The sequence below is a fragment of the Enterobacter cloacae complex sp. 6730903 genome (assembly GCF_048283985.1).
GTDB classification, from domain to species: domain Bacteria; phylum Pseudomonadota; class Gammaproteobacteria; order Enterobacterales; family Enterobacteriaceae; genus Enterobacter; species Enterobacter hormaechei_C.
Window position 1 is genome coordinate 1 of record NZ_JBLVXX010000010.1, and the last position, 95,787, is coordinate 95,787.

Below are 95,787 nucleotides of genomic sequence, written 5' to 3' on the forward strand. Positions count from 1 at the left end.
GCTCGGAGATGTGTATAAGAGACAGACAAGTCCGTAATAACGTAGGCCGGGTAAGGCGAAGCCGCCACCCGGCACAATAAACGTCAACCGTGGCTGGTCTGTTCTTCCATCGCGACCGGCCATTTCCGGAAGATAAGCACCGACCAGATCAGCGCGATCAGCGCCGGAATCGCCCCGAGATAGCCAATGGCCGACATCGATACATGCAGGCTGATCTGATTTCCCACCAGCGCACCGGCGCCAATCCCCAGATTAAAAATCCCGGAGAAGAGCGACATCGCGACGTCCGTGGCGTCCGGGGCCAGCGCCAGCACTTTGACCTGCATTCCCAGACCAATAATCATGATTGCCACGCCCCAGAACAGACTGAGGATCGCCAGATGACTCTCGCTGCCTGCCGCAGGCATCAGTAACAGCAGGCATGCCAGCAGCAGACCAATCGCACTGCTTACCAGCGCAGACGCGTGCTGATTGCCCAGCTTCCCGAACAGGATGCTGCCGATAATCCCCGCGCCGCCCAGGATCAGCAGCAGAACGGTGGCGAAGTTAGCGCTAAAGCCCGCCACAACCTGAACAAACGGCTCAATATAGCTGTAGGCCGTGTAATGGGCGGTCACCACAATCACGGTCAGCAGATAGATGCTCATCAGCGCCGGTCGACGCATCAGCAGCGGCAGGCTTTTCAGCGAGCCGGAGTGTTCGCTGGGCAGTTTTGGCAGCAGTTTGATCAGACATACCAGGGTGATCAGCGCCCCCATGCCGATGGCAAAGAAGGTGGTGCGCCAGCCGAAGTATTGTCCCACAATGCGTCCGATCGGCAGGCCTAACACCATCGCCAGCGCCGTTCCGGTGGCAATCAGGCTCAGCGCCTGGGCGCGTTTTCCCGCCGGAGCCAGACGAATGGCGAGCGACGCGGTGATCGACCAGAAAACGGCATGGGCAAACGCGATGCCGACGCGGCTGATGACCAGCACGGTAAAGTTCCATGCCATAAATGACAGCACATGGCTGGCAATGAACACCACAAACAGCCCAATTAGCAGCTTACGACGTTCCATCTGGCTAGTCAGCAGCATAAACGGCAGTGACATCAGCGCTACCACCCATGCATAGATGGTCAACATAATGCCAACCTGTGCCGTTTCCATATGGAAGCTGGCGGCGATATCGGACAGCAGCCCAACCGGAACAAATTCCGTGGTGTTGAAAATAAACGCTGCGATGGCGAGCGTGACCACGCGTAGCCACGCGACCCTGCGGGAAACCGTGTGTGTTGTCATAGGGATATCTGGGATTCGTTGCCTGAAAGATGAGGAGACGATCTTAAAGCCTTAAACGGCGAAAATTCAACCGTTATGTGATGTGAATCACAAAATTTACCTTCATGCAGCGGTAGCGAACGGGGTTGTTTTCATTGAAGATAAAGAACAACACAACAAAAACAGGCGGTAACACGATGCAGGAGATTGATTTTTATCTGGTCGATGCGTTCAGCGCGTCCTCCTTTGGCGGCAACCCGGCGGCGGTGTGCCCGCTCGACGCGTGGCTACCGGATGAGACGTTACTGCGGATGGCACAACAGCATAACCAGTCGGAAACCGCGTTTTTTGTGTGTACCAAAGGGGGGATCGAGTTGCGCTGGTTCACCACGCTCACCGAGGTGAATTTATGTGGTCACGCGACGCTTGCCGCGGCGTATGTTCTGTTTAACGAACTGGATTATCCGGACTCACGCCTTCATTTTGACACCGCCTCTGGTCGCCTGACCGTCAGCCGCGAAGGTGACTGGATGACGCTGGACTTCCCGGCCTGCCCGACGCAGGCACAGACGCCGCCACCGGAGATGCTCACCGCACTCGGTATCAGCCACTACGTCGAGGCGCGAAAAGGCCGCGCCTGGGTGCTGGTACTGGAGAGCCGCGAGCAGGTAGAAGCCCTTAATCCGGATTTCTCCGCCATGACGCCGGGCGAGCATAAAGTGGCCGTCACTGCCCGGGACGAGGGGGAATACGACTTTGTCAGCCGTTTCTTCTCGCCAGGCGTGGCCGTGCCGGAAGATCCTGTCACCGGCTCCGCGCACACCATGCTGATCCCGTACTGGAGTGAACGGCTTGGCAAAACACAGATGTTTGCCCGCCAGGTTTCTGCCCGTGGAGGAGACGTACGCTGCGAACTCAAGGGCGACCGCGTGCGGATGGGCGGGCAGGCGGCGCTGTATCTGAAGGGCACAGTATTTCTGCGCTGAATAAATCTAAGAGGAACCAACGATGCAGGAAATTGATTTTTATCTGGTAGATGCCTTCAGCGACAGGGCGTTCGGCGGCAATGCGGCGGCGGTGTGTCCGCTGGAAGCGTGGCTGCCGGATGAGACGCTGCTGAAGATGGCGAAGCAGCACAATCAGTCAGAGACGGCGTTCTTTGTCCGAACGGATTACGGGTTTGAACTGCGCTGGTTTACCACGCAGGATGAAATTAACCTCTGCGGCCACGCAACCCTCGCGGCTTCTCACGTTATTTTCGAATACCTGGATTATCCGCATACGGAAATCACCTTCACCACGCGCTTTGTCGGCGATCTGACGGTACAACGCAGCGGCGACTGGCTGACGCTTAATTTCCCGGCGTGGTCAACCGAGGTTGTCGATACTCCACCCGCGGTGCTGTTCAGCGCGCTGGGCATTAACGCGGCAAACGAGGTGCGTGTGGGGCGTGACTACATGGTGGTGCTCGACAGCCAGCGGCAGGTGGAGGCGCTGACGCCGGATATCGCGGCCATGCTCCCGCTGGGGAAAATGGTCTGCGTTACGGCGCCGGGGGATGAGTATGATTTCGTCAGCCGCTTCTTCTGCCCGGGGGAAGGGGTGCCGGAAGATCCGGTGACGGGATCAGCTCACAGCATGTTGATCCCGTACTGGAGCGAAAAGCTCGGTAAAACGCAGATGTCGGCCCGCCAGATCTCCTTGCGCGGCGGGGATCTGCGCTGCGAGCTGAAAGGCGACCGCGTGCTGATTGGCGGACAGGCCACGCTGTATATGAAGGGGAAAATTTTCCTTCGACTCCAGGACTACGTTCAACATTAACAACTGGGCGCTGGTGGCTGACGCTCGTTCAGCAGCGCGATAAACGCCTCAAGCTGGCGAGTCATCGCCCCGCGTCGCCACACCAGCCAGGTGGTGAGCCAGCGCCAGTTTTCCGCCAGCGGCCACGCCGCCACCTGATGATGCCCCGGCATGCTCTCCAGCATGGAGCGGGGCATCAGCGCAATGCCTGCCCCGGCAATCACGCAGGCGAGCATCCCGTGATAGGACTCCATCTCGTGGATCCGTCCCGGCGTGACGCGGTCGGCATGGAACCAGCTCTCCAGATGACGCCGGTAAGAACAGTTGGCGCGAAAGGCATACACGTCGCTGCCGCTCACCTGTGTAGCTTTTGACACTTCCGCGTGACCCGCAGGGGTGACCAGCATCATCTCTTCCTGGTAAACCGGCATCCCTTCCAGTTCCGGGTGCGAGAGCGGCCCGTCGACAAAGGCGGCGCTGAGCGTCCCCTCAAGCACGCCGTCAATCATCGTACCGGAAGGCCCGGTGGACAACGCAAACTGAATGCGCGGATAGCGCTGGTTAAACCGCGCCAGACTTTCCGGAATGCGCACGGCGGCGGTACTTTCCAGCGCGCCGAGCGAGAATAATCCCTGCGGTTCATCCCCGGCGACGACCATTCGCGCTTCGTCGACCAGCGCCAGGATCTGCTTGCTGTAGCGCAAAAAATTGTGCCCGGCGGGGGAAAGCCGCAGGCGCTGATTCTCGCGAATAAACAGTTCCACGCCGAGGTCCGCTTCTAGCTGTCGGATGCGTGTGGTGAGGTTTGACGGCACCCGGTGTACCTTCTGCGCCGCCTGGGTAATGCTGCCGGTCAGTGCGACGGCGTTAAACATCTCAAGCTGTGTTAAGTCCATTCCGTTCTCGATTCGTGAATAAGGTGGTGAGTATTATTCATTTTTAAGAAATAGCAGAGTAGGCCACAATCAATCAACTGTTATTACGTGGAGAACATCATGACCTATTCATCTGCTACCCATGCCCACTCTGTCAACCCGGCTACCGGCGAAACGCTGGCTGCTTACCCGTGGGCAACGTCCGGTGACGTTGAGCGTGCCATTGCGCAGGCGGATACCGGTTTTCGTCAGTGGCGACGCGAAAGCGTGGCGCACCGGGCGCAAAAACTTCGCGATCTGGGTGCGGCGCTGCGTAGTCGTGCGGAAGAGATGGCGCAGACTATCTCCCGGGAGATGGGCAAGCCCATTATGCAGGCGCGTGCGGAGGTGGCTAAATCCGCCAGCCTTTGCGACTGGTACGCTGAACACGGCCCGGCGATGCTGCACCCGGAATCTACCCAGGTCGATAATGCGGTGATTGAGTACCGCCCGCTGGGGCCCGTTCTGGCGGTGATGCCATGGAACTTTCCGCTCTGGCAGGTGCTGCGCGGTGCGGTGCCGATCCTGCTGGCAGGGAACAGCTATCTGCTTAAACATGCGCCAAATGTGCTCGGCTCGGCGGAGCTGATCGGGAAGGTGTTCGCGGATGCCGGTTTCCCGGAGGGGGTCTTTGGCTGGGTGAATGCGACGAATGACGGCGTCAGTCAGGCGATTAACGATCGTCGTATCGCGGCGGTGACCGTAACCGGCAGCGTTCGGGCTGGTGCGGCAATTGGCGCGCAGGCGGGCGCGGCGCTGAAGAAATGTGTGCTGGAGCTGGGCGGCTCCGATCCGTTTATCGTTCTGAACGATGCCGATCTGGATCTGGCCGTCAACGCGGCGGTGGCCGGACGTTATCAGAATACCGGGCAGGTTTGTGCGGCGGCGAAACGCTTTATTGTGGAAGCGGGCGTGGCGGACGCCTTTACCCAACGCTTTGTTGACGCGGTCAAGGCGCTGAAGATGGGCGCACCGGATGAGGAAGATAACTATATTGGCCCGATGGCGCGATTTGATCTTCGCGATGAATTGCATCAGCAGGTGCAGGCTACGCTGGCGGAAGGGGCGACCCTGCTGCTCGGCGGAGAGAAGCTTGCCGGGAGCGGAAATTATTATGCACCAACCGTACTCGGCGGTGTCACCCCACAGATGACGGCCTTCCGACAGGAGCTGTTTGGCCCGGTGGCCGCAATTACCGTCGCGAAGGATGCGACGCATGCGTTGCAGCTGGCTAACGACAGCGATTTTGGCTTATCGGCGACGGTCTTTACCGCGAACGATGCGCTGGCTGAAACCTTCTCTCGCGAGCTGGAGTGCGGCGGGGTGTTTATCAACGGCTACAGCGCCAGCGATGCGCGCGTCGCGTTTGGCGGGGTGAAGAAGAGCGGCTTCGGGCGAGAGCTTTCTCATTTCGGTCTGCATGAGTTCTGTAATGTGCAGACGGTGTGGAAGGATCGCGTCTAGTCTTGTTGCCGGGTAAGGCCAGGCCGCTACCCGGCAATTCACGTTTCCTGTCATTTTTGCGTAATGGTTCTGTCATTTTCGTTTCGTAGACTCGCTCGCGCCTAACGTATTGTTACAGAAGAAAATTATGAACCTAACGCAAATTTTTCGCCGTCTTGCGCCGCGCTTTATCCCTCGTCAGTTTGGCCTGCTGACCGGCATCTTTTGTATTATTGGCCTTTTCTCCGCCCTGCAACTCTCTTCCTCCTTCCTGCTCACCGCCTCCCTGAATCAAGCCCAGCGTAACGAACAGCGCAATCAGCTGGCCTGGCAGCAGCAGAGCAGGCTGGATCAGGCCCGTATTTCCCTGCTGGCGGCCAGCGATCTGCTCAACCGCGCCGGCGTGTACTTTATGCAGGATAAAGAGACCGGCTCGGAAGGGAGCTGGCATAGCCTGATGGACGAGGCGCAAAAATCCCTGGCGGCGTCACAGCAGGCATGGCAGGCCTGGCTTGCGCTTAACCCGCCGAAAGACGACGGGCTGGTTAACAGCTATCAGCTGTTTTTCGACGCCATCCGGGAGCAGGCGGAGGGGCTGGTGAAAACCAACAGCATTGACCTCTTTTTCGCCGTACCCGCCCAGGCGTTTCAGACCGATTTTAATGACAACTTCGCACGCTATCAGCAACGGAGTGAGAAGCAGGCGATACAGGGGCGTCAGTGGCTCATGGAACAACTCTCAGGCCTGCAACGGCTGTTCCTGTTTGCGCCGCTGGTCCTGCTGACCATTGCCATAGCCGTCTGGTTCGGAATGGCGAAGTGGGTGATATCCCCGCTACGCCGTCTGATTATCCATATTAACCAACTTGCGGCAGGGGATTTGTCAGGCACGCCGCCTGACGTTGTGCGCTTTAACCGTGAAATCAGCCAGCTCAGCGGCAGTATTACCGCCATGCAGCGCGGGCTACAGCAGTTGGTGACCCAGGTCAGCGAGGCCACTACCTCCATGGTTGAAAATATTGGATCGCTTGCGCAGGGGAATCAGAAGCTTTATCAGCAGTCTACGCGACAGGCCAAAGAGCTGGAGGAGGTGACCGCGCACATCGCCGATCTCGAAACCCACGTTGAGGGGAACACGGGGTATGCAAAACTCGCCCGCTCGCGCGCGGATGAAGCCCGACAGGCTGCCGCTGGCGGGGAGAAGATGATGTCAGCGGTGAATGGCTCGATGCAGATGATCGTCGACCGATCCTCAGAGATGCGCGGGATCGTCGCGATGATCGACAGCGTGGCGTTTCAGACCAACATTCTGGCCCTCAATGCTGCCATTGAAGCCGCCCATGCGGGAGAGCAGGGGCGCGGGTTTGCGGTGGTCGCCCGGGAAGTGGGGCTGCTGGCCAGAAAAAGCAGTCACTCTACGCAAACCATCCAGGCGCTGATTAACCACTCGCTACAGGGCATTGAAGAAGGTTCTCAGGTGGTAAACCGTCTGGAAGAGAATTTGCAACAGGTCACCGGGCTGGTGGCGAATCTGAGCAGCCTGCTGAATGATATTTCGCTGGCCACCCTGAATCAGGGGGACAGCATTCATCAGATGACCCGTCAGCTTCAGGCGCTTAACCAGGTATCACGTCAGACAGATGTGCTGGTTAGCGAAGCGTCAAATGCCTCTGAGCGCCTGCATCAGCAGTCAGATCTTTTGTTGCAGGCCGTCTCGCGTTTTCGTCTCCCTGCCTGACGTGACGTATAAGCCTCTGTTATACTCGCAGCCCGTTTTAGCCTGAGGGCAAGGAGCAAAGTGTGGCTGCGGTCATCCATAATGAGATGCTGGACGAGATTCTGGCGCAGGTTCGTCCGTTACTGGGGCAGGGTAAGGTTGCCGATTACATTCCCGCGCTGGCCTCGATCAGCGGTAATAAGCTCGGCATCGCCATTTGTACTATTGACGGGCAGCGTTTTCAGGCGGGAGACGCGCTGGAGCGCTTTTCGATTCAGTCGATTTCAAAAGTGCTTAGCCTCGTTGCCGCCATGCGCCAGTATGACGAGCAGGAGATCTGGCAGCGGGTGGGCAAAGATCCGTCCGGTCAGCCGTTCAACTCCCTTCTCCAGCTGGAAATCGAACAGGGTAAGCCGCGTAACCCGTTTATTAACGCCGGGGCGCTGGTGGTGTGCGATATGCTGCAAAGCAGACTGAGCGCGCCGCGTCAGCGGATGCTCCAGATTGTGCGGCAGCTTTCCGGCGTGCAGGACATCGCCTACGATCCGGTGGTAGCGCGCTCTGAGTTTGAACACTCGGCACGTAACGCCGCTATCGCCTGGCTGATGAAGTCCTTCGGCAACTTTCATAATGACGTTGCCACGGTGCTGCAAAACTATTTTCATTACTGCGCGCTGAAGATGAACTGCGTCGAACTGGCGCAGACTTTTCTGTTTCTGGCGCATCAGGGCCATGCCCCGCATCTGGGCGAGGACGTTGTCTCCCCGATGCAGGCCCGCCAGATCAACGCCTTAATGGCAACCAGCGGCATGTATCAGAATGCCGGGGAGTTTGCCTGGCGCGTGGGGTTGCCGGCTAAATCCGGCGTTGGCGGTGGGGTCGTGGCGATTGTCCCTCACGAGATGGCGATTGCCGTCTGGAGCCCGGAACTGGACGAGACCGGAAATTCACTGGCGGGCGTGGCGGCGCTGGAACAGCTGACCAAACGCCTTGGACGGTCCGTATACTGATGTCCACGTTAGATCCTCTTTTCGCGCGCCTGGCTCGCTCCACGTTTCGTTCGCGTTTTCATTTAGGGACGAAAGAGCGGCAATACTGCTGGGATAAGGGCGCGGAGACTATCGATCAGCATGCCGCTGATTTTATCGCCGCGCGGCTGGCGCCTGCACACCCGGTGAATGACGGTAAGCAGACGCCGATGCGCGGCCATCCGGTTTTTATCGCCCAGCATGCCACGGCTACCTGCTGTCGGGGCTGTCTGGCTAAGTGGCATGCTATCCCGCAGGGCGTGCCGCTGAGTGCGCAGCAACAACAGTATATCGTCAACGTAATTCATCATTGGCTGGTCATAGAGGTAAATCGTGCCTCCTGAACTGACAATGTCTCTGTTTAAGCTACGCTTTTACTAATGCTCAGCGTCAGGAGACGTTATGAAAGCACCTCAAATTCCCGTTAATGAAGCGGAGCGCATGAATGCGCTGCGCGAGTCCGGTCTGCTTGAGATCGACAATTACCCCGCGTTTGATCGTCTTACGCGGCTGGCAACACGCTTTTTCAGGGTGCCGCTGGCGATGATTACGCTGGTGGATGACCACGCCGCGATCGTGAAGTCTGCCGACGGCCGGGCACTCGCCAGCCAGCCTCGCGATCTCTCGTTTTGTGGTCATACGATCCTGGGTGACGCGCCGCTGGTGGTGAGTGACACGCTGCTGGACGAACGCTTTGCGGATAATCCGCAGGTGGCGGGAGATCCGGGCGTGCGCTTTTATGCCGGTTTCCCGCTGCGTTTACGTGACGGGGCGTGCGTGGGATCGTTGTGTCTCATTGATTACGCGCCGCGTGAGTTTACGGCGGCGGATGTCGCCGTACTGGCCGATCTCAGCGCGCTGGCAGAGGATGAATTTGCGGCCGTTAGCGCGGCCACAACCGATGAACTCACGGGGCTGTTTAACCGTCGCGGGTTTAACCAGTTTGCGCAGTTTGCACTGTCGGTTTCGCAGCGTCGGGCAGAACCGTTAACCCTTGGCTGGCTGGATCTGGACCATTTCAAAACCATTAACGATCGCTTCGGACATCAGGAGGGGGATAAGGCTCTGAAAGCGATGGCCGCCCTGATGCGTTCCTCGTTCCGCGAGGCCGATCTGCTGGTACGTTTCGGGGGCGATGAGTTCGCGGTGCTGTTTGCGGATACCGATGAGCCTGGCGCCTGGATCGCCATGCAGTATCTCGTCGAACAAACGGAAAAGTATAACGCGCGTCAGTTGCATCCCTGGTCGTTACAGTTCTCCTGGGGGCTGAGCGAGTTCGATCATCACCGCAATGATATGCAGGCATGGCTAAAACACGCGGATGCGCAAATGTACGCCATGAAGCGGCAACACTACGGTGAAAAATGACATAACGAAATCCTATGCCATCGCTTATTGCGTTACAAAAATGTTAATAGCAAAGTGGAGAGATTCAACCTAAGGACGCGAAATGAACTCTCCCATGCTGATTAAACCTCTCTCCCGGCAGGACATCCTCACCCACATTGATGCTCTGAACGATATCCTGGTCAACTGTGTCAACGGCGGCGCCTCCGTCAGCTTTATGCTGCCTTTTTCTGCCGGGAAAGCCCATACCTTCTGGCTCGGCGTCGCAGAGAGCGTCGGGCGCGACGAGCGTACCGTCCTGGGCTGTTTTGATGCGGACCAGGGGCTGGTTGGCACGGTCCAGCTAATCACCGATCAGCCTGAAAACCAGCCGCACCGGGCAGATGTCGCGAAACTGCTGGTTCATGAGAAGGCGCGCCGTAAAGGGGCGGCAATGGCGCTGATGCAAGCCCTGGAGGCGGTTGCGCGTGAAAAAGCGCTTACGGTGCTGGTGCTTGATACCTCGACCGGCAGCGGCGCGGAGACGTTTTACCAACGTGCGGGCTGGCAAAAGGCGGGGGAGATCCCACGCTACGCCCTGATGCCGAACGGGGACATGACGGCGACCTCGGTGTTCTATAAATTTCTGTGATTATTTTTCACCATCGCGTCCTGAGTTGATCCAGACAGGGGTTATGGTCCTGAAGTTTTGATAAGTTATCACACCAATCTTATCAGGCTGTATGACTAATCATAAAGGACCTCCATTGTGAACACACTCAACCGTCGTGATTTCCCCGGTGCGCGCTATCCTGAACGTATCATCCAGTTTGGCGAAGGTAACTTCCTGCGCGCGTTCGTTGACTGGCAAATCGACCTCTTAAACGAGCATACCGATCTCAATTCAGGTGTGGTGATTGTGCGGCCGATCCAGAGCGATTTTCCCCCGTCGCTGAGCACCCAGGAGGGTCTGTATACCACGATTATTCGTGGTCTGAATGAGCAGGGGGAAGCGGTAAGCGATGCGCGTCTTATTCGTTCCGTGAACCGTGAAATCAGCGTCTACAGCCAGTACGATGAATTTCTGAAGCTCGCCCATAATCCGGACATGCGGTTTGTCTTCTCCAATACCACGGAGGCGGGGATCAGCTATCACGCGGGGGATAAGTTTGACGATGCACCAGCGGTCAGCTATCCGGCCAAACTGACGCGTCTGCTGTTCGAGCGCTTTACCCACTTTAACGGGGCAGCGGATAAAGGCTGGATTATCATTCCTTGCGAACTCATCGACTACAACGGCGATGCCCTGCGTGAACTGGTGCTGCGCTATGCACAGGAGTGGGCGCTGCCGGCGGCATTCATTACGTGGCTGAATGATGCTAACACCTTCTGCTCGACGCTGGTTGACCGCATTGTTACCGGCTATCCGCGTGATGAGGTGGCAGAGCTGGAAGCCGGTCTGGGCTATCACGACAGCTTCCTCGACACGGCGGAACATTTCTATCTGTTTGTTATTCAGGGGCCGAAATCACTTGCAGCTGAACTGCGCCTGGATAAATACCCGCTCAACGTCCTGATTGTTGACGATATTAAACCGTATAAAGAGCGTAAGGTGGCGATCCTCAACGGCGCGCACACGGCGCTGGTTCCGGTCGCTTTTCAGGCCGGCCTGGATACGGTAGGGGAAGCCATGAACGACGCGGAAATTTGCGCGTTCGTAGAGAAGGCTATTTATGAGGAGATTATTCCGGTCCTGGATCTGCCGCGCGACGAGCTGCACTCCTTCGCCAGTGCCGTAACGGGGCGTTTCCGTAATCCGTACATTAAGCATCAGTTGCTGTCGATTGCACTGAACGGGATGACCAAGTACCGCACCCGTATTCTGCCGCAACTGCTGGCAGGGCAGAAGGCGACCGGCAAATTGCCAGCACGTCTGACCTTTGCTCTGGCTGCGCTGATTGCATTTTACCGTGCCGAGCGCAACGGTGAGCGCTATCCGGTGCAGGACGATGCGCACTGGCTTGAACGTTACCAGCAGCTGTGGACGCAACATCACGACAAACAGGTCACTACCCGTGAACTGGTATCGTCGGTGTTAAGCGTGAGCGAGCACTGGGAACAGGATCTCACTCTGGTGAACGGACTGGTAGACCAGGTTGCGCAGGATCTGGATGCGATTTTAAGCAAAGGCATGCGCGATGCGGTGAAACCACTCTGCTAATCATTATGCCCGGCGTTGGCCGGGTTTTTCACAGACCCTATTTAGTTACAACATACTATACGTTCTTTTTTTAAAAAGTACTTGCAGCACCGTGCGGTTAAGGCTCAACAGGTCAGAAAATGCAATGAACTATTAACATGCTTGCAACCGTGAGGGGGATCACGTTTAATAGCCGCGCTCTTTACTTTTCTGAAGCTGATTATGATTGTTCGTCCTCAACAGCACTGGCTGCAACTGATTTTTGTCTGGCATGGTTCGGTACTTCCCAAAATTTATACCCGACTGCTGCTTAACTTCCTGCTTTCCATCGCCGTGATTGTCATGCTGCCGTGGTACACCTCGCTGGGTATCCGGTTTACCGTCGCGCCGTTCAGCATTCTGGGCGTGGCTATCGCCATCTTCCTGGGATTTCGCAATAACGCCTGTTATTCGCGCTACGTTGAGGCGCGTCTGCTTTGGGGGCAGTTGATGATAGCGGCGCGCTCGCTGTTTCGCGAGGTAAAAAACACCTTGCCGGATGATAAACATCTTGGAGAGTTTGTCCGCCTGCAAATCGCGTTTGCTAACTGTCTGCGTATGACCCTGCGCAGAGAAACCAATGCCGATCAGCTGTCCCGCTATCTGGCTCCTGACGATTTACGCAAAGTGATGGACGCCAACTCGCCGGCGAACCGTATCCTGCTGATTATGGGGGAGTGGCTGGCCGTACGGCGGCGTAGCGGGCACCTTTCAGACATCCTGTTTCACAGCCTCAACAACCGCCTGAACGATATGTCCATCGTGCTGGCTGGCTGTGAGCGTATCGCCAATACGCCAGTCCCGTTTGCCTATACGCTGATCCTGCACCGGACGGTGTATCTGTTCTGCATCATGCTGCCGTTTGCGCTGGTAGTTGATCTGCATTACATGACGCCCTTTGTCTCTGCGCTGATTTCCTACACCTTTATCTCGCTGGATACGCTGGCCGAAGAGCTGGAAGATCCGTTTGGGACGGAAGATAACGATCTGCCGCTGGACGCCATCTGCAACATGATGGAGCGCGATCTGTTGCAGATGAACGATGAAGAGAATATCCCTGAAAGACTGATGCCGGATAAGCATTATCAGCTGACCTGACGGGCATTCCACTCATCGCGGGTGATTTCCCACAGCTCCGAATCCAGCAGGCCGCTGACATAGGCTTTCTTCTCCGTCCTGATGAGCCGCATGCCGCTGCTGTCTGAAATACGTCGGGAGCGGCTGTTGGCCGCCGCTTTCGGCGCGCGTAACACCGGTTTATTGAGCGTATTGAACCAGTAATCCGTGGCCGCAATACTCGCCTCGCGCATATATCCCTGGCCCTGAAATTCCGGCGCGAGCCAGAAGCCCCGGTTGTTGTCCTCCACGTCATACAGGCAAATCAACCCCATCAGTTCGTCAGGCGCTTCGCGACGGCGAATCGTCCAGAACCACGCAATCCCTTTGGCCATATCGGGCAGTGCAACGTTGTTGACATAATTTTCTGCACCGTTTTCCGGGTAGGGCCAGGGGACTGAAGCCACCATATAGCGGATAATCTCCCAGCGCGGATAGCGTTGCTGGATCTGGACGGCATCTTCTGCAATCAGGGGGCGTAATATCAGGCGCTCGGTGGTAAGTGTGGGTATGGTCATCCGCTGATCTCCATAATTAAGCGTTATGCTTTTGTTTAGGTTCTGGTATTTTCATCTTAATAACATTCTGTTGCGATGTACTGTACTAAAACGATGTTGAGTTAACGTCATCAACCTGCTTGAAAAGGAGAAGGGTATGGTTTTACCTGGGATAAACCTTGATAAAAACTTACCGGGCTACGATTTTGCGAAAATGTCGGGAGTTGGGGCTGCGGATTTCGATTTTAAAGCGCTTGGTGCCGCCATGGACTGTCATCGTGAATTTGCTCACGCGGGTATCATTTACTCTGACGGCCCCCAACGCTTCCTGGTGCGACCCGGCAAAAGACATCCTCAAGGGCAAAGTGGAATAGTAACGCATGTTATCGTGACCAAAGCCTCCTCGTTTCCGTCTGCTTCCACAGCAGGAAAAGCATTGAGTGATGCAGTTTCTTCTACTTCCATGGGAACTGAAATTGCCTCAACCGTTCTGTCATGTGGCGCGATGATCATAACTGGCGGAGTGATGCTCGCTGGAACAGCAGCAACTCCCCTTACCGCAGGCGGGGGAAGCGTACTGGTCGCTATTGGCTACGCCGGAACGGCTGCCACCGGTCTGCAATGTGTGAATGGCCTTTATCGAATTTATGATTTGGTTGAAAATGACGGTGCCAATGTCGCCTGGCTGGATACCCAGGACTGGTATGTCGCCACATCCACTTCCTTAGATGTCATTTCTCTGGCAAGCGCAGGCGGTGCACTCAAAGAGGCTGTTACTACCTGGCGTGCGATGAAATCCGTTTCGTCCTTGAAAGCAACCGAGTGGCTAAAAAATTATCCTCGTCAGGACCGTGCTCGACTGACTGAATTAATTATTCGCGCTCAAAACCCTGGTATAAGCAATAAAGAAGTCAAAGCGCTTATTCGAGCTGGCTTTTATCCAAAACGATTCCCATCTGGTCCTGTTCAGGTTGAGCTCACCCGGCAATTAGGTCAAGTTGTAACAAGTGCCGCGGCGCTTGCAGGAAGCGCTGTAAGCGGAGTTATTGCCGCTCCGGGGAACATACCTCGTACCAGTAAATACATTATTGGTACTATCCAGTCACTGGCGGTTTTTTAATGAAAATTCTGCGCTTGTTAACCGGACACGTTTCTTACGAGCTCCTGCAACACGGAAAACGGATTGAGGACGCTATTGCCCGTCATGACAATGACTTATTAAACCATTCCACCCCCGAACTGGAGCGGTATTTTTCACGCCCGCTTAGTGAGCTGCCACGGCAAAATGCTTATCCGGTAGCGATATTATTACCGCTATTTCTGGTGATTTTTGCGTTTAATTTGCTGCCATTTCTCCAGACAATATCCAGTATGTCGCCATCGCTACATGCACTCAGTTTTTTTGTCCCATCGCTAGCGATACTTATCTTCCTGATGCTCGCGAGTGCCTTCCTTGCCCGGGGATACACTTCAGGACTAACAGGATTTTTAGCGCTTTTCATCATCCTGCTCACATTAACGGTACTGCAATGGCTTCACTATCTGACGATGTCTGACGGCAGTAGCTGGCAGCTGATCATTGCAACGATCGCTTTGGTAATTAGCCGTATGGTGTTAAACAGTCGAGGCTTTGTGCTGTTCACGCTATATTGTCGTTCGAAGCGTCTTGCCACGCTGGCTCGCATCATGCGCCTGAAGAGCAGTAAGGATAATGTGAGGAACACATGACACTCGTCGTACGCCCGTTACAGGCAGAAGATTACCCACAATGGCGACCACTGTGGGATGGCTATACCCATTTTTATGAGTGCTACCTTGACGAGTCCGTTACCGCGGCCACCTGGGACAGGGCGCTCGCAGATTCATCACCCCTGTTTTGCCGGGTCGTGGAGAAAGACGGCAACGTCATCGGCTTCGCCATGTGTGTCCTGCATGAAGGGACCTGGTCAACCGCGCCGGTTTGCTATCTGGAAGATCTGTTTGTCGACGCAGCCGAACGTGGCGCAGGGGCGGGTAAAGCGCTTATCGACGCTCTGATCGATGAGGGCAAGCGGGAAGGGTGGTCAAAACTCTACTGGGTAACCCGTATGAACAATCCGGCGCGTAAGCTGTATGACCACTATGGTGAAGCCGACGATTACGTCCGGTACCGAATCTCGCTTTAGTCGTTTCATACCTGGGTTTGTATCACACTGTATCTGCGTCTGTGATACATACACAGGTATGCAATAAAACCGCATCCGCACACATCTCCTATACAAACGCATGGTGTTATATCTCCGTCAACTGAACTTACCCGGAGATAACATCATGTTTAATAAACTCGCATACTCAGCCGTCGCCCTGACCGTTTCACTTGGCATCGTGATGTCCTGTCAGGCAGAAGCGACGGGTAAGGATTACGCGTCGGCCTTTAACCAGGTTAAACAGATTAACGCTGGCGATTTGAACGTCGGTTACGTCGATATCGGGCCAAAAGAGGGGCAACCGGTGATCCTGCTGCATGGCTGGCCGTACGACATTCACAGTTATGCAGACGTGGCCCCCGCGCTGGCTGCGAAGGGGTATCGTGTCATTGTGCCGTCCCTGCGCGGGTACGGCACCACGCGCTTTATTTCTGATAAAACGCCGCGAAACGGCCAGCCTTCGGCAATGGCAAAAGACATCGTCAACCTGATGGACGCCCTGAATATCAAACAGGCGGTGTTTGCCGGTTATGACTGGGGGGCGCGTACGGCGGATATCGTTGCGGCGCTCTGGCCGGAACGGGTGAAATCGCTGGTCTCGGTAAGTGGCTACCTGATCAGCAGCCAGGCGATTGGCAAACAGCCTTTACCGCCGAAGGCAGAGGTTCAGTGGTGGTATCAGTTCTATTTCGCCACCCCGCGCGGTGCGGAAGGCTATGCTAAAAATACGCACGATTTTGCCCGGTTGATCTGGTCCCAGGCTTCGCCTGACTGGAAATTCAGCGATGCCACCTTCAATGCCAGCGCCAAATCCCTCGATAATCCGGACCACGTTGCCGTCACGCTCAGTAATTACCGCTGGCGTCTGGGGCTGGAGAAGGGGGAGCAGAAATATGACGCCTACGAACAAAAGCTGGCTACGCTGCCGAACATTACGGTGCCGACCATCACCATCGAGGGCGGTAACAACGGAGCACCACATCCTGCACCCGCCGCCTATGCGGGGAAATTCACCGGAAAATATGAGCACCGTACTTTCGGCGCAACGGTTGGTCACAACCCGCCGCAGGAAGATCCGCAGGACTTTGTTAACGCCGTTGTCGACGCGGATAAGCTCTGATATGTGCTATTTTCAATCCGTTACCTCTTAATCAGGAGCCTGCGGTGGAGCATATTGATCACATCCTTGTCGTCGATGACGACAGGGATATTCGTGAACTGATTGTCGATTACCTCGTGAAATCCGGCTACCACGCCTCTGGCGCGGCGAACGGGAAAGAGATGCGCGTAGTGCTCGACAAACAGCATATCGACCTGGTGGTGCTGGACGTGATGATGCCCGGCGATGATGGCCTGACGCTGTGTCGGCAGCTGCGCAGCAGCAGGCATAAGGATCTGCCGATCCTGATGCTCACCGCGCGCAACGAGGACACGGACCGGATCCTGGGGCTGGAGATGGGCGCCGACGATTACGTGGTGAAACCGTTTGTGGCCCGCGAACTGCTGGCGCGTATCAAAGCTATCCTGCGTCGTTTTCGTACTATGCCGCCTAATCTTCAGGTGACCGAGGCAGGGCGCCTGGTGGTGTTCGGGGAATGGCAGCTGGATACCGTGGCGCGTCATTTGATTGATAACGAGGGGATGGTTGTGGCGCTCAGCGGGGCGGAATATCGCCTTTTGCGCGTATTCCTCGATCATCCTCAACGGGTGCTGACCCGCGACCAGCTGCTGAACCTGACGCAGGGACGTGATGCCGAGCTGTTTGAACGTTCGATTGATCTCCTGGTGAGCCGCGTGCGACAGCGTCTGAATGAAGATGCCCGCACGCCCGCCTACATTAAAACCGTTCGCAGCGAGGGCTACGTTTTTACCATGCCGGTGACCATCGTCGAGGCCAATGAATGACGCTGTGGCCCCGCACCTTACTGGCCCGGCTGCTGATCATTGTGCTGCTTGGACTCTTGCTGGCTAACGCGCTCAGCCTGACGCTGGTCATGGTTGAGCGAATGCGCAGCGCGCGTACGGTTATGCTGGGCAATCTTGAGAACGACGTGGCGACCAGCGTGGCCATTCTCGACCGGCTTCCGGCCAAAGAGCGGCCAGAGTGGCTGGAACGGCTCAGTCGCGGTAATTATCGTTATATCCTTGGCCCCGGCGAGGCAGGCGCCGCGCCAACAGACAAGCGCTCGCGGGATGCGATTCGCACCCTGAAAGAGACGCTTTCAGCCCAATATCCGCTTCAGTTTACGGCGGTGCCAGGGCCGATTTCCCATATTCAGGCCCATCTGACGCTCCGCGACGGCGCACCGCTCACCATCGATCTGATTCCGCGCATGCCGCCTGTCGCCAGCTGGTTGCCCGTGGTGCTGGTTCTTCAGCTGTTACTTGTCGCGCTCTGCTCCTGGGTTGCCGTGCGCCAGGTTGTCCGGCCCTTCCTGCAATTCACGCGCGCGGTTGATTCCCTCGATCCTGCGGCCCATTCTCCGATGACTGAACAAGGTCCGGTTGAGGTGCGTCAGGCAGCGCACGCTTTTAATGAGATGCAGTCGCGGATACAGACGTATCTGCGTGAACGCGCGCAGATTCTGGCGTCCATTTCTCACGATCTTCAGACGCCCATCACGCGCATGAAGCTGCGGATCGAAATGGCGGATCAGCCCGAACTCCGCGATAAGCTGCTGAGCGACCTGGATAATATGTCACGCCTGGTACGGGAGGGGATTGCCTATGCCCGGTCATCAGAATCCCTGGAAGAGACCACGCTGAAGCTGGAGCTGAACGCGTGGGTTAACAGCATCGCCAGTGATTATCAGGACATTGGTAAAAACGTGCAGTTTCATGCACGCAATGCGCGTCTGCCGATCGTCACTCGTCCCGAGGCATTGCGCCGGGTAATGACCAACCTGCTGGATAATGCGCTGAAGTTTGGCGATAGCGCGGTAATAGAGATTGATGAAGATGAAAGGCAGGTCGCGATCCGCATTATGGATAACGGCCCTGGCATCCCGGAGGCAGAACTGGAGGCGGTGTTACAACCGTTCTACCGGGTTGAAACATCGCGCAACCGGGAAACGGGCGGCACCGGGTTAGGCCTCGCCATTGCCGCGCAGCTCACCGCCCAGCTTGACGGGAAATTGCAGCTTGCAAACCGGGCAGAGGGCGGGCTGGCCGTAAGCGTAACCCTTCCGCGCGGTTAATTGTACGCCTGTGTATCTGCACGCCGCGCCGATACGCAGGCAGACAAAATTCAGCTTTTCGCACACGGCCTGAACACATTCGTACGGTGAAATGACCTCACTGCACCTTCGCAGCAACCGTATCGTGAGGTCGTTATGTTTCTGATAATCGCTTTTTTAGGCGGCATGATTAGCCTGCTCAGTCCGTGCACGCTTCCCGTCATTCCTCTGCTGTTCGCTGGCTTTCAGGGGCAGCGCAAACACATTCTGGCGCTTCTGTCGGGAATGATTGTGATGTTCACGTTGGTGGCGATGATAGTAACGGTTGCCAGCGAGTGGATCGCTGACGCCACCGTTATCGGTCGCTGGATTGCGTTGTTGGTACTGAGCATTGCCGCCCTGGCCCTGATCTTCCCGCAGTTCGCTCAGCGCATTGCCCGCCCGGCGGTCAGCGCGGGAAACGTTCTCAACACCCACAGCATGCAGCGACGCGGCCTGGTTTCGGCTTTTCTGGCAGGGCTGGCCGTTGGGCTGCTGTGGTCCCCCTGTGCCGGACCGATTCTCGGGGCGATCTTCAGCATTAATATTGCGGGCCACTCGGCTATCGCAACCGGAGCGCTGTTAGCCGCTTACGGCAGTGGGTGCGCGTTGATGCTGGGGCTGCTTGTCGCGGGGGGCCGTAAGTTGATAACCCCTCTGAGAGCCAAATCCGCATTGATGGCGCGTTTGCGTCAGGGAGCGGGAGTGATGATGTTAGCCGCCGTTGCGTTCAACGCCAGCGGGATGACCTCAGCTCTGAAAGGCGCCAACGGTGTTGCCGACCAGCTGGAAAACGCTCTGTTGAGCCTTGCGCAACCATCCTCCACGCAGGTGAAACTGCAACCGGTCGCTGACGCGACGCCGAGCAGCCAGCTACCGTCATTAAGCGGCGGTACGGGTTGGGTAAACGGTGACCCTGTCACGTCTGAGTCCTTGAGGGGGAAAGTTGTGCTTATCGATTTCTGGACCTGGGACTGTATTAACTGCCAGCACACGCTTCCGCACGTGCGTAACTGGGCGAAGAAATATCAGTCTGAAGGTCTGGTAGTGATTGGCGTCCACACCCCGGAATACCCCTGGGAAAAGCCGTTATCATCGGTGAAAAACGCGGTCAACAAATGGCAGCTGCCGTACCGCGTAGTGACGGATAATAACTACAAAATCTGGAGCGCGTTCGGAAATCAGTACTGGCCAGCACATTACTATTTCGATGCGAAAGGGCAACTGCGTTACACCGCGTTTGGCGAGGGGAACTACGACAAGCAGGAGGCCGTGATTCAGCAGTTGCTCAAGGAAGCGCGTTCCTGATCCGGCTTACGGAACCCGCTGAGCGACCATAAACAGGCGCGGAAAAGCCAGCAGTATCTGCCCGTTCTCCTGAAGCGGATACTGCTCTTTCAGCAGCTCAAGATAGCGTTTCAGATAGTTTTTCTGCTCGCTTTCGTTGAGTTCCTGTAACCACGGCCGTAACCCCGTCGAGCTGACCCAGTCAATAATCGCCTGATGAGAGCTCATCTGATGGAAGTAGGTGGTGCGCCAGATATCCACGTCGCATCCCGCTTCCGTCAGAATATCGTAGTAGGCATGGATTCCCGGCAATGGCTCGCGGCCACGATCGGGGTAGCCCTGTTCCCAGGCAACTTCACGCATCAGGGCGTGCGTCGGCTCAAGCCAGTTGTCAGGCATTTGCACCGCCAGCACGCCGTTTAACTGGAGCAGTGAAACCAGGTGTGGCAGAAGGTGGTAATGGTCCGGGATCCATTGCAGTGAGGCGTTAGCATAGATCAGGCTGAGAGGCTGGTCAGGTTTGTAGTGCCGGATATCCGCCTCAACAAAGTGGCAGTCTGGCAAGGCCTGTCGGGCTTCCTCCAGCATGGCCGGGGAGTTATCCACGCCGGCGATCTGCGCTGAAGGCCAGCGCTGTTTCAGCAGCGCGGTGCTGTTGCCTGGCCCGCAGCCCAAATCCACGGCAGAGGTTATGTCAGCAAGCGGCACCCGGGCGAGTAGCTCTGCGGCGGGACGTGTGCGTTCTGCGCTGTACTGTAGATAAAGAGAGGGATCCCAGTCGGCCATTTTCGCATCTCCATGTTGAGGTGTTCAGCAAGAATAGCACAGGCAAATACCTGCGCCGGGGCAGGTATCTGGCTAATGGTGAGATTATAAAATGCCTTTGAGGGCCAGGTGATAGAGCAGCATGATGGTTTTTCCGTCGACAATCTGCCCATTTTCAATGCCCCGAAGCGCGTCGTCCAGCGTCATTTCCAGTACGTCGATATCTTCTCCCTCTGCTTTAACGCCGCCGCCCGCGCTGGTCCGATCCTGCGGGTGATATTCCGCCAGATAGAAGTAGAGTTTCTCGGTAACCGAGCCCGGGCTCATATAGGCCTCAAAAATTTTCTCTATGCGCGTCACCTTATACCCGGTTTCTTCTTCCGCTTCGGCCTTAATCCGGCTTTCCGGGTCAAGGTTATCGAGCAACCCGGCGGCCGCCTCAATGAGATCCTCTTCGTGACCATTTATAAACACCGGGAAACGGAACTGACGCGTCAGAATGACGGTTTTGCTGTCGCGATTATAGAGCAGTATCGTCGCGCCATTCCCCCGGTCATACACTTCACGCTCTTGTCGCTGCCAGTCGCCATCGCTGCGCTGGAGGTCAAAAGTGTATTTTTTCAGGTTATACCAGTTGTCGGACAACGTTTCGCTGTTGATGATGCGTATATCTGCACGTTTTGATTGCACGTTTGGCTCTCCTCTCGTAGAGTAAGCATCATAAACAGCACTATCGTGCAAATACAAGGCATATCGTGCAACAACAGGAATAATTCATGCTCACAAGCCAGCGTAAACAGTTGATTCTGGAAAAACTGGAGGCGGAAGGTCAGGTCCAGTCTACTGCGCTCAGCCTCTTTTTCTCGGTGTCTGAGGACACTATCCGCCGGGATTTACGTGAACTGGCGGCAGAAGGGCGTTTGCAGCGTGTTCACGGCGGCGCACTGCCAGCATCGTCAGCGATTGCGCCTTTTGCCGAGCGTCAGTCCGTCAAAATGGATGCAAAAAAACGCGTGGCACGGCGAGGCGCGCAGCTCATTTCACCGGGGCAGGTGGTGATCATCGATGGCGGGACGACCACCTCCGAACTTATTACGTTCTTACCACCCGATTTACGGATCACCGTGGTGACGCACAGCCCGGGTATCGCTTTGGGGCTGGTCGACCATCCATGCATAGAGGTGATCCTGATTGGTGGTCGTTTGTATAAACACTCCATCGTCACGGTCGGCGCGGCCGCTATTGAAGGCATCAATAATATTCATGCGGATCTGTTCTTCATGGGGGTCACCGGCGTTCATCCTGAGGCCGGGCTGACCACCGGAGATTACGAAGAAGCGTGCATCAAACGTGCATTTTCCGGCAGAGCGGCGGAAACGGTGGTATTGGCCTCACCGGAAAAGATCAACACGGCCTCGGCGTTTGTGATTGGCGACCTGTCGCTGGTGAATACGCTGGTTGTTGAAAACACAACGGATGAACGCTGGGTGAGCGCTATGAAAGAAAAGGGCGTTGCGGTGATCGCAAGCCAGTAAATATCTGCTTTTTTGCCAGCCTGACCGCGTGGCTGTCAAACAGACAAAGGTTATCCTTCACGCGGATTTCTAGACTAAGGCTTTCATCTGTTTAAGGACAAGCCATGAAAGCGGTCTCCATTCTGACGTGCGGCGCGGACCCAACCGCGCAACGCCTGTCAACGTCTGCCATTCAGCAGGCCATAAATAGCGCTCAACAGAACGATGTCATTGTTATTCCGCAAGGCCGTTTTCTGACCGGCGCACTGTTCCTGAAAAGCGGTGTTTCGCTTCGCCTGGACGCTGGCGCGCAGCTCGTTGGAAGCCAGGATCTGGCTGATTATCTCCTGATAAACACCCGGGTGGCCGGCATTGATATGCGCTGGCCGGCAGGCATTATTAATATCATCGATTGTGAAAACGTCAGCATTACCGGTACAGGCACGATAGACGGGCAGGGTGTCATCTGGTGGCAACGCTTCTGGGGCGATGACGAGCGCAGCGGCATGGTCGGCGATTACAGCGCCAGAGGATTGCGCTGGGTGGTTGATTACGACTGTCAGCGCCCGCGCAATATCCTGGTCTTTGAAAGCCAGAGCATTCTGCTGCGTGATTTTACCAGTCGGGAGTCTGGATTCTGGAACATGCACCTCTGTTATTCGCGCCGTATCACGGTTGAGGGCGTGCAAATCAGCAATTCTGCGGGGCCGAGCACCGACGGGATTGATATCGATTCCTGTGAACAGGTGCGGGTTGAACGCTGCATTGTTTCCTGTAATGACGACAATATCTGCATCAAATCAGGACGAGGACGCGAAGCGGCGCAAAAAGCACGTACCGCACGGGATATCGTGATTCGCGGTTGTACGCTGAATAAGGGGTCCGGGATCACGCTGGGGAGCGAAACCTCAGGCGGCATTGAACGCGTCCTGATAGCAGATAACGCGTTTAACGGTACGGGCGTCGGGTTTCGCATTAAGTCGGCCCGCAACCGGGGCGGGTTTATCCGTGATATCACCGTCCAAAATTTACGGCTTATGGACGTGCGTTTTCCGGTGCTGATCCAGCTGAACTGGTTTCCGCAGTACAGCTATGGCGACCAGAGCAATTTATCTGATAAACCTGAACACTGGCGCAAGCTGGCTGATGGCGTCGAGGGAGACGCCGGTCTTACTGCGGTCAGCGGACTGATGATTAAAAATATGACGGCGCATCGCTCAGACAACAAATATTTCTCGCGGGCATTTTTCATTGAGGGGTATCCGGAGCGTCCTGTGGCTGGGTTAACGCTGGAGGGTATTTTGATTGACGCGACAGAGTTCGGGAAAATTTCCGGTGTGGATGGGTTGCGCTTTCAGAATGTGCAGGTGACTGCCGTAGAGAACACGCAAGACTGTAACGACAGTTATGAACGTTGATGGCATAGAATCGATGGGCATAATGCGCTGAATGAGCAAAACAAGGATGGGTCCGAAACGGCTGGATTTGTTCTTAATTAATCTTAGTACGCATAATGTATATTATGTTAAATGAGATATTATGAAGCCTATCCCTCATCAGATAAGCCCATCGCATCCCCCCCTCCCTTTGCCTCTACTGAGGAAGCCGGAGAAACAGTGTCCGTTCCTGAGTCTGCGATGCTTTGAAACCATGGTGGATATAAAACGCTTTGGCTTCCTCAGTGAGTGCATGAACCATAATCGCCCGCACCCCGATATTCTCAGCTACCCGATAACAGCGTAAAACCGCATCGTGGAGTAAATCGGCTCCCAACCCGTTTCCGCGTAACGAGACATCGACAGCCAGACGGGCAAGAATAATCACGGGAATGGGATCCGGCATGTTACGCCGCAGATTCCCTGTCGCTTGCGTATGGTTAACGCTGCCGGTAGCCAGAGAGTAAAATCCCGCGACCTGCTTCGTGCCCGTTTTACAAACGACAAACGTTCGGGCTGCGCCGAGCGCCTGGTTTTTCAGACCTCTTTGTTTTAGCCATTCGTCAAGCACGGCCTCTCCACTGACGAACTCTGCCAGTTGATGGGCGCTGGATAACGGCTCTGGTGCTGTTACACGTCCCACTGCGGTTTCCTTGCCAGCAGTTTTTCTATGGCAGGATCGTCCGCTACCGGGGCATCGAGCATGTCAATGAACTCGGCATACTGTTCATCGTTAAAATTGAATACACGCCGATCGAGGATCACATTCTCGGCTGCCTGACAGGCCATTTCCAGAATGAAGTCTGTACGTGATTTATGGAGGATCTCTGCGGCGGCATCGATAAGCGCCCGCTGGGATTCTTTGGCTCTGAGATTGAGTTGAACATCTGATTTCATGGGTATACCTCTTGTATAGCAATTGCTTTACAAGCATAGCATAAGTGGTGTGTATAGCAATCGCTATACAGAACCCTTAATCATGTCTGACCTCGCCACACCGCATATCGCAAGAATTTGCTCTCTCAGCCAGCGGTGACCAGGGTCGCGTTCCATTCTTGGGTGCCACATCTGCGATACCGTAATACGACGGCTTCTGAACGGCAGCTCGAAAACGTGTATCTGGTCCGTTACCTGCTGATTGAGTAAATAGAGCGCGGGTATCATGGCGATAAGATCTGATTCCAGCGCCACGGACAGTGCCGTCGGAAACCCCGGTACGACGCTGGCGATTTTACGTTTTGTCCCCAGTTCGGCCAGCGCATCGTCAACGGAACCGTGCAACGCGCCCTCGGGTGACGCTACCACATGGCCCCAGGCGACATAATCCTTCACGCTTATTTTTGCCTGCTTAGCCAGCGGGTGTCCCTTACGCACGACGCCCACAAACCGATCCTCAAACAGTCGTTGCAGCCGTATTTCAGGCCCCATATTGCTCTGGACGCCAATCTCCAGATCAACCAGCCCTTCCCGAAGATAGCGCGACGTTTTTTCCGGCTTAGGCGCAAAGCGTATACAAACGTCCGGCGCGGCGTCGGCCACAGCCGCTATAAGCGCAGGCCCAAACGCCACCACAAAACCATCGTTTGCCCTGATGGTAAAAAGACGCGCCAGACTTCGCGCGCTGAACGTTTCAGTTGAGGGCTGCAATACCGCCCTGGCCTCGTGCACTGCACGCCTGGCGCGATCCCGGGTCGCTTCGGCCCACGGGGTCAGTACCATGTTACGTCCGGCGCGCACCAGGATCGGGTCGCCTGTAACGTCGCGTAATCTGCTTAATGTCCGGCTCATGGCCGAGGTGCTGAGATTCAGCCGACGTGCCGCACCTGCGACACTCGCTTCGCTCAGTAATATGTCGAGTGCAATCAGTAAATTAAAATCAGGATCGGTCATAGCGCTCATTCCTGTACATTCAGATAAGGCGTTTCGTGCAACGATAAAGTGCAAATGGTGCGCCTTCCGCCCTGTAAAAGCCATCTTTATAGTTTTGTCATCCATACACGCTTCTCAGAGAACAACCTGATGACGCTCTTTTCCAGTCAACCCGGCGACGAAGGACTGCCCGGCCCGGCGCGCGCACGGGTGATGGCCGCAATAATGACCACCACCTTAATGGGCGTGTTTGATGGCACCATGATCAACATTGCCCTGCCCTCCATGGCTCAGGAGATGCAGGTACCTGCCAGTATTGCCGTCTGGTTCGCCAACGGGTATCTGCTGGCGGCTGCGATGACGCTGGCGATATTCGCGGCGCTTGCGGCCCGCCTGGGTTATCGCCCCGTATTTCTGGCAGGTCTGACGACCTTTACTCTGACATCGCTGGGTTGCGCGCTGGCGAATACATCCGAAGTGCTTATCGGTATGCGCGTGCTTCAGGGGATCGGCGGCGCGGCGACGCTGAGTATTGCCCCCGCAATCCTGCGGTCCATATTTCCCGGGCGATTGCTTGGCCGCATTCTGGGGTTGCACGCCCTGCTCATCGCCTCAAGCTCCGCTATTGGCCCGGTATTGGGCGGAACGATCCTTCACACCCTGAGCTGGCAATGGCTGTTTGCAATAAACGTTGTTCCCGGCACCCTCGCCTTAGTGCTGGCGTTTAAAGCGCTGCCGCGGGAGGCTGTTCGAAAGCAAGCGCCCTTCGACACTCCGGGCGCCGTATTGTCGGCGCTGCTGCTGGGTTCGACGATCATGGCGGCGAACAGCCTCCAGGAGGCTACTTATCACCTCGGTAGCCTTTGCTGGACAATGCTCGCTGCGCTGAGCGGCATGGCGTTTATCTGGCAGATCCGCCGCGCGGATAACCCCTTACTGCCGCCGATGATGTTTAAAAATGAACGTTTTACCCTCGCGGCCTTCACGTCGATGATTGCTTTTGTCAGCCAGGGGATCACCTTTGTTGCGCTGCCCTTCCTGTTTCAGAGCGAATACGGCTACAGTCCGGTGGTGTCTGCCCTGCTGTTTACGCCGTGGCCGTTAGGGATCGTACTGATTGCGCCGCATGCAGGCCGGTGGGCGGACACGATTTCAGCCCCGGCGATATCCACCCTGGGGCTGGTGATTTTTGTCGTGGGTTTGATCCTGCTGGCGACATTACCCGACCGCCCTTCAGTGTGGGATATCTGCCTGCGGAGCCTGGTGTGCGGAATGGGGTTTGGCTGCTTCCAGAGTCCCAATAACCGTGAAATGCTCTCCAACGTTATTCGTGAGCATGCGAGCTATGCATCCGGTGTTTTATCTATTATGCGCACGTTCGGGCAGTGCCTAGGAGCCGCCGCCGTGACCGTTCTGCTGGCCGCAGATGAAAGGTCAATTCATGTTGCGCTGTGGGTCGCCGCCGCGGCTTCTGCGGTAGCGGTCGTCGTCAGCGCAAGCCGGTTGCGTAAAATCACTCATCCTGCGGAAACAGGATGAGCGCGAAAATATAACTAAGCGCTACTCCAGTGCCAGCAGCGCAAAACTCGCCAGCCAGTGGCCGCCGCTGTAGTGGCTGCCGACAACATGTTCCACGCTTGCCGAGAGATGACGCGCAACGGCATCCTGTAGCGCCTGCTGCGCCGGGTGGTTTTCCGGCAAGGCGCGGGCAATGTGCTTCATACACCACGCGCGGCTGAGGTTAAGCCCGTCCAGGTGTGCGATTTTCGGGTCGGTGCGGTCGCTTACCTCAGCCGGGTTCATCAGCGCTGAAACGGCACCCACTTCAGGCAGAAACGCATCGAACCAGGCCGGGAAATTCTCTACCACCTTACTCATCAGTAACGCCTCGGTCAGCGCCCCGGAGATATACTCGTCGCCGCCCGGCTCGTAATGCGCCGGATATTGCGTGTCCGTATGATAAAAGCGTGTCGCCGCGTCCAGGATCGCCTGTTCAAGCCCGTCATCCGTCACCGCCCGGGCATAATCCAGCCCAAGCGCGAGCGCAAACGCCGTGTTGTAATGCGTTCCGACGCGGATGGGATAGGTGAGCTTGCTGAGATAATCCACCAGCCGCTGGCGAATATCCCGCGTTAACGGTTGCAGCGTCTGGTACCAGCGCTCCGCCTGCGGCAGTGACGACTGTTTCAGCTCCTGCGCCAGCGCCAGCAGCCAGCCGTAGCCATAAGGCCGCTCAAACGACGCGCGGAACGGCGCGGTAAAATAGGCCAGCTCCTTCGCCACCTTCTCGTCGGTCAGGTGTTCTTCGAACAGAGTGATGATCTCTTCCCGGCACGGCAGTTCGGGCCAGAGACGCAGACAGCGCAGCAGCAGCCAGTAGCCGTGCACCGCAGAGTGCCAGTCAAAACAGCCGTAAAAGATCGGGTGAAGCTCGCGAGGCGGCAGAACGTCGCCGTCATCGTTGAGCAGATGCATAATGTGGTTCGGGTATTCCTGACGTAAATAGGTCAACGGCATTCTGGCGAAGGCGTCAGCCTGATGTTGGGTTAATTCCATTGCAGCTCCTTAGCGAAACACGAGGAAATACATTAAGAACACGTTCACCACCAGCAGGGTTAACGCGGTCGGGATCTGGATCTTGATAACCTGATATTTGTCTTTTAGCTCCAGCAGCGCGGCGGGCACAATGTTGAAGTTGGCAGCCATCGGCGTCATCAGCGTGCCGCAATAGCCAGCGTACATACCGATAGCCAGCAGCGGCGCCGGGTTACCGTGATGGACGTTAATCAGGAATGGCAGAGCGATACCGGCGCTTAACACCGGGAAGGCTGCGAAGGCGTTACCCATGATCATGGTAAACAGCGCCATCCCCACGCAGTAAATGACCACCAGCATGAAACGGCTGTCCGGGTTCACAAACAGGCTGACCACCTTTTGTACCGATTCGCCGGTATTCGCCACCACAAACACGCCGCCGAGCATGGCGAGCATCTGCGGCAGGATCACCGCCCAGCCAATGGTATCGACCAGACGACGCGACTGACGCACCGCATGCAGCGGCGTACCTTTTGTTAGCCACCAGCCGGTAAGGATAGCCGCCACGCAGGCCACGCACAGCGCCGCCAGCGTAAGCTGTTTCTGGTCGAGCAGATAAACGCCGCCAATCGACACGCCTTTCAGAAACAGCGTCCCGATAACCGTTACCACGGGGATCATCAGTGCCGGTAAAAACAGCCAGTTTTTCAGCCGGTTCGACGAGGCAACACGCTCCTCCTCGGTGGACATTTTATAGTGCCCCTTCCCGACCAGCCCGAAACCGGCCAGCAGCGCAATCACGATAACGGCGCCGCCAATAATGCGATACGCCAGCGACTTACCCAGCTCCTGCACCATCAGATCGCCAAACAGGAAGATCCCGCCGAACAGAAACCAGAACAGCGCGGTGGTATAGCGTTTCGGGTTAGCGCGATCGCGAAGGGTCATCACAACCAGCAGCATCACGACGAAGCCGATCAGGTAGTACACGCGGTTAATGGTGATGAGGGTCATCATGGCGCGATCTCCTGCGTACCCTGCTCTGCTTTCCAGGCCATCACGTCGCGACGAATGCTGGCATCGAGGCGCAGCAGACGCGTCATATGGATAATCAGTGCCGCAATAGCGGTCGGAATGGCCCACAGGCCGATATGCAGCGGTTCGATCCCCTCGATCCCGTTCTCTTTCAGGAACGCATCAATCAGCAGTACCGCACCAAAGGCGATAAAGATATCTTCCCCAAAGAAAACCGCGATATTGTCGCACGCGGCGGCATGGGCTTTGATTTTGTCGCGGATAGTCTGCGGCAGTTCGCCGTATTCATTCAGGGCCGCCCCTTCCGCCATCGGCGCCAGCAGCGGACGCACTGTTTGCGCGTGGCCGCCAAGGGACATCAGGCCCAGCGCAGCCGTCCCTTCGCGGGCAACAAAGTAGAGCATCAGGATACGCGCCGAGGTGGCGCTGGCGATCTTCGCGACCCAGGCCTGGGCGCGCTCTTTCAGCCCGTAATACTCCAGCAGGCCAATCACCGGCAGGATCAGAATGAAGGTGGCAAGCGATCGGCTATTCACGAACTTTTCGCCAAAGGTTTCCAGCAGCATACCGAAATCCATGCCAACCAGCAGGCCCGTCGCCAGCCCCGCCACCACGACAACCAGCAGCGGGTTGAAACGCAGTGCAAAACCAATAACCACCACCGGAATCCCGATAAGTGGCAACAGTGTAGAACTGTCCATAAACGTTACCCTATCCAAAGTGAGCGTTGCGCGCCGACGGCTATTTTTTATACTTCGCAGCAGAGCGAAGCCGGTGCATTACGGCGCGCGATGTTGTGTTTTGCGTCAGGCTCCACAGAACCTGCACTAAAAAGCTATATCTGAACGTCAAAAACATGTAAACAATTTATCAATAAAATGTTCTTATTTTATCGACGGGTTTACATTTCGGGGGAAGGATCGTTATGACAGTAAACAAAAAGACGACGGCGTTAAACCACGACGATATTGCGGACGGGCGAATCGTCTCCTCCCGTCATCTCGTCTCAGAGCGGTGTGCTGAATTATCAGAGCTGGAATATGCGCTGATCATGACCAGCAATGCGTTTAACAAATGGATGGTGCGCTGCATGACCGCAGCGGGTGAACCGGATATGGGGGCCTTTGACGTTTCGCTTCTGCACCACGTAAATCACCGCAACCGTAAGAAAAAGCTGGCCGACATCTGCTTTGTGCTGAACGTGGAAGATACCCACGTGGTGACGTATGCGCTGAAAAAGCTGGTCAAGGCGGGATATGTCACCAGCGAGAAAGCCGGAAAAGAGCTTTTTTTCTCCACTACGGAGGAGGGAAAAGCGCTGTGCATGAAGTACCGGGAGGTGCGGGAGGCCTGCCTGATCAACATTCATGCGGAAAGCGGCATTCCGGGCGCGTCGATTGGCGAGACCGCGCAGTTACTCCGCGCGATCTCCTCCCTGTATGATACCGCCGCACGCGCGGCGGCCTCGCTTTAAGGACGGCGGAAAAGCGACATGCTCCGCCCGGCCAGTTCATAATCGACGGATTCCGTGATGATTTCCCCTGTGGGGGCATCATCCGCCGTCGAAAGCTCCAGCACCCAACCCCCTTCGCCAAACTGCGGGATCTGGAATGGCACCGTGCCTTCAAACGGGTTAAACAGCATCAGCACGTCGTGCCAGACGCCCTCTTCCTGCTCAAGATCGGGACGGCTGATGGCAAGACCAAGGGTGGAACCCTCGTCCCATTGTTCCGACTGCTGCGGTCCGCCACCGGCGTTAAACCAGCGGATCTCCAGCCCGTCGCGCCAGTTCTCACGTCGCAGCAGCGGCTGCGTCGCGCGCAGGGCAATCAACCGACGGGTAAAGTCGCGCAGCTTCTCGTCGTTTTCAGTGAGTCCTTCCCAGTTTACCCAGGAGATCTCGCTGTCCTGACAATAGCCGTTATTATTGCCCTTTTGCGTCCGGCCAAACTCATCGCCTGCCAGCAGCATCGGCGTACCGTGCGAGAAGAAGAGCGTGGTGAGGAAGTTGCGCTTTTGCCGCTCGCGGGTGGCGATGATATCCGGGTTCTCCGTCGGCCCCTCTTCGCCGTAGTTATACGACCGGTTATCGTTATGTCCGTCGTTATTATCTTCCCCGTTATCGGCGTTATGTTTCTCGTTGTACGACACCAGGTCGTTCAGCGTGAAGCCGTCATGCGCGGTAATAAAATTGACGCTGGCCCACGGACGACGCCCGCGCAGATCGTACAAATCACCGGACCCTAACAGACGGGCGGCAAAATCGTTAGAGACGTTATCCCCCTTCCAGTATTCACGTACCGTATCGCGGTATTTGTCGTTCCACTCACCCCAGCCTGGCGGGAAGCCCCCCACCTGATACCCGCCGGGGCCGATATCCCATGGCTCACCGATGAGCTTCAGCTTCGACAGCACCGGATCCTGAGTCACGGCATCGAAGAAGCCGCCGCGCGGATCGAACCCCTCCGGCTCACGTCCGAGAATGGTCCCGAGGTCAAAGCGGAAACCGTCAATCTGCATCGATTCCGCCCAGTAACGCAGGGAGTCCATGACCATCTGCAATACGCGCGGGTGTGAAGTATTAACGGTGTTCCCGGTGCCGGTGTCGTTGATGTAATACCGGTGCTGATCCGGCATGGTGCGGTAATAGCAGAAGTTATCAATTCCCTTAAACGACAGGGTTGGCCCCAGTTCGTTGCCCTCTGCCGTGTGGTTATAGACCACGTCGAGGATCACCTCGATGCCCGCGTCATGATAGGCACGCACCATGTCGCGGAAACCCTGGATCCCCGCCGGGCCGTAATAGCGGGACGCTGGCGCAAAGAAACCGAGCGAGTTATAGCCCCAGAAGTTTTTCAGACCGCGATCGAGCAGGTGCTGATCGTCAGGGAACCAGTGAACCGGCAGCAGCTCGACCGAGGTAATCCCGAGGCTTTTGATGTACTCCACCGACGCTTTATGCCCCATCCCCTCAAACGTACCGCGCAGTTCAGGCGGAATAGCCGGGTTAAGCTGGGTAAAACCTTTGACGTGGCTCTCATAGACCACGGTATGCGGCCACGGGATATCGGGTCGGCGGGAGTCTTGCCAGTCAACGGCATTGGGGTCGATGACCTTACATTTGGGCGTAAACGGCGCGCTGTCTCGCGTATCAAAGCTGAGATCCAGCTCATCGTGTCCCAGCTCATAGCCGAAGTGGGCATCGTTCCACTCAATGTCACCCACCAGTTCACGGGCATAGGGGTCAATAAGCAGCTTATTGGGATTGAACCGGTGTCCGTTCTCCGGATCGTAAGGGCCATACACACGGTAACCATACAGCGCACCCGGTTTTAGATCCGGCACATAGCCGTGCCAGACCTCATGGGTATATTCCGGCAGTTCCAGGCGGGCTATTTCTGTTTTTCCCGAAGGATCAAACAGACACAGCTCCACCCGCTCCGCGTGGGCGGAAAACAGGGCGAAGTTCACCCCTTTCCCGTCATAATTTGCGCCCAACTGCTGGCCATGACCGGCCCGAATTTCAAACGTTGTATCCTTTGGCATTTTTGTTCTCCTCGATTAGTCGCAGGTAAGCAGAACCAACAAACATCCCTTTTCAGACGTTAAATCCAGCGTCTCTGACAGAAGGCGACGCTCACCGGTAAACAGATCCCGGTAGTGCTTCCCGGCCAGCTCCTGGGGTATGGCCACGGTAGTATTGGCCCACAGCATCGCATTGTCGGTGACGTCAAACACCAGACGCGGCACGGCGACGATCAGCGCCTCGTCATCTTTTATGCGGGCATAAACAATCAGATTCTCCTCCCGCTCACCGGTCACCTTCAGCGGCAGCCAGTCGCCGTAGCGGAAAAGCGCGGGGTAATGTGGCCGCAGCCGTAACAGCGTGGCGGTGACGTACTGCTTCACGCTGCCGTATCGCCAGCATTGCGCATCGTTAAAGAGTGCTGCATCCGCCGTGCTGAGGTTTTTCGCCAGCGCGGTGAAATCCGGTTCGCGGCGGTTATCCGGGTCGACCAGGCTGAAGTTAAGCCCTTCGCTGCCCTGGTAGATGTCCGGTACGCCTGGCGCAGTCAGCTTGATCACCGTCTGGCTCAGGCTGTTCATTAATCCCGCCCGAATAAACGGCTGGAGTGCGGCACTGAAATCACGCAGGAACAGGGTGTTATCCGGGGAGAGCAGATGGCGCACGTAGTCCAGCACCACGCTCTCGTACCCTTCGTTGCTGTCGATCCAGTCGGTACGCTGCTTGGCCTCGCGCAGGGCTTTCTCAATAAAGCCGAGGAAACGCTCTTCCAGTGACTTAAGGCCATCACGATCGTCAGGCGACAGCGTGGCTGGCCAGACGCCCGCCAGCGCCTGGAAGATCATCCAGGTGTCGGCGGCGTTCGGCGCGGTACCGTCGTTGAGGAATCGGACCTGCGTCTGGTTCATCTGCCGCCAGCGCGCCAGGTTTTCCCCCCACAGATCTGGCGCTTCCGTCAGCGTATACAGACGCGCTCGCGCATCCTCGCCGCGTTTGGTGTCGTGGGTGGAGGTTCCCAGCAGCGCATCGGGCTGGCGGGCAAGACGAATACGCATCTCCTGATGAAAACGGGAAAGTGAAAACGCGCGCGGTGTCGGGTCGGCGCCGACTTCGTTCAGGGCCAGCTCCAGGTTATGGCGGAAGAACAGCGTATCCTCTACCGATTTCGCCATCAGCGGCCCGGTCAGTTGCTGAAAACGGGTGCGGAAAAGCGAGGCCAGCGCGTGGTCATCCTCCGGCAGATCGCCGGTAAGAATGCGCACGATCAGGCTGAGCGCGGGTTCAGAGGTGTCGACGCTAGCGACCACGCGACTGAGCAGCGCCACATCCGGTGGCGTCAGCCCCTCTCCGGTGCCGTAGGTGCGATACACCGGAAACGCGATAAGCAACTCGCGCAGGGCATGGCGGATATCCTCATGCTCTACTTCGACGCCGTTATGCCCGGCCAGCTCGCTGGCTATTTTGAGCAGCGTGGTAAATTCACCTTCAAAATTACGATCGGTCATCAGCCCTTTGGCTTTGCGAAGTTCCGCCTGCCTGTCCACGGCCGTACCCAGCGTCTCGTCGTAGAGCGTTTCCAGCCGCGAGAGGTTGGTATCATCCACCAGCACTTCCGCCAGCGAGGCGATGAACTCATAGCCCGTGGTCCCCGAGACCGGCCACTCCGGAGGAAGCTGTTCCCCTTTGGCGAGGATCTTCTCTACCGTGATGTAGCAATCCGGCCCGGTCGCCGCCCGCAGGCGCTGCAAATAGCCCAGCGGATCGGCAAGCCCGTCCACATGGTCAATGCGCAGGCCGTCGACTACCCCGGCGTGGACAAGCTCAAGGATCAGGCGGTGCGTGTCTGCAAAGACCGCCTCATCCTCTACCCGCACGCCGACCAGCCCGGTGATTTCAAAGAAGCGCCGCCATGAAAGCTGTTTTGGCGCTTCCCGCCAGGACATCAGCCGCCAGCTTTGCGCCTCGTGGATCTCAGCGATGCTCTTGCCTTCGTCATACGTGCCGGGATTAAGCGGATAGGCGGTATCATAGTAAACCAGCGCTGCGCTGTTGGTGACACTGTCACGTTTTAAGGTGATAGCCCCCCGCTCCAGCTCGGCTTCAAAGGTGTCGCCAAGAAACGGCAACGTCAGCGGTCGGGACCAGTCGATATCAAAATACGCCGCATAGCGGCTCTGCCTGCCATGTTCGATAACATCGCGCCACCAGCGGTTTTCCAGCGAGGTCGACATATGGTTAGGAACGATATCCAGAATCAGCCCCATCCCCGCCTGTTTAAGCGCTGCTGCCATGCGGTCAAACCCTTCCCGCCCGCCAATCGCCGGGTCGATTTCGTTGGGGTCGGTCACGTCATAGCCGTGGGTGGAATCCGTGGTTGCGGTGAAAACAGGCGACGCGTAAAGATGGCTGATTCCAAGGTCTTTCATATACGGAATCAGGTCCACCACGCGATCGAAGGTCATGCCGTTGCGAAACTGAATTCGGTAAGTAGAGGAAGGGATCATAGCGCTGCTTCTCCATCAGCAAAGCGAACAACAATGCTGTTCGGCGGCAGGTTATCGACTGCCTCCGGCCAGCTAAAGATCGTTTTTCCGGGCAGGTCCGGTAAGGCGAGCGGCTTTTTGCCGATATTCAGCGCCAGCGACAGCGTGCCGGACGGAAAACGCCAGTTCACGGCAACCATGCCGAGCGCCGTTTGCAGGACGTTACCCTCCATGGCGCCCCGCTGTTTCAGTAACGGGACGATAAAGCGCTGACGCAGCGCAATCAGTTCGCGCGTCACGTGCAGCCACGCCCTGCCTTCCTCCGTGTCTGCCTTGTTCCAGTCAAGCTTCGACTGCATAAAGGTATTGACGTCATTGGGGTCCGGTACGGTTTCATCGTGCCCGGCATGGCCGGTAAACTCTTTCGCGCGCCCTTCCCGCACGGCTTTCGCCAGGTCGCCGTGGAAGTCGGTGAAAAAGAGGAACGGATGCGTTTCGCCATACTCCTCGCCCATAAACAGCAGCGGAATATGGGGCGACAGGAGCAGCGCAGCGAACAGCACGCGCGTTTTATCCGCGCCTGCCAAAGAGATAAGCCTCTCCCCCTGGGCACGGTTGCCGACCTGGTCGTGGTTCTGGATAAAATCGACAAAAAACTGAGGAGGTTGCTCACGACACTCTACCCCGCGCGATTTCCCGGTCTGAAGCGAGATTTCCCCCTGGTAGACAAAGCCCTCTGCCAGCGACCGCGCCAGTTTTTTCTCCGGCTCAAAGGCAAAATCCTGATAGTAGGCGTGTGATTCCCCCGTCGCGAAGACATGCGCGGCGTTGTGAAAATCATCATTCCATTCGGCGGTGAAAAGCGGCGTCTGACCATGTTCATCGCGCGGATGCAGAAAAATCACGTTGCGACTGTCTTCGGTGGTCAGATGGATATGCCGATCCGGAAATGCGTCGCGGATCCGTTGCGCTATCTCGGGAAGAATATGGGTCTCAGCGTCGTCATGGATCTGGTCGATGGCGTCGAAGCGCAGACCGTCAAGATGATACTCCGAGAGCCAGAATAACGGCGCCTCAGCGATGTATTGCCGGACGGCCTCAACCTCATAGGCAATACCGTTGCCCCACGGGGTCATACGATCCTGATGGAAAAACGCCGGTGAGAGCAACGGCAGGTAGTTCCCTTCCGGGCCAAAGTGGTTGAGTACGATATCCAGCACCACGGAAAGCCCGAGCGCGTGGGCGGCATCGATGAAGGCATGAAAATCATCCGGTGTGCCATAAGCCGAGTGCGGGGCATACAGCAGCACGCCGTCATACCCCCATCCGCGCGCGCCCCCGAACTGGGACACGGGCATCACTTCCAGTTGCGTAATACCCAGTTCGGCCAGATAAGGCAGTTTGTCGATGGCCGCCCTGAAGGTTCCTTCCCCGGTGAAGGTGCCGATATGCAGCTCGTAGATCACCGTCTCTTCCCACGGTCGTCCTTGCCATTCCCGCTGAGTGGGCAGGCTGCGACGCGGGTCAATCACCACCGACGGGCCGTTGACGTCAGACTGCTGCGCGCGCGAGGCCGGGTCCGGCACCGCCATTCCATCCTGTAAAACAAACTGATACGTCGTACCGTGCCTGACGCCGGGCACGTCAATCTGAAACCAGCCGTCGCCCACCGCCGCCATGGGAATGTCGGTATCGGTTAAACGCAACGTGAGATCTTTTTGCCCTTCTGCCCAGACGCGAAAACGTACAACGTCATCGGAAATAAACTCAGCACCCCAGTGCCTGCGACATGTTCTGAATTCCATTCATTGTCCTCGAATGACCACATTCTACGCGGAACGAAATACAAGCTTAGACCAGGATCTACAGAGTGTTATGCCAGCAGGGTATGCCGCTTCGTCTATTATCTATTTATAACTCTCATTTAAGGAATACTATGCATATTCGAAAAGGATTAAGTACCGACCTCGCCCGTCTTGAATGTTGTGATTTTTCTTTCACGGTTGATGAGATTGCCAGAGAGCCATTTCTTAATGGTGATTTGCATATCGAGGCGCTGACCGAACCTTATCTAAAAACCTATGAACTTGATCTCCAGACGCTGGAAAATCATTGCGTTAATCCGGATTCCATATTTCTTATCGCCGAAACGGATGAGGGTGAAATCGCCGGTTTTATTACCGCGTCCTGCAACTGGAATAAATTTATTTCGGTGGATTACATTGCCGTGGAGCGTACAAAACGCCGTACGGGCGCTGCGCACAAGCTGATGTCCGCCACCCACGTCTGGGCGCGAAGCCTCAATGCGCCCGGGTTACGGCTGGAGACGCAAAACGTTAATGTTTCTGCCTGTCTGTTCTATCGTCACTATGGGTTTATTCTGGGCGGTTACGATCGCTATCTTTACAACGCCCTGCCGGAAAAAGATGAGGTCGCCCTTTTCTGGTATTACATGCTGGCTTGAGAAAATATTTTATATCCGCTACCGGAAGATAGATTTGTCTGAATTTGTCAATTTTGCCCGCTTACGTTTAATTAACGACTAATCTTGGAATTCACTATTAAGGAGGCCGGTATGTCTACAGGAAATAATCACACGCTGCATTACCCTCGTCCACCGTTTGCTGAACAACCGCAAAGGGCTCCCGGGCTGGCATCGGAAATGAAGCCAATACCGGATCATGGTGAAACAAGTTATATCGGGTCTGGAAAACTGGCAGGAAAAAAAGCGCTGATTACCGGCGGTGATTCCGGAATTGGTCGCGCGGTAGCGATCGCCTATGCCCGTGAAGGTGCAGATGTCGCTATTGGCTATCTGCCGGAAGAGGAGTCCGATGCGGCATCGGTCATAGCGCTGATTCAGGCTGAAGGCCGTAAGGCGGTCGCCATTCCGGGCGACATTCGCGTTGAGTCGTTCTGCGATACGCTGGTGGAAAAAGCCGTCGCGGAACTGGGTGGCCTGGATATCCTGGTGAACAATGCCGGACGCCAGCAGTACTGCGAATCGATCGACGATCTCACCACGGCAGATTTTGACGCGACGTTTAAAACCAACGTCTATGCCCCCTTCTGGATCACCAAAGCTGCGCTGCGCCATTTGCAGGAAGGCGCCGTGATCATCAACACCACTTCCGTTCAGGCGTTTAAACCGAGCGCGATCCTGGTGGACTATGCGCAGACCAAAGCCTGTAACGTGGCCTTTACCAAGTCTCTGGCCCAGCAGCTGGGACCGCGTGGCATTCGGGTGAATGCCGTCGCGCCAGGTCCATACTGGACGCCTCTTCAGTCCAGCGGCGGTCAGCCGCAGTCCAAAGTTCAGAAGTTCGGGGAAGATACGCCCCTGGGCAGACCGGGCCAGCCGGTTGAAATCGCACCGCTGTATGTGCTGTTTGCCTCCGATACCTGCTCATACGCCTCCGGGCAAGTGTGGTGCTCTGACGGCGGCACCGGCGTGCTGTAAAGCATCCTCTCAGACCTATCCATTTCATGGATAGGTCACATTCACTCCTCTGCTGTTCTCAAAAATCTCAGTTGAACTATGATGAACTTACTATTGAGGAGCCCATCATGTTTACTGTGAAAAAACTTGCGATATCAACCCTGTTTACCGGTTCGGTTTTGTTCTTTCCCGCGATCCACGCGGTGGCCAGCGTTCCACAGCATGTGGTGAAACAGCAGGCTGGCGGCTACAGCGTTCAGGTTGGCGATACGATTGTCACCGCCTTTACGGACGGCAGCGTACCGCAGGATCTGCACGCCTTACTGCGCCGGACGACGGCGGAAAATACCGATGCGTTACTGGCTAAAAACTTCCAGGCCAATCCGGTGGAAGCGTCGATTAACGCATTCTATATCGCCATCCCCGGCCACAAAATTCTGGTGGATACCGGTTCCGGTCAGCTCTTTGGCCCCGGCAAAGGCGGGCGGCTGATTGAGAGCCTGGCGACGCAGGGCATTAAACCGCAGGATATTACCGATATCCTGATCACCCATGCGCACTCCGATCACGCTGGCGGCCTGGTTAAAGACGGTCAGCGCGTGTTTACCCGCGCGCAGGTGTATGTCGGCAAACCGGATATCGATTTCTTCTTTAACGACGAGAACCAGAAAAAGTCTGGCTATGACCAGAACTACTTCGACGTCGCGCACAAGACCTTAAAGCCCTATCTTGACGCCGGAAAAGTGAAGACTTTCTCCGGGACGGAACAGCTTCTGCCGGGCATCAGCGGTACGGTTCACCCGGGCCACACCCCAGGGTCCGCGTTCTACACGCTTGAGAGCAAAGGTGAAAAAATTACCTTTGTCGGCGACATCATTCACGTTGCCGCGGTTCAGTTCCCGCAGCCCAACGTGACGATTGCTTACGATGAGGATCAGGACGGCGCCGCCCGGGTACGCAACGCAGCTTTCGCTGAGTTTGTGAAAAACAAGGATCTGATTGCGGCGCCACATCTGCCTTTCCCCGGGATCGGCTATGTGACGAAAGGTGAGCGGGAAGGCTACGCGTGGGTTCCGGTGACCTATACCAACCGTGAAGCAAAATAAGATGTCCCCCTCCGATATGGATATGGACCTGATCCTGACGCTGGATGCGTTACTCAGGGACCAGAATATCACCCATGCGGCCGCGCGGCTGGGCATCAGCCAGCCGGCGATGTCTGCCCGCCTTGCGCGCCTGCGCGTCCTGTTCGGTGAGCCGCTGTTTGTCCCTTCCCCACACGGACGTGGGGTGTTACCGACGCCGCGCGCCGAGGCGTTAAGGCCGCAGGTCGCGACGGTTTTGCAGGGGATATCGGCGATGCTTGAACCCACCACGTTCAACGCGCAGAACAGCAACCGCACCTTGGTGATTGCCCTGCACGAAAACCCGGCGCTGATGCTGGGGGCAGAGTTGCAAAATCAGATTAGCGCTGCGGCACCAGGCATCCGTCTGCGTTTTGCGCTTCCCGAAACCCCGCTGCTGCCAGCGCAGATGGAAAATGGCGATGTGGATATTTATGTCGGCATTAACGCGGTAGCGCACGATGCATGGGTCAGACGTAAGCTGTTTGACGATGAATATGCCACCGCCCAGCGTAAAGGCCATCCACGCGGTACGGGGCCGATGGATCTGGAAAGCTATTGTAGCCTTTCCCATCTGGTGGTTTCATCCGAGGGCGACCCGTTCGCAGGCTTTGTCGATCAGCATCTGGCGGGGCTTGGCCACCAGCGTAACGTGGTGATGTCGACGCAAAGCTATGCGATGGCGCCTGCGATTGTTGCCGGTACCGATTTGCTCTGCACCCTACCCAGACGCATGTTGCTACGTTTCACGCAAACGCTTGATATTTTTCCGCCGCCGCTGGATCTGCCGCCGATCGTCATCGGTATGTACTGGCACCCGAAAAACAGCCAGGATCCGGCTAACCGCTGGCTGCGAGAACAACTTCTTCAGGCCGCCGGACGTCAGGTATGATCGAGGATGCTCATCAATTTTTTCAGCACCTCAGAGCGAATAATCCGGTGGCAAACCAGCGTCAGCTCACTCTCCCGGAGTCGGTCAAGAATATCCACAAAGACGACGTTTTGTACGCATATCGCCTTCGCTGAGGCGGGCAGCATGGCGATGCCAAACCCTGCCGAGACGAGGCTTATCACCGTGGGGACATCGGTGGCATTTTGCACAACGTCAGGCTGTATGCCCGCGCTGTGGCAGGCATCATAGAAATATTGTTCCAGTCCCATCCCCTCCGGGTCGCGCAGGGCGATCCACTTCTCCTCTTTCACCGACGCAAGCGTCAGCGCGGCGGAGCCCGCCAGGCTGTGTTGACGAGGTAAGGCCAGCACGGCTTTTTCCGTTGTGAAAGGACGGCTTTGCAGATCGTCAGGCAATAGCGGTAACGGGGCACGAATAATGGCCACATCCAGCTGGTTGCTTTGCACGCCGGTATAAAGGGTTTGCACGTTTCCCGTCATCATGGAAAGGCTGATGGCTGGCCATTTCTCATGTAAAAGCCGCAGCGCGGCGGGCAGCTTACTGTCGAATATCGCACTTGAAACACATCCGAGATTCAGCACGCCCTGTTCCCCTCTGGCCGTCTGTCTGGCATCCAGAATCGCCTGATCGGTCATTAAAATCGCGACTCTGGCTTTACTGAGAAATGCCTCACCGGCTGGCGTCAGCGTCAGGCGACGATTCGCCCGGCTAAAGAGCATTACCCCCAGACGATCTTCCAGCGTTTTTATCTGCTGGCTCAGCGCGGGCTGCGCCATGTTAAGGCGCTCCGCCGCACGATGCATGTGAAGCTCTTCCGCCACCACGATAAAATTGCGCATCAGTCGAAACTGCATACTGTGCCTTCACTATTGATAATAAAATTCATATTAAAATAGCATAAATGATGCAATTGATAGCCCTCTTCGTCCGGTTAAGAATGGAAGCATTCATCCGAGGGGAAAAATATGGAAAACCACATCAACGATCTCAGAAGTGCTATCGAACTGCTCAAACGCCATGAAGGTCAATACCTTGAAACCACCCATCCGGTCGATCCTGACGCGGAGCTGGCAGGTGTGTACCGGCACATTGGTGCTGGCGGCACGGTAAAACGTCCGACGCGCATCGGCCCGGCGATGATGTTTAACGCTATAAAGGGGTATCCCGACTCCCGTATTCTGGTCGGAATGCACGCCAGCCGCGAGCGGGCGGCGCTCCTGTTGGGCTGCGAGCCCTCTGAACTGGCAAAACACGTCGGCCAGGCCGTGAAAAACCCGATTGCTCCCGTTGTGGTTCCGGCGGCCCAGGCGCCGTGTCAGGAACAGGTGTTTTATGCCGACGATCCGGACTTCGATCTGCGTAAATTGCTTCCGGCACCGACCAACACGCCGATAGATGCCGGTCCGTTCTTCTGTCTGGGGCTGGTGCTGGCAAGCGATCCGGAAGATGCCTCCCTGACCGATGTCACTATTCACCGTCTCTGCGTTCAGGAGCGCGATGAACTCTCCATGTTCCTTGCCGCGGGTCGCCATATAGAGGTGTTCCGGAAGAAGGCCGAGGAGGCGGGCAAGCCGTTGCCGGTCACGATCAATATGGGTCTCGATCCCGCTATCTATATTGGCGCCTGTTTCGAAGCCCCTACCACGCCCTTCGGCTACAACGAGCTGGGTGTCGCCGGTGCGTTACGTCAGGCACCCGTCGAGCTGGTGCAGGGTGTGGCCGTAAATGAAAAAGCGATTGCGCGTGCGGAAATTATCATCGAAGGCGAACTGCTGCCGGGCGTGCGCGTAGAAGAAGATCAGCATACCCACACCGGGCACGCGATGCCGGAATTTCCCGGCTACTGCGGGGAGGCTAACCCCTCCTTACCGGTAATCAAAGTGAAGGCCGTCACGATGCGTCATCAGGCGATCCTGCAAACTCTGGTGGGACCGGGCGAAGAGCACACCACGCTGGCCGGTTTACCAACGGAGGCCAGCATCCGGAATACGGTGGAAGAAGCCATCCCCGGTTTTCTGCAAAACGTCTATGCGCATACCGCCGGGGGCGGCAAATTCCTTGGCGTATTGCAGGTGAAAAAGCGCCAGCCCTCTGACGAAGGGCGTCAGGGTCAGGCGGCACTCATTGCGTTAGCCACCTATTCCGAGCTTAAAAACATTATTCTCGTCGACGAAGATGTGGATATTTTCGACAGCGACGACATCCTGTGGGCGATGACCACCCGTATGCAGGGCGATGTCAGCATCACCCATCTGCCGGGGATCCGCGGACACCAGCTCGATCCGTCTCAGGCGCCGGACTACAGCCCCTCCATTCGTGGCAACGGGATCACCTGCAAAACGATTTTCGACTGTACGGTGCCCTGGGCGCTGAAGTCCCGCTTTGAGCGTGCGCCCTTTATGGAGGTAGACCCGACGCCGTGGGCGCCTGAACTGTTTAAAAAATAGCGTTAACTTGAAAATCTTCTTCACCCTTCACGGGTGAAGAACCTCACGCTGAAATTGCCGCGTCCCCTGCTTTCTTGTAACCTTTGAGCGTTTATCACATCCCCATAAAAAATGAGACTACCGGTCGCCTATGACAGCACATATTTCCAACGATCCTTTGCATGGCGTAACCCTCGAAATGCAGGTTAACGCGCTGGTTGCGCGATATGGCTGGAATGAACTGGGCAACCGAATCAAAATCAACTGTTTTCGCAAGGACCCGAGCGTTAAATCGAGTCTGAAGTTCCTGCGCCGCACCCCATGGGCGCGGGCGGAAGTTGAAGCCCTCTACCTCGACTCTCTTCACGATGACGGTAACGGGGAACAGGACGAACCGGCGTTTAATCCTTGGACGGATAGCCGGACACCCAGGAGCTAACACGCAAATGATGCGACACGTAAAACGGACTGGCGCGCTGCTTGGCTGCGCGCTTTTACTGGTAAGTTGCACTTCCAAACCACCCAAATCACTCGTTACCCCGCTGCCGCAGGCGAAACCTGTACAGCAGACCAACGAACCCATGCGCGGGATCTGGCTGGCGACCGTCTCCCGTCTCGACTGGCCTCCCGTGTCATCGGTGAATGGCCGTAGCGCGGACCAGCGTATCGCCCAGCAACAGAAGGCGCTGACGGACAAACTCGATAAGCTGAAAAATCTTGGGATCAACACCGTCTTCTTTCAGGTAAAACCGGACAGTACGGCGCTGTGGGCCTCTAAAATACTGCCGTGGTCAGATACCCTGACGGGGACTATCGGGGAAGATCCCGGTTACGATCCGCTCCAGTTTATGCTGGATGAAGCGCACAAGCGCGGGATGAAGGTTCATGCCTGGTTTAACCCGTACCGCGTTTCCACCAACACGAAACCGTCGACCATCGCCGCGCTTAACCGCACCTCGTCGCTTCATCCTTCCAGCGTGTACGTCCAGCATCCGGAGTGGATCCGCACCTCGGGGGATCGTTTTGTTCTCGACCCGGGCATTCCCGAGGTGCGGGACTGGATAACCCAGGTGGTGATGGAAGTGGTGAATCACTACCCTGTCGATGGCGTTCAGTTCGATGACTATTTTTACACCGAGACGCCGGGCTCCCCCCTGAATGATGCCTGGATCTTCAGGCGCTATGGCGAAGGATTTGCGTCAAAAGCGGACTGGCGTCGACACAATACGCAGCAGTTGATTGTGCAGGTCTCCAGGGCGATCAAGCAGGCTAAACCTGATGTCGAATTTGGCGTTAGCCCGGCGGGGGTCTGGCGCAATCGCTCCTTCGACCCGGCAGGCTCGGACACGCGCGGCGCCGCAGCCTACGATGAGTCCTACGCTGACACGCGCAAATGGGTACAGCAGGGTTTACTGGATTACATTGCGCCGCAGATCTACTGGCCCTTCGCCCGCGACGCGGCACGTTACGATGTGCTGACAAAATGGTGGGCTGACGTGGTGAAACCGACCCACACCCGCCTGTATATCGGGATCGCGTTCTACAAAGTGGGCGCGCCTTCCAGAAACGAACCGGACTGGACGGTGAACGGCGGCGTACCGGAGCTGAAAAAACAGCTCGACCTCAACGATTCACTGCCAGACGTTAAGGGCACCATCCTGTTCCGTGAAGACTATCTTAACCAGCCTCAGACGCAGGAGGCAGTTAATTACCTCCGGGGACGCTGGGGTAGTTGACTGAAAAAAGGCAGAAACGTCCTGTTTCTGCCTTTCTTTTTACGGCTTCGGCCCGAACATCGCCTCAAGCTGTTTTGCGTCTGGCATACCCACGACCTGTTGCAGTTCGTTTTGCTCATTCAGGTAATAAATAGCCGGTGTGGCATTCGCGCCGAGACTGTCCATGAGCGTCTGGTGATTTTGCAGGATCTCAACGGTTTCCCGGGACGCCGCTCCTTCAGGTTTCGGCAGCTTTTTACCGCCGGACAGCTCGTACGCTTTCCAGGCCGACACCGGATCTTTCGCATTCAGGATCGCGGAGGCGTTACGCCCGCTGTTCGGGTTAAGAAACGCAACCAGCAGCGTGTTGAGCTGAACCTTCCCGGCCTTCACCCACGGCTGCGCTTCAGCCCAGAACTGCTTGCAGTACGGGCAGAACGGGTCGGCAAAGACGAAGACTTTACGCGGGGCACTCTCCGCGCCCTCCTTCAGCGGATGCGCGGCATTGAGCTTTTTCCACATCTCGCGGCCCATCGGGGCGTAGATCTCTTTCTGGAAAAAGGCTTCGCTGAGGTTGGTTCCCTTCTCATCATAAAGATAACCAGACACGACGTGCTTTCCGTCAGGGGTCAGAAAGAGCGTCACGCCCATGTCCTGATATTTCCCCAGCCACGCTGGCGCGCCGCCGGGGGCGTCAATTTTCTTGATGATTTTGATGTCCTGCTGTTCACTGAAGTGCTTCACCACATCCGGAAGCGTCTCCTCTGCCCTGACCAGCCCTGAAGCCATCAGAGCAGAGAGTAACAGCACCTTTTTATTTGCTAACCGTTGAAGCATAACGACCCCTCTAAAATATTGTTTTTCAGAGTGGTCGAAGTTTATTGCCCTGTCAACGCTTCATAAATATCCTTGAGGCGACTACGCAAAAATCGCACGGCTTTGTGTTTGCGGGATAATAACGCCTGCACACTGTCGCCTGTTTCCTCTGCCAGCACCTTCATGCTGTAGCCCTCAAATTCCGTTTTTTCAAACACCTCGCGCTGAGGTGGCGGCAGTTCCGACAGGGCTTGCCCCAACTCTTCCCATAGCAGCATGTTGAGATACTCTTCCTCCGGCGTTTGCGGTACGCCGAATAACGTTTCTGCAATCTCCTGCTCCGGAAAGTCCTCGTCATCTGCTGTCAGGTACCCCGGCAGTGAAACCTCGTGCTTTTTTCGCGCCCGGTCGATCATCTCATTTCGTGCGGCGCGAAACAGCCAGGCGGCGACGTTCTCGACCGGTTGTTCCACTTTCATCAACTGCCAGGTCACTTCCTGAAGAATATCATCGACATCATCACGAACCGCAGTCCTTCCGCGAATGAAAGCTTTTAGCCGCGTGCGGCAGGCATTGAGTGCCGAGATCAGTAATGATTCCCCCGCCTCACCGGCTTTCATATCGCTCACTCGGCTTCCGGCGCTTTCGCACCGTTATCATCTCGCTTTTCATCCCGGCCATCGTGCCACCGGCAATGACCATGGCGCCCAAATCCCGCCCGACGCTGCTGAATGAAGGCCTCACGTTGTTCGGGGCTCATATTCATCCATTGTTCGTGCATACGGCGGTGCGCACCGAACATACCGGGACGGAAACCCAGCCCACCGAAAAGAATGCGGCTCAGCAGCAGGATCCCCAGCGCCTGCCAGAAGCCAATGGCTTTAACCCCCAGGATGGCCGGGAGCAACGCGTTCCACAGGGACATGACCAGCAGGCCAAGCACCACGAACAGGACTGCGCCAATCACGATGCCCTTACCCATACGATGGCGGCCCAAACCACGCCCGTGACCTTTTCCGTGCATATCAAAATTTCTCATGTGTGCCTCGTTTATGTTGAATGATTATGGTCTCTGATGAGGTAGACGGATGAGAAACAGAAATATTGCCGGGGGAAGAGAAATTTATGTGATAGCGGCGTTGTATGGATAACAGTATTGGCTGAAGGAGATTGTGCTGCGGCTGAATGCAAACATTAAAAAGGCTCCCTCGGGAGCCTCTCTGAACATCACGCCGTAGCAGGCAAACTAAAGCGCGAGATACTTTGGGACAGCTGCTGCGCCTGCTCCTCCAGCGAGGCCGCGGCGGCGGCGGATTGCTGCACCAGCGCCGCGTTCTGCTGGGTCACACCGTCCATCTCCGTTACGGCCTGCCCAACCTGACCAATCCCGCGGCTCTGCTCTTCTGAGGCAACCGAAATCTGTTCCATCAGCGCATGCACTTTATTCACAGAGCTGATAATAGAATCAATCACCTCTCCCGAACGATTCACCAGTTCCGCACCGTTTTTCACGCTGGAAACAGACTGGGCGATGAGGCTTTCGATATCCTTCGCCGCCACCGCGCTTTTCTAGGCCAGTGTGCGCACTTCACTTGCTACCACGGCAAATCCTCGCCCCTGCGTGCCAGCACGCGCCGCTTCAACGGCCGCGTTTAGCGCCAGAATATTAGTCTGGAAAGCAATGCTGTTGATGACGCTGGTGATGTCCTCAATACGCTTCGAATTGGACGCGATAGTATTCATCGTTTCGATGACTTCACGGGTTACCGCTTCACCGGTATGGGCATTTTTCACGGCATCCTGCACCAGCTTACCGGCCTGGAAAACGTTGTCGGTGTTATTCGCCACCGTCGCGCTCAGCTCTTCCATGCTGGCGGCCGTCTGGGTCAGGGCCGAAGCCTGTTGCTCGGTACGGGAGGCCAGGTCGATATTGCCGGAGGCAATTTCCTGCGCTGCATGCGTCACGGTGTGGCTGGCATCGCGCACCTGAGAAATGGTGGAGAGCAGCGCCTGGCGCATCTGCTCCATCGAGGACATCAGGTGATCGATTTCATTCCCGGAATCACGCTTGAACGGTACCGGTACGTCCAGCTTCCCGGCCGCAATCTGGCGACAGTGCTCGCGCGCCAGGTTCACCGGCGCAAAGACCACGCGTTTCATCAGTAGGCTGACGGCGAAGATCACCACCACGAACAGCACCGCAATGCTGGCGATAATAACCAGACCCGACACAAAATTATGGCTCGCCTCCTCGTTCAGCGTTTTGGCGTACTTCTGGTGAACGGAGAGAACCTGATCGAGCACAATTTCATATTGGCGATCGAGTTGAGACACCACGGGAATAAGAGCGTTGAACCGCGACACATCGTGAGCGGCGGCAGCGGCAATCAGCGGTGCCAGTCCCTGATTACGGTAGTTTTGCCACGCCTCCTGGTAGGCAGTGACCAGCGGGGCTTCGTCCTGCAAACGCGGTGAGGCCATAAACGCCGAAAATGCACTATCGGCTTTGGTCAGCGCCTCTTTAACCGAGGCCAGTTTCGCAGACGGGTCGGTAGCGTCCCCCGCTTCCACCATTTTCACATACTCCATAACCCTGACGCGCAGGGTTCGGCTGTGGTTAATGGGATCAATAATGGACAGGACAACCTGAATTTCTTTGTTCACATTATCCAGCGAAGTATTACTTTTAATGATGAGCCCAACGCTGGTGATAGTGCTGGCCACAAAGAAGAAAAGCAGGGAAAACAGGATAATCAGGGATGATTTTTTCAACGACATAACACACCTCAGGGATATAATTTCCCTTTGGTTATCGGCTGAATCCAATCTTTAATTAATTAAAGTTATTGATGTACCCCTCAGACGTTACCCTGTCACTCCACGGCCTTGTATCGCCGTTGCAGGGTGGCATCCAGCTTACGCTGGATCGGCTCCGGCGTTTCCCCTTCAATCAGTTTGCCAATCAGATCAAAGCAGTGCCAGGCGAGCTGGCGGTTATCCTGACGAACGGTATCGACAGGAATGGTCAGAGAATCATAGAGATAGTGATCGTCAAAGCTGGCCAGACGCATATCGTTTTGCAGCAGATTATGTTGCCCCATATAGCGCAACACCCCTTCCAGCAGACCGCAGGCGGCGGTAAAGAGGGCTTTTGGCGGGCGGCCCAGGCGCGCGCAAAGCTCGGCAAACATTTCGTAGCCGGAGCTCGGATGGTAATTACCATGAATGATCCACTCCGGACGTAGCTCGACGCCAGCGTCACGCAGCCCCTGCTTAAACCCTTCAAGACGGTCACGCGTCGGGGAAAGCCGCGGCTGACCGCCGAGGAAGTAGAACTCATCCGGATGCTGGCGCGCGATGTCGGCCACCAGCGTGGCGGTTGGGGTAATTGAATCGGTGAGAACCAGCGGCAAAGAACTGTCGTTCATATGACGGTCAAAAAGCACAACGGGCAGCTGTTCGCTCAGCTTTTGATAGTCCGCGTCGTTGAGCATGCTGGAGGCGACAATCAGCCCGTCCACCTGGCGGGCAACCATGTTATTGACCACCACCGTCTCCTGGCCCGGATTCTCATCGCTACAGGAGATCAGCAACTGAACACCCGCCTCGCGGCAGAGGGTCTCCAGCTCATGAGAAAAAACGGCAAACCCGTAGTTGGTGATTTCCGGCACCACCAGACCAATGGTGTGGCTGCGGTTGTCCCGCAGCGAACGGGCGTGAATGCTGGGCTGATAATGATGTTCTTTGGCAATCGCCAGCACGCGCTCGCGCGTCTCCTCCGCCACCCGAAGCTCTTTGCTGCGGCCGTTCAGAACCAGACTGGCGGTGGCTTTTGAAACCCCCGCCAGCTCCGCGATATCTTTAATGGTGACGCGTTTTGTTTTTCTCACAACGACTTAGATCCGGCTGCCAAAACCTCTATTCTATCATGCAGCTGCGCAGCGACCAGTAGCGTAATGTGATGTCGGACGCACCTTCGAAGCGTACCTGGGCCGGATGGTCAGGAAAATAGCGGCTGCTCATGACGCCTTCACCGTGATTGATGAATATTTCGACGCTGGAACGGTCGCACAGCACGCGTAAATGATGAACATTGCCCTGCCAGTAGCGGGTCAGCGTCTCTCCGGTTTCCAGGCTGGCGCGTTCCAGGCGGATCCCCTCATCATTCACAATCAGCCGCAACGCGCCGGCAAAATCCACGTTCACGCTCGGCGCGCTCAGTTCAAACTCAAGACGCGCTCCCGCCAGCACCGGGGCATCGCTGGCGCGTCCCTGCCAGTAATGTTCATCCTCGCGCAGCGTTTCCAGCTCACGGACCGGGGTTTGCCAGAGCTTACCGTCGCGGTAGCGCAGCTCTCGTGGACAGGTCATCTGGTGGATCCAGCCGTGCGCCCGCGTAGGCTGGAGCATCTCTTCGCCGTCCGGCACGCCCATCCAGCCGATGAGGAGGCGGCGGCCGTCTTCTGCCACCGTGGTTTGCGGCGCGTAAAACTCGAAACCGGCGTCAAGCTCATGCAGCTCGCCGTGCGCAAATGCAGGCGTCTGATAATCAAATGCGCCGCTCATCCAGACGGCCGGATAGGTATTGAGATAGCGATGCGGTTCGCGCGCCAGCCCCTGCGGGCAGCAGATCAAGACGTGTGTTCCATCAAGCGCAAACAGATCCGGGCACTCCCACATATAGCCCGCGTCCGTGAGTCCGTTGACGCCGTGACCAGCGATTTCGCCGCAGGACGCCCAGGTGTGTAAATCGGCTGACGTAAACAGCAGCACCTTGCCGCGCTGCTGTCGATCCTGCGCCCCGAGCACCATGTACCAATGCCCGTCATGGCGCCACACTTTCGGATCGCGGACGTGCCCGGTGTACCCGTCCGGCAGGGGCAGCACCGGTCCCAGTTTGGCAAACGTGCCATCGTCATTTTGCACCGCCAGACACTGCCAGGCGGTGCGGCCGCCATCGTCAAACTTAACGTTGCCGGTATAGCACAGGGTCAGCACGCCGTTGTTATCCACGGCGCTGCCGGAGTAACAGCCGTTGCGGTCATACTCTTCGTCAGGCATCAGCGCCATTGGCTCGTGCTGCCAGTGCACCAGATCTGCTGAGCTCCAGTGCCCCCAGCACTTGTAGCGATGATCGCAGCCCAGCGGGTTCCACTGATAAAACAGATGGTAGCGCCCGGCAAACCAGATAAACCCGTTCGGATCGTTCATGAGCCCCGTCACCGGTGCGGGATGCCACTGCGGATAGTGGCTGTCCGCCAGCGCACGCGGCTGGCCTTGCATCACGGCCTGCAACACGGCAGGCCAGCGGGAAGATAAGGTCATTATTCTGAGTCCGTTTTATATTTCAGCAGCAGAGAGACGGTGAACGCCACGCCAAACGCAATCACCATGCCGATAATATAGTTGAGCAGCGAGCTGGCCTGGACAATTGCCATGCCGGGAAGCGCCGTCAGGCCAACGGCAGTCATGTAGACATGCACCGACACCACCCAGGCACCGCCTGCCGCACCGCCGATCAGCGCCGCGATAAACGGCTTCACAAAACGCAGGTTGATGCCAAAAATTGCCGCTTCGGTGATGCCCAGCATCGCGGAAAACGCCGACGGTAAGGTAATGGCTTTGATTTTGGCATCGCGGGTTTTGAACCACACCGCCAGACACGCCCCGCCCTGCGCCACGTTCGCCATCGCCCAGATCGGCAGCAGGAAGTTAACGCCAATCGACGGATTACCCAGTAGCCCGGCCTCAATGGCGTGGAAGCTGTGGTGAATGCCGGTAATGACAATCACCGAATAGAGCCCACCAAACAGCAGCCCGGCCAGCCAGCCCGCGTGGGAAATCAGGGTGCTAAGAATAAAGGAGATCCCGTCGCCCAGTGCGCGTCCCGCCGGGCCAATAATCAACAGCGCAATGAAGCCGGAGATAATGACGGTCAGGAACGGCGTCAGGATCAGATCTAACGCATCCGGTATTGCCCGGCGCAGCTGTTTTTCCACAATGCTCATAAACCACACCGCCAGCAGCACCGGGAAGACGGTTCCCTGATAGCCAATCATGGCGATTTCAAGACCGAAGAAGTTCATGGTGTGGAAGCCGGACGCTACGCCCCAGGCGTTGGTCAGCGCAGGATGAGTCAGGATGCCGCCGAGCGTTGCCCCCAGATACGGGTTGCCGCCAAACTCCCGCGCGGCGGTGAAGCCAATCAGGATCGGCAGAATAATAAACGCCGCCGAGCTGCACATATCGAGCATGATATAGAGCGCGTTATCCGGATTAACCCAGCCGTAGGTTTTAACCATCCCCAGCAGGCCCATCAGCAGACCCGAGGCCACGATCGCCGGGATAATCGGCACGAAGATGTTGGAGAGCAGACGCGCGATACGCTGGAACGGGTTCAGCTTGCGGGCCGCAATATCCGCCGCTTCCGATTTACTGGACTCGCTAATCCCTGCGGCCTGAATAAACGCGGCGTAAACCTTATTCACCACCCCGGTGCCGAAGATCACCTGCATCTGCCCGGCGTTTCGAAAACAGCCTTTCACGCCTTCAACCTTGCCGATGGCCTGCTGGTCGGCAAGCGCATCATCGACCAGCACCAGACGAAGGCGCGTGGCGCAATGTGCCGCGCTGGCAATGTTCTCTTTGCCCCCGAGCAGCGGAATAAGCTCACGCGCAATATGATTAAAATCCATAGATACCTCTTCCTGACCTCTTTTTATGATGTTCGAAACGCCCCCGCGATGCGGGAGCGTGAAGGGTTAAAACCAGGTTTCCATCTGCACCCCAAAGTTCCATTCCCCACCCGCGTTGAAGCCGCTGCTGCCAAAGGCGTCATCGCTGGCGTAGTTATCCAGCTTGCTGCTCCAGTCCATCCAGGTGGCGAACAGGCGCAGCTCCGGACGGCTGAAGAAATCGCCAATCTTGCCCGCCTTTAACGTCGGGGCGAAAGTCAGCTTGTAGAAGCTACCGTTAACCGCATTGCGATCCTTATAGCCTTCCGGGCTTAAATCCATGTACTGATAGCTGCCTTCGAACGCGAGGGCGAAATTCTGGGTCACCTCTTTGATCAGACGCGTATTGAGCGTGACCCACTCATAGCTGTCGCCCTTCACGTAGCGGTCCTTACTGCTTTGCGCCAGCACGGCGGGCGCAATGTGCCAGCCACCGCCCAGCGGCGTGACACCGTAACTTGCAAAACGCCAGGTATCGGCTTCTGACAGCAGCGCGCCGTCTGAACCAATGCTTTTCACCTCGGCGCCCAGACCGTGGCCGTAAAGCAGCGCCGTTTTGGCAGAACCTTCCCGCAGGCCGTAGAAGCTCTCGTTATGCAGACCAACCAGCGCATGCACCCCGTTATTGGCCGCGTCGGTTTTTATCGGATCGCCGTTGCTGTCCTTACGGTCGTCATTATCTTTTGCCCGTAAGCCGCTGACCATCATCTGCACCGGCCCGGCGAAGTGATTCATGCTGAGGATGTAGTTCTGAACGTTGTTGTCTATCTCCTCTTCGCTGCCGAAGTTACGGCCATAAAGGGAGAAGTTACTGTGCAGCGTATCGTTCCACTTCACGTCGTAGACGCCGCCGCCGGTCCCGGCGAGAAACACCACGTCGGAATCCAGCCAGTGAATGTCGAAGTTGTCGCGGTCAAAACGCTTACCCGCCCAGAAGGTGCTGCCCTTCAGCGCGCCGGTAAAGTCCGGCAAATTGCCCAGCTCGGCAAAGGCCTGACGAATGTTCAGGTCGCTGCTGTCTGCCGACCAGTCGTTATAGGTTTTCTGACCGTCGGCCAGCATCGCCTTAAAGCGCGTCGTCGCGCCATTCTCCAGCGTCTGTTTGTGCTCAACATTCAGCTCAACGTAGGTATCAGCTTCGTTCCCCAGACGCCCGATGGCCCCACCCGTTTCCCCGGCGGGCGTCAGATAAGGGCCGCTTTTGCTGCTGGAGGCCGCGTCGTTCATCAGCAGGCCGGAACGGGCGTAACCGTGAAATTCAAAACCGCCTGTCCGGTCGGCTTTCTCTTCCAGCGCCGTGGTACGTTGCGCCACCGCCTGTGTGGAGGTTTGTGCTTCCTGCTGCGCCGCCACCAGCTGCTGCGTTTTCTGTTCCGCTGCCGTGGCGCGCTTTTCAGCAACCTGCGCGCGGGTTTCCGCCTCCTGCAAACGCTGCTCCAGCGCCGCCAGGCGCGCTTCGATACGTGTCATATCCGTCTGGGCAAAAACAGAGGTACTGCCGGCCAGCATGCCTATCATCACGGCAAGCCTGCGTTTTTTATACATTTTGTCGCATCCCTAATAACTATCGGTAAAAGTGCTAAATTGCTAAACCGGTTTAGGCTGGTGATACTAAACCGTTGAATTTTGGATCGGCAACGTTTTTTGCTAAACCGTTTTAGTAAGTGTGATCGAGGCGACAATTCAGGCCGCCGACCGGTGGCCTGGAGAGGTGAATTACAGTTCGTGATGATAAGGCAGCGCGGTCATTGCCCCTTTTGCGGTTGTCGCCAGCGCCCCGCAGCGCTGCGCCAGCGTGATGACCTCTGAGAGACGGGCCTGGCCATCACGAGCCAGACCGAACAGCAGTCCGGCGACGAAAGCATCCCCCGCGCCAGTGGTATCAATGCATTCCACGGGTGATGCAGGATAGTGCGTCAACGCGCCTCCCTGCCAGGCGGTCACGCCCTCTTTTCCCTGCGTCACCAGCACCAGCCTGGCCGGACAGGTGCGCATCAGCGCCGCCAGCCCCTCATGGACCTGCGCATTTCCGGTTAAGAACGCCAGCTCTTCCACCGAGATTTTCACCACATCTGCACAGGCTAATGCCCGCTCAAGACACTCGCGCAGCTCGACTTCATCGTGCCAGAGATCGGCGCGGATATTGGGGTCAAAGCTGACGAATCCCCCCGCCTGTCTGATCGCGGCCATCGCCAGAAACGTCGCGGAACGGCTGGGTTCGGCGCTGAGCGCGATAGAGCAGACGTGCAGCCACTCCCCGGCGCGGAATGGCGGGAGATCGGCAGAGTCGAGGAACAGATCAGCGCTCGGGCGAACCATAAAGGTAAAGGAACGTTCACCGTCGTCATCGAGATCCACCACCACCGTGGAGGTGCGATGCTGCGGGTCGAGCCGCAGCCATTCTGTATTAACCTGCTCATCCGCAAGCGTTTTTTGCATAAAGCGCCCGAAGGGGTCGTCGCCCACCCGGCCTATAAAGGCGCTTCTGCCGCCCAGACGCGCAATCCCTACCGCGACATTGGCCGGTGCGCCGCCCGGACATTGCAGCAGTTTACCCTCTCCGTCGGGCAACAGATCCACCACGGCATCGCCAAGTACCCAGATCGTCTCCATATCACCTTCTTAGCTAAATTATGTTAAACCGGTTTAGCTATTTAAGCACAGGCAGGGTGTCGGGGAAATATGGCGAGGGAAAATTTGCTTAACCCACCCGATGGGGCCAGTGAATATCACCCATACCGTTAAGCTGCGGGCGGGCGAATAAAAAGCCCTGGAAGCGGCGAATCCCGGCGGATTCAAGCCAGCACCACTCTTCTATCTTCTCAATGCCTTCTGCGACCAGCGTAATCTCCAGATCGGTGCAGCAGCTGATTATCGACTTCACAATCGCCTGCTTGGGCCCGCTCAGGTGGATATCGCTGACGATCTCTCTGTCGATTTTGAGCTTATCCGGCTGGAACCGGGTGAGCAGCGAAAGGCCAGCATAGCCGGAACCAAAATCATCTATCGCCAGCCCAACCCCTTCCGCCCGCAGCTGTTTAATGGCGCTGTTAAACTGGTTGAAGCCGGAAATCATCTCGTTCTCAGTGACTTCAATGACTACCTGCTCTGGCTGTAGACCGTGCTTTTTGATCTGCGTTACCAGGAACTCTACCGCACCCGACACGTTAACCAGCGACATTGGCAGCAGGTTCACCGCCAGTTTGTGGCTGCCGATGCCCAGCTTTTGCGCCAGCGCAAAGGTCCAGGCTTTGGTTTGCAGGTCGACTTCGTAAATCTGTTCACGATCGAGACTACGGAAGAAATGCTCCGGGCTGCCGCCGTCGTTTCCGCGTATAAGCGCTTCGAGAGAACTGATTTTGCCTTCGGACGGCTCGACAATGGGTTGCAGCGCAAACTGGCAGGGCTGTCCCGCCAGCAGACCTAACCCTTTTCCAAACGGCGCGCGCTCTCGCGAAAGCGTCCATTTATCAGGCTCATAGTCCGAAGCGGGTGGGATAGCGGTTTTGCCGGTGATAAAGGTCTGAATGAATTTGAAGACCCGATCCTCAGAAGTGAGATAGCTTTCCAGCTTGCTGTAATGCAGAACCGACGCCAGAACCGCTTTCGGGGTCTGAACGTCCAGGTCAAACAGCAGCATTCCCACGTCTTCGAAACGTCTGCGCGGGCCGTAATCGCGCATCAGCTCCACCACGCCGGTATGCCGGTCATCCGCACGGATGGTGTTAAAAAGCGCGACGACGCGCTGTTCCGTGCCTTCGAGAATTTGCAGAACGTCACGTCCACGGGAGAGAAGAATGCCTGAGATGCCCTGCTCCGTATTACGGATCCTGGCCTGTTCAACCAGCGCGCTTAACGCTGCGGAGGTGCAGGTTAAGCTCAGCTGGCTTCGATAAATGAGAGTTGTCAGCACAGAAACGGGGTCCGGTATGGGGTATACGCCTGAACGGTACTGTTTAACACAGTTCCCCGGTGTGACCTAATCTATTGTTGGGCTTGATTCTCCCCGATACGGCTGTCGATCCGCGTCTGCATGTAGTCATAGAACGGATTCGACGTCACGCGCATCAGCGCATCTTTGCCGACGCTCAGAACCGATGTTTCTCCCCACAGGGCTATCGTCCCGAGGCTGATACCGTAGTGGTTTTTCACCGCAGGATGGCGGCCATACAGATCGTCATCCGGCGGGAACGGAATGGCAACATGAGACAGGGAATAAACCTCCTGCGGATACGCCACTGACAGCGGCGCCACCGTTTCCCTGGTGCTGCCCGCAGGGGTTGTCTTTGCCACCATATCAAACCTGTCGGGGCTGGCATTGGTCACAATCGTGACACTGTAACGTCTTTTCGCCTCGGGCAGCAGGTCAGCCACCGCCGTCCACGATGACGGCCTGAACAGTGGACGGAAACTCCCGGCCTGGTTGATATCAAAAACCACCAGTTCGCTGCCGTTTGCCGGAAGCTGGTCAAACAGCCCGCTGACCACGGCGCGGGTACTGACCGTTGAATCCATGACCGACTGGAAAGCAAGTACCGGCGGGAGCTGCGCCAGTTTGTGATCATGAACATCGCGATTTATCTGCTCATGCAGCGCCTGGGTGAGTAGCCAGGACTGACGTGCCGCATTCACCGGGAACGAATTGTATTTATAAGGATTATATTCAGGCGAAATGTTAAGCCACGCGGCTTTGGCAAACGCCGGTAACATAGCCGGTAGCCCGGCGAATCCGGCAAAGCGCGCAAACGCCGTGACGCCAATCATCGGGGAGAGCAACACGATCTGCTGAGGTTTACGCAGTTCAGGCGCATCAAGGGCGTCGAGGGCGTATTTCATCGCCAGCGCCCTGCCGTTGGAGTAGCCCACCAGATGCAGGGGGAGATCGTTCCCCGTCAGGCGTGTCGCTTCACGAACCGTAAGGCGCGTTGCCGCCAGCCACGCCTCCCAGTCAACGTCTGTCAGCGCGCCCGGCGCCGTGCCGTGTCCGGGCAAACGAGGCACTACGGCCACAAAGCCGTGCTGTTGATAATTCACAGCCAGATGCCTGACGCTGTAGGGCGAGTCCGTCAGACCGTGCAGCAATACCACCGCCCCGCGCGGCTTTCCGGCAGGCATCAGCACGAACGACCGGTTTGCATCCGGGGAAAAGTGTCCTGGCCACACCAGGCTCTGGCGGTAATAACGGTTCAGCGGCGTGCGCTCTGCGGGGGTGAATTTCGCCGTCACCTCAGCGTCGAGAGCGGTGAAGATGGCATTTTCCCGCGCGACATACGCTGCGAAAGTCGCGTTATCCATCTCCTGCACGGACATTTCATCAGCCCGCCAGGTGTGCCAGTGATGCAGGGCCGGCCCCTGCTGCGAAAGATAAACCCGCACCGCCAGCAAAACGAGCACAATGATCCCGATGACCATCGCTATTTTTTTTGCGAGAGCCATCAGGCGCACGCTGACCCGCCAGGGCAAATTCGCCATGTAAGGCTCCCTCTCTTATTCCCAGAGCGTTCATCTTACCAAAAAATGTGAAGAGGCTGACGTATTCACCAAATAGATACCTCTCAGCCTGCACACTGCACCAAAAGTGAACTACGCTGCACAAATGTTGAGCATCTGTTAAACAAATATTGCATTAACTTTGCTGCACAGCGCGTTTTCGCCGCAATGTGAACATGGCACGCGTCCTGCATTGTTAATCCGGTAACAGAATCCCGGCCTTTGACAGCCAGTTAACAGCGAGGCGGTATGACGACCAAACCTGAGGTGTTGAGCCGTATCGAAGCGACCTTTAGCCAGCTCACCCCGAGCGAAAAGCGGGTGGCAAGCTGGATGCTGGCGCACGTCGGGCAGATCCCTTTTGAAACGGCAGAGAGCGTGGCGCTGGCCACGGCCACCAGCGGGATCACCGTCGGACGCTTTCTGCGCAAGCTGGGCTATCGCAACCTGGACGACGCCAAAAAAAGCCTGCGCGATCCCCATCAGCCCTGGGGCATTAACGAGCGTCTCGACTCCTGGAAACAGCAACAGCCGCTGTCGGATCGCCTTCAGCACTCCCTGTCGCTGGAGGTGGACGCCATTGCCCATGTTTACCAGCTGGCGCAAAGCGAAACGTTCAGGCAGGTGGTCCAGCAACTTACCCATGCCGACGCCATTTTCGTGCTGGGGATCCAGTCCACGCGCGGGATCGCCAATGCGTTCTTCAGCCATCTGGAGTACCTGCGCCCGCGGGTGAGCTATTCCGAAGGGCTCTCCGGTAGCTGGGTGGAGTCGCTTAACTCCGGCTTTGCGAACCCGTATATCGTGCTGACGGATACCCGCGCCTACTCCGCCATTGCCCGCCAGTACTGCCGCGTGGCGAGCGAAAAAGGCCTGGCGATGGCGCTGATCACCGATATCTGGTGCCCGTGGGCGCGGGATTACCCGATTGATTTACTCCAGGTGAAAACCGATACCGGCCATTTCTGGGATTCGCTGGCGCCGGTGAGCTGTCTGTTCAACCTGCTGCTGTCGGGCGTTGTGGAGGCGCTGGGGGATGCGCTGCCGGAACGTCTGGCAATCAACCGACAACTACAACAAGAGTTTGGACAATTTGAACGCTAAAGGAGCGGAGCTATGCCTGAAGAGAGTCAACTGATTGATGTGGCGAAAACCTTTCCCACGCTGCATATCGATCTGAAATACGCGACCGCCGATAACATCACCGGCCGCCCGATCTACCAGCACGCCGCGTGCCTGCTGCATACGGATGCCGCCACCGCGCTGGCGAAATCGATTAGCATCGCCGCGCTGGCCGGTCTGAAGCTGGTGGTTTACGACGCCTACCGCCCCCAGCAGGCGCAGGCGCAACTCTGGGATGCCTGCCCCAATCCGGAATACGTGGTGGATGTCGCAATTGGCTCTAACCACAGCCGGGGCACCGCCATTGACGTCACGCTGATGGATGAAAACGACAACGTGCTGGATATGGGCGCCGGGTTTGACGAAATGCACGACCGTTCTCATGCCTGGCACCCTTCCGTTCCGCCCGAGGCGCAGCGAAATCGTCTGCTCCTGAACGCCGTGATGTACGGCGGCGGTTTTGTGGGCATCAGCAGCGAATGGTGGCATTTCGAACTGCCGAATGCCGCCAGCTACCCGCTGTTAGATGACCAGTTCGCCTGTTATCCGACCACACACTCACTCTAATTCTGGAGCCCGGCCATGAAAACAACGCTGCTTACAACCCTGATTGCCGCTACGCTCGCCCTGAGCGCCCCTCTCGCGCTGGCGGCGGTGCCAAAAGATATGCTGGTGATTGGGAAAGCTGCCGATCCGCAAACGCTGGATCCGGCGGTCACTATCGATAACAACGACTGGACGGTGACCTACCCCTCGTACCAGCGTCTGGTGAAATACAAGCCAGGCACCACGGAGGTGGAAGGCGATCTGTCGACGGGCTGGAAGGCGTCAGACGACCAGAAAGAGTGGACGTTCACCCTGGCAGATAATGCAAAATTCTCCGACGGCACGCCGGTGACCGCCGAAGCGGTAAAGCTGTCGTTTGAACGACTGCTGAAAATCAACCAGGGACCTTCCGAAGCGTTTCCGAAAGATTTGAAAGTGGACGCGGTGGATGAGCATACGGTGAAATTCACCCTCAGCCAGCCGTTCGCCCCGTTCCTCTACACGCTGGCCAATGACGGCGCGTCGATCGTCAACCCGGCGGTGCTGAAAGCCAATGCCGCCGACGATGCGCGCGGTTTCCTGGCGCAAAACACCGCGGGTTCCGGACCGTTTATGCTGAAAAGCTGGCGGAAAGGTCAGCAGCTGGTGATGGTGCCCAACCCACACTGGCCGGGTGAAAAGCCGCACTTCAAGCGCGTCTCGGTGAAGATTATCGGTGAAAGCGCCTCGCGTCGCCTGCAACTTTCCCGTGGCGATCTGGATATCGCCGACGCCCTGCCGGTGGATCAGCTTGCTGCCCTGAAGCAGGAAGGCAAAGTGGCCGTGGCGGAATACCCGTCCCTGCGGGTGACCTACCTCTATCTGAACAACAGTAAGCCTCCGATGAATCAGGTGGATTTGCGCCGCGCGGTCTCCTGGGCCACCGATTATCAGGGGATGGTGACAGGCATTCTCAGCGGGAACGGCAAGCAGATGCGCGGCCCGATCCCGGAGGGCATGTGGGGCTTCGATGCGAACGCCATGCAGTACAGCTTTGACGAGGCTAAGGCCAAAGCGGCGCTGGAAAAAGTCAACGATAAACCGGCCAGCCTGACGTTCCTCTACTCCGATAACGACCCGAACTGGGAGCCTATCGCCCTCTCCACGCAGGCGAGCCTGGGCAAGCTGGGGATTAACGTCAAGCTCGAGAAACTGGCGAACGCCACCATGCGCGACCGCGTCGGCAAAGGTGATTATGACATTGCGATTGGTAACTGGAGCCCGGACTTCGCTGACCCGTACATGTTCATGAACTACTGGTTCGAATCGGACAAAAAAGGGCTGCCGGGGAACCGCTCATTCTATGAGAACAAAGAGGTCGATGCATTGTTGCAGGCGGCACTGAAAACCACCGATCAGGCGGAACGCACCAAAGATTACCAGCAGGCGCAGAAAGTGGTGATTGACGAGGCGGCTTACGTTTATCTGTTCCAGAAGAACTACCAGCTGGCGATGAACAAAGAGGTCAAAGGCTTCACCTTTAATCCGATGCTTGAGCAGGTCTTTAACATCGCCACCATGAGTAAGTAACGGCCCACGCCGGGGGGAAGTGTATGACGTTCTGGAGCATTGTGCGCCAGCGCTGCTGGGGGTTAATCCTGGTGGTGGCCGGTGTCTGTATTATTACTTTTATTATTTCACACCTGATCCCCGGCGATCCGGCCCGCCTGCTGGCCGGTGACCGCGCCAGCGATGAAATTGTGCAGGGCATCCGCCAGCAGCTGGGGCTGGATCAACCGCTCTATATTCAGTTTGGCCGCTATGTAGAGGCGCTGGCGCACGGCGATCTGGGCACCTCCATTCGCACCGGTCGCCCCGTTGCGGAAGATTTGAAAGCCTTTTTCCCCGCCACGCTGGAGCTGGCGTTCTGCTCTTTGCTGCTGGCGCTGGTGATTGGCGTACCGCTGGGCATTTTATCGGCGGTGTACCGTAACCGCTGGCTGGATCACCTGGTGCGACTGATGGCGATGACGGGCATCTCGACGCCTGCCTTCTGGCTGGGACTGGGGGTTATCGTTCTGTTCTACGGGCAACTGCAAATTCTGCCCGGCGGCGGCAGGCTGGACGACTGGCTCGATCCGCCTGCCCACGTTACCGGCTTTTATCTGCTGGACGCTCTGCTGGAAGGCAACGGCGAGGTGTTTTTCAACGCCCTACAGCACCTGATTCTCCCCTCCCTGACCCTGGCCTTTGTGCATCTGGGTATTGTGGCGCGTCAGGTGCGTTCCGCGATGCTGGAGCAGCTGAGCGAGGATTATATTCGTACCGCCCGCGCGAGTGGGTTGCCGGGCTGGTACATCGTGCTGCGCTACGCCTTACCCAACGCCATGATCCCCTCCATTACCGTGCTCGGGCTGGCGCTGGGCGATCTGCTGTACGGGGCAGTCCTTACCGAAACCGTGTTTGCCTGGCCGGGAATGGGAGCCTGGGTGGTGACCTCCATTCAGGCGCTGGACTTCCCTGCCGTCATGGGCTTCGCGGTCGTGGTATCGCTGGCCTATGTCTTCGTCAATCTGGTGGTGGATCTGCTGTATCTGTGGATCGACCCGCGAATCGGGCGCGGAGGTGCCGAATGATGTTAACTCAGGAAACGCCCGTCCCTGTCAGCACCGTTAAACAGCGCATCAACTGGGCAAAGCTGTTCTGGATGCTACGCAAAAGCCCGCTCACGCTGATCGGCGGTGTCATTATGATCGTGATGCTGCTGATGATGGTGGTCTCGCCGTGGATCGTCCCGCACGATCCGAACGCACTGGATCTGACCGCCCGCTTGCAGGCGCCTTCAGCCCAGCACTGGTTTGGCACCGATGAGGTGGGCCGGGATCTGTTCAGCCGCGTGCTGGTGGGCAGCCAGCAGTCCATCACGGCGGGGCTGGCGGTGGTGGTGATTGCGGGCGGCATCGGTTCGCTGCTCGGCTGTTTGTCCGGCGTACTTGGCGGGCGCGGCGACGCCATCATTATGCGTATCATGGACATTATGCTCTCCATCCCCTCGCTGGTGCTGACGATGGCGCTGGCCGCCGCGCTCGGCCCAAGCCTGTTTAACGCGATGCTGGCGATTGCGATTGTACGCATTCCGTTTTACGTGCGGCTGGCACGCGGGCAAACGCTGGTGGTGCGCCAGTTCACCTACGTGCAGGCCGCCCGCACCTTTGGCGCATCGCGCTGGCACCTGATCAGCTGGCATATCCTGCGTAACGCCCTGCCGCCGCTGATCGTACAGGCGTCGCTGGATATCGGCAGCGCCATTCTGATGGCCGCCACGCTGGGCTTTATTGGATTAGGCGCGCAACAGCCCACCGCCGAATGGGGCGCGATGGTGGCCGTGGGGCGTAACTACGTGCTTGACCAGTGGTGGTACTGCGCGTTTCCGGGGGCGGCAATTCTGATCACGGCAGTTGGGTTTAATCTGTTTGGCGATGGTCTTCGCGACCTGCTTGATCCCAAATCAGGAGGGAAGCAGTCATGAGTGATTCCGTATTATCGATTGAAGATTTGCACCTGAGCTTCCCCATTTTTCGCGGTGACGTCCACGCGCTCAACCACGTCTCGCTGGAGATTGGCCGGGGTGAAATTGTCGGCGTGGTGGGCGAATCCGGCTCGGGAAAATCGGTCACCGCGATGCTGGCGATGCGCCTGCTGCCGGAAGGCAGTTACCATGTTCACCATGGCCGGGTCACGCTGCTCGGGGAAGATGTCCTGAACGCGTCGGAAAAACAGCTTCGTCAGTGGCGCGGCGCCAGGGTGGCGATGATTTTTCAGGAGCCGATGACGGCGCTCAACCCCACGCGCCGGATTGGCAGGCAGATGGTGGAGGTGATCCGCCAGCATCAGTCGCTTTCCCGTCGCGACGCGCAGCAGAAGGCGATCGCCCTGCTGGGCGAGATGCAAATCCCGGATGCGGCACAGGTGATGGATCGCTATCCGTTTGAGCTTTCCGGCGGCATGCGCCAGCGGGTGATGATCGCCCTTGCCTTCTCCTGCGAGCCGGAGCTGATCATTGCCGATGAGCCGACCACCGCGCTGGACGTGACCGTTCAGCGTCAGGTGCTGCGTCTGCTGAAACACAAAGCGCGCGCCAGCGGGACGTCGGTGCTGTTTATCAGTCACGATATGGCGGTGGTGTCGCAGCTTTGTGACCGGATGTACGTTATGTACGCGGGCAGCGTGATCGAAAGCGGCAGCACGCAGACTTTGATCCACCATCCTGTACACCCCTATTCGATTGGCCTGCTGCGGTGTGCCCCGGAAAATGGTGAACCGCGCGAGATCCTCCCGGCCATTCCCGGCACGGTGCCTAACCTCAGCCACCTCCCGCGCGGATGTGCTTTTCGCGAGCGCTGTTTTGCTGCCGGAGCGAAATGCAGCGAAACGCCGCGCTTAATTTCAACGGGCGCAGAAGGCCAGCAGGCTGCCTGCTGGTACCCACAACAGGAGAGACGCCATGTCTGAGGTATTGCTGGAACTGGACAGCGTGCATGTGAATTTTCCTGCGCGCAAAAACTGGCTGGGGCGCGTGACGGAACAGGTACACGCCCTCAACGGCATGGATCTCCGGATCCATCGCGGCGAAACGCTGGGCGTTGTGGGGGAATCCGGCTGTGGAAAGAGCACGCTGGCGCAGCTACTGATGGGTATGCTCAAACCGAGTACCGGTGCCTGTCAGCGCGCGAATGCGGCAGGCGGTATGCAGATGGTATTTCAGGACCCGCTCTCGTCCCTCGACCCGCGTTTACCCGTCTGGCGCATCATTACCGAGCCGGTGTGGATACAGCAACGCCGCAGCGAACGGGAGCGTCGTCAGCTGGCTGAGACGCTGGCGCAGCAGGTGGGCATTCGGGCGGAATATCTTGACCGCCTGCCGCATGCGTTTTCGGGTGGACAGCGCCAGCGCATCGCTATTGCCCGGGCGCTCTCTTCGGATCCGGACATCATCGTGCTGGATGAACCCACCAGCGCGCTGGATATTTCCGTCCAGGCGCAGATCCTCAATTTGCTGGTTGCCCTGCAACAGCAGCGTAATCTGACCTACGTGCTGATCTCGCACAACGTCTCGGTGGTCCGGCACATGAGCGATCGGGTGGCGGTGATGTATCTGGGGCAGATTGTGGAGCTGGGTCCGGCGGACCAGGTGCTGGGCAAGCCGCGGCATCCGTATACGCAGCTGCTGCTTGACTCCGTTCCCCGTACCGGAGAACCGCTGGACGAAGACCTGGCATTACGCAAAACCGATCTCCCCGGTAATCGCCACCTGCCTGATGGGTGCTACTTCCGCGACCGCTGCCCGCTGGCGATGGAGGGATGTGAACAGCCGCAGCCGCTTCAGCCCACAGCCGAAGGCCGAAGCGTGCGCTGCTGGCGTAACCGTTAAAAGGAGCCGGGCATTTGCCCGGCCTGATATCAGTTGAGTTTGTAATCCAGCGTGATTTCGGCTTTCAACAGCTGCGACACCGGACAACCCGCCTTCGCTTTCTGAATAATGCCGTCGAACTGCTGCGGATCGATACCCGGTACCGTCACCTTGCTTTGCAGCGCCACTTTGCTGATGGCAAAACCGCTGTCGGTTTTATCCAGCGAAACGTCCGCCGTGGTATCGATGGAATCGGCAGTATAACCCGCTTCGCCCAGCATTAGCGACAGGGCCATAGAGAAACAGGCCGCGTGCGCTGCGCCAATCAGCTCTTCCGGGTTGGTCCCTTTTTCGCCCTCGAAGCGGGTGTTAAAGCCGTAAGGTTGCTGGTTAAGGACGCCACTCTCTGTTGAGACCGTCCCTTTGCCGCGTTTGATGTCGCCAGACCAGTGTGCTGAACCGTGCTTATGAATCGTCATTCTTGCTCTCCTTTTGGCTTACAAAGGGATAAGTATAGGACGCATAATCCATTTTGCAGGGAAGACAGACTAGTCCGAGCGCGTGGCAAGGTGGTTTGCCAGCGCGTCGAGGAACACACGCTGCGCCGCAGGCTGATAGTCTCGCGACTGATAAATACCAAAAATACCGATCGGTTTTGGCGTAAAGGCGCTGAGCACCGGCACCAGACTGCCCTGCCGTAGCGCCGCGTCAGCCTCGCGCTCGGGCAGCATGGCAATACCACAGTGGTTTATCGCCGCCTCCATCAGCAGTGACGAGATGCTGGCGCTGAGATTGCCGCTGACCGCCGTCGTGACTGGCTCCCCTTCGGGCGTCAAAAAACGCCACGACTGACCGGCAAAAAAGCTGTAATGCAGGCAGTTGTGCCGGGCTAAATCCTCCAGTTGCTCTGGAACGCCCCGGCTGGCAAGGTAGTGCGGCGAGGCGCAAAGCACGGACCGACACTCCCCCAGCCGGCGGGCGATCATGCCCGGTTCGGGGTTATCGGTGATGCGGATCGCCACGTCAATTCGCTCGCCCACCAGGCTTACCGGATGATTGTTAACATCCAGCTCGATGCGCAGCTGAGGGTAACGCTGCAACAGATCGGGCAGCACCGGAGCGATAATCTGCATCGCCGTAAAATGCGCGCAGGCGACGCGAAGCGTGCCTGAGGGTAGATCCTTCACAGACTGATCTTCAATTTCCTGAGAAATTTGCGAGAGCGTGCGGGTCTTTTGCAGGACCTTCTCCCCCGCCGCCGTCAGCGTCAGCTTGCGGGTGGAGCGGTTCACCAGCCGCGCCCCGGCCCACTTCTCCATCTGCTCCAGATAGCGGCTCACCATCGGACGGGAGATCCCCAGCGCCCGCGCCGCCGCGCTTAAACTCCCCAGCTCACAGATGCGGTTGTACACCTGGGCGGCAATAACGCGATCCATTCTGACCTCCATTTGCTCGATTTATGAAACTAAGCATCTCCTGTTTCAGGAATTCTGGCAAATGAAGAGATCCGTACAATAGAGACTTTCCTGAAGAACAGAGACATGACCATGACCATCGCCCGCCTTGCTTTGCTGACAACCCTTTTCACTCCGGTCGTCTTTGCCGCGCCGTTGACCGTTGATACGTACAACCCGCAGGAAAAAGGCATTTTTGCCGTTTCTTCCACCCTGGTATCTGGCCCGAAAGAGGCGGTACTGTTTGACGCCCAGTTCAGCGTGGAAGATGGCGAAGCGCTGGTAGAAAAAATTCGCCACAGCGGTAAAACGCTGAATAAAATCGTGATCACCTCCGGCGATCCGGATTTCTATTTCGGCCTGCAACCGCTGGTGAAAGCCTTCCCTAATGCCAAAGTTGTCGCCACGCAACAGGTGGTGGACCATATCAGGGCCACAAAAGACGCGAAGCTCGCCTTCTGGGGGCCACAGATGAAAGACGGCGCGCCGACGCAGCTCTACGTGCCGCAAGTGCTTGCCTCAACCACCTTTATGATTGACGGTGAAAGAGTGAATATTGAAGAGCCTGAGAGCTATGCGGCGTATGTCTGGATCCCATCCGCAAAAACCATCCTCGGCGGCACGGGCGTCTCATGGGGCATTCACGTCTGGACGGCGGATACCCAAACGCCGGAAAGCCGCAAACAGTGGCAGCAGACGCTGGATAGCATGGCAGCCCTTAAGCCCGAACACGTTATTCCGGGCCACTACCTTGGGACACCGCCAGCGGGGACCGGCGCTATCGACTTTACTCGTCGCTATCTACAGCAGTTTGAACAGGCCCTCACGGCAGATAAAGCGTCAACCGGCGTCATCAACACGATGAAAAAACAGTGGCCGAACCTGGCGGAAGCCAGTTCGCTGGAACTGAGTGCCAAAGTGAATACCGGCGAAATGAAGTGGTAATAGCCTGATTATCTCCTGCTATATTTAAATTTTTTATAGCAGGAGTTAACTATGCCATCGTCAGTAAGGGGCATCGACCATATCGGTATTACGGTGCCCGACATTGAAAAAGCCACCCTATTTTTTGAACGCGCTTTCGACGCACAGGTTTTATATCATTCTGTCGATGCGCAAACCGATAATATTGATCAGCCCGCCCAGCAGCACACCTTAAAATTATTTCCCGGCACAAAAATTCACGCCATCCGCATGCTTGTTATGCCCCACGGACCCGGCATAGAACTTTTCGAAATGCATGGTCCTGAACAGGGAATGCCCGCCCGCGCCAGCGACTTTGGCCTCCAGCATTTTGCTGTCTATGTTGATGATTTTGATAAGGCGATAGCCGCTTTCACCGCTGCTGGCGGGGAGATGTTTACCGCGCCAAAGCCACTTACATTTTCGGATGAAAAAGGTGAAGGGAATGCTTTCTGCTATGGGCAAACACCCTGGGGCAGCATTGTGGAATTGATCTGCTGGCCGACGCCCATGCCTTATGAAAAAACGACAAATTTACGCCGCTGGAAACCCTAAATTTTATTTCTGTGCTACGGGAGATGATATTTTTATTTCCAGGACGAATCTGAACCACAACGGCAAAAATATTTGCCAATCTGAATGCGAATTACGATTTTGCACGCCGTAACATTAAACAGACAACGACACGGAGGCAGCATGTTTACTTATTACCCGGCACATACCACAGCAGCACAACCCGAACTCGTTAACGCGATTGCGCAGGGTCTTCAGGCGGAGCACGGTGTTGTTACCGAAGATGACATTTTGATGGAACTGACCAGGTGGGTGGAAGCCACAGACAATGACATCCTCAGTGACATCTACCAGCAAACCATCAACTACGTGGTCAGCGGGCAAAATGCACCTTTGTAAAAACCTGCTAAGCTGGATCTGCAACCTAAGGGGTTACATTTCGTTTGCGTGAGCAAACTTGTCCTTAAAACTATCAACGGGATTGAGGAGTTAATATGAAATCGAACCGTCAGGCACGCCACATTCTGGGACTGAACTACAAGCTCTCTAACCAGCGCAAAGTGGTTATTGAAGAGGGGAGCGAAACGCAAGTGACCCACGCCACCGGCAGGAAACGTCAGACAGGCAAGTAAGTTCCAGTACGAAATCCACAACACCATCGGTTACCCCGGTGGTGTTTTTGTTTATGTGTTGCGGTAATTAATATTTAGCTCCTTTATAATACCGCCCGACCGCACCCCGTAGCACAGGCCAGAAAGATGACAAACAGCAGTGTCAGGGACGGATCTTCTTAAAAAGAGTGAGTGACATGGACAACAAACTGAAAAAACATCGTTCCCTTTATATTCCTTACGCCGGTCCGGTTTTACTGGAGTTTCCTCTTCTGAACAAAGGCAGCGCCTTTAGCATGGAAGAGCGCAGCAGCTTTAACCTGCTGGGCCTGCTGCCTGAAGTGGTTGAAACCATTGAAGAACAGGCGGAACGCGCCTGGATCCAGTATCAGGGCTTTAAAACCGAAATCGATAAGCACATCTACCTGCGTAATATCCAGGACACCAACGAAACCCTCTTCTACCGCCTGGTGCAGAACCATCTCGAAGAGATGATGCCCGTCATTTACACACCAACCGTCGGCGCGGCGTGTGAACGCTTCTCAGAGATCTACCGTCGTTCCCGCGGCGTGTTCATCTCCTATCAGAACCGTCACAACATGGACGACATTCTGCAAAACGTGCCTAACCACAACATCAAGGTGATCGTGGTAACCGATGGCGAACGTATTCTGGGCCTTGGCGACCAGGGCATTGGCGGGATGGGTATTCCCATCGGTAAGCTCTCGCTGTATACCGCCTGCGGCGGGATCAGCCCGGCCTACACCCTGCCGGTGGTGCTGGACGTGGGAACCAACAACCAGCAACTGCTGAACGATCCGCTGTACATGGGCTGGCGTCATCCGCGCATTACCGACGACGAGTACTATCAGTTTGTTGATGATTTCATCCAGGCCGTGAAGCACCGCTGGCCGGACGTGCTGTTGCAGTTCGAAGACTTCGCGCAGAAAAACGCCATGCCGCTGCTGAACCGCTACCGCGATGAGATCTGCTCGTTCAACGACGACATTCAGGGCACGGCGGCAGTGACCGTGGGGACGCTGATTGCCGCGAGCCGTGCGGCAGGCAGCCAGCTCAGCTATCAGAAAATTGTCTTCCTGGGTGCAGGCTCCGCGGGCTGCGGCATCGCCGAGCAAATTATTGCCCAGACCCAGCGCGAAGGCTTAAGCGAAGAGCTGGCGCGCTCCCGCGTCTTTATGGTGGACCGTTTTGGCCTGCTGACCGACGGTATGCCAAACCTGCTCCCGTTCCAGACCAAACTGGTGCAGAAGCGCGAAAACCTGAAAAACTGGGATACAGACAACGAAGTGCTCTCGCTTCTTGACGTGGTGCGCAACGTGAAGCCGGACATTCTGATCGGCGTATCCGGGCAGACCGGTCTCTTCACGGAAGAGATTATTCGCGAGATGCACAAGCACTGCGAACGCCCTATCGTGATGCCGCTGTCTAACCCGACTTCACGCGTGGAGGCAACGCCGCAGGACATCATCGCCTGGACCGAAGGTAAGGCACTGGTCGCGACCGGCAGTCCGTTTGATCCGGTGGTGTGGAAAGACAAGCTCTACCCCATTGCACAGTGCAATAACTCTTATATCTTCCCGGGTATTGGTCTGGGGGTTATCGCCTCCGGCGCGTCACGCATCACCGACGAAATGCTGATGTCCGCGAGCGAAACGCTGGCAGGTCACTCACCGCTGGTGAATAACGGTGAAGGCCTGGTACTGCCGGAGCTGAAAGACATACATAAAGTGTCCCGCGCAATTGCCTTCGCGGTAGGCAAAATGGCGCAGCAGCAAGGCGTCGCGGTGAAAACCTCTGCTGATGCGTTGCAGCAGGCGATTGACGATAACTTCTGGATGCCGGAATACCGTAGCTATCGTCGTACTTCGATTTAAGCATTGCCCCTCACCCAGCCCTCTCCCCTTTGGGGAGAGGGCTGGGTGAAGGAATATACGGCAGTTCCCACTAGCCAAACCCATTTTCCCCCGCTACACTCCCTTCATCCATTAACCTACTGAATATATAAGGAGGCCAATTATGCTGTACTGTGAAATTTTCAATGTTTCACATACATTTGGTGATCGCACCAGCTCAAGCGTTATCGGTATCGTGCTGCGATAACTTCCGCTTGAGCGAAGACACCAACCCCCTGAAATCCCTTCTCTCGGGCTTACTGAGTTATCGTCAGCGATGTTTGACGAGGCATAAACATGCCTGTAACTCCTGGGTAAGCAACAATGAGCACTTTACTCACTGCACATTCTTTACGCGTTGATACGGCGTTCGGCACGCTCTTCGACTCTCTCTCCTTTACGTTAAAAAAAGGCGATCGCATCGGCCTGCTGGGTGATAACGGCTGCGGAAAAAGTACGCTGCTGAAAATCCTCGACGGGACGCAGTCCCCTGCTGCCGGAACCGTTTCGCTGGCGGGACATTGCCTGCTGGCGCGCGTGGAACAACATCTGCCGGAGACCCTTGATCCCCTGACCATGCTGGATGCGGTGCTGGCGCAGCTGCCGATCGGTGAGCGCGACAGTTTGCGCTGGAAAGCCGAGACGCTGCTGGCCGGAATGGGCTTCACGACGCAGGAAACGGCGTTAACCTCCGCCACGCTGAGCGGCGGCCAGCATACGCGCTTGTTGCTGGCGCGGGCGTTGATAAGCGATCCGGATCTGCTGCTTCTGGACGAACCGAGCAACCACCTCGACCTGCCGACCCTGCTGTGGCTGGAGCAGTTTCTACAAAACTGGTCCGGCAGCTTTGTGCTGGTCTCACACGACAGGCAACTGCTGGACGCGGTAACCAACGGCAGCTGGATCCTGCGCGATAAAACGCTGCACGCCTTTGCCCTTCCCTGTACTGCCGCACGTCAGGCGCTCGACGCGAAAGATGAAAGCGATGCGCTGCGCCATAAGGCAGAGCAAAAAGAGATCGACCGCGTCACGGCCAGCGCCCGACGTCTCGCGACCTGGGGCAAGGTCTATGACAACGAAGATCTCTCCCGTAAGGCTAAGCAGATGGAAAAACAGGTCGAACGCCTGAAAGAGACCCAGACGGAACTGACGGCGGGAAGCCCGTGGACCTTAACCCTGCGCGGGGACGCGCTTCGCGCCGACCGCCTGCTGGAAATGACTCACCTCGGCGTCCCCCCGGCGCCGGGTCTGCCAGACCTGTTTACTCTCGACAGCGCGCGGCTGAAGAGCGGCGATCGCGTGGCGATTGTGGGTCGTAACGGCTGCGGAAAATCGTCGCTGCTGAAGCTTATCTGGCGACATTTTCGCGACGAGATCGCGGACGAGCGGCTTAAGCGTCATCCGCGCGTCTCACCCGGCTACTACGACCAGACGCTGCACCAGTTGCCAGATGATGCAGCGCTGCTTGATGCGCTGGAGCCTTTCGCGCCAGATCCGCAGACCCGTAAAATGGCGCTCATCAGTGCCGGGTTCCCGTGGGCGCGTCACGGGCAAAAAGTCAGTACGCTGAGCGGCGGGGAACGTTCGCGCCTGCTGTTCGTCGGCCTGACGCTTGCCCGTTATAGCCTGCTGATGCTGGATGAACCGACCAACCACCTGGACATGGAAGGCAAAGAGGCGCTGGCGGAAACGCTGCAACAGTTTGAAGGCGGAGTGCTGCTGGTGAGCCACGATCGTCAGTTAATTAGCCAGAGCTGTAACCGCTTCTGGCTGATTGAGGACGGCAGGCTGAGCGAATGGCACGATGCGGAGGCGGTGTTTGAGCGCCTGCGTGAGGACACCGCTCCGGTTGTACCTGAGGCATCGAATAACGCATTGAAGGCACCCTCTTCAGCGTCTGACGATCTGCTCGAACGCCTGGTTGCCCTGGAAACACTGCTGGAAGAAGATTTGGCGCGCAAGCCAAAACATCAAAAACCGCAGTTACAGGCGCAATGGCGAAAAGAGATTGAGGTGATAGAAGCGCAACTGTAAATCTGAGCCCGGCGGTGACGTCGCCGGGCCAGTGTTTTTCACCCCAATTTATGAGGGGTACAGCCTTTTCTTAATCCGAAAATGCATCAAATAATGACATTATGTTGCGGTTGCCTTGCATTACAGCGCCAAAGTATTAATCCTTAATGGGTAATCAGACCTGCTATGCAGATACTCATCATGAAAGGAGAAACACATGAAGGCTGCTGTTGTCACTCAGGATCATCAGGTTAATGTCACAGAAAAAACCTTACGCGCGCTCAAACATGGTGAAGCGCTACTGAAGATGGAGTGCTGTGGCGTTTGCCATACCGATCTCCATGTTAAGAATGGCGATTTTGGCGACAAAACCGGGGTGATCCTCGGCCACGAAGGGATTGGTATCGTCAAAGAGATTGGTCCTGGCGTCACGTCGCTAAAAGTAGGCGATCGTGCAAGCGTGGCGTGGTTCTTCGAAGGCTGTGGCCACTGTGAATATTGTAATACCGGCAACGAAACGCTGTGCCGTGACGTGAAAAACGCGGGTTACTCCGTTGACGGCGGCATGGCGGAAGAGTGCATCGTAACCGCGGATTACGCGGTTAAAGTTCCGGACGGACTGGACTCTGCGGCGGCCAGCAGCATCACCTGCGCCGGGGTCACCACCTACAAAGCGGTAAAAGTCTCTGACATCAAACCCGGCCAGTGGATTGCGATCTATGGCCTGGGCGGTCTGGGCAACCTCGCGCTGCAATACGCCAAAAATGTCTTCAATGCGAAAGTTATCGCCATTGACGTGAATGACGAGCAGCTGAAGCTCGCTGCCAGCATGGGCGCAGACTTAACCGTGAACTCCCGCAGTGAAGATGCGGCAAAAGTGATTCAGGAGAAAACCGGCGGTGCGCATGCGGCGGTGGTGACGGCGGTAGCGAAAGCGGCCTTCAACTCTGCCGTTGACGCAGTTCGCGCCGGTGGCCGCGTGGTGGCTGTTGGCCTGCCGCCGGAAGCGATGAGCCTGGATATTCCACGTCTGGTCCTCGATGGGATTCAGGTAGTGGGTTCCCTGGTGGGTACCCGTCAGGATCTGCTCGAAGCCTTCCAGTTTGCGGCTGAAGGTAAGGTGAAACCGAAAGTTACAATGCGCCCACTGGAAGATATCAACGCCATCTTCAAAGAAATGGAACAGGGCCAGATCCGTGGCCGTATGGTGATTGATTTACGTTCTTAACCGCGGTGGCCGGGTAGCGGCTCTGCCCTGCCCGGCTTTTCACGTGGACGAACGGCGATCGGAAATCCATTCCTGAACCTCGATCTGGAACGTGTCCGGCGCTTTTCGATACATCTTCCGCGCCAGATCCAGGATGGTATGGCGCCCTAACTCCTCTTCCATCCGCTGCTGCGCGCTGTCCATGACCGAGCGCACCCCACACGGGCCGTCACAGACCCAGGCAGGTGGCGTTTCATCAAACACCGCCAGGCGCTGACGCACTTCCCGACACTCAAACATATTCTTCTCGCCGTCAATGGCATGCGCCACGTCCAGCACGCTGATCAGCTCCGCCGGACGCGCCAGCCGGAAGCCTCCCCCTTTACCCTCGGTGCTGATAACCAGCCCCGCGCGTGATAAACGGGTGAAGATTTTTCCAAGATAGTCGTACGGCACGCCCTGCAAGGCCGCCATCTCCCGGACGCTCATCTCACGTTCATTGCCTTTTGCATCCACCATACACATCAGGCTATGAATGCCATATTCCACACCAGAACTGTAAAACGCCATGGCTCACTCCGGGTCATTGTTCGCTGCATTATAACGATTTTTAACTCAGAAAGAAGTTGTCGCAGTTAACTCCGACAAGTATAGTGGCAGTTATGTCAGACATACAGCCTGACGCACTAAAGGATCGAGTATGAAAAAGCAGATTTTAATTGTGGGTAGTGGGTTTTCCGGTATGTGGGCTGCGGTCAGCGCCGCGCGCCTTTCTGCTCTGGAGGGTAACAATAGCCTCAGCATTACGGTGCTGGCCCCTGTTGCGGAACTGCGCGTTCGCCCACGCTTTTATGAAGAGAACGTGTCGTCGATGGTCGCGCCGCTGACCGAACTGTTTGCTGAGCTGGGCATCGCCTTTATTGCGGGCGAAGCACAACGTATTGATACCTCGTCTAAAACCGTTGTATATCGCGATTCAAACGGCGCGATTGCTGAAGTCGCATGGGAACGTCTGATCCTCGCAACCGGTAGCCAGACTAAACGCCCTCCTGTTGCCGGTCTGGCTGAATACGCCTTTGATATCGACCAACTCGACTCCGCCAGGTTGTTCGAGCAGCATCTTGATTCGCTGGTTTCGCGCCCCTCCACCCCGGAGCGTAATACCGTGGTCGTGTGTGGCGGCGGCTTTACCGGCATCGAACTGGCAACGGAACTCCCTGCCCGACTCCGCACTCGCTTCGGTGCCGATACAAAGACTAAAGTAATCGTAGTTGAAAAAGGTGCAACCATTGGCGGGCGTTACAGCGAGGCGCTGCGTAACACAATTGAAGAAGCAAGCAACGCGCTGGGCGTTGAATGGCGTTTAAACAGTGAAATTGAAGCCATCGATGCCAGCGGCGTAACGCTGAAAAACGGAGAGCGCATTGCCAGCGCCACTGTAGTGTGGACGGCAGGGGTAGAAGCTAACCCTCTCAGCCTACAAATTGACGGGGAACGCGATACTCAGGGACGGCTGATCGTCACCGACACGTTGCAGGTTCCTGCGCATCCTGAGGTTTACGCGACGGGTGATATGGCGCACGCCAAAACGGACGATGCGGGCAACACGGCGCTGATGACCTGCCAGCACGCGATCCAGCTGGGGAAATTCGCCGGACACAACGCGGCGGCCAGCCTGTTAAATCTGGAGCCGTACCCTTACCGTCAGGTGAACTACGTCACCTGTCTGGATTTGGGTGGCTGGGGCGCGGTATACACCGAGGGCTGGGAACAGCGCATTAAATCCGTGCGCGAGGAAGGTAAAAAGATCAAAGTCGCCATCACCAACGAACTGATTTATCCGCCAGCAGCAGACAAAGCGGTCGCTTTTGCCGCCGCTGACCCACTGGCGAAATTCGTTTAGTCCCCTTCTGCGCCCGCGACCAGCGGTCAAAGTGTGCAATCAGGCCAGCGCACCTGCGTTGGCCTGACGCTTTTTGGCACATAAATAACCATACATCAGCAGAGAGGTCATCGCAGAGAAGGATAAAATCGCGGCCGGCAGCGTGACATAGCTCCAGCTAAAGCCGAGCGTAATCATTAATCCACCGAAATAGGCGCCAATTGCGCTGCCGAGGTTAAACGCCATTTGCCCGCCTGCGGCCCCCAGCATCTCGCCGCCTTTCGCATTTTGCAGCAGCAGAATTTGCAGCGGCGCAGAGAGCGCAAACAGCCCGGCGCAGCAGACGAATCCCATGACCAGTGAAGCTGTTTTAAGCTCGCCAAAGGCGAACAACGCCAGCAGCGAAGCCACAATCACCAGGTCGGTGGTGGCAGCAATGCGCAGCGGGCTAAAGCGCGACGACAGCTTACCGCTGAAGACATTACCCAGCACCATGCCCAGCCCCATCAGCATCATGATCGCGGTCATTACGCCCTCGGAAAAGCCTGACACATTGACCATAAACGGCTTCACGAAGCTAAACCAGGCAAACACCCCGGCATTGCCAAACATCGTAGCGGCAAAAATCAGCCACGGTTCCGGTTTCTTCAGGAAGTGGAATTGTTCTGCCAGCCGGGTGGTGGTCGTGTCGTGAATGTCTGGCACCCACAGCAGAACAGACAGGATCACCAGCGCGTCAAAGACCGCAATCAAAAAGAAGGTGTAACGCCAGCTAAATTCATGTCCCAGCCACGTCCCGAGCGGCACGCCAAGCAGGTTGGCAACGGTCATCCCGGCAATCATCCCGGCCACAGCGACCGTTACTTTGCCCGGCGGCGCGATTTTTGACAGGATTATCGCCCCCACTCCGAAAATCGCGCCATGCGGAAAACCAGAGATTAAGCGCCCCGCCGCCAGCCCAACATAGGAGTCAGAGAAGGTAAAGAGTGTGTTACCGACGACGCACATCGCCACCAGAAACAGCAGCGTTGTTTTCAGCGAAAATTTGCTGGAGAACAGCGCCACAATCGGCGCGCCGATCACCACGCCAAAAGCGTAAAACGAAATCATATTTCCGGCGGAGGGAATCGAAATGCCCGTATCATGAGCCAGCTCTGTCAGCACGCCCATGATGCCAAACTCAGCCATCCCCAGGCCAAAGGTACCCAGTGCTAACGAAAAAATTGTCTTTTTCATACCGCGACCACTGTTAAAAAATATGCAGCGTGCATTATTGATTAAACTTGTATGGTGAACCAGTTCAAATCAGCTTTCTGACACATTAATCCATTCATTCAGGCCGATTACACTCTTAGTACGGCCTCGATCCCGCGACCGGATACAAAGGGAGACCCACCATGGTCAGTAAGAAGAAAACCCGTGTTGTTGATGATGTCGTTAAAAACGCGCCGCTCAAAACCAAAGCGTACGAGCAAGAGCTTCGTCGCCTCCATGTTGAACTTGTTAAGCTCCAGCAATGGGTGGTCGCCAAAGGGTTAAAGGTCTGTATTGTTTTTGAAGGGCGAGACGGCGCCGGTAAAGGCGGCGCCATCAAAGCCATCACCGAACGCGTCAGCCCCCGGGTGTTTCGCGTTGTTGCGTTACCGGCCCCCACCGATAAAGAGAAAAGTCAGCTCTATTTTCAGCGTTACGTTCCCCATCTGCCCTCTGCCGGTGAAATCGTCATTTTTGACCGCAGCTGGTACAACCGTGCGGGCGTGGAAAGAGTCATGGGTTTCTGTACCGAAGAGCAGGCCGAAAAATTTCTTGATGGAACGCCGGTAATGGAAAAAGCGATGGTCGATGCCGGGATCATTTTGTTGAAATACTGGCTTGAAGTAACGCCAAAAGAGCAGGAGCGACGCCTGCGCGATCGCATTAATGATGGTCGCAAGATCTGGAAGCTGTCTCCAATGGATATTAAATCTTTTAATCTGTGGGATGAATATACCCTCGCTCGCGACGCGATGTTTAAAGCGACCGACACCGCCTGGGCGCCGTGGTTTGTGGCGCGCTCAGAAGATAAAAAACGGGTGCGGCTGAATATTATTTCGCATCTGCTTTCGCAGATCCCCTATAAAGAAATTCACGTAGACAAAGTGGATTTACCGAAACGCAAGATCGGCAAAGTGAAGCCTACAAAATATCCCTTCCGCTATATTGCAGAGCGATTTTGATATTGAGAAGTAGGCCCGCGCAAGCGCAGCGCCGCCGGGCAAAGCCGACGGCGCAGGGCATTTACTTCATCCCTTCTGAACTCTCTTTTTGCGCTTCAAGACGCTCAACGTCCCGATACCAGCGCGGATGGTGTTTTTGCGCCCAGCGGCGGCTCACCTTCCCTTCAATCATGCCTTTAATCGATCCTTTCACCCAGAAGGCCATATACATATGGATCAGGATGGCGTGGATCAGAATAATGGCCGAGGTCGCGTGGATCAGCAGTGCGTAGCGCACCACCTGGATCGGGAAATATTGGGCAAAATACGGACGCCAGATAATCACTCCGGTCACCAGCAGCACGAAAATCATGCTCATGATGGTCCAGAACATCATCTTCTGCCCGGCGTTGTATTTGCCCACCTTCGCGACTTTATGCTCGTTGCCTTTCAGAACCTCAACAATCCCTTTTAGCCAGGGAATATCCTGCTTGTCAGGGATGTTGTGATGAACAAAACGCACGAACATAAACATCAGCACCACGAAAATCAGCACGCCGAAGAACGGATGCAGAATGCGCCCCATTTGCGGTGTCCCGAAGGTTTCCGTGAGCCACTGAAGCGTCGGAAAGAAGAACGATATGCCGGATACCGCCACCAGGAAGAAACAGATGACCACCGTCCAGTGACAGGCGCGATCGACAAATTTTGTGCGCACTATCATTTTCGACTTACTCATGATGCTCCTCCTCGTCGTCATCCACCTCTTTATTCGGCCCGATACCGATGTAGTGATAAATCAGCCCGGCAAAGGTTGCGATAAAGCCCGCCGCTGAAAGCGGTTTAAGCGCCCCTTTCCACAGGTTGATTGAGGTATCGATCGCCGGATCTTTCGGCAGATTGTGATACAGCTCCGGCTGGTCATTGTGGTGCAGAACATACATGACGTGCGTACCGCCGACACCCTGCGGGTTATAAATCCCGGCCTTGTCATAGCCGCGCGCTTTGAGCTTATCCACCCGCTGCTGCGCCACTTCCAGCATCTCTTTTTTGGTGCCGAAATGGATCGCCCCGGTAGGACAGGTCTTCACGCAGGCAGGCTCCTGGCCGACGCTGACGCGATCGACGCACAGCGTGCATTTGTAGACCCGGTTATCCTCTTTATTGAGACGCGGGATATTAAACGGACAGCCCGCAATACAGTAACCGCAGCCGATGCAGTTATCCTGCTGGAAGTCGACGATCCCGTTGGCGTACTGAATGATTGCCCCGGCAGACGGGCATGCCTTCAGGCAGCCCGGATCTTCACAGTGCATACAGCCGTCTTTACGGATCAGCCACTCCAGCTTGCCGTTCTGGTCGGTTTCGCTAAAGCGCATCACCGTCCAAGACTTGGCGCTCAGATCAGCAGGATTGTCATAGACCCCAACGCAGTGCCCCACCTCGTCGCGAATATCGTTCCACTCCGAGCAGGCCACCTGGCAGGCCTTACAGCCCACGCAGGAGGAGACATCGATCAGCTTGGCGACTTCTGCCTTGTAATCCCGCGCACGAGGCGCGGGCGTTATCGGGTTGGTCGCGGAGCGTTTAATAATGTCTTGTGTTTCCATCGCCATTTAATCGCTCCTTACGCTTTCTCGATGTTGACCAGAAACGCTTTATACTCCGGCGTTTGCGAGTTGGAATCGCCGACGTTTGGCGTCAGGGTATTGGCGATGTAGCCTTTCTGCGCCACCCCTTCAAAGCCCCAGTGCAGCGGTATGCCGACGGTTTCCACCTGCTGGCCATGCACGTTCAGCGTTTGCAGACGACGGGTGACCACCGCCACCGCGCGAATAAAGCCGCGCTTGCTGCTGACCTTCACGCGATCGCCGTTGGCAATGCCTTTCGCCTTCGCCAGGGTTTCGCTTATCTCCACAAACTGTTCCGGCTGCGCGATGGCGTTAAGCCGCGCGTGCTTGGTCCAGGTATGGAAATGCTCGGTCAGGCGGTAGGTGGTGCCGACATACGGGAACTTGTCCTTTTTACCTAAACGCAGCACGTCGTCTTCGTAGATGCGTACCACCGGGCTTGACACCACGTTCGGGTGCAGCGGGTTAGTGCCGAGCGGCGTTTCCATCGGCTCGTAGTGTTCCGGGAACGGCCCTTCTGCCAGTTTGTCGATGGCAAACAGACGTCCCAGCCCTTCCGGCTGCATGATAAACGGCCCGGTGTTGCTGCCCGGCGCGGCGGTGTTGAAGTCCGGGATATCGTTCCCCGTCCACTTCGTGCCGTTCCACTCGATCAGCATGCGTTTCGGATCCCACGGCTTACCGTTCACGTCTGCGGAAGCACGGTTGTACAGTACGCGGCGGTTCAACGGCCACGCCCATGCCCAGCCCAGGGTATTGCCCAGGCCTGACGGATCGGCGTTATCGCGATTGGCCATCTGGTTACCCTGCTCCGTCCAGCTGCCGGTGTAGATCCAGCAGGACGAGGCCGTGGTACCGTCGTCACGCAACAGCGCGAAGCTATTGAGCAGCTGTCCCTTCTTCGCCACCAGATTGCCATTGGCATCGTACAGGTCGGCCAGCGCCACGCCGTTGTTCTCTTTTGCCACCTCTTCGGACTCAGGATGATCCGGCTGCTTGTAGTTCCAGCTCATCTTCAGCAGCGGCTCAGCGCCTTTGCCGCCTTCTGCGCGGTACATCTCGCGCAGACGATGGTAAATCCCGGCCAGAATTTCGCCGTCATTACGCGCTTCGCCCGGCGCATCCTGACCTTTCCAGTGCCACTGTAGCCAGCGGCCAGAGTTGGCAATAGAACCGTCCTCTTCCGCAAAGCAGGTCGATGGCAGGCGGAACACCTCGGTCTGAATCGCTGCCGGATCGACATCGTTTGATTCACCGTGGTTCTGCCAGAACGTAGACGTTTCGGTGACCAGCGGATCGATAACCACCATGTACTTCAGCTTGCTCAGGCTGCGAACGACTTTGTTTTTATCCGGGAATGACGCTACCGGGTTAAAGCCCTGGCAGATATACCCCGTGACGTCGCCCTTATCCATCATATTGAAATACTTGATGACATCGTAAGCCTGGTCCCATTTCGGCAACCACTCAAAGCCCCAGTCATTCTCTTTCTGCGCCGCGTCGCCGTAGAACGATTTCATCAGACTGACGGCAAACTTCGGATAGTTACTCCAGTAGTTCACCTGGTCCGGACGCGTCGCTTTTGGCGTGTTGGCGTCAAGCCAGCTTTGCCAGTCGGTCTGTTTCTCGGACGGCAGGGTCAGGTAACCCGGCAGGCTGGTCGACAGCAGGCCGAGGTCGGTTAAGCCCTGAATGTTAGAGTGTCCGCGCAGGGCGTTCACGCCGCCACCGGCCATCCCCATGTTGCCGAGCAGCAGCTGGATCATCGCCATGGTGCGAATGTTCTGCGCGCCCACGGTATGCTGCGTCCAGCCCAGCGCGTACAGGAACGTGGTGGTTCTGTCGGCAGCACTGGTGGAGGCCAGCACTTCACACACTTTCAGGAAGTCCGCTTTCGGCGTACCGCAGATGTTTTCCACCACGTCCGGCGTATAGCGGGAAACGTGCTGTTTCAGCAGGTTCCACACGCAGCGCGGATCGCTCAGGGTCTCATCGCGTTTCGCGTAGCCGTTTTCGTCGAACTGATAGTTCCAGGATGATTTATCGTACTGACGTTTCTCTGCGTCATAGCCGCTGAACAGACCATCTTCGAAGGCGAAATCTTCCCGCACCAGCAGGCTGGCATTGGTGTAATGCTTAACGTATTCCGCGTTAATCTTATTGTTTTCGATCAGGTACAACAGCACGCCGGAAAGGAACGTAATATCCGTACCGGAGCGGATCGGCGCATAGATATCAGCCACCGATGCCGTACGCGTAAAGCGTGGATCGACGACAATCAGCGTCGCATCGTTGTTGTTTTTCGCTTCCATCGCCCAGCGGAATCCCACCGGATGGGCCTCAGCGGCGTTACCGCCCATTACCACCACGACGTTAGCGTTTTTGATATCAACCCAGTGGTTGGTCATCGCACCGCGACCAAATGTTGGAGCAAGACTTGCTACCGTTGGTCCGTGTCAGACGCGCGCCTGGTTATCAACCGCCAGCATGCCGAGGGAGCGCACAAATTTTTGCGTCAGCATGCCGGTCTCATTACTTGCCGCAGAGGCACACAGCATCCCGGTGGAGGTCCAGCGGTTTACCGTGACGCCCTGCTCGTTCTTCTCAATAAAGTTGGCGTCGCGATCCGCTTTCATCAGTTTTGCAATTCGGGAGAAAGCGTCGTCCCATGAGATACGCTGCCATTTGTCAGAGCCCGGCGCACGATATTCCGGGTAGCGCAGACGGTTTTCACTGTGGACGTAGTCCAGCAGCCCCGCCCCTTTCGGGCAAAGCGCCCCGCGGCTCACCGGATGGTCCGGGTCCCCTTCAATATGATAAATCGCTTCTTTGGCGTTCTTCGCGCCATCACCCAGGCTATACATTAATAGCCCACAACCCACGGAGCAGTATGTGCAGGTGTTACGGATCTCTTTCGCGCGCAGCAGTTTATAGTTGCGTGCCTGAGCCAGCGCCATTTTGGGAGCGAATCCCAGCATTGCGGCTGTTGTTCCGGCCATACCGCCCGCGCAGATTTTAAAAAATTGTCTGCGGCTGACGTCCATTGCTGTCCTCGTTATCTGATAAGACTTCGCGCCGCAAACTAACAGCAAAGCCCCTGTTTTTTTTGCGTCAAATCAAGGTCGCCAGACTTCGCCCCCTTAATAGTCACTGCCGGTACGATTTGCTAATCCTTTCGGGTTAACAGGCTCTTTGAAAATTCGCCAGGTGAAGCAAATAGATGCTATAAGTTTTCCCTTTGATTTTTAGAAGACTGGCAGGGTAATGGACAGAAAAAGAGCAACGCTGACAGGCCTGGCGGCCATATTGCTGTGGAGCACCATGGTGGGTCTCATCCGCAGCGTCAGTGAAGGACTGGGCCCGGTGGGCGGCGCGGCGATGATTTACACCGTCAGCGGACTGTTGTGTCTGGTGACGGTGGGTTTTCCCGATCTTCGGCGTTTTTCCACGCGCTATCTCATTGCGGGCAGCATCCTGTTTGTCAGCTATGAGATGTGCCTGGCCCTGTCGCTGGGATATGCCGCGACGCGTTCACAGGCGATTGAAGTCGGTATGGTCAATTATCTGTGGCCAAGCCTGACGATTGCGTTCGCGATTTTGTTCAACGGGCAAAAAACCACCCTGTGGGTGATCCCTGGGCTTCTCATCTCGCTGTTGGGGGTGTGCTGGGTTTTAGGTGGCGAAAACGGTCTGCAACTGAATGACATCATGCAGAACGTCGTTTCCAGTCCGCTAAGTTATGGGCTGGCGTTTGCTGGCGCTTTTATCTGGGCCGCCTACTGCACCGTCACCAGCAAGTATGCCAAAGGGCAAAATGGCATTACCCTTTTCGTCCTGCTGACCGCCCTGAGCCTGTGGGTCAAATATGCCGTCAGCGATCAGCCCGAAATGGTGTTCAGCGTCCCGGTAGTGGTGAAGCTATTGATGTGTGGGGTTGCGCTTGGCTTTGGCTACGCCGCCTGGAATATCGGTATTCTTCACGGTAACGTCACGGTGCTTGCGGCTGTCTCTTATTTCACGCCCGTTCTTTCCGCCGCGCTGGCGGCTATTGTGCTGAGTTCTCCGCTTTCATTCTCATTCTGGCAAGGGGCATTAATGGTTTGCGCCGGATCGTTACTGTGCTGGTATGCCACCCGCAAATAGCATTTTTATTTTTGCCGGGTACCGAATATGCCCGGCAAAATATTAACAATATTTTAATATGTGATCACACCCCCGAATATAATTCGTAACATTAGAGGGTAATTAAATTTCTGTATAGAGTGCTTTCAGAAAGCCAGAGTCGTTGTGGAAATTGACATAAATTGACAACGCAGGTAATTAATTCAGCGCCAATATTCCCGCGCTATATAGCACAAAGTGCAATAGTTTATTTCTGAATATTTCTCTTAAAAAACAGGTTCTGGTTTCCCGAGAAATTTATAATCAACTGTTTTAAAAAAGGTTATCCTGCCACATGCTTTGACATTCCCTGCCAAACCCTTTTAATCCCACCAAAAAACTAAAACGTCCGACAACTATTCACAGCCATATTATCTTGATTGGTTAATAATCACTTTATGTCTATATATTAACCTAACTGGGCGATTTAAGGGCAATCAATCCGATCAGGATCACACTAATTGAAATTATCTTTAATATTTTGAAACTTATTATTGAAAGCAGTCTACGGAATTTTAAAAATAGTCTGCCATTGACGATAAGCCTCGTTTAAAAATCGCTCAGGTGGCTTAGGAAATACCTAAATAAAATTATAAGGATTATTTAAGATGAAACTTAAATTAGTTGCAGTGGCAGTGACTTCCATGTTGGCAGCAGGCGTTGTTAACGCGGCTGAAGTTTTTAACAAAGACGGTAACAAACTGGATCTGTACGGCAAAGTTACTGGTCTGCACTATTTTTCTGATGATGCTGGTAGCGACGGTGACAAAACATATGTTCGTCTGGGCTTCAAAGGTGAAACTCAGATCAACGATCAGCTGACCGGATACGGCCAGTGGGAATATGAGTTCAAGGGCAATCGCTCTGAAGCTCAGGGTTCAGACGGCAACAAAACCCGTCTGGCGTACGCTGGTCTGAAATTCGATGAATTCGGTTCCTTCGACTACGGTCGTAACTACGGTGTGGCTTATGACATCGGCGCGTGGACTGACGTTCTGCCAGAGTTCGGTGGCGATACCTGGACGCAGACTGACGGCTTCATGACCGGCCGTACCACTGGCGTTGCAACCTACCGTAACACCGACTTCTTTGGTCTGGTTGACGGCCTGAACGTGGCTGCTCAGTACCAGGGTAAAAACGACCGTTCAGAGATCACCGAATCCAACGGTGACGGCTGGGGTCTCTCTTCTACCTATGAATTCGACGGCTTCGGTGTGGGTGCGACCTACGCGAAATCTGACCGTACCGACCGTCAGGTTCGTGCTGCAAGCAACCTGAACGCCGGTGGCGAAAACGCAGAAGTCTGGGCTGCTGGCCTGAAGTACGATGCGAACAACATCTACCTGGCAACCACCTACTCTGAAACCCGCAACATGACGGCGTTCGGTAACGGTCACGTTGCCAACAAAGCGCAGAACTTCGAAGTTGTGGCACAGTACCAGTTCGACTTCGGTCTGCGTCCATCCATCGCTTACCTGAAATCCAAAGGTAAAGACATCGGTTCTTATGGCGACCAGGACCTGGTTGAATACGTTGACGTTGGCGCGAGCTACTACTTCAACAAAAACATGTCCACCTATGTTGATTACAAAATCAACCTCGTGGATGACAGCCAGTTCACCAAAGATGCCAAAGTGGCTACCGACAACATCGTGGCTGTGGGTCTGACCTACCAGTTCTAAGATCTGTTAGTTCAAAAGGCCAGCCCTCGCGGCTGGCCTTTTTTATTACTGCTGCCCTCCGACCTTCGCCAGACTAAACCAGATCCCGACCGCCAGAATCAGCAGCATGCCTCCCGCACTGCCCAGAGCCACGCTGTGCGAGGTGATGAACGCGGTTTTCGCCGCCGTCATCACCGGCTCGGCCAGCGACGGCGTCAGCTCCTGCGCCACCTTCATCGCTTCACCGATGGACGACGAGGCTTTATCGGTCAGCGACGCGCTCAGCCCCTGCGGCAGTACAATAGACGCCGAAAAGCTGCGGGTTAACAGCAGACCGAAAATGGCGATCCCCAGACCAGCACCCAGCTCGTAGGACATGGTTTCGATCGCGCCTGCGGCGGCCGCTTTCTCTTTCGGCGCGGCAGCCATGATCGCTGACGTCGAGGCCAGCAGTGCGCTGGCGGCACTGAAGCCCAACAGCACCATCAGGCTCCACGCCTGCCACTGTTGGGTGCTGAAATCGAGTGTCGACAGGCCGATAAAACTGACCGCGCTAAGCCCCATGCCTCCGGCCGCGACAATGCGCAGCCCCAGACGCCCGACCAGCACACCCGCGATCGGCCCGCTAAATCCGCTCGCCACCATCACCGGCAGCATAAATATCCCTGCTTCAAACGGCGTAAAACCATGCACGAACTGCAACTCCTGCGCCATCAGCAGTTCAAAGCCCACCAGCGCAATCATGGCGGTCATCGCCATGACCACGCCGCTTAAAATAATGCGATGGCAAAACAGGCGCATGTCGATCATCGGCGCGCGCGCGCGCAGCTGGATACGGACAAAGATAAACAGCATCACCGCCCCGGTAAGCAGCGTACAGGCCACCATCCACGGCGACAGCACCCCTTTCAGGGCGGTTTTGGCGCTATAGACCAGCAGTAAAATCGCCACAATCAGCATAATGGCATGGCTGATATTGAGCGGCTGCTCGGGCCGCCCCTGCTGAGCAGGCACCAGGCGCGCAGCAAGCGAAACCACGATCAGCACGATCGGCACGTTAATCAGGAACACCGACCCCCAATAAAAGTGCTCCAGCAGCATGCCGCCAATCAGCGGGCCAAACGCCGCACCGCCCGACCCAACGGCAGCCCAGACGCCAAGGGCGATGTTACGGTGCCGCACGTCAATAAACAGCGTGCGAATCCCTGCAAGCGTAGCCGGAATAATCATCGCCGCGCCAATCGCCAGCGACGCGCGGGCGGCTATCAGCCAGCCCGCGGACGGCGCAAAAGCCGCCGCTAACGATGACAGGCCAAACAGCACGCTGCCGATCATCAGCAGGCGCTTAAAACCTATGCGATCGCCCAGCGCGCCCATCGGCAGCACCATTCCCGCCATCACCAGCGAGTAAATATCAATAATCCACAGCAATTCGTTGCCGCTGGCACCCAGCGTCATGCTCAATGTTGGCGCCGCCACGTGCAGCACCGTCGCGTCAATCGCCACCGGGATATACACCAGCACGATAATCACTAACGCTAACCACTGACGAAACATAAATTTCCTTTTCAGTTAAAAACTGGACACATGTCCAGAATGCGATCCTACGTAAAGTTGAACGCTTGTCCAGCTCTTTGTTACACTCGTTTCGTTGCCATTGAGAGTGAGAAATTATGCGTTATCTGAGCAAGGACGAGCGGCGGGAAGAGATCCTCCAGGCCGCGATGCGCGTGGCGCTGACCGAAGGATTCGCTGCGATGACCGTGCGCCGCATCGCCACCGAAGCGGGCGTCGCCACCGGGCAGGTGCATCACCACTTTGCGTCGGCGGGCGAGCTTAAATCGCTGGCGTTTGTCCGGCTGATCCGCGATTTGCTGGATGCTGAAATCGTTGGCGAAAACGCTGGCTGGCGCGAGCGCCTGCATGCCATGCTCGGCAGCGATGACGGCGGGTTTGAGCCCTATATTCGACTGTGGCGGGAGGCGCAAATTCTCGCCAGCCGGGATAGCGATATCAAAGGCGCCTACGTTTTGACTATGGAGATGTGGCACCAGGAAACGGTCGCGATTATCCGCGCCGGGGCGGAGGCCAACGTCTTTACGCTTGCTGACCAGCCGGAAAATATCGCCTGGCGTTTAATTGGTCTGGTATGTGGCCTGGATGGCATATACGTATTAAATATGCCTGAAATGGACGACGCGGCATTTAATAAGCATCTGGATAAACTTATCTCCCTCGAATTGTTTTAATACTCCCATCGGGGTATTAATTTCCGCAAATAGTTACAATTAGTAACACATAAAGCGAACCCTGATTCCCATTCCAAACTCAGGGATTCGCTTTTTTATCTATCCTTTCAGATGTATCCCATAACATCCAATAATTTCTACAAACTGCCGACAGGTATCTTTCTGTTTTTACTTCTTTTTTCTCTCCATTTTGGTAAGCAAGAGGGTGATATGTCACATCAAAGCGAGAAGAGTAATCAGCATCTGTTGAGTAACTGGAAACCGGAAAACGCGCAATTTTGGGAGAATAAAGGGAAACATATCGCACGAAGAAACCTGTGGATTTCCGTGGCGTGTTTGCTTCTCGCGTTTTGTGTCTGGATGTTGTTTAGCGCTATTGCGGTAAACCTTAATAAGGTCGGATTTAATTTCAGCACCGATCAGCTTTTTATGCTAACGGCATTACCTTCTCTCTCCGGCGCGATATTGCGTGTCCCCTACTCTTTTATGGTGCCGATATTTGGCGGACGTTACTGGACCGTGTTGAGCACCGTGATCCTGGTCGTGCCCTGTGTCTGGCTTGGGATCGCCATCCAGAATACCGCTACGCCTTACTGGGTCTTTATCATCATCGCACTGCTGTGCGGTTTTGCCGGCGCCAACTTCGCTTCCAGCATGGGAAACATCAGCTTCTTCTTCCCGAAAGCCAGACAGGGCAGCGCGCTGGGCATTAACGGCGGGCTGGGTAACCTGGGCGTGAGCGTGATGCAGCTGGTTGCGCCGCTGGTGATTTTCCTGCCGATGTTTACCTTCCTCGGCGTGCACGGCGTACCGCAGGAGGATGGCTCGACGATGTGGCTGGCGAACGCGGCGTGGATCTGGGCGCCGCTGCTGATTCTTGCCACCCTTGCGGCGTTTTTTGGCATGAACGACATCGCCAGCTCGAAAGCGTCCATTGCCAGCCAGCTTCCGGTGCTTAAGCGCTTTCATCTCTGGCTGCTGAGCCTGCTTTATCTGGCCACCTTCGGCTCGTTTATCGGTTTCTCGGCAGGCTTTGCTATGCTGTCGAAAACCCAGTTTCCGGACGTAAATATCCTCCACCTCGCCTTCTTTGGCCCGCTGATCGGTGCGCTGGCGCGTTCCGCTGGCGGGATGATCTCGGACAGGCTGGGCGGCGTACGGGTGACGCTGATCAACTTCGTCTTTATGGCCATCTTTAGCGCCCTGATTTTCCTGACGCTCCCCGGGTCTGGTTCAGGCAGTTTTATGGCCTTTTATCTGGTCTTTATGGGCCTGTTTCTGACCGCAGGCCTGGGCAGCGGCTCGACCTTCCAGATGATCGCGATTATCTTTCGCCAAATCACCCTCGACCGCGTGAAAAAACAGGGTGGGAGCGACGAACAGGCACAGCATGAAGCGGTGACTGAAACGGCTGCCGCGCTGGGCTTTATCTCTGCCATCGGTGCGGTGGGCGGGTTCTTTATTCCCAAAGCCTTTGGCACATCCCTGGCGATGACCGGTTCCCCGGTGGGCGCCATGAAAGTCTTCCTCGTGTTTTACATCGTCTGCGTGCTCGTCACCTGGCTGGTGTACGGCCGCAAATCCTCACAAAAATAATAACTACATCTTCGCCGGAGCGTGATGTCTCACCCTCCGGCCATGCTATCGAAGCAGGAGAAATGTCATGAGCAAACTGTTGGACCGCTTCCGTTACTTCAAAACAAAAGGCGACAGTTTCGCCGATGGGCACGGGCAGGTGTACCACACCAACCGCGACTGGGAGGACAGCTACCGTCAGCGCTGGCAGTTCGATAAAATTGTGCGATCCACCCACGGCGTTAACTGCACCGGCTCCTGTAGCTGGAAGATTTATGTCAAAAATGGCCTGGTGACCTGGGAAACCCAGCAGACCGACTACCCGCGCACCCGCCCTGACCTGCCTAACCACGAACCGCGCGGCTGCCCGCGTGGCGCAAGTTACTCCTGGTATCTCTATAGCGCCAACCGTCTCAAGTACCCGCTGGTACGCCGCAGGCTGATCGAACTCTGGCGCGAGGCGCTGGCGCAGCATACCGATCCGGTGCTGGCCTGGGATGCCATTCAGAACGATCCGCAGAAAGCGCAGAGCTACAGGAAAGCGCGCGGAAAAGGCGGTTTTATCCGCTCAAACTGGAAAGAGCTTAACCAGCTGATTGCTGCCGCTAACGTCTGGACCATCAAAAACTACGGCCCGGATCGGGTAGCCGGTTTTTCCCCCATCCCGGCGATGTCGATGGTCTCTTATGCCGCCGGTACGCGCTATCTCTCCCTGCTCGGCGGCACCTGCCTGAGCTTCTATGACTGGTACTGCGATCTGCCTCCGGCGTCGCCGATGACCTGGGGCGAACAGACCGACGTGCCGGAATCGGCGGACTGGTACAACTCCAGCTATATCATTGCCTGGGGCTCAAACGTGCCGCAGACGCGCACCCCGGACGCCCACTTCTTTACCGAAGTGCGTTACAAAGGCACCAAGACCGTCGCCATCACGCCGGACTTCTCGGAGGTGGCGAAGCTCAGCGACCAGTGGCTGGCCCCCAAACAGGGTACCGACAGCGCCCTTGCCATGGCGATGGGGCATGTGATCCTCAAAGAGTTCCACCTCGATAACCCGAGCGAGTACTTCCTCAACTATTGCCGCCGCTACACCGACATGCCAATGCTGGTTCTGCTGGATGAACAGGCTGACGGTCGCGTGGTGCCGGGCCGCATGCTTCGCGCGTCGGATCTGGCCGACGGGCTGGGTGAAACCAATAATCCGGAGTGGAAAACCATCGCCTTTGACGTGGCCGGAAATCTGGTGGCGCCGAACGGATCTATCGGCTTCCGCTGGGGTGAAAAAGGCAAATGGAACCTGGAGTCGCTGGCCGCGGGACAGGAAACCGAGCTGACGCTTTCCCTGCTCATCACCCACGACAGCGTGGCAGACGTGGCCTTCCCTTACTTCGGGGGCAACGAGAATCCGCATTTCCGCAGCGTGAAGCAGGAGCCAGTGCTGACGCGCCGCGTACCGAGTAAAACCCTGACGCTGGCCGACGGCAGCCAGAGACGCGTGGTGAGCGTGTACGATCTGGTGCTCGCAAACTACGGCCTCGATCGCGGTCTGGAAGACCGTAACGCGGCGACAAACTACGCCGAGATAAAAGCCTACACCCCGGCCTGGGGCGAACAAATTACCGGCGTCCCCGCTTACCTGATAGAAAAAATCGCCCGTGAATTTGCCGACACGGCGCACAAAACCCACGGTCGTTCGATGATCATCCTCGGGGCCGGTGTGAACCACTGGTACCACATGGATATGAACTACCGCGGGATGATCAACATGCTGGTCTTCTGCGGCTGCGTCGGGCAGAGCGGCGGCGGCTGGTCGCACTACGTGGGCCAGGAGAAGCTGCGCCCGCAAACCGGCTGGCTGCCGCTGGCCTTCGCGCTGGACTGGAACCGTCCGCCGCGCCAGATGAACAGCACATCGTACTTTTACAACCACGCCAGCCAGTGGCGCTATGAGAAGCTCACCGCACAGGAACTGCTTTCTCCCCTTGCAGACGCATCGAAATTTACCGGTCACCTGATAGATTTCAACGTCCGCGCCGAGCGCATGGGCTGGCTCCCTTCCGCGCCGCAGCTCAACCTCAACCCGCTGCACGTGAAAGCTCGCGCCGACGCCGCCGGCATGTCGCCGCAGGATTACACCGTGCAGGCGTTAAAATCGGGTGATATTCGCTTCGCCTGCGAACAGCCGGATAACGGCAAGAACCACCCGCGCAACCTGTTCGTCTGGCGTTCTAACCTGCTCGGTTCGTCCGGGAAAGGCCATGAATACATGCTGAAATACCTGCTTGGCACCGAGAGCGGTATTCAGGGTGAGGATTTAGGCTCAACGGACGACGTGAAGCCCGAGGAAGTGGAATGGCAAACCGCCGCCATTGAGGGCAAGCTGGATCTGCTGGTGACGCTCGATTTCCGTATGTCCAGCACCTGCCTGTTCTCGGATATCGTCCTGCCCACCGCCACCTGGTATGAAAAAGACGATATGAATACCTCGGACATGCATCCGTTTATTCACCCGCTTTCCGCCGCCGTGGACCCGGCGTGGGAGTCCCGCAGCGACTGGGAGATCTACAAGGGCATCGCCAAAGTCTTCTCTGAAGTATGCGTCGGGCATCTCGGCACTGAAACTGACGTGGTGCTACAGCCGCTTCAGCATGACTCCCCGGGGGAGCTGTCGCAGCCGTTTGATATTCTGGACTGGCGCAAAGGCGAGTGCGATCTGATCCCCGGCAAAACGGCACCGAACATCGCCGTGGTCGAGCGTAACTACCCGGAAACCTACGAGCGCTTTACGGCCCTTGGGCCGCTGCTGGACAAGCTCGGTAACGGCGGAAAAGGCATATCGTGGAACACCCAGAATGAGGTCGATTTCCTCGGCAAGCTCAATTACGTCAAGGCCGACGGCCCGGCGAAAGACGTCCGCGCATCGAGACCGCCATTGACGCTTCAGAGGTGATCCTCGCCCTTGCGCCAGAAACTAACGGTCAGGTTGCGGTCAAAGCCTGGGAAGCCCTCGGCGAACTGACCGGGCGCGATCACACCCATCTGGCGCTGAACAAAGAAGATGAGAAAATCCGCTTCCGCGATATTCAGGCGCAGCCGCGCAAAATTATCTCCAGCCCGACGTGGTCCGGCCTTGAGAGCGAGCACGTCTCCTATAACGCAGGCTATACCAACGTTCACGAGCTGATCCCGTGGCGCACGATTTCGGGCCGCCAGCAGCTGTATCAGGATCATGCCTGGATGCGCGCCTTTGGGGAGAGTCTGGTGGCTTATCGTCCACCGATTGACACCCGCAGCGTTACCCATATGCGCGAAATCCCGCCGAACGGCTTCCCGGAAAAAGCGCTTAACTTCCTGACGCCGCACCAGAAATGGGGCATTCATTCCACCTACAGCGAAAACCTGCTGATGCAGACCCTGTCGCGCGGGGGGCCAATCGTCTGGATCAGCGAAACCGACGCGCGCGAGCTGGGCATTGAGGACAACGACTGGATCGAAGCCTTTAACGCCAACGGCGCCCTCACCGCCCGCGCGGTGGTCAGCCAGCGCGTGCCGCCGGGCATGACCATGATGTACCACGCTCAGGAGCGCATCCTTAACATTCCGGGGTCAGAAGTGACCGGACGGCGCGGCGGGATCCACAACTCGGTCACCCGCGTCTGCCCGAAACCGACCCACATGATCGGCGGCTACGCGCAGCTGGCGTACAGCTTCAACTATTACGGCACCGTCGGCTCGAACCGCGACGAGTTCATCATGATCCGCAAAATGAAAAACATTAACTGGCTGGACGGCGAAGGTCGGGATCAGGTACAGGAGGCGAAAAAATGAAAATACGCTCACAGGTCGGCATGGTACTGAATCTCGATAAATGCATTGGCTGCCACACCTGCTCGGTCACCTGTAAGAACGTCTGGACCGGGCGCGAAGGGATGGAGTACGCGTGGTTCAACAACGTCGAAACCAAACCGGGCATCGGCTATCCGAAAAACTGGGAAGATCAGGATGAGTGGCAAGGCGGCTGGATCCGCGGCATTCACGGCAAGCTGACGCCGCGCCTCGGCGGCAAAATGGGCGTGCTGTCGAAGATTTTCGCCAACCCCGTCCTGCCACAGATTGACGATTACTATGAGCCCTTCACCTTCGATTACCAGGATCTGCACCGTGCGCCGGAGGGGGACCACCTCCCTACCGCCCGCCCGCGTTCGCTGATCGACGGCAAGCGAATGGATAAAATCAAATGGGGGCCAAACTGGGAGGAGCTGCTGGGCGGCGAATTCGAAAAACGTGCCCGCGACCGCAACTTCCAGAAGATCCAGAAGGAGATGTACGGCCAGTTTGAAAACACCTTCATGATGTACCTGCCGCGCCTGTGCGAGCACTGCCTGAACCCGAGCTGCGTCGCCACCTGCCCGAGCGGTGCGATTTACAAGCGCGAAGAGGACGGCATTGTGCTGATCGACCAGGACAAATGCCGCGGCTGGCGTCTGTGCATCAGCGGCTGCCCGTACAAGAAAATCTACTTCAACTGGAAGAGCGGCAAATCAGAAAAATGCATCTTCTGCTATCCGCGCATTGAATCCGGCCAGCCGACCGTCTGCTCGGAAACCTGCGTCGGGCGCATCCGCTATCTCGGCGTGCTGCTGTACGATGCGGACCGTATCGAGGAGGCAGCGAGCACCGAGCATGAGACCGACCTGTACGAGCGCCAGTGCGACGTGTTCCTTAACCCGAACGATCCGGCGGTGATTGAGGAAGCGCTGAAACAGGGTATTCCGCAGAACGTCATCGACGCGGCACAGCGTTCCCCGGTTTACAAAATGGCGATGGACTGGAAGCTTGCCCTGCCGCTGCATCCGGAATACCGCACCCTGCCGATGGTCTGGTATGTGCCGCCGCTGTCACCGATTCAGTCCTACGCGGACGCGGGTGGTCTGCCGCAGAGCGACGGCGTGCTGCCTGCTGTCGAAAGCCTGCGCATTCCGGTGCAGTACCTGGCAAACATGCTCAGCGCGGGCGATACCGGGCCGGTGCTGCGCGCCCTGAAGCGCATGATGGCGATGCGCCACTACAAACGCTCCCAGACCGTGGAAGGCGTGACTGATACTCGCGCCATCGAAGAAGTGGGCCTGACCGAAGCACAGGTTGAGGAGATGTACCGCTATCTGGCGATTGCCAACTACGAAGACCGCTTCGTGATCCCGACCAGCCACCGAGAAATGGCGCGCGACGCCTTCCCGGAGAAAAACGGCTGCGGCTTCACCTTTGGCGACGGCTGCCACGGCTCCGACACCAAATTCAACCTCTTCAACAGCAGCCGCATCGATGCGATCAACATCACCGAAGTGCGCGATCACGGGGAGGGAGAGTAATGCAGATCCTCAAAATCATCGCGCTGCTCATTGAGTATCCCGATGAGCTGCTGTGGGAAAACCGTGACGAAGCGCTTTCCCTGGTGGAACAGGACGCGCCCATGCTGCTGTCGTTTGCGCAGCAGCATCTGAGCGCCCCTCTGCTGGATAAGCAGGCCGAATGGTGTGAAGTCTTCGAGCGCGGGCGCGCAACGTCGCTCCTGCTGTTCGAGCACGTTCACGCCGAGTCTCGCGATCGCGGTCAGGCGATGGTCGATCTCATGAGCCAGTATGAGAAAGCTGGCCTTCAGCTTGACTGCCGCGAGCTGCCGGACTATCTGCCGCTCTATCTGGAATATCTCAGTATCGTCAGCGATGACGAGGCGCGTGAAGGGCTGCAAAACGTCGCGCCGATCCTGGCGCTGATTGGTGGCCGCCTGAAACAGCGCGGCGTGGCGCATTACCAGCTGTTTGACGCCCTGCTGACGCTGGCCGGAACGCGCCTTTCCAGCGACAGCGTGGCGAAACAGGTGTCCGGTGAAAAACGGGATGATACCCGTCAGGCGCTGGACGCCGTGTGGGAAGAGGAACAGGTGAAGTTTATTGAAGACAACGCCACATCGTGCGACAGCTCGCCGATGCAGCAATATCAACGACGCTTTAGCCAGGACGTCGCGCCGCAGTACGTGGACGTCAGCGCCGGAGGCCCAAAATGACACATTACCTGAACGTATTTTTCTATGACATTTACCCCTACATCTGCGCCACCGTGTTTTTCCTCGGTAGCTGGTTGCGCTACGACTACGGGCAGTACACCTGGCGCGCCTCATCAAGCCAGATGCTCAGCAAGCGCGGGATGAACTGGGGTTCTAACCTGTTTCATATCGGCATTCTGGGGATCTTCTTCGGGCACCTGTTCGGCATGTTAACCCCGCACTGGATGTACGCCTGGTTTTTACCCATCGCGGTTAAACAGCAGTTAGCCATGATTGCGGGGGGGATTTGCGGGGTGCTGACGCTGATTGGCGGGTCGATGCTGCTGATCCGCCGCCTGTTCAACCAGCGGGTGCGTGCCACGTCCACCACGCCGGATATTATTATCATGAGTATCCTGCTGCTTCAGTGCATCCTTGGGCTGTCGACCATTCCTTTCTCCGCCCAGTATCCTGACGGAAGCGAGATGATGAAGCTGGTCGGCTGGGCGCAGGGGATCGTGACGTTCAGGGGCGGCTCGTCGGAAATGCTGAGCGGCGTTGCGCCGATTTTCCGCGTGCATCTGGTGTTGGGGATGACGATCTTCCTTATCTTCCCGTTCACCCGCCTGGTGCATGTCTGGAGCGCGCCGTTTGAGTATTTCACTCGTCGGTATCAGGTGGTGAGATCGCGCCGTTGATTTTGTCGGGTGGGGGGGGGGGGCCCCCCCCCCCCCCGGCTCAACGACCCTGAGGCCCCTAGAAGCCGGAGCCCCCCCGCGTTTTTTGAGGAGGGGGGGTTGGTGTAATAAACA

General features: G+C 56.6%; 84 protein-coding genes and 2 pseudogenes. 52 read left to right on the plus strand and 34 right to left on the minus strand.

Annotated elements, in window-relative coordinates; genetic code table 11:
* Window positions 1-83: 83 nt before the first annotated feature.
* Window positions 84-1,280, minus strand: coding sequence for a sugar transporter (locus ACNQ0W_RS07200; RefSeq protein ID WP_003857178.1), 1,197 nt, complete (start codon window positions 1,278-1,280; stop codon window positions 84-86).
* Between the two features lie 176 nt (window positions 1,281-1,456).
* Between ACNQ0W_RS07200 and ACNQ0W_RS07205 the strand changes: the two genes are divergently transcribed.
* Window positions 1,457-2,245: a PhzF family phenazine biosynthesis protein gene (locus ACNQ0W_RS07205; RefSeq protein ID WP_047735362.1), complete on the plus strand. Its 789-nt coding sequence runs from the start codon at window positions 1,457-1,459 to the stop codon at window positions 2,243-2,245.
* A 22-nt stretch (window positions 2,246-2,267) separates the two neighbouring features.
* Complete coding sequence (locus ACNQ0W_RS07210; protein ID WP_062933053.1) at window positions 2,268-3,080, plus strand: PhzF family phenazine biosynthesis protein; 813 nt, start codon at window positions 2,268-2,270, stop codon at window positions 3,078-3,080.
* Here the strand turns inward: ACNQ0W_RS07210 and ptrR are convergent.
* Window positions 3,077-3,955, minus strand: a complete 879-nt coding sequence (ptrR, locus tag ACNQ0W_RS07215) for a putrescine utilization regulator PtrR (protein ID WP_062933052.1) — start codon at window positions 3,953-3,955, stop codon at window positions 3,077-3,079. The genes ACNQ0W_RS07210 and ptrR overlap by 4 nt on opposite strands.
* 99 nt (window positions 3,956-4,054) lie before the next feature.
* Here ptrR and sad point away from each other — a divergent pair, with 99 nt between their 5' ends.
* The 8 genes from sad (at window position 4,055) to ACNQ0W_RS07255 (ending at window position 12,824) form a co-directional block, all read left to right on the plus strand.
* Entirely contained in the window at window positions 4,055-5,437 is a 1,383-nt protein-coding gene (gene sad, locus ACNQ0W_RS07220) for a succinate-semialdehyde dehydrogenase (RefSeq protein WP_062933051.1), read from the plus strand.
* A gap of 127 nt (window positions 5,438-5,564) precedes the next feature.
* Window positions 5,565-7,154, plus strand: a complete 1,590-nt coding sequence (locus ACNQ0W_RS07225; protein ID WP_062933050.1) for a methyl-accepting chemotaxis protein — start codon at window positions 5,565-5,567, stop codon at window positions 7,152-7,154.
* 62 nt (window positions 7,155-7,216) lie between these two features.
* Window positions 7,217-8,143: a glutaminase B gene (gene glsB / locus ACNQ0W_RS07230; protein WP_047050929.1), complete on the plus strand. Its 927-nt coding sequence runs from the start codon at window positions 7,217-7,219 to the stop codon at window positions 8,141-8,143.
* Complete coding sequence (locus ACNQ0W_RS07235; RefSeq protein ID WP_062933049.1) at window positions 8,143-8,505, plus strand: DUF4186 domain-containing protein; 363 nt, start codon at window positions 8,143-8,145, stop codon at window positions 8,503-8,505. The genes glsB and ACNQ0W_RS07235 overlap by 1 nt, the downstream gene beginning before the upstream one ends.
* Before the next feature lie 58 nt (window positions 8,506-8,563).
* On the plus strand, window positions 8,564-9,529 hold the full coding sequence (locus tag ACNQ0W_RS07240) for a sensor domain-containing diguanylate cyclase (RefSeq protein WP_062933048.1): 966 nt from the start codon (window positions 8,564-8,566) through the stop codon (window positions 9,527-9,529).
* Between the two features lie 82 nt (window positions 9,530-9,611).
* Window positions 9,612-10,139 carry a GNAT family N-acetyltransferase gene (locus tag ACNQ0W_RS07245; RefSeq protein ID WP_062933047.1) on the plus strand — a complete coding sequence of 176 codons (528 nt, stop codon included), beginning with the start codon at window positions 9,612-9,614 and terminating at the stop codon, window positions 10,137-10,139.
* Between the two features lie 117 nt (window positions 10,140-10,256).
* Complete coding sequence (locus tag ACNQ0W_RS07250; protein ID WP_062933046.1) at window positions 10,257-11,708, plus strand: tagaturonate reductase; 1,452 nt, start codon at window positions 10,257-10,259, stop codon at window positions 11,706-11,708.
* Window positions 11,709-11,909: 201 nt separating this feature from the next.
* Window positions 11,910-12,824, plus strand: coding sequence for a bestrophin family protein (locus ACNQ0W_RS07255; RefSeq protein ID WP_003857155.1), 915 nt, complete (start codon window positions 11,910-11,912; stop codon window positions 12,822-12,824).
* Here the strand turns inward: ACNQ0W_RS07255 and ACNQ0W_RS07260 are convergent.
* Window positions 12,812-13,360 (minus strand): GNAT family N-acetyltransferase, encoded by a 549-nt coding sequence (locus ACNQ0W_RS07260; protein ID WP_062933045.1) that lies wholly within the window; start codon window positions 13,358-13,360, stop codon window positions 12,812-12,814. The two genes, ACNQ0W_RS07255 and ACNQ0W_RS07260, sit on opposite strands and share 13 nt — an antisense overlap.
* 136 nt (window positions 13,361-13,496) lie before the next feature.
* On the opposite strand from ACNQ0W_RS07260, the gene ACNQ0W_RS07265 reads away from it, so the two are divergent.
* The 7 genes from ACNQ0W_RS07265 to ACNQ0W_RS07295 all read left to right on the plus strand — a co-directional run bounded on the left by ACNQ0W_RS07265 (window position 13,497) and on the right by ACNQ0W_RS07295 (window position 20,048).
* Window positions 13,497-14,459 (plus strand): hypothetical protein, encoded by a 963-nt coding sequence (locus ACNQ0W_RS07265; RefSeq protein WP_062938946.1) that lies wholly within the window; start codon window positions 13,497-13,499, stop codon window positions 14,457-14,459.
* Window positions 14,459-15,067, plus strand: coding sequence for a hypothetical protein (locus ACNQ0W_RS07270; protein WP_062933043.1), 609 nt, complete (start codon window positions 14,459-14,461; stop codon window positions 15,065-15,067). Before ACNQ0W_RS07265 ends, ACNQ0W_RS07270 begins: the two co-directional genes overlap by 1 nt.
* Window positions 15,064-15,504, plus strand: coding sequence for a GNAT family N-acetyltransferase (locus tag ACNQ0W_RS07275; protein ID WP_062933042.1), 441 nt, complete (start codon window positions 15,064-15,066; stop codon window positions 15,502-15,504). Before ACNQ0W_RS07270 ends, ACNQ0W_RS07275 begins: the two co-directional genes overlap by 4 nt.
* Window positions 15,505-15,649: 145 nt before the next feature.
* Window positions 15,650-16,645: an alpha/beta fold hydrolase gene (locus ACNQ0W_RS07280; RefSeq protein WP_062933041.1), complete on the plus strand. Its 996-nt coding sequence runs from the start codon at window positions 15,650-15,652 to the stop codon at window positions 16,643-16,645.
* A gap of 44 nt (window positions 16,646-16,689) precedes the next feature.
* Window positions 16,690-17,430 carry a response regulator gene (locus ACNQ0W_RS07285; RefSeq protein WP_022651194.1) on the plus strand — a complete coding sequence of 247 codons (741 nt, stop codon included), beginning with the start codon at window positions 16,690-16,692 and terminating at the stop codon, window positions 17,428-17,430.
* Window positions 17,427-18,722, plus strand: coding sequence for an ATP-binding protein (locus ACNQ0W_RS07290; protein WP_062933040.1), 1,296 nt, complete (start codon window positions 17,427-17,429; stop codon window positions 18,720-18,722). Before ACNQ0W_RS07285 ends, ACNQ0W_RS07290 begins: the two co-directional genes overlap by 4 nt.
* Before the next feature lie 135 nt (window positions 18,723-18,857).
* Window positions 18,858-20,048, plus strand: a complete 1,191-nt coding sequence (locus ACNQ0W_RS07295) for a cytochrome c biogenesis protein/redoxin (protein ID WP_062933039.1) — start codon at window positions 18,858-18,860, stop codon at window positions 20,046-20,048.
* A 6-nt stretch (window positions 20,049-20,054) separates the two neighbouring features.
* On the opposite strand, the gene tam is transcribed toward ACNQ0W_RS07295, so the two are convergent.
* Window positions 20,055-20,813 (minus strand): trans-aconitate 2-methyltransferase, encoded by a 759-nt coding sequence (tam, locus tag ACNQ0W_RS07300; protein WP_062933038.1) that lies wholly within the window; start codon window positions 20,811-20,813, stop codon window positions 20,055-20,057.
* Between the two features lie 84 nt (window positions 20,814-20,897).
* Window positions 20,898-21,482: an NUDIX domain-containing protein gene (locus ACNQ0W_RS07305; protein WP_047050949.1), complete on the minus strand. Its 585-nt coding sequence runs from the start codon at window positions 21,480-21,482 to the stop codon at window positions 20,898-20,900.
* A gap of 86 nt (window positions 21,483-21,568) precedes the next feature.
* On the opposite strand from ACNQ0W_RS07305, the gene ACNQ0W_RS07310 reads away from it, so the two are divergent.
* Together ACNQ0W_RS07310 and ACNQ0W_RS07315 are read left to right on the plus strand one after the other, a co-directional pair.
* On the plus strand, window positions 21,569-22,327 hold the full coding sequence (locus tag ACNQ0W_RS07310; protein WP_062933037.1) for a DeoR/GlpR family DNA-binding transcription regulator: 759 nt from the start codon (window positions 21,569-21,571) through the stop codon (window positions 22,325-22,327).
* Between the two features lie 104 nt (window positions 22,328-22,431).
* Window positions 22,432-23,724: a glycoside hydrolase family 28 protein gene (locus ACNQ0W_RS07315; protein WP_062933036.1), complete on the plus strand. Its 1,293-nt coding sequence runs from the start codon at window positions 22,432-22,434 to the stop codon at window positions 23,722-23,724.
* Between the two features lie 175 nt (window positions 23,725-23,899).
* Here ACNQ0W_RS07315 and ACNQ0W_RS07320 read toward each other — a convergent pair whose 3' ends face one another.
* The 3 genes from ACNQ0W_RS07320 to ACNQ0W_RS07330 all read right to left on the minus strand — a co-directional run bounded on the left by ACNQ0W_RS07320 (window position 23,900) and on the right by ACNQ0W_RS07330 (window position 25,632).
* On the minus strand, window positions 23,900-24,385 hold the full coding sequence (locus tag ACNQ0W_RS07320; RefSeq protein WP_045329830.1) for a GNAT family N-acetyltransferase: 486 nt from the start codon (window positions 24,383-24,385) through the stop codon (window positions 23,900-23,902).
* Entirely contained in the window at window positions 24,373-24,639 is a 267-nt protein-coding gene (locus ACNQ0W_RS07325; RefSeq protein ID WP_003857131.1) for a DUF1778 domain-containing protein, read from the minus strand. The genes ACNQ0W_RS07320 and ACNQ0W_RS07325 overlap by 13 nt, the downstream gene beginning before the upstream one ends.
* A 63-nt stretch (window positions 24,640-24,702) precedes the next feature.
* A complete protein-coding gene (locus ACNQ0W_RS07330) occupies window positions 24,703-25,632 on the minus strand; it encodes a LysR family transcriptional regulator (protein ID WP_062933035.1) in 930 nt (309 codons plus the stop codon).
* 129 nt (window positions 25,633-25,761) lie between these two features.
* Here ACNQ0W_RS07330 and ACNQ0W_RS07335 point away from each other — a divergent pair, with 129 nt between their 5' ends.
* Window positions 25,762-27,150 carry an MFS transporter gene (locus tag ACNQ0W_RS07335; protein ID WP_062933061.1) on the plus strand — a complete coding sequence of 463 codons (1,389 nt, stop codon included), beginning with the start codon at window positions 25,762-25,764 and terminating at the stop codon, window positions 27,148-27,150.
* Window positions 27,151-27,171: 21 nt separating this feature from the next.
* Here the strand turns inward: ACNQ0W_RS07335 and ACNQ0W_RS07340 are convergent, their stop codons facing one another.
* Genes ACNQ0W_RS07340 through ACNQ0W_RS07350 form a run of 3 tightly spaced genes read right to left on the minus strand, consistent with a single transcriptional unit; the run spans window position 27,172 to window position 29,882 of the window.
* Window positions 27,172-28,167, minus strand: a complete 996-nt coding sequence (locus tag ACNQ0W_RS07340) for a DUF2891 domain-containing protein (protein ID WP_015570513.1) — start codon at window positions 28,165-28,167, stop codon at window positions 27,172-27,174.
* 9 nt (window positions 28,168-28,176) lie between these two features.
* Window positions 28,177-29,163: a DUF979 domain-containing protein gene (locus ACNQ0W_RS07345; protein ID WP_017382341.1), complete on the minus strand. Its 987-nt coding sequence runs from the start codon at window positions 29,161-29,163 to the stop codon at window positions 28,177-28,179.
* The gene (locus ACNQ0W_RS07350; RefSeq protein ID WP_003857121.1) at window positions 29,160-29,882 is read right to left on the minus strand and encodes a DUF969 domain-containing protein; all 723 of its coding nucleotides are present in this window, start codon (window positions 29,880-29,882) and stop codon (window positions 29,160-29,162) included. Before ACNQ0W_RS07350 ends, ACNQ0W_RS07345 begins: the two co-directional genes overlap by 4 nt.
* A gap of 224 nt (window positions 29,883-30,106) precedes the next feature.
* Here ACNQ0W_RS07350 and ACNQ0W_RS07355 point away from each other — a divergent pair, with 224 nt between their 5' ends.
* Complete coding sequence (locus tag ACNQ0W_RS07355) at window positions 30,107-30,655, plus strand: winged helix DNA-binding protein (RefSeq protein ID WP_017382340.1); 549 nt, start codon at window positions 30,107-30,109, stop codon at window positions 30,653-30,655.
* Here the strand turns inward: ACNQ0W_RS07355 and glgX are convergent.
* Genes glgX through treZ form a run of 3 tightly spaced genes read right to left on the minus strand, consistent with a single transcriptional unit; the run spans window position 30,652 to window position 36,995 of the window.
* Window positions 30,652-32,727, minus strand: coding sequence for a glycogen debranching protein GlgX (glgX, locus tag ACNQ0W_RS07360; RefSeq protein ID WP_047717502.1), 2,076 nt, complete (start codon window positions 32,725-32,727; stop codon window positions 30,652-30,654). The genes ACNQ0W_RS07355 and glgX overlap by 4 nt on opposite strands.
* A gap of 15 nt (window positions 32,728-32,742) precedes the next feature.
* The gene (gene treY / locus ACNQ0W_RS07365) at window positions 32,743-35,211 is read right to left on the minus strand and encodes a malto-oligosyltrehalose synthase (RefSeq protein ID WP_417933178.1); all 2,469 of its coding nucleotides are present in this window, start codon (window positions 35,209-35,211) and stop codon (window positions 32,743-32,745) included.
* Entirely contained in the window at window positions 35,208-36,995 is a 1,788-nt protein-coding gene (gene treZ / locus ACNQ0W_RS07370; protein ID WP_062933033.1) for a malto-oligosyltrehalose trehalohydrolase, read from the minus strand. Before treZ ends, treY begins: the two co-directional genes overlap by 4 nt.
* A 131-nt stretch (window positions 36,996-37,126) precedes the next feature.
* On the opposite strand from treZ, the gene ACNQ0W_RS07375 reads away from it, so the two are divergent.
* The 4 genes from ACNQ0W_RS07375 to ACNQ0W_RS07390 all read left to right on the plus strand — a co-directional run bounded on the left by ACNQ0W_RS07375 (window position 37,127) and on the right by ACNQ0W_RS07390 (window position 40,645).
* Window positions 37,127-37,654 carry a GNAT family N-acetyltransferase gene (locus tag ACNQ0W_RS07375; protein ID WP_062933032.1) on the plus strand — a complete coding sequence of 176 codons (528 nt, stop codon included), beginning with the start codon at window positions 37,127-37,129 and terminating at the stop codon, window positions 37,652-37,654.
* 111 nt (window positions 37,655-37,765) lie between these two features.
* Window positions 37,766-38,650, plus strand: coding sequence for an SDR family oxidoreductase (locus tag ACNQ0W_RS07380; RefSeq protein ID WP_022651207.1), 885 nt, complete (start codon window positions 37,766-37,768; stop codon window positions 38,648-38,650).
* 107 nt (window positions 38,651-38,757) lie between these two features.
* Window positions 38,758-39,735 (plus strand): MBL fold metallo-hydrolase, encoded by a 978-nt coding sequence (locus ACNQ0W_RS07385; RefSeq protein ID WP_062933031.1) that lies wholly within the window; start codon window positions 38,758-38,760, stop codon window positions 39,733-39,735.
* Window position 39,736: 1 nt separating this feature from the next.
* Entirely contained in the window at window positions 39,737-40,645 is a 909-nt protein-coding gene (locus ACNQ0W_RS07390; RefSeq protein ID WP_062933030.1) for a LysR family transcriptional regulator, read from the plus strand.
* Here the strand turns inward: ACNQ0W_RS07390 and ACNQ0W_RS07395 are convergent.
* Window positions 40,636-41,520 carry a LysR substrate-binding domain-containing protein gene (locus ACNQ0W_RS07395; RefSeq protein WP_003857101.1) on the minus strand — a complete coding sequence of 295 codons (885 nt, stop codon included), beginning with the start codon at window positions 41,518-41,520 and terminating at the stop codon, window positions 40,636-40,638. The two genes, ACNQ0W_RS07390 and ACNQ0W_RS07395, sit on opposite strands and share 10 nt — an antisense overlap.
* Before the next feature lie 111 nt (window positions 41,521-41,631).
* Here ACNQ0W_RS07395 and ACNQ0W_RS07400 point away from each other — a divergent pair, with 111 nt between their 5' ends.
* The 3 genes from ACNQ0W_RS07400 (at window position 41,632) to ACNQ0W_RS07410 (ending at window position 44,828) form a co-directional block, all read left to right on the plus strand.
* Window positions 41,632-43,113 carry a UbiD family decarboxylase gene (locus ACNQ0W_RS07400; RefSeq protein WP_062933029.1) on the plus strand — a complete coding sequence of 494 codons (1,482 nt, stop codon included), beginning with the start codon at window positions 41,632-41,634 and terminating at the stop codon, window positions 43,111-43,113.
* Window positions 43,114-43,243: 130 nt separating this feature from the next.
* The gene (locus ACNQ0W_RS07405; protein WP_000123965.1) at window positions 43,244-43,531 is read left to right on the plus strand and encodes a VF530 family DNA-binding protein; all 288 of its coding nucleotides are present in this window, start codon (window positions 43,244-43,246) and stop codon (window positions 43,529-43,531) included.
* A gap of 7 nt (window positions 43,532-43,538) precedes the next feature.
* Entirely contained in the window at window positions 43,539-44,828 is a 1,290-nt protein-coding gene (locus ACNQ0W_RS07410; protein ID WP_062933028.1) for a glycoside hydrolase family 10 protein, read from the plus strand.
* 39 nt (window positions 44,829-44,867) lie between these two features.
* Here the strand turns inward: ACNQ0W_RS07410 and dsbG are convergent, their stop codons facing one another.
* From dsbG to ACNQ0W_RS07465, 11 genes and pseudogenes are all read right to left on the minus strand, one after another.
* Entirely contained in the window at window positions 44,868-45,644 is a 777-nt protein-coding gene (dsbG, locus tag ACNQ0W_RS07415) for a thiol:disulfide interchange protein DsbG (protein ID WP_074135708.1), read from the minus strand.
* A gap of 41 nt (window positions 45,645-45,685) precedes the next feature.
* On the minus strand, window positions 45,686-46,243 hold the full coding sequence (locus ACNQ0W_RS07420) for an RNA polymerase sigma factor (RefSeq protein ID WP_022651213.1): 558 nt from the start codon (window positions 46,241-46,243) through the stop codon (window positions 45,686-45,688).
* A 5-nt stretch (window positions 46,244-46,248) separates the two neighbouring features.
* A complete protein-coding gene (locus ACNQ0W_RS07425) occupies window positions 46,249-46,662 on the minus strand; it encodes a hypothetical protein (protein ID WP_015570500.1) in 414 nt (137 codons plus the stop codon).
* A 188-nt stretch (window positions 46,663-46,850) separates the two neighbouring features.
* A pseudogene (locus ACNQ0W_RS07430) lies at window positions 46,851-48,401 on the minus strand (methyl-accepting chemotaxis protein).
* A gap of 95 nt (window positions 48,402-48,496) precedes the next feature.
* Entirely contained in the window at window positions 48,497-49,513 is a 1,017-nt protein-coding gene (locus ACNQ0W_RS07435; protein WP_062933027.1) for a LacI family DNA-binding transcriptional regulator, read from the minus strand.
* A gap of 28 nt (window positions 49,514-49,541) precedes the next feature.
* Window positions 49,542-50,948: a sucrose-6-phosphate hydrolase gene (locus ACNQ0W_RS07440; protein ID WP_062933026.1), complete on the minus strand. Its 1,407-nt coding sequence runs from the start codon at window positions 50,946-50,948 to the stop codon at window positions 49,542-49,544.
* Window positions 50,948-52,318 carry a sucrose-specific PTS transporter subunit IIBC gene (locus tag ACNQ0W_RS07445; protein WP_062933025.1) on the minus strand — a complete coding sequence of 457 codons (1,371 nt, stop codon included), beginning with the start codon at window positions 52,316-52,318 and terminating at the stop codon, window positions 50,948-50,950. The genes ACNQ0W_RS07440 and ACNQ0W_RS07445 overlap by 1 nt, the downstream gene beginning before the upstream one ends.
* A 66-nt stretch (window positions 52,319-52,384) precedes the next feature.
* Window positions 52,385-53,902, minus strand: a complete 1,518-nt coding sequence (locus ACNQ0W_RS07450; RefSeq protein WP_062933024.1) for a carbohydrate porin — start codon at window positions 53,900-53,902, stop codon at window positions 52,385-52,387.
* Window positions 53,903-54,073: 171 nt separating this feature from the next.
* Window positions 54,074-54,970: an aminoimidazole riboside kinase gene (locus tag ACNQ0W_RS07455; protein WP_062933023.1), complete on the minus strand. Its 897-nt coding sequence runs from the start codon at window positions 54,968-54,970 to the stop codon at window positions 54,074-54,076.
* Window positions 54,971-55,058: 88 nt separating this feature from the next.
* Entirely contained in the window at window positions 55,059-56,270 is a 1,212-nt protein-coding gene (locus ACNQ0W_RS07460; protein ID WP_062933022.1) for a diguanylate phosphodiesterase, read from the minus strand.
* Window positions 56,271-56,341: 71 nt separating this feature from the next.
* Window positions 56,342-57,829: an alpha/beta hydrolase gene (locus tag ACNQ0W_RS07465; protein WP_417933179.1), complete on the minus strand. Its 1,488-nt coding sequence runs from the start codon at window positions 57,827-57,829 to the stop codon at window positions 56,342-56,344.
* Window positions 57,830-58,096: 267 nt separating this feature from the next.
* Between ACNQ0W_RS07465 and ACNQ0W_RS07470 the strand changes: the two genes are divergently transcribed.
* The 7 genes from ACNQ0W_RS07470 to ACNQ0W_RS07500 are packed head-to-tail and all read left to right on the plus strand — an operon-like array spanning window position 58,097 to window position 64,925.
* The gene (locus tag ACNQ0W_RS07470; RefSeq protein ID WP_062933020.1) at window positions 58,097-58,951 is read left to right on the plus strand and encodes a MurR/RpiR family transcriptional regulator; all 855 of its coding nucleotides are present in this window, start codon (window positions 58,097-58,099) and stop codon (window positions 58,949-58,951) included.
* Window positions 58,952-58,963: 12 nt separating this feature from the next.
* Entirely contained in the window at window positions 58,964-59,536 is a 573-nt protein-coding gene (ddpX, locus tag ACNQ0W_RS07475) for a D-alanyl-D-alanine dipeptidase (RefSeq protein WP_062933019.1), read from the plus strand.
* A 15-nt stretch (window positions 59,537-59,551) separates the two neighbouring features.
* Window positions 59,552-61,084 (plus strand): ABC transporter substrate-binding protein, encoded by a 1,533-nt coding sequence (locus ACNQ0W_RS07480; protein WP_062933018.1) that lies wholly within the window; start codon window positions 59,552-59,554, stop codon window positions 61,082-61,084.
* A 23-nt stretch (window positions 61,085-61,107) separates the two neighbouring features.
* Window positions 61,108-62,130 (plus strand): ABC transporter permease, encoded by a 1,023-nt coding sequence (locus ACNQ0W_RS07485; RefSeq protein ID WP_003857077.1) that lies wholly within the window; start codon window positions 61,108-61,110, stop codon window positions 62,128-62,130.
* Entirely contained in the window at window positions 62,127-63,023 is an 897-nt protein-coding gene (gene ddpC / locus ACNQ0W_RS07490; protein WP_062933017.1) for a D,D-dipeptide ABC transporter permease, read from the plus strand. The genes ACNQ0W_RS07485 and ddpC overlap by 4 nt, the downstream gene beginning before the upstream one ends.
* Window positions 63,020-64,006: an ABC transporter ATP-binding protein gene (locus tag ACNQ0W_RS07495; protein ID WP_022651223.1), complete on the plus strand. Its 987-nt coding sequence runs from the start codon at window positions 63,020-63,022 to the stop codon at window positions 64,004-64,006. Before ddpC ends, ACNQ0W_RS07495 begins: the two co-directional genes overlap by 4 nt.
* Window positions 63,999-64,925 carry an oligopeptide/dipeptide ABC transporter ATP-binding protein gene (locus ACNQ0W_RS07500; RefSeq protein ID WP_062933016.1) on the plus strand — a complete coding sequence of 309 codons (927 nt, stop codon included), beginning with the start codon at window positions 63,999-64,001 and terminating at the stop codon, window positions 64,923-64,925. The genes ACNQ0W_RS07495 and ACNQ0W_RS07500 overlap by 8 nt, the downstream gene beginning before the upstream one ends.
* Window positions 64,926-64,954: 29 nt before the next feature.
* On the opposite strand, the gene ACNQ0W_RS07505 is transcribed toward ACNQ0W_RS07500, so the two are convergent.
* Window positions 64,955-65,383 (minus strand): OsmC family protein, encoded by a 429-nt coding sequence (locus tag ACNQ0W_RS07505; RefSeq protein ID WP_003857069.1) that lies wholly within the window; start codon window positions 65,381-65,383, stop codon window positions 64,955-64,957.
* 69 nt (window positions 65,384-65,452) lie between these two features.
* Window positions 65,453-66,340, minus strand: a complete 888-nt coding sequence (locus ACNQ0W_RS07510; protein ID WP_072189980.1) for a LysR family transcriptional regulator — start codon at window positions 66,338-66,340, stop codon at window positions 65,453-65,455.
* A gap of 111 nt (window positions 66,341-66,451) precedes the next feature.
* On the opposite strand from ACNQ0W_RS07510, the gene ACNQ0W_RS07515 reads away from it, so the two are divergent.
* From ACNQ0W_RS07515 to adhP, 7 genes are all read left to right on the plus strand, one after another.
* Window positions 66,452-67,303: a Vmh family MBL fold metallo-hydrolase gene (locus tag ACNQ0W_RS07515; RefSeq protein ID WP_062933059.1), complete on the plus strand. Its 852-nt coding sequence runs from the start codon at window positions 66,452-66,454 to the stop codon at window positions 67,301-67,303.
* Window positions 67,304-67,354: 51 nt separating this feature from the next.
* Window positions 67,355-67,876 carry a VOC family protein gene (locus ACNQ0W_RS07520; RefSeq protein WP_062933015.1) on the plus strand — a complete coding sequence of 174 codons (522 nt, stop codon included), beginning with the start codon at window positions 67,355-67,357 and terminating at the stop codon, window positions 67,874-67,876.
* A gap of 141 nt (window positions 67,877-68,017) precedes the next feature.
* The gene (gene bdm / locus ACNQ0W_RS07525; RefSeq protein WP_015570485.1) at window positions 68,018-68,233 is read left to right on the plus strand and encodes a biofilm-dependent modulation protein; all 216 of its coding nucleotides are present in this window, start codon (window positions 68,018-68,020) and stop codon (window positions 68,231-68,233) included.
* Window positions 68,234-68,328: 95 nt separating this feature from the next.
* Window positions 68,329-68,466 carry a stationary-phase-induced ribosome-associated protein gene (gene sra / locus ACNQ0W_RS07530; RefSeq protein ID WP_062933014.1) on the plus strand — a complete coding sequence of 46 codons (138 nt, stop codon included), beginning with the start codon at window positions 68,329-68,331 and terminating at the stop codon, window positions 68,464-68,466.
* A 176-nt stretch (window positions 68,467-68,642) separates the two neighbouring features.
* The gene (locus tag ACNQ0W_RS07535) at window positions 68,643-70,340 is read left to right on the plus strand and encodes an NAD-dependent malic enzyme (RefSeq protein ID WP_022648194.1); all 1,698 of its coding nucleotides are present in this window, start codon (window positions 68,643-68,645) and stop codon (window positions 70,338-70,340) included.
* A gap of 342 nt (window positions 70,341-70,682) precedes the next feature.
* Entirely contained in the window at window positions 70,683-72,392 is a 1,710-nt protein-coding gene (locus ACNQ0W_RS07540; RefSeq protein ID WP_062933013.1) for an ABC-F family ATP-binding cassette domain-containing protein, read from the plus strand.
* Window positions 72,393-72,588: 196 nt separating this feature from the next.
* On the plus strand, window positions 72,589-73,599 hold the full coding sequence (gene adhP / locus ACNQ0W_RS07545; protein ID WP_006810706.1) for an alcohol dehydrogenase AdhP: 1,011 nt from the start codon (window positions 72,589-72,591) through the stop codon (window positions 73,597-73,599).
* A gap of 39 nt (window positions 73,600-73,638) precedes the next feature.
* Here adhP and ACNQ0W_RS07550 read toward each other — a convergent pair whose 3' ends face one another.
* Window positions 73,639-74,148: an RrF2 family transcriptional regulator gene (locus tag ACNQ0W_RS07550; protein WP_015570482.1), complete on the minus strand. Its 510-nt coding sequence runs from the start codon at window positions 74,146-74,148 to the stop codon at window positions 73,639-73,641.
* 130 nt (window positions 74,149-74,278) lie between these two features.
* Between ACNQ0W_RS07550 and ACNQ0W_RS07555 the strand changes: the two genes are divergently transcribed.
* Complete coding sequence (locus tag ACNQ0W_RS07555) at window positions 74,279-75,481, plus strand: NAD(P)/FAD-dependent oxidoreductase (RefSeq protein ID WP_062933012.1); 1,203 nt, start codon at window positions 74,279-74,281, stop codon at window positions 75,479-75,481.
* Between the two features lie 39 nt (window positions 75,482-75,520).
* Here ACNQ0W_RS07555 and araJ read toward each other — a convergent pair whose 3' ends face one another.
* Entirely contained in the window at window positions 75,521-76,696 is a 1,176-nt protein-coding gene (araJ, locus tag ACNQ0W_RS07560) for an MFS transporter AraJ (RefSeq protein WP_062933011.1), read from the minus strand.
* A gap of 161 nt (window positions 76,697-76,857) precedes the next feature.
* Here araJ and ppk2 point away from each other — a divergent pair, with 161 nt between their 5' ends.
* Window positions 76,858-77,676, plus strand: a complete 819-nt coding sequence (ppk2, locus tag ACNQ0W_RS07565; protein WP_032671172.1) for a polyphosphate kinase 2 — start codon at window positions 76,858-76,860, stop codon at window positions 77,674-77,676.
* 61 nt (window positions 77,677-77,737) lie between these two features.
* Here the strand turns inward: ppk2 and fdnI are convergent, their stop codons facing one another.
* The 3 genes from fdnI to fdnG are packed head-to-tail and all read right to left on the minus strand — an operon-like array spanning window position 77,738 to window position 82,330.
* Window positions 77,738-78,394, minus strand: coding sequence for a formate dehydrogenase-N subunit gamma (gene fdnI / locus ACNQ0W_RS07570; protein ID WP_062933010.1), 657 nt, complete (start codon window positions 78,392-78,394; stop codon window positions 77,738-77,740).
* Entirely contained in the window at window positions 78,387-79,271 is an 885-nt protein-coding gene (gene fdxH / locus ACNQ0W_RS07575; protein WP_003857048.1) for a formate dehydrogenase subunit beta, read from the minus strand. Before fdxH ends, fdnI begins: the two co-directional genes overlap by 8 nt.
* An 11-nt stretch (window positions 79,272-79,282) precedes the next feature.
* Window positions 79,283-82,330 carry a formate dehydrogenase-N subunit alpha gene (gene fdnG / locus ACNQ0W_RS07580; protein ID WP_139157935.1) on the minus strand — a complete coding sequence of 1,016 codons (3,048 nt, stop codon included), beginning with the start codon at window positions 82,328-82,330 and terminating at the stop codon, window positions 79,283-79,285.
* Between the two features lie 220 nt (window positions 82,331-82,550).
* On the opposite strand from fdnG, the gene yddG reads away from it, so the two are divergent.
* Both yddG and ompC read left to right on the plus strand, forming a co-directional pair.
* The gene (gene yddG, locus ACNQ0W_RS07585) at window positions 82,551-83,429 is read left to right on the plus strand and encodes an aromatic amino acid DMT transporter YddG (protein ID WP_062933008.1); all 879 of its coding nucleotides are present in this window, start codon (window positions 82,551-82,553) and stop codon (window positions 83,427-83,429) included.
* 626 nt (window positions 83,430-84,055) lie between these two features.
* Complete coding sequence (gene ompC, locus ACNQ0W_RS07590; protein WP_003857040.1) at window positions 84,056-85,129, plus strand: porin OmpC; 1,074 nt, start codon at window positions 84,056-84,058, stop codon at window positions 85,127-85,129.
* A 45-nt stretch (window positions 85,130-85,174) separates the two neighbouring features.
* Here the strand turns inward: ompC and ACNQ0W_RS07595 are convergent, their stop codons facing one another.
* Window positions 85,175-86,665 carry an MFS transporter gene (locus ACNQ0W_RS07595; RefSeq protein WP_047747256.1) on the minus strand — a complete coding sequence of 497 codons (1,491 nt, stop codon included), beginning with the start codon at window positions 86,663-86,665 and terminating at the stop codon, window positions 85,175-85,177.
* Window positions 86,666-86,781: 116 nt separating this feature from the next.
* On the opposite strand from ACNQ0W_RS07595, the gene ACNQ0W_RS07600 reads away from it, so the two are divergent.
* The 6 genes and pseudogenes from ACNQ0W_RS07600 (at window position 86,782) to narI (ending at window position 95,673) form a co-directional block, all read left to right on the plus strand.
* The gene (locus ACNQ0W_RS07600; RefSeq protein ID WP_062933007.1) at window positions 86,782-87,357 is read left to right on the plus strand and encodes a TetR family transcriptional regulator; all 576 of its coding nucleotides are present in this window, start codon (window positions 86,782-86,784) and stop codon (window positions 87,355-87,357) included.
* A 210-nt stretch (window positions 87,358-87,567) separates the two neighbouring features.
* Entirely contained in the window at window positions 87,568-88,953 is a 1,386-nt protein-coding gene (locus tag ACNQ0W_RS07605) for a NarK family nitrate/nitrite MFS transporter (RefSeq protein ID WP_026094300.1), read from the plus strand.
* A gap of 67 nt (window positions 88,954-89,020) precedes the next feature.
* Window positions 89,021-92,760: pseudogene (locus ACNQ0W_RS07610) on the plus strand (nitrate reductase subunit alpha).
* Window positions 92,757-94,301: a nitrate reductase subunit beta gene (narH, locus tag ACNQ0W_RS07615; protein WP_022651229.1), complete on the plus strand. Its 1,545-nt coding sequence runs from the start codon at window positions 92,757-92,759 to the stop codon at window positions 94,299-94,301. Before ACNQ0W_RS07610 ends, narH begins: the two are co-directional and overlap by 4 nt.
* Window positions 94,301-94,996, plus strand: a complete 696-nt coding sequence (gene narW / locus ACNQ0W_RS07620; protein WP_062933005.1) for a nitrate reductase molybdenum cofactor assembly chaperone — start codon at window positions 94,301-94,303, stop codon at window positions 94,994-94,996. Before narH ends, narW begins: the two co-directional genes overlap by 1 nt.
* Complete coding sequence (gene narI / locus ACNQ0W_RS07625) at window positions 94,993-95,673, plus strand: respiratory nitrate reductase subunit gamma (RefSeq protein ID WP_062933004.1); 681 nt, start codon at window positions 94,993-94,995, stop codon at window positions 95,671-95,673. The genes narW and narI overlap by 4 nt, the downstream gene beginning before the upstream one ends.
* The last annotated feature ends 114 nt before the right edge of the window (window positions 95,674-95,787 follow it).

Excerpts from the sequence above, each read along its gene's own strand:
- ACNQ0W_RS07255 (WP_003857155.1), top strand. The coding sequence starts at position 11,910 with ATGATTGTTCGTCCTCAACAGCACTGGCTGCAACTGATTTTTGTCTGG.
- ppk2 (WP_032671172.1), top strand. The coding sequence starts at position 76,858 with ATGGTCAGTAAGAAGAAAACCCGTGTTGTTGATGATGTCGTTAAAAAC.
- narH (WP_022651229.1), top strand. The coding sequence starts at position 92,757 with ATGAAAATACGCTCACAGGTCGGCATGGTACTGAATCTCGATAAATGC.
- ACNQ0W_RS07420 (WP_022651213.1), bottom strand. The coding sequence starts at position 46,243 with ATGAAAGCCGGTGAGGCGGGGGAATCATTACTGATCTCGGCACTCAAT.
- ACNQ0W_RS07350 (WP_003857121.1), bottom strand. The coding sequence starts at position 29,882 with ATGGACAGTTCTACACTGTTGCCACTTATCGGGATTCCGGTGGTGGTT.
- ACNQ0W_RS07390 (WP_062933030.1), top strand. The coding sequence starts at position 39,737 with ATGTCCCCCTCCGATATGGATATGGACCTGATCCTGACGCTGGATGCG.
- ddpC (WP_062933017.1), top strand. The coding sequence starts at position 62,127 with ATGATGTTAACTCAGGAAACGCCCGTCCCTGTCAGCACCGTTAAACAG.
- ACNQ0W_RS07480 (WP_062933018.1), top strand. The coding sequence starts at position 59,552 with ATGAAAACAACGCTGCTTACAACCCTGATTGCCGCTACGCTCGCCCTG.
- dsbG (WP_074135708.1), bottom strand. The coding sequence starts at position 45,644 with ATGCTTCAACGGTTAGCAAATAAAAAGGTGCTGTTACTCTCTGCTCTG.
- ACNQ0W_RS07290 (WP_062933040.1), top strand. The coding sequence starts at position 17,427 with ATGACGCTGTGGCCCCGCACCTTACTGGCCCGGCTGCTGATCATTGTG.
- ACNQ0W_RS07310 (WP_062933037.1), top strand. The coding sequence starts at position 21,569 with ATGCTCACAAGCCAGCGTAAACAGTTGATTCTGGAAAAACTGGAGGCG.
- yddG (WP_062933008.1), top strand. The coding sequence starts at position 82,551 with ATGGACAGAAAAAGAGCAACGCTGACAGGCCTGGCGGCCATATTGCTG.
- ACNQ0W_RS07605 (WP_026094300.1), top strand. The coding sequence starts at position 87,568 with ATGTCACATCAAAGCGAGAAGAGTAATCAGCATCTGTTGAGTAACTGG.
- adhP (WP_006810706.1), top strand. The coding sequence starts at position 72,589 with ATGAAGGCTGCTGTTGTCACTCAGGATCATCAGGTTAATGTCACAGAA.
- ACNQ0W_RS07455 (WP_062933023.1), bottom strand. The coding sequence starts at position 54,970 with ATGGAGACGATCTGGGTACTTGGCGATGCCGTGGTGGATCTGTTGCCC.
- ACNQ0W_RS07240 (WP_062933048.1), top strand. The coding sequence starts at position 8,564 with ATGAAAGCACCTCAAATTCCCGTTAATGAAGCGGAGCGCATGAATGCG.
- ACNQ0W_RS07555 (WP_062933012.1), top strand. The coding sequence starts at position 74,279 with ATGAAAAAGCAGATTTTAATTGTGGGTAGTGGGTTTTCCGGTATGTGG.
- ACNQ0W_RS07505 (WP_003857069.1), bottom strand. The coding sequence starts at position 65,383 with ATGACGATTCATAAGCACGGTTCAGCACACTGGTCTGGCGACATCAAA.
- ACNQ0W_RS07345 (WP_017382341.1), bottom strand. The coding sequence starts at position 29,163 with ATGATGACCCTCATCACCATTAACCGCGTGTACTACCTGATCGGCTTC.
- ACNQ0W_RS07275 (WP_062933042.1), top strand. The coding sequence starts at position 15,064 with ATGACACTCGTCGTACGCCCGTTACAGGCAGAAGATTACCCACAATGG.
- narI (WP_062933004.1), top strand. The coding sequence starts at position 94,993 with ATGACACATTACCTGAACGTATTTTTCTATGACATTTACCCCTACATC.
- ACNQ0W_RS07445 (WP_062933025.1), bottom strand. The coding sequence starts at position 52,318 with ATGGATTTTAATCATATTGCGCGTGAGCTTATTCCGCTGCTCGGGGGC.
- narW (WP_062933005.1), top strand. The coding sequence starts at position 94,301 with ATGCAGATCCTCAAAATCATCGCGCTGCTCATTGAGTATCCCGATGAG.
- fdnI (WP_062933010.1), bottom strand. The coding sequence starts at position 78,394 with ATGAGTAAGTCGAAAATGATAGTGCGCACAAAATTTGTCGATCGCGCC.
- ACNQ0W_RS07385 (WP_062933031.1), top strand. The coding sequence starts at position 38,758 with ATGTTTACTGTGAAAAAACTTGCGATATCAACCCTGTTTACCGGTTCG.
- ACNQ0W_RS07495 (WP_022651223.1), top strand. The coding sequence starts at position 63,020 with ATGAGTGATTCCGTATTATCGATTGAAGATTTGCACCTGAGCTTCCCC.
- ACNQ0W_RS07330 (WP_062933035.1), bottom strand. The coding sequence starts at position 25,632 with ATGACCGATCCTGATTTTAATTTACTGATTGCACTCGACATATTACTG.
- ACNQ0W_RS07335 (WP_062933061.1), top strand. The coding sequence starts at position 25,762 with ATGACGCTCTTTTCCAGTCAACCCGGCGACGAAGGACTGCCCGGCCCG.
- ACNQ0W_RS07600 (WP_062933007.1), top strand. The coding sequence starts at position 86,782 with ATGCGTTATCTGAGCAAGGACGAGCGGCGGGAAGAGATCCTCCAGGCC.
- ACNQ0W_RS07400 (WP_062933029.1), top strand. The coding sequence starts at position 41,632 with ATGGAAAACCACATCAACGATCTCAGAAGTGCTATCGAACTGCTCAAA.
- araJ (WP_062933011.1), bottom strand. The coding sequence starts at position 76,696 with ATGAAAAAGACAATTTTTTCGTTAGCACTGGGTACCTTTGGCCTGGGG.
- ACNQ0W_RS07375 (WP_062933032.1), top strand. The coding sequence starts at position 37,127 with ATGCATATTCGAAAAGGATTAAGTACCGACCTCGCCCGTCTTGAATGT.
- ACNQ0W_RS07550 (WP_015570482.1), bottom strand. The coding sequence starts at position 74,148 with ATGGCGTTTTACAGTTCTGGTGTGGAATATGGCATTCATAGCCTGATG.
- ACNQ0W_RS07520 (WP_062933015.1), top strand. The coding sequence starts at position 67,355 with ATGCCATCGTCAGTAAGGGGCATCGACCATATCGGTATTACGGTGCCC.
- ACNQ0W_RS07425 (WP_015570500.1), bottom strand. The coding sequence starts at position 46,662 with ATGAGAAATTTTGATATGCACGGAAAAGGTCACGGGCGTGGTTTGGGC.
- ACNQ0W_RS07280 (WP_062933041.1), top strand. The coding sequence starts at position 15,650 with ATGTTTAATAAACTCGCATACTCAGCCGTCGCCCTGACCGTTTCACTT.
- ACNQ0W_RS07470 (WP_062933020.1), top strand. The coding sequence starts at position 58,097 with ATGACGACCAAACCTGAGGTGTTGAGCCGTATCGAAGCGACCTTTAGC.
- ACNQ0W_RS07540 (WP_062933013.1), top strand. The coding sequence starts at position 70,683 with ATGAGCACTTTACTCACTGCACATTCTTTACGCGTTGATACGGCGTTC.
- treY (WP_417933178.1), bottom strand. The coding sequence starts at position 35,211 with ATGATCCCTTCCTCTACTTACCGAATTCAGTTTCGCAACGGCATGACC.
- ACNQ0W_RS07200 (WP_003857178.1), bottom strand. The coding sequence starts at position 1,280 with ATGACAACACACACGGTTTCCCGCAGGGTCGCGTGGCTACGCGTGGTC.
- ACNQ0W_RS07355 (WP_017382340.1), top strand. The coding sequence starts at position 30,107 with ATGACAGTAAACAAAAAGACGACGGCGTTAAACCACGACGATATTGCG.
- ACNQ0W_RS07295 (WP_062933039.1), top strand. The coding sequence starts at position 18,858 with ATGTTTCTGATAATCGCTTTTTTAGGCGGCATGATTAGCCTGCTCAGT.
- ACNQ0W_RS07500 (WP_062933016.1), top strand. The coding sequence starts at position 63,999 with ATGTCTGAGGTATTGCTGGAACTGGACAGCGTGCATGTGAATTTTCCT.
- ACNQ0W_RS07210 (WP_062933053.1), top strand. The coding sequence starts at position 2,268 with ATGCAGGAAATTGATTTTTATCTGGTAGATGCCTTCAGCGACAGGGCG.
- ACNQ0W_RS07515 (WP_062933059.1), top strand. The coding sequence starts at position 66,452 with ATGACCATCGCCCGCCTTGCTTTGCTGACAACCCTTTTCACTCCGGTC.
- ACNQ0W_RS07265 (WP_062938946.1), top strand. The coding sequence starts at position 13,497 with ATGGTTTTACCTGGGATAAACCTTGATAAAAACTTACCGGGCTACGAT.
- ACNQ0W_RS07235 (WP_062933049.1), top strand. The coding sequence starts at position 8,143 with ATGTCCACGTTAGATCCTCTTTTCGCGCGCCTGGCTCGCTCCACGTTT.
- tam (WP_062933038.1), bottom strand. The coding sequence starts at position 20,813 with ATGGCCGACTGGGATCCCTCTCTTTATCTACAGTACAGCGCAGAACGC.
- ACNQ0W_RS07260 (WP_062933045.1), bottom strand. The coding sequence starts at position 13,360 with ATGACCATACCCACACTTACCACCGAGCGCCTGATATTACGCCCCCTG.
- ACNQ0W_RS07485 (WP_003857077.1), top strand. The coding sequence starts at position 61,108 with ATGACGTTCTGGAGCATTGTGCGCCAGCGCTGCTGGGGGTTAATCCTG.
- ACNQ0W_RS07245 (WP_062933047.1), top strand. The coding sequence starts at position 9,612 with ATGAACTCTCCCATGCTGATTAAACCTCTCTCCCGGCAGGACATCCTC.
- ACNQ0W_RS07380 (WP_022651207.1), top strand. The coding sequence starts at position 37,766 with ATGTCTACAGGAAATAATCACACGCTGCATTACCCTCGTCCACCGTTT.
- ompC (WP_003857040.1), top strand. The coding sequence starts at position 84,056 with ATGAAACTTAAATTAGTTGCAGTGGCAGTGACTTCCATGTTGGCAGCA.
- ACNQ0W_RS07205 (WP_047735362.1), top strand. The coding sequence starts at position 1,457 with ATGCAGGAGATTGATTTTTATCTGGTCGATGCGTTCAGCGCGTCCTCC.
- ACNQ0W_RS07315 (WP_062933036.1), top strand. The coding sequence starts at position 22,432 with ATGAAAGCGGTCTCCATTCTGACGTGCGGCGCGGACCCAACCGCGCAA.
- ACNQ0W_RS07440 (WP_062933026.1), bottom strand. The coding sequence starts at position 50,948 with ATGACCTTATCTTCCCGCTGGCCTGCCGTGTTGCAGGCCGTGATGCAA.
- sra (WP_062933014.1), top strand. The coding sequence starts at position 68,329 with ATGAAATCGAACCGTCAGGCACGCCACATTCTGGGACTGAACTACAAG.
- ptrR (WP_062933052.1), bottom strand. The coding sequence starts at position 3,955 with ATGGACTTAACACAGCTTGAGATGTTTAACGCCGTCGCACTGACCGGC.
- fdxH (WP_003857048.1), bottom strand. The coding sequence starts at position 79,271 with ATGGCGATGGAAACACAAGACATTATTAAACGCTCCGCGACCAACCCG.
- ACNQ0W_RS07410 (WP_062933028.1), top strand. The coding sequence starts at position 43,539 with ATGATGCGACACGTAAAACGGACTGGCGCGCTGCTTGGCTGCGCGCTT.
- ddpX (WP_062933019.1), top strand. The coding sequence starts at position 58,964 with ATGCCTGAAGAGAGTCAACTGATTGATGTGGCGAAAACCTTTCCCACG.
- glgX (WP_047717502.1), bottom strand. The coding sequence starts at position 32,727 with ATGCCAAAGGATACAACGTTTGAAATTCGGGCCGGTCATGGCCAGCAG.
- bdm (WP_015570485.1), top strand. The coding sequence starts at position 68,018 with ATGTTTACTTATTACCCGGCACATACCACAGCAGCACAACCCGAACTC.
- ACNQ0W_RS07340 (WP_015570513.1), bottom strand. The coding sequence starts at position 28,167 with ATGGAATTAACCCAACATCAGGCTGACGCCTTCGCCAGAATGCCGTTG.
- ACNQ0W_RS07405 (WP_000123965.1), top strand. The coding sequence starts at position 43,244 with ATGACAGCACATATTTCCAACGATCCTTTGCATGGCGTAACCCTCGAA.
- sad (WP_062933051.1), top strand. The coding sequence starts at position 4,055 with ATGACCTATTCATCTGCTACCCATGCCCACTCTGTCAACCCGGCTACC.
- ACNQ0W_RS07465 (WP_417933179.1), bottom strand. The coding sequence starts at position 57,829 with ATGGCGAATTTGCCCTGGCGGGTCAGCGTGCGCCTGATGGCTCTCGCA.
- treZ (WP_062933033.1), bottom strand. The coding sequence starts at position 36,995 with ATGGAATTCAGAACATGTCGCAGGCACTGGGGTGCTGAGTTTATTTCC.
- ACNQ0W_RS07535 (WP_022648194.1), top strand. The coding sequence starts at position 68,643 with ATGGACAACAAACTGAAAAAACATCGTTCCCTTTATATTCCTTACGCC.
- ACNQ0W_RS07325 (WP_003857131.1), bottom strand. The coding sequence starts at position 24,639 with ATGAAATCAGATGTTCAACTCAATCTCAGAGCCAAAGAATCCCAGCGG.
- ACNQ0W_RS07450 (WP_062933024.1), bottom strand. The coding sequence starts at position 53,902 with ATGTATAAAAAACGCAGGCTTGCCGTGATGATAGGCATGCTGGCCGGC.
- ACNQ0W_RS07270 (WP_062933043.1), top strand. The coding sequence starts at position 14,459 with ATGAAAATTCTGCGCTTGTTAACCGGACACGTTTCTTACGAGCTCCTG.
- ACNQ0W_RS07595 (WP_047747256.1), bottom strand. The coding sequence starts at position 86,665 with ATGTTTCGTCAGTGGTTAGCGTTAGTGATTATCGTGCTGGTGTATATC.
- ACNQ0W_RS07510 (WP_072189980.1), bottom strand. The coding sequence starts at position 66,340 with ATGGATCGCGTTATTGCCGCCCAGGTGTACAACCGCATCTGTGAGCTG.
- ACNQ0W_RS07395 (WP_003857101.1), bottom strand. The coding sequence starts at position 41,520 with ATGCAGTTTCGACTGATGCGCAATTTTATCGTGGTGGCGGAAGAGCTT.
- ACNQ0W_RS07225 (WP_062933050.1), top strand. The coding sequence starts at position 5,565 with ATGAACCTAACGCAAATTTTTCGCCGTCTTGCGCCGCGCTTTATCCCT.